Source organism: Sphingobacterium siyangense, assembly GCF_023277505.1.
GTDB classification, from domain to species: domain Bacteria; phylum Bacteroidota; class Bacteroidia; order Sphingobacteriales; family Sphingobacteriaceae; genus Sphingobacterium; species Sphingobacterium siyangense.
The window spans coordinates 5,129,414-5,244,756 of the sequence record NZ_CP080574.1; the positions used below are offsets into that span (position 1 = coordinate 5,129,414).

General features: G+C 41.6%; 92 protein-coding genes and 3 tRNA genes (2 of these 95 running past the window's edge). 33 read left to right on the plus strand and 62 right to left on the minus strand.

Annotated features, from left to right (window positions below):
- The 9 genes from K2F45_RS21625 to K2F45_RS21665 form a co-directional block, all read right to left on the minus strand.
- Positions 1-211, minus strand: the 5' end (the start) of a protein-coding gene (locus K2F45_RS21625) for a glycoside hydrolase family 95 protein (RefSeq protein WP_248932432.1). 2,030 nt of this gene lie to the left of the window's left edge; 211 of the gene's 2,241 nt are visible here — the first part of the coding sequence; its start codon is at positions 209-211; its stop codon lies off the left edge, out of view.
- Positions 212-233: 22 nt separating this feature from the next.
- Positions 234-1,829, minus strand: a complete 1,596-nt coding sequence (locus tag K2F45_RS21630) for a solute:sodium symporter family transporter (protein WP_248932433.1) — start codon at positions 1,827-1,829, stop codon at positions 234-236.
- 16 nt (positions 1,830-1,845) lie between these two features.
- Complete coding sequence (locus K2F45_RS21635; protein ID WP_248932434.1) at positions 1,846-2,886, minus strand: GntR family transcriptional regulator; 1,041 nt, start codon at positions 2,884-2,886, stop codon at positions 1,846-1,848.
- 13 nt (positions 2,887-2,899) lie between these two features.
- Positions 2,900-4,921 carry an alpha-amylase family protein gene (locus K2F45_RS21640; protein WP_248932435.1) on the minus strand — a complete coding sequence of 674 codons (2,022 nt, stop codon included), beginning with the start codon at positions 4,919-4,921 and terminating at the stop codon, positions 2,900-2,902.
- 11 nt (positions 4,922-4,932) lie between these two features.
- A complete protein-coding gene (locus K2F45_RS21645) occupies positions 4,933-6,111 on the minus strand; it encodes a DUF4998 domain-containing protein (RefSeq protein ID WP_248932436.1) in 1,179 nt (392 codons plus the stop codon).
- 20 nt (positions 6,112-6,131) lie between these two features.
- Positions 6,132-7,319, minus strand: coding sequence for a DUF5000 domain-containing lipoprotein (locus K2F45_RS21650; protein WP_153845192.1), 1,188 nt, complete (start codon positions 7,317-7,319; stop codon positions 6,132-6,134).
- Positions 7,320-7,344: 25 nt separating this feature from the next.
- On the minus strand, positions 7,345-9,270 hold the full coding sequence (locus tag K2F45_RS21655; protein ID WP_248932437.1) for a RagB/SusD family nutrient uptake outer membrane protein: 1,926 nt from the start codon (positions 9,268-9,270) through the stop codon (positions 7,345-7,347).
- A 13-nt stretch (positions 9,271-9,283) separates the two neighbouring features.
- The gene (locus K2F45_RS21660) at positions 9,284-12,475 is read right to left on the minus strand and encodes a SusC/RagA family TonB-linked outer membrane protein (RefSeq protein ID WP_248932438.1); all 3,192 of its coding nucleotides are present in this window, start codon (positions 12,473-12,475) and stop codon (positions 9,284-9,286) included.
- A gap of 280 nt (positions 12,476-12,755) precedes the next feature.
- Complete coding sequence (locus K2F45_RS21665) at positions 12,756-13,061, minus strand: hypothetical protein (RefSeq protein WP_075993880.1); 306 nt, start codon at positions 13,059-13,061, stop codon at positions 12,756-12,758.
- Between the two features lie 223 nt (positions 13,062-13,284).
- On the opposite strand from K2F45_RS21665, the gene K2F45_RS21670 reads away from it, so the two are divergent.
- The 3 genes from K2F45_RS21670 (at position 13,285) to K2F45_RS21680 (ending at position 16,084) form a co-directional block, all read left to right on the plus strand.
- The gene (locus K2F45_RS21670; protein ID WP_248932439.1) at positions 13,285-14,157 is read left to right on the plus strand and encodes an AraC family transcriptional regulator; all 873 of its coding nucleotides are present in this window, start codon (positions 13,285-13,287) and stop codon (positions 14,155-14,157) included.
- A gap of 134 nt (positions 14,158-14,291) precedes the next feature.
- Positions 14,292-14,624: a hypothetical protein gene (locus tag K2F45_RS21675; protein ID WP_157626195.1), complete on the plus strand. Its 333-nt coding sequence runs from the start codon at positions 14,292-14,294 to the stop codon at positions 14,622-14,624.
- Between the two features lie 494 nt (positions 14,625-15,118).
- Complete coding sequence (locus tag K2F45_RS21680) at positions 15,119-16,084, plus strand: DKNYY domain-containing protein (RefSeq protein ID WP_248932440.1); 966 nt, start codon at positions 15,119-15,121, stop codon at positions 16,082-16,084.
- Between the two features lie 398 nt (positions 16,085-16,482).
- Here the strand turns inward: K2F45_RS21680 and K2F45_RS21685 are convergent, their stop codons facing one another.
- The 7 genes from K2F45_RS21685 to K2F45_RS21715 form a co-directional block, all read right to left on the minus strand.
- Complete coding sequence (locus K2F45_RS21685; RefSeq protein ID WP_248932441.1) at positions 16,483-17,946, minus strand: polysaccharide lyase 6 family protein; 1,464 nt, start codon at positions 17,944-17,946, stop codon at positions 16,483-16,485.
- Between the two features lie 28 nt (positions 17,947-17,974).
- Positions 17,975-18,742, minus strand: a complete 768-nt coding sequence (locus K2F45_RS21690; protein ID WP_248932442.1) for a hypothetical protein — start codon at positions 18,740-18,742, stop codon at positions 17,975-17,977.
- 24 nt (positions 18,743-18,766) lie between these two features.
- Complete coding sequence (locus tag K2F45_RS21695) at positions 18,767-20,329, minus strand: RagB/SusD family nutrient uptake outer membrane protein (protein ID WP_248932443.1); 1,563 nt, start codon at positions 20,327-20,329, stop codon at positions 18,767-18,769.
- Positions 20,330-20,387: 58 nt separating this feature from the next.
- The gene (locus K2F45_RS21700) at positions 20,388-23,486 is read right to left on the minus strand and encodes a SusC/RagA family TonB-linked outer membrane protein (RefSeq protein WP_248932444.1); all 3,099 of its coding nucleotides are present in this window, start codon (positions 23,484-23,486) and stop codon (positions 20,388-20,390) included.
- Between the two features lie 204 nt (positions 23,487-23,690).
- Entirely contained in the window at positions 23,691-25,826 is a 2,136-nt protein-coding gene (locus K2F45_RS21705) for a glycoside hydrolase family 31 protein (RefSeq protein ID WP_248932445.1), read from the minus strand.
- Positions 25,827-25,832: 6 nt separating this feature from the next.
- The gene (locus tag K2F45_RS21710) at positions 25,833-26,972 is read right to left on the minus strand and encodes a glycoside hydrolase family 88/105 protein (RefSeq protein WP_237241790.1); all 1,140 of its coding nucleotides are present in this window, start codon (positions 26,970-26,972) and stop codon (positions 25,833-25,835) included.
- A gap of 358 nt (positions 26,973-27,330) precedes the next feature.
- A complete protein-coding gene (locus K2F45_RS21715; RefSeq protein WP_248932446.1) occupies positions 27,331-30,651 on the minus strand; it encodes a TonB-dependent receptor in 3,321 nt (1,106 codons plus the stop codon).
- A 465-nt stretch (positions 30,652-31,116) separates the two neighbouring features.
- Here K2F45_RS21715 and K2F45_RS21720 point away from each other — a divergent pair, with 465 nt between their 5' ends.
- Positions 31,117-31,593, plus strand: coding sequence for a hypothetical protein (locus K2F45_RS21720; RefSeq protein WP_159731681.1), 477 nt, complete (start codon positions 31,117-31,119; stop codon positions 31,591-31,593).
- Positions 31,594-31,669: 76 nt separating this feature from the next.
- On the opposite strand, the gene K2F45_RS21725 is transcribed toward K2F45_RS21720, so the two are convergent.
- From K2F45_RS21725 to K2F45_RS21740, 4 genes are all read right to left on the minus strand, one after another.
- A complete protein-coding gene (locus K2F45_RS21725) occupies positions 31,670-32,455 on the minus strand; it encodes a M48 family metallopeptidase (RefSeq protein ID WP_248932447.1) in 786 nt (261 codons plus the stop codon).
- Between the two features lie 153 nt (positions 32,456-32,608).
- Positions 32,609-33,259, minus strand: coding sequence for a glycerol-3-phosphate 1-O-acyltransferase PlsY (gene plsY, locus K2F45_RS21730; protein ID WP_075993893.1), 651 nt, complete (start codon positions 33,257-33,259; stop codon positions 32,609-32,611).
- Positions 33,260-33,274: 15 nt separating this feature from the next.
- Complete coding sequence (nadC, locus tag K2F45_RS21735) at positions 33,275-34,132, minus strand: carboxylating nicotinate-nucleotide diphosphorylase (RefSeq protein ID WP_075993894.1); 858 nt, start codon at positions 34,130-34,132, stop codon at positions 33,275-33,277.
- 77 nt (positions 34,133-34,209) lie between these two features.
- On the minus strand, positions 34,210-34,668 hold the full coding sequence (locus K2F45_RS21740; protein ID WP_248932448.1) for a DUF4783 domain-containing protein: 459 nt from the start codon (positions 34,666-34,668) through the stop codon (positions 34,210-34,212).
- A gap of 173 nt (positions 34,669-34,841) precedes the next feature.
- Between K2F45_RS21740 and gpmI the strand changes: the two genes are divergently transcribed.
- The 4 genes from gpmI to K2F45_RS21760 all read left to right on the plus strand — a co-directional run bounded on the left by gpmI (position 34,842) and on the right by K2F45_RS21760 (position 39,930).
- Positions 34,842-36,374, plus strand: coding sequence for a 2,3-bisphosphoglycerate-independent phosphoglycerate mutase (gene gpmI, locus K2F45_RS21745; protein ID WP_248932449.1), 1,533 nt, complete (start codon positions 34,842-34,844; stop codon positions 36,372-36,374).
- Positions 36,355-36,942 (plus strand): hypothetical protein, encoded by a 588-nt coding sequence (locus tag K2F45_RS21750; RefSeq protein WP_248932450.1) that lies wholly within the window; start codon positions 36,355-36,357, stop codon positions 36,940-36,942. Before gpmI ends, K2F45_RS21750 begins: the two co-directional genes overlap by 20 nt.
- A 215-nt stretch (positions 36,943-37,157) precedes the next feature.
- Positions 37,158-37,472 carry a hypothetical protein gene (locus tag K2F45_RS21755; RefSeq protein WP_248932451.1) on the plus strand — a complete coding sequence of 105 codons (315 nt, stop codon included), beginning with the start codon at positions 37,158-37,160 and terminating at the stop codon, positions 37,470-37,472.
- A 163-nt stretch (positions 37,473-37,635) separates the two neighbouring features.
- Complete coding sequence (locus tag K2F45_RS21760) at positions 37,636-39,930, plus strand: TonB-dependent receptor (protein ID WP_248932452.1); 2,295 nt, start codon at positions 37,636-37,638, stop codon at positions 39,928-39,930.
- Positions 39,931-40,028: 98 nt separating this feature from the next.
- On the opposite strand, the gene K2F45_RS21765 is transcribed toward K2F45_RS21760, so the two are convergent.
- Entirely contained in the window at positions 40,029-40,583 is a 555-nt protein-coding gene (locus K2F45_RS21765; protein WP_201667407.1) for a ferritin, read from the minus strand.
- Positions 40,584-40,843: 260 nt separating this feature from the next.
- Positions 40,844-41,500 (minus strand): tetratricopeptide repeat protein, encoded by a 657-nt coding sequence (locus K2F45_RS21770; RefSeq protein ID WP_075993900.1) that lies wholly within the window; start codon positions 41,498-41,500, stop codon positions 40,844-40,846.
- Positions 41,501-41,842: 342 nt separating this feature from the next.
- On the opposite strand from K2F45_RS21770, the gene lon reads away from it, so the two are divergent.
- Entirely contained in the window at positions 41,843-44,320 is a 2,478-nt protein-coding gene (gene lon / locus K2F45_RS21775; protein ID WP_075993902.1) for an endopeptidase La, read from the plus strand.
- Positions 44,321-44,543: 223 nt separating this feature from the next.
- On the opposite strand, the gene dctA is transcribed toward lon, so the two are convergent.
- The 8 genes from dctA to K2F45_RS21815 all read right to left on the minus strand — a co-directional run bounded on the left by dctA (position 44,544) and on the right by K2F45_RS21815 (position 57,241).
- Positions 44,544-45,806: a C4-dicarboxylate transporter DctA gene (dctA, locus tag K2F45_RS21780; RefSeq protein ID WP_075993903.1), complete on the minus strand. Its 1,263-nt coding sequence runs from the start codon at positions 45,804-45,806 to the stop codon at positions 44,544-44,546.
- 132 nt (positions 45,807-45,938) lie between these two features.
- On the minus strand, positions 45,939-47,849 hold the full coding sequence (locus tag K2F45_RS21785) for an amidophosphoribosyltransferase (RefSeq protein ID WP_248932453.1): 1,911 nt from the start codon (positions 47,847-47,849) through the stop codon (positions 45,939-45,941).
- Positions 47,850-47,969: 120 nt separating this feature from the next.
- Positions 47,970-49,847 (minus strand): Nramp family divalent metal transporter, encoded by a 1,878-nt coding sequence (locus K2F45_RS21790; protein ID WP_075993904.1) that lies wholly within the window; start codon positions 49,845-49,847, stop codon positions 47,970-47,972.
- An 84-nt stretch (positions 49,848-49,931) separates the two neighbouring features.
- Complete coding sequence (locus K2F45_RS21795; protein ID WP_070563690.1) at positions 49,932-50,534, minus strand: 2'-5' RNA ligase family protein; 603 nt, start codon at positions 50,532-50,534, stop codon at positions 49,932-49,934.
- Positions 50,535-50,621: 87 nt separating this feature from the next.
- Entirely contained in the window at positions 50,622-52,577 is a 1,956-nt protein-coding gene (locus K2F45_RS21800) for a gamma-glutamyltransferase family protein (protein WP_248932454.1), read from the minus strand.
- A gap of 121 nt (positions 52,578-52,698) precedes the next feature.
- Entirely contained in the window at positions 52,699-54,375 is a 1,677-nt protein-coding gene (locus K2F45_RS21805) for a sodium/sugar symporter (protein ID WP_070563696.1), read from the minus strand.
- Between the two features lie 51 nt (positions 54,376-54,426).
- Complete coding sequence (xylA, locus tag K2F45_RS21810; RefSeq protein ID WP_070563699.1) at positions 54,427-55,755, minus strand: xylose isomerase; 1,329 nt, start codon at positions 55,753-55,755, stop codon at positions 54,427-54,429.
- Between the two features lies 1 nt (position 55,756).
- Positions 55,757-57,241: a xylulokinase gene (locus tag K2F45_RS21815; protein ID WP_070563795.1), complete on the minus strand. Its 1,485-nt coding sequence runs from the start codon at positions 57,239-57,241 to the stop codon at positions 55,757-55,759.
- 120 nt (positions 57,242-57,361) lie between these two features.
- Here K2F45_RS21815 and K2F45_RS21820 point away from each other — a divergent pair, with 120 nt between their 5' ends.
- The 4 genes from K2F45_RS21820 (at position 57,362) to K2F45_RS21835 (ending at position 60,480) form a co-directional block, all read left to right on the plus strand.
- Positions 57,362-58,384, plus strand: a complete 1,023-nt coding sequence (locus K2F45_RS21820) for a LacI family DNA-binding transcriptional regulator (RefSeq protein ID WP_145329716.1) — start codon at positions 57,362-57,364, stop codon at positions 58,382-58,384.
- 96 nt (positions 58,385-58,480) lie between these two features.
- Positions 58,481-58,969 (plus strand): hypothetical protein, encoded by a 489-nt coding sequence (locus K2F45_RS21825; RefSeq protein WP_232475594.1) that lies wholly within the window; start codon positions 58,481-58,483, stop codon positions 58,967-58,969.
- 1 nt (position 58,970) lies between these two features.
- The gene (locus tag K2F45_RS21830; RefSeq protein ID WP_248932455.1) at positions 58,971-59,444 is read left to right on the plus strand and encodes a hypothetical protein; all 474 of its coding nucleotides are present in this window, start codon (positions 58,971-58,973) and stop codon (positions 59,442-59,444) included.
- A 13-nt stretch (positions 59,445-59,457) separates the two neighbouring features.
- The gene (locus K2F45_RS21835; protein ID WP_248932456.1) at positions 59,458-60,480 is read left to right on the plus strand and encodes a WD40/YVTN/BNR-like repeat-containing protein; all 1,023 of its coding nucleotides are present in this window, start codon (positions 59,458-59,460) and stop codon (positions 60,478-60,480) included.
- A 124-nt stretch (positions 60,481-60,604) separates the two neighbouring features.
- On the opposite strand, the gene K2F45_RS21840 is transcribed toward K2F45_RS21835, so the two are convergent.
- Positions 60,605-62,680, minus strand: coding sequence for a Na+/H+ antiporter (locus tag K2F45_RS21840; RefSeq protein ID WP_248932457.1), 2,076 nt, complete (start codon positions 62,678-62,680; stop codon positions 60,605-60,607).
- Between the two features lie 87 nt (positions 62,681-62,767).
- Positions 62,768-64,150 (minus strand): phosphoglucosamine mutase, encoded by a 1,383-nt coding sequence (gene glmM / locus K2F45_RS21845; RefSeq protein WP_120336231.1) that lies wholly within the window; start codon positions 64,148-64,150, stop codon positions 62,768-62,770.
- A gap of 200 nt (positions 64,151-64,350) precedes the next feature.
- On the opposite strand from glmM, the gene K2F45_RS21850 reads away from it, so the two are divergent.
- A complete protein-coding gene (locus K2F45_RS21850; protein ID WP_075993913.1) occupies positions 64,351-64,932 on the plus strand; it encodes a phosphatase PAP2 family protein in 582 nt (193 codons plus the stop codon).
- A complete protein-coding gene (locus K2F45_RS21855; protein ID WP_075993914.1) occupies positions 64,932-65,741 on the plus strand; it encodes a ZIP family metal transporter in 810 nt (269 codons plus the stop codon). Before K2F45_RS21850 ends, K2F45_RS21855 begins: the two co-directional genes overlap by 1 nt.
- A 5-nt stretch (positions 65,742-65,746) precedes the next feature.
- On the opposite strand, the gene K2F45_RS21860 is transcribed toward K2F45_RS21855, so the two are convergent.
- Positions 65,747-66,196 carry a MarR family winged helix-turn-helix transcriptional regulator gene (locus tag K2F45_RS21860; protein ID WP_075993915.1) on the minus strand — a complete coding sequence of 150 codons (450 nt, stop codon included), beginning with the start codon at positions 66,194-66,196 and terminating at the stop codon, positions 65,747-65,749.
- A 129-nt stretch (positions 66,197-66,325) separates the two neighbouring features.
- On the opposite strand from K2F45_RS21860, the gene K2F45_RS21865 reads away from it, so the two are divergent.
- The 4 genes from K2F45_RS21865 to K2F45_RS21880 all read left to right on the plus strand — a co-directional run bounded on the left by K2F45_RS21865 (position 66,326) and on the right by K2F45_RS21880 (position 70,639).
- Positions 66,326-66,565, plus strand: a complete 240-nt coding sequence (locus K2F45_RS21865; protein ID WP_046672175.1) for a FeoA family protein — start codon at positions 66,326-66,328, stop codon at positions 66,563-66,565.
- Positions 66,565-68,667 carry a ferrous iron transport protein B gene (gene feoB, locus K2F45_RS21870; RefSeq protein ID WP_248932458.1) on the plus strand — a complete coding sequence of 701 codons (2,103 nt, stop codon included), beginning with the start codon at positions 66,565-66,567 and terminating at the stop codon, positions 68,665-68,667. Before K2F45_RS21865 ends, feoB begins: the two co-directional genes overlap by 1 nt.
- A gap of 6 nt (positions 68,668-68,673) precedes the next feature.
- The gene (locus tag K2F45_RS21875) at positions 68,674-68,835 is read left to right on the plus strand and encodes a FeoB-associated Cys-rich membrane protein (RefSeq protein ID WP_075993917.1); all 162 of its coding nucleotides are present in this window, start codon (positions 68,674-68,676) and stop codon (positions 68,833-68,835) included.
- A 385-nt stretch (positions 68,836-69,220) separates the two neighbouring features.
- Positions 69,221-70,639, plus strand: a complete 1,419-nt coding sequence (locus tag K2F45_RS21880; protein WP_075993918.1) for an amino acid permease — start codon at positions 69,221-69,223, stop codon at positions 70,637-70,639.
- Positions 70,640-70,710: 71 nt separating this feature from the next.
- Here the strand turns inward: K2F45_RS21880 and K2F45_RS21885 are convergent, their stop codons facing one another.
- The 3 genes from K2F45_RS21885 to mnmA form a co-directional block, all read right to left on the minus strand.
- A complete protein-coding gene (locus K2F45_RS21885; RefSeq protein ID WP_075993919.1) occupies positions 70,711-71,253 on the minus strand; it encodes a GNAT family N-acetyltransferase in 543 nt (180 codons plus the stop codon).
- Positions 71,254-71,304: 51 nt separating this feature from the next.
- Positions 71,305-72,369: a PA0069 family radical SAM protein gene (locus K2F45_RS21890; RefSeq protein WP_075993920.1), complete on the minus strand. Its 1,065-nt coding sequence runs from the start codon at positions 72,367-72,369 to the stop codon at positions 71,305-71,307.
- A gap of 184 nt (positions 72,370-72,553) precedes the next feature.
- Positions 72,554-73,645, minus strand: coding sequence for a tRNA 2-thiouridine(34) synthase MnmA (gene mnmA, locus K2F45_RS21895; protein ID WP_046672147.1), 1,092 nt, complete (start codon positions 73,643-73,645; stop codon positions 72,554-72,556).
- Positions 73,646-73,832: 187 nt separating this feature from the next.
- Here mnmA and K2F45_RS21900 point away from each other — a divergent pair.
- Both K2F45_RS21900 and K2F45_RS21905 read left to right on the plus strand, forming a co-directional pair.
- Positions 73,833-73,905 (plus strand) — tRNA-Phe (locus K2F45_RS21900).
- A gap of 42 nt (positions 73,906-73,947) precedes the next feature.
- Positions 73,948-74,020: transfer RNA gene (locus tag K2F45_RS21905), tRNA-Phe, on the plus strand.
- 240 nt (positions 74,021-74,260) lie between these two features.
- Here the strand turns inward: K2F45_RS21905 and K2F45_RS21910 are convergent.
- From K2F45_RS21910 to fucP, 8 genes are all read right to left on the minus strand, one after another.
- Positions 74,261-75,052, minus strand: a complete 792-nt coding sequence (locus K2F45_RS21910) for an L-fucose dehydrogenase (protein WP_075993921.1) — start codon at positions 75,050-75,052, stop codon at positions 74,261-74,263.
- 181 nt (positions 75,053-75,233) lie between these two features.
- The gene (locus K2F45_RS21915) at positions 75,234-76,061 is read right to left on the minus strand and encodes an amidohydrolase family protein (RefSeq protein ID WP_075993922.1); all 828 of its coding nucleotides are present in this window, start codon (positions 76,059-76,061) and stop codon (positions 75,234-75,236) included.
- Between the two features lie 25 nt (positions 76,062-76,086).
- A complete protein-coding gene (locus tag K2F45_RS21920; protein WP_075993923.1) occupies positions 76,087-76,944 on the minus strand; it encodes a fumarylacetoacetate hydrolase family protein in 858 nt (285 codons plus the stop codon).
- A 41-nt stretch (positions 76,945-76,985) separates the two neighbouring features.
- Complete coding sequence (locus K2F45_RS21925; protein ID WP_075993924.1) at positions 76,986-77,750, minus strand: SDR family NAD(P)-dependent oxidoreductase; 765 nt, start codon at positions 77,748-77,750, stop codon at positions 76,986-76,988.
- Between the two features lie 2 nt (positions 77,751-77,752).
- Positions 77,753-79,066 carry an alpha-L-fucosidase gene (locus K2F45_RS21930; protein WP_075993925.1) on the minus strand — a complete coding sequence of 438 codons (1,314 nt, stop codon included), beginning with the start codon at positions 79,064-79,066 and terminating at the stop codon, positions 77,753-77,755.
- A gap of 49 nt (positions 79,067-79,115) precedes the next feature.
- The gene (locus K2F45_RS21935) at positions 79,116-80,774 is read right to left on the minus strand and encodes a UxaA family hydrolase (protein ID WP_075993926.1); all 1,659 of its coding nucleotides are present in this window, start codon (positions 80,772-80,774) and stop codon (positions 79,116-79,118) included.
- Between the two features lie 2 nt (positions 80,775-80,776).
- Complete coding sequence (locus tag K2F45_RS21940; RefSeq protein WP_075993927.1) at positions 80,777-81,109, minus strand: L-rhamnose mutarotase; 333 nt, start codon at positions 81,107-81,109, stop codon at positions 80,777-80,779.
- A gap of 10 nt (positions 81,110-81,119) precedes the next feature.
- Positions 81,120-82,385, minus strand: a complete 1,266-nt coding sequence (gene fucP, locus K2F45_RS21945; protein ID WP_075993928.1) for an L-fucose:H+ symporter permease — start codon at positions 82,383-82,385, stop codon at positions 81,120-81,122.
- Between the two features lie 144 nt (positions 82,386-82,529).
- Between fucP and K2F45_RS21950 the strand changes: the two genes are divergently transcribed.
- Positions 82,530-83,393, plus strand: coding sequence for an AraC family transcriptional regulator (locus K2F45_RS21950; protein WP_075993929.1), 864 nt, complete (start codon positions 82,530-82,532; stop codon positions 83,391-83,393).
- Here K2F45_RS21950 and K2F45_RS21955 read toward each other — a convergent pair.
- The 8 genes from K2F45_RS21955 to K2F45_RS21990 form a co-directional block, all read right to left on the minus strand.
- Positions 83,382-84,353 carry an NAD(P)H-quinone oxidoreductase gene (locus K2F45_RS21955; RefSeq protein ID WP_312352184.1) on the minus strand — a complete coding sequence of 324 codons (972 nt, stop codon included), beginning with the start codon at positions 84,351-84,353 and terminating at the stop codon, positions 83,382-83,384. The genes K2F45_RS21950 and K2F45_RS21955 overlap by 12 nt on opposite strands.
- Positions 84,350-87,028 carry a TonB-dependent receptor gene (locus K2F45_RS21960; RefSeq protein ID WP_232475595.1) on the minus strand — a complete coding sequence of 893 codons (2,679 nt, stop codon included), beginning with the start codon at positions 87,026-87,028 and terminating at the stop codon, positions 84,350-84,352. Before K2F45_RS21960 ends, K2F45_RS21955 begins: the two co-directional genes overlap by 4 nt.
- A gap of 223 nt (positions 87,029-87,251) precedes the next feature.
- On the minus strand, positions 87,252-87,779 hold the full coding sequence (locus K2F45_RS21965; RefSeq protein WP_075993930.1) for a ferritin: 528 nt from the start codon (positions 87,777-87,779) through the stop codon (positions 87,252-87,254).
- 374 nt (positions 87,780-88,153) lie between these two features.
- Positions 88,154-88,546 (minus strand): DUF6686 family protein, encoded by a 393-nt coding sequence (locus K2F45_RS21970; protein ID WP_232475596.1) that lies wholly within the window; start codon positions 88,544-88,546, stop codon positions 88,154-88,156.
- A 244-nt stretch (positions 88,547-88,790) separates the two neighbouring features.
- Positions 88,791-89,150: a ribosome hibernation-promoting factor, HPF/YfiA family gene (gene hpf, locus K2F45_RS21975; RefSeq protein WP_070563758.1), complete on the minus strand. Its 360-nt coding sequence runs from the start codon at positions 89,148-89,150 to the stop codon at positions 88,791-88,793.
- A 14-nt stretch (positions 89,151-89,164) separates the two neighbouring features.
- Positions 89,165-90,046 (minus strand): tyrosine-type recombinase/integrase, encoded by an 882-nt coding sequence (locus K2F45_RS21980; RefSeq protein WP_075993932.1) that lies wholly within the window; start codon positions 90,044-90,046, stop codon positions 89,165-89,167.
- Positions 90,047-90,147: 101 nt separating this feature from the next.
- Entirely contained in the window at positions 90,148-90,342 is a 195-nt protein-coding gene (rpsU, locus tag K2F45_RS21985) for a 30S ribosomal protein S21 (protein ID WP_046672133.1), read from the minus strand.
- A 90-nt stretch (positions 90,343-90,432) separates the two neighbouring features.
- Positions 90,433-91,065 carry an HAD family hydrolase gene (locus K2F45_RS21990; RefSeq protein ID WP_172840733.1) on the minus strand — a complete coding sequence of 211 codons (633 nt, stop codon included), beginning with the start codon at positions 91,063-91,065 and terminating at the stop codon, positions 90,433-90,435.
- A gap of 89 nt (positions 91,066-91,154) precedes the next feature.
- On the opposite strand from K2F45_RS21990, the gene K2F45_RS21995 reads away from it, so the two are divergent.
- The 7 genes from K2F45_RS21995 (at position 91,155) to K2F45_RS22025 (ending at position 99,627) form a co-directional block, all read left to right on the plus strand.
- Positions 91,155-91,228 (plus strand) — tRNA-Ile (locus K2F45_RS21995).
- A gap of 345 nt (positions 91,229-91,573) precedes the next feature.
- A complete protein-coding gene (locus K2F45_RS22000; RefSeq protein WP_075993934.1) occupies positions 91,574-92,092 on the plus strand; it encodes an RNA polymerase sigma factor in 519 nt (172 codons plus the stop codon).
- Positions 92,093-92,141: 49 nt separating this feature from the next.
- The gene (locus K2F45_RS22005) at positions 92,142-93,158 is read left to right on the plus strand and encodes a FecR family protein (RefSeq protein ID WP_075993935.1); all 1,017 of its coding nucleotides are present in this window, start codon (positions 92,142-92,144) and stop codon (positions 93,156-93,158) included.
- A gap of 25 nt (positions 93,159-93,183) precedes the next feature.
- On the plus strand, positions 93,184-96,393 hold the full coding sequence (locus K2F45_RS22010) for a SusC/RagA family TonB-linked outer membrane protein (protein WP_157698570.1): 3,210 nt from the start codon (positions 93,184-93,186) through the stop codon (positions 96,391-96,393).
- 19 nt (positions 96,394-96,412) lie between these two features.
- Positions 96,413-97,792, plus strand: coding sequence for a RagB/SusD family nutrient uptake outer membrane protein (locus K2F45_RS22015; RefSeq protein WP_075993937.1), 1,380 nt, complete (start codon positions 96,413-96,415; stop codon positions 97,790-97,792).
- Positions 97,793-97,826: 34 nt separating this feature from the next.
- Positions 97,827-98,480: a hypothetical protein gene (locus K2F45_RS22020; RefSeq protein ID WP_157626201.1), complete on the plus strand. Its 654-nt coding sequence runs from the start codon at positions 97,827-97,829 to the stop codon at positions 98,478-98,480.
- Between the two features lie 7 nt (positions 98,481-98,487).
- Complete coding sequence (locus K2F45_RS22025) at positions 98,488-99,627, plus strand: cytochrome-c peroxidase (protein WP_088162727.1); 1,140 nt, start codon at positions 98,488-98,490, stop codon at positions 99,625-99,627.
- Positions 99,628-99,805: 178 nt separating this feature from the next.
- Here K2F45_RS22025 and K2F45_RS22030 read toward each other — a convergent pair whose 3' ends face one another.
- The 7 genes from K2F45_RS22030 to K2F45_RS22060 all read right to left on the minus strand — a co-directional run bounded on the left by K2F45_RS22030 (position 99,806) and on the right by K2F45_RS22060 (position 107,422).
- Positions 99,806-103,462: a M1 family aminopeptidase gene (locus K2F45_RS22030; protein ID WP_248932459.1), complete on the minus strand. Its 3,657-nt coding sequence runs from the start codon at positions 103,460-103,462 to the stop codon at positions 99,806-99,808.
- On the minus strand, positions 103,443-104,327 hold the full coding sequence (locus K2F45_RS22035; RefSeq protein ID WP_075993939.1) for an ABC transporter ATP-binding protein: 885 nt from the start codon (positions 104,325-104,327) through the stop codon (positions 103,443-103,445). The genes K2F45_RS22030 and K2F45_RS22035 overlap by 20 nt, the downstream gene beginning before the upstream one ends.
- A gap of 197 nt (positions 104,328-104,524) precedes the next feature.
- Positions 104,525-105,493: a dimethylarginine dimethylaminohydrolase family protein gene (locus tag K2F45_RS22040; RefSeq protein ID WP_248932460.1), complete on the minus strand. Its 969-nt coding sequence runs from the start codon at positions 105,491-105,493 to the stop codon at positions 104,525-104,527.
- A 66-nt stretch (positions 105,494-105,559) separates the two neighbouring features.
- Positions 105,560-105,943 (minus strand): VOC family protein, encoded by a 384-nt coding sequence (locus K2F45_RS22045; protein WP_248932461.1) that lies wholly within the window; start codon positions 105,941-105,943, stop codon positions 105,560-105,562.
- 27 nt (positions 105,944-105,970) lie between these two features.
- A complete protein-coding gene (locus K2F45_RS22050; protein WP_075993941.1) occupies positions 105,971-106,420 on the minus strand; it encodes an SRPBCC family protein in 450 nt (149 codons plus the stop codon).
- 94 nt (positions 106,421-106,514) lie between these two features.
- On the minus strand, positions 106,515-106,937 hold the full coding sequence (locus K2F45_RS22055) for a DoxX family protein (protein WP_075993942.1): 423 nt from the start codon (positions 106,935-106,937) through the stop codon (positions 106,515-106,517).
- A 62-nt stretch (positions 106,938-106,999) separates the two neighbouring features.
- Complete coding sequence (locus K2F45_RS22060) at positions 107,000-107,422, minus strand: SRPBCC family protein (protein ID WP_075993943.1); 423 nt, start codon at positions 107,420-107,422, stop codon at positions 107,000-107,002.
- A 135-nt stretch (positions 107,423-107,557) separates the two neighbouring features.
- On the opposite strand from K2F45_RS22060, the gene K2F45_RS22065 reads away from it, so the two are divergent.
- Positions 107,558-108,547: a GlxA family transcriptional regulator gene (locus K2F45_RS22065; RefSeq protein ID WP_088162733.1), complete on the plus strand. Its 990-nt coding sequence runs from the start codon at positions 107,558-107,560 to the stop codon at positions 108,545-108,547.
- Between the two features lie 62 nt (positions 108,548-108,609).
- Here K2F45_RS22065 and K2F45_RS22070 read toward each other — a convergent pair whose 3' ends face one another.
- The 3 genes from K2F45_RS22070 to K2F45_RS22080 form a co-directional block, all read right to left on the minus strand.
- Positions 108,610-110,364, minus strand: coding sequence for a DUF885 domain-containing protein (locus K2F45_RS22070; protein WP_075994945.1), 1,755 nt, complete (start codon positions 110,362-110,364; stop codon positions 108,610-108,612).
- A gap of 68 nt (positions 110,365-110,432) precedes the next feature.
- Entirely contained in the window at positions 110,433-113,132 is a 2,700-nt protein-coding gene (mgtA, locus tag K2F45_RS22075; RefSeq protein WP_248932462.1) for a magnesium-translocating P-type ATPase, read from the minus strand.
- Between the two features lie 73 nt (positions 113,133-113,205).
- Complete coding sequence (locus K2F45_RS22080; protein WP_088162734.1) at positions 113,206-113,910, minus strand: MgtC/SapB family protein; 705 nt, start codon at positions 113,908-113,910, stop codon at positions 113,206-113,208.
- A 224-nt stretch (positions 113,911-114,134) separates the two neighbouring features.
- Here K2F45_RS22080 and K2F45_RS22085 point away from each other — a divergent pair, with 224 nt between their 5' ends.
- The 3 genes in view from K2F45_RS22085 to K2F45_RS22095 are tightly spaced (at most 50 nt apart) and all read left to right on the plus strand, a layout consistent with a single transcriptional unit that may run on beyond the window.
- On the plus strand, positions 114,135-114,611 hold the full coding sequence (locus K2F45_RS22085) for a carboxymuconolactone decarboxylase family protein (protein ID WP_088162735.1): 477 nt from the start codon (positions 114,135-114,137) through the stop codon (positions 114,609-114,611).
- A gap of 40 nt (positions 114,612-114,651) precedes the next feature.
- Positions 114,652-114,990: a YciI family protein gene (locus K2F45_RS22090; RefSeq protein ID WP_248932463.1), complete on the plus strand. Its 339-nt coding sequence runs from the start codon at positions 114,652-114,654 to the stop codon at positions 114,988-114,990.
- 50 nt (positions 114,991-115,040) lie between these two features.
- Positions 115,041-115,343, plus strand: partial view of an RNA polymerase sigma factor gene (locus K2F45_RS22095; RefSeq protein WP_248932464.1) — the start only. The gene runs 939 nt beyond the window's last position; 303 of the gene's 1,242 nt are visible here — the first part of the coding sequence; its start codon is at positions 115,041-115,043; its stop codon lies beyond the right edge, outside the window.

Sequence of the window (115,343 nt, forward strand, 5' to 3'; positions counted from 1 at the left end):
CTGTCCAGAGGCTATTTTCATTAAATTGAATATGTTCCTGATTTACGCCCGCGAAGATCATCGCGCCAATTCGTCCATTTCCGATAGGGTATGCTTCGGTCATCCAATCTTTGGCAGGTCGATCATCCCAGAGATAATACCGTTGGGCCTGGGAAGTGCCAAAACAAATGATCAAGAGTGTTAAGAGAACATATTTCATTTTTGTGTGCATCAACATAGCGGTTTATACAATTTTATTGGGCAATGCCCAAGGGTGAAAAAACAAGGTATATGACAATCATCAGGACAATCAAAATTGTGCCCACACCATAGCGGCCTTTCCAATAAGCTTCTTTATCCTGGCCCGAAAACTCAAATTGATACTCCGATAGATAGTTTGGCTGGCTCAGTCTACTTCCCCCCCAGATGACCAGCGCCACAGCGATAAACAACAGCGCGAACAGGTGCAGATAGTGTAGCTCTGTTTTCCAGACAAACACCAGAAAAAAATAACTGAACATGTATAAAAACAATCCAATCTGTGCCATGCGCGGTGTCACACGGCGGGATAAAATCCCTAAGATCATAATGGTGAAAATGGGCATATTAAATAAGCCCGATACGGTCTGCAAATAGGTATAAAATCCATCATGGGCAAAAAGGATAAAAGGGGCAATAAACATCGCCGAAATTGAAATAATCAATTCAAACAATTTCCCTTTTCGCACCAATTCCTTTTCACTGTATGGTCTCTTTTTATAAGCCAGATAGGGTTTGTAAATATTAAAAATAAATAAACTGCCACAGCTCTGCAGCCCTGCGGTATATGTTGTCATCGCAGCGCCAAAGACCAAGGCCAAGGAAAAACCGATCAGGATATCGGGAAAAATTAAAACGATAAGTTTCGGAAAAACAGAAGCCGTAGGCTGTACATGCGGCAACAGATGCACAGCCAAAAGCCCCGGCAGATTGATCAGCAAGGGCATAAGGAGCTTACCACCCGCAGCCAAAGTCATCCCTTTTTGGGCCTCCTTTAAATTCTTAGCACTCAGGGCCTGCTGTGCAATATAGGGTTCCATCCCCCAGTAATAGAAATTGATCAGCAGCATTCCGGTAAATAAGGTCGAAAATGGGACCGCATCATGCTTTCCGCCAACAGCATTGAGGTGCTCTTTTTTTTCATGCAGTAACTGCGCTAGACCCGACCAGACATCGCCACCTCCAAGGTGCCAGAGCGCAAAGACAGGAATAAGCACAGCAAGTAAAAACAGACATAAGCCTAAGCTTAAATCCGATAAGGAAATCAGCTTGAGACCACCCAAAATACTATATAAACTACCTATCACGCCTAAAGCCCATACCAGCAACCAGATGCTCTGCCAGTAGGTAATATGCAATAACGCCGGGACATCAAACATGGTCGCAAGGCTCAATGCTCCACCATACAATACAGGAGGCAGCAAATTGACAATATATCCAATCAAGATGAGGATAGAAACCAGCATTTTTGTTTTGGTGTCAAATCGCAGCGCCAAGAAATCCGGAACCGTCCGAAAGCCATGCTTAAAATAAATAGGTAGCAGAAACTCCGATACCAAAAGCATGGCAACAACGGAACTAATGCCCCAGCCGATAACTGAAAGATTATTGATATAAACCGATTCGTTTTCACCTATAAACTGGTTGGCGCTCAAGTTTGTCAACAGCAAGGCTGAACCAACCATCCAAAAGCTATTGCTCTTTCCAGCAAGAAAGAAGCCGTTGAGCGTCGTGGAATAGGTGGTCTTAAATTTCCATAAGGACCATAGCGCAACCAAACCGGTAAAAAGACAAAAACTAAAAATTATCATCGTAAAACTTTCTTTTTTATACAGAGCCGCGATCTGCCAATGTTGTCGGTACCACTTCCCGGATCAATGTTCTTTCGAGCACAAACTTGGCTGCTTCCGATCCGATACGTGCAAAACTTGTCGAAAAGGTGGTAATACCACCGCTGATAATCTCTTTGATGACATCATCATTATGCGATAAAATCCCCAGATCCTCGCCCAAGGTCCAGCCCTTTTGCAGCACCTCTTTTAACATCTGATAGAGTTCCGGATTGTGAATGGTAAAATACAGTTTCCCTTTTTTTAGATCCCCTACATGGTACTGCTTTTCGATACGTCCTTTTATCTTATAGTCTTTCAGAAAGCGTAAGAACGCATTTTTGATTTCATTGGGTTCGGCTGTATTTTCCCGAAAATAGAAGATCACTTCTTTATACTTTTTGATCTTTGGTTGTAGTTGCTGGAATACGGCATAGGTGGCTGCTTCAAATTCCTGAGAAACATAAGAATATTCCGCACCCAAATCCATCAGCCGGTCGATAATCAATAGTTTTGACACAGGAATATTTCGCAATAAACGCTCAGAATCGGCATTTTCAATCGGAGCGACAATATATACCGTATAGCGTCCCTGAATACGATTGAAAATATCTTCAAAGGTTTCCATATTGTTGTGATGGAAAAAAAGATCGACCGACACTTCCTCCGGAAGATTGGCCCGCAATTCGGATACCAAGGTATCCTGAAAAGTATCGTAAGCATATAACAAGACGGCAACTTTCTGTTTCAACTGCGTATTATTACTGACTACAAAATATCCTTTTCTATTTTTGGATTCCACCACGCCATGAGCAATCAGGTCGCGGTAAGCTTTGGCAAAGGTTTCGCGTGCATAGCCCAGGTATTGGATCAAGTTATTGACAGAAGGCAAACTGGCGTGCACCTCCAGTTCATTGGCATCAATGGCATCCAACACGCCCTGTACGATACATTCATGTTTCGAAAGCCCATTTAAAGCTTCCAATCGTTTGATCCGATCGATCAACGCCTTAAACTGTTCTTCTTTGGTTATCTTCATATAATATTATTAACTAAAGAGCAATCTTAAGCAATTTTGCTCCTGCTTGCTCAAAGGCAATGGGATTTTTAGCAGTAAATTCCTGCGCTGTTTTTTCAAACAGTTCCACCGCCTTATAGGTTGTATTTGGCTCCAGGCCAATCTGTTTAAAATCTATGTTTATTGCTACCGGGGCTGTATTGTAATTAAATATGGCCACATACAGCGTTGTTCCAATCTTTTTGTAATAATACGTATTTGCTGCTTTTCCTTCTACAAATCCTGCCGGACGGAAGCTTTTACCGTCGGCTATAATTTTTAGAATTTCGGGGTCCTGCAGATATTGATTCATCTTTGGCTGCCAGTTTTCTTTTTTCGATAGGTCGTCACCAAGGATAATGGTCCCCGTTACCACACTGGAAAGCAGTCTTGCCTTATTGACTTCAGGGCTTTCATCATGAAAGACCAGGTGGTCGGCATCGATAAAATCGTAAAGATAAGTTTGCCACCAGCCGTAACTAACGCTGTTTAGCGTATATTGAGTTTGATCGATCGTCTTCCAGGCGTCGCAGGCTATTCTGCGCATGTGTGCAAATTGGGCTGTCGCCAGGGAAGGCGAAATTGCGGCATAGATCAACATTTTACCCTGCAGCACGTCGACGAGATGTTTCATCCCCACAGCATAAGCCTGCATACCTGTCTGAATTTTCTTATCGTAAAAACCTTTGGATTCGATTGCCGCATGAGAGAGGAAATCGACCTTGATCATTCGGAAGCCACAGTCGACCAATTTCCCTAAGATCACATCCATACGGGCCAACGTACCTGGATGTGTCGGATCAAGAGCCCGACCACCATCTAAATTGTGGTAGCCTTTTTGGGTTTTTGTCCAAAGCTGGCCAAAGGTAAACTGGCTTCCCTCTGCCTTGCGGTCGGGGCCACTTCCATGCCCCCAGTCTGTAAAAGGGGCCCAATACACGCCGGGCTTGAGGCCCAAAGAATCACAATAGCGCACAAATTGCTTCAGCTGCGTGTAGTCACCTGACATACCTCCGGGTGTCATATTATCCCAAAAAGAGTCAAGATCTATAAAAGCCTCGCCATCTGCGTTCCGGAAATAAGGAATATCTTTCGCAAAATAATCTGCCGTGCCTGTGGCATTCTGAAAATTAAGTTTTTCCTGTATCACACCCCAGCTGTTCCAGCCGACAGGTGTGGCTCCTTGCCACGATTTTACATAGGCCGGCGATAGCTTCCGGTGTATTTTAGCATAGTTTTCGAGCCCAGTACGCCAATCCTTGTCGTAAGACACGAGGTATTTTGGGGAGCGAATGACATCCCCCTTCACCATCCCGTGCGCCATGGAATCACGTGTGATAGTTACATCCGTAAATCCGGCCTGTGCTGCCAGGTGGGTATATTGCCCCTGATCTCCTTCGATCGCGATACCCGATTTCCAGACGGATTGATCCAATGAACCAATCAACAGCCCTTTTCCGCTGTCCTTATCGTATACAACTCCGACCTCGGCGCTGCGCTTACTATTCATTGTAAGGACATTGTTTTCATACGAAATAAACGTATCGTTATCAAAAGGAACAGCCAGCTGATACAAGGATTTTCCCAGACCGGCAATTGAAGCATTTGACCAGATCGGCACAAGTTCATTGCTGGCTATATTTTTACCCCTAGCTTCCAGCTCAAGGATGACACCATCTATTGTGTCGTAGCAATAAAAATGCTGCAGCAATGTGATGCCCTGTTGGGTTTTAACAGAAATGGTATACTGTATACCTTTGCCCAAATTGTCCTGAATAGGCTTTTCTGTGACGCTGCGGGTTCCTTTCAGTTTATCAGTACTAATTTTTTGTCCATTAGCAAGTGCCAGATAGGCACTTGCTTGTTGGATATAGGCGACTTGATCTTTACTTAGTGAATATGTTCCATCTTGTTTGTTATAGGTCAACGTTAGGCCATTTTTCTTGATCTGAAAAGGCTGCGCGTATAACATGAAGGTACATAGCATAAAACTTAGCGCGAAAATAACTGTCTTCATTCTGCTTGATATTATTGTAAATTGATTTGAAAAGCGTTGATCTTCATGTAATGGTCAGGTTGAAAATTGACCAGCATTCCCATATTGACCGTAACCTTTTCTTTGATTTCAAAATAAACGCCATCTGATTTAACATCAGCATGGGCCATTGCCTGTTGAATCTGCTCAAGATCTGGAATTCCGCTGTTTGCTTTGCTAACAACCAGTTTTGCTGGCGGTTGATCATAATTTGTCCAGGATAAGTTACAAAAAAAACGATACTTACCGGGTAATAAGGTTACTGTTTGCTCTATTTTACCATTTACGATAGCCGGAGCTCCCCAGCCTGCTTCAATGTTGACCACTCCGCCATCGTCCGATCCAAAACCACCGTAACCGTTATGGTTTTTCATGGCGGCGTTTGTCATCCAGTTGTCCAAAACTCCCCAGCGATTACCGTCATAGACCGTCGCTGTAAATGGTGTTTTGTAATTCTGGAGGTACCAAGGTGTGATATTGTCTTTTTTCACAGCCAATTTGGTCGATTTGACCATAAAGGTATCGATGGCCGAACTATCTGGTCTGAACACGGTACGATAGGAAACTTCGGCACCAGGAAGATAGCGTTGAAGACCAATCTTTTCATCCTGATTTTTAGTACGAACCACGGTATCTGTGGTACCACCATCCCAATTTCTATACGCGATACGCAGTCCATCAAAGCCCATGGTTTCCGATACATTTTGCAAACCCAATTGCAGTTGCTGTCCAGCAATAAAATTCTGTTCAAGTACCACACGTTGGTAAAGTCCTTCGCGATAACGATCGCCATATACGTTCCCCACCACATAGGTCGGAACAGAAAAGCGTCCTGCGGCATCCACACTGCGAATTTCTAAATTCATAGGCCCTTCAGGCAGTTTGTCGATTAAATAACGTACGGTATCCACCTTACCCGTCTGTTTGACCGGTATTTTCATCGAATCCTGCTTACTGTTCCAATAAATACGCAGCTCAGAAACACCCGAGGAAGCTCTATAGACACCTTCTACTTGTATACGGTACTTTCCCGAACGAACTCTAATCGAGTCGAGCTTTGCCGGGTAGATAATTGCTTTCCCGTCTGTGTGCTCGGTAAACTCGTCCATTTTGGAACAAGCCGCCAACAGCGCCACGATAAACAGGGACAGCAATACGATATATCTTTTCATAACTTTGCTTTTTAAATTGATTAATAAACGCCCCATACCTGAATCTGGTTAATCTGCATAAAATAACTACCCCGCCAATTGCGCAGATTGCGAATGCGCAGGTATTTGTATTTCGGAGCATCTTCCGGTAGATCAAATGACCAGCCAGAGGTACCATACACTTCATCTGCATTGGTATTTGTTCCCGACGGTGTTCCTGATGGTTTACGTACCGTGCAGGTAGCCAGTTTGGTCCAGGACTCCCAAGAGCCATCCAAATTCGGCGTATTGCTTCCCCAGATCTCAAAATCACGTAAATTTCCCTTATCGTAGAAGCCATTTTCCCGTCTCGGGAAAATCACCACGCGGCTTAATTTTGCTTCTCTACCGATCGAGAAAGTGACCGATTGCGGTACTCCGGCATTCTCTACCGTATAAAAGCTTGGCCATTTGCCCGTATTGAGATTGCCATCCCATAGATTGTCCATAGAACCGTAGAGGATTTGCGCATCTCCAGGCAAGCGCAATGGCGTAAACAATTGCCGGTTAAACAGATTTTCCTCCAATGGCGTAATCGAAGTGTACAGCGTATCGGATTTATTTAACCAGCGATCACGGACATAAAATGCGAACTTCATTTCTTTGGATTTCAATCCACGGACATTATATAGGATGATGGAATCCTGTCCATAGTAGTTATCCAAGGGCAGGTACTCCCCATTGTTGAGCGAGTCTACCATCGGTACGATCACAACATTTCCTTTTTCCTTATTGGTCGAGGTAATGCGGATACCGCCAAAGGCAGCTGTTACTTTCATCTCCCCAAACACCAGATTAAAGATCGGCGTCTTCGGTTCAACAATGACATCTACGGGATCCGACACAACCTCAGCCTTGCTTACCGCGTATAATTTAACGGTTTGCGGCTTGGTATCGGGGAATCCATCAATTAAGATCTCATTGGTGTACGTCGATGATTTGACAACACGGGTGGCGCCACTCGCCATCACGTATTCGGCTTTGACATAAAGTATGTTGTCATTCTCCGGAAGGCTATAATGTATGGTTGCCTGTCCATAACCATTCACGACGGAGGGATGCTGTACCAGTCCCGGTTTGGTCTGGTCGTCTTCCATTAAGGTCCAGCCTTTTTCCTCTTTACAGCCGAGCAGCAGAAACAGCAAACCAGCCATGACATAGATACTATTGCGATATATTCGTTTTTTCATGATTTTCTTCAATTTAATACGCTAATTACCAGCCTGGATTTTGTACCAAATTCGGGTTGACCAACAGATCGCTTTCTTTAATCGGCCAAAAATAGTCCCTTGGTGCCACGAATCTTTGTTGATAGAAGGTCTGTTCCTGATAAAAAAGCTCCGGATGGTCCTTATCCTGATTGCGATCCCAGCCCGTGATATTTTTGTTGAGTTCCTGCGCGGCAAGCTTCCAGCGTCTCAAATCCCAAAAGCGGGAACCTTCAAAGCTCATCTCAATATTACGTTCACGTTGTATAATTGCACGGAGTCCTTCCTTTGTCGTCGGTTTGGCGCTATTGAAAGCATACTTTGCCCAGGACTCTTTCACCCCTTCCAGACCGGCGCGCTTGCGAATCTTATCGAGATAGAGGAATACATCGGCTGTCGGTCCTTCACTCTCGTTCAACGCCTCGGTATACATCAGATACAGGTCGGCAAGCCGTAGCATAGGCCATGGATATTCTTCGATATGCGAGCTGTTTCCATCCTTAAAGGCAAATTTCCAATTGACCAGCTTCTTTGGGTAATAGGTTGTGATCGGCACGGAAACACCACTGCCAAATAAGCCTAAACGAAGTTGTGTTGTCCAGGTATTTTCGTCTGTCTGACTAGGGCTATTTTCCATGTACCAAACCCCACCGTCAAAGCCCACATTGGCGTAGAAACGATTTTCACGGTCAAAATGCAAACGCGCTGTTCGGTAATTTTCGATATTGTTGAAGCGCTCGTCATGCGTTCCGGCACGCAATTGATTTTTGTTGCTAAAATCAAGGGTTTTGTCTTCATCCATCGGCACCCCGTTTTTCGTATAAAACTGTTCAATGATTTTGATTGTCGGGGCCAAGGTACCGTTGACGCTGTTGTTGCCGGCATTATTCGGATCGATATGCGCCATGGATGAGTACTGCAACTGCCATGTCCGCGAGTTCGAATTCCCCCAGATGATCTCGCGGTTCCATTTTTCCGTCACAGCGTTACGAATGCTCATCTGAATCATTGTCGTATTGGACAGTGGGCGTACCGGTGTTGGAAATTCGTATAGATTCATGCCCAGCTCCTCACAGGCAGCAATCGCTTCTTTTGCAGCCTGCGCTGCTTTACGCCATTTCTCGGCTTGGAAGCTCTGATTAAAAAATAAGGTGCCGTCCACATTTTTGAAGGTTGCATAATCCGTATTACCATTGAATAATGGGCTCGCAGCATATAATAGGACTTTCGCCTTGATACCTAAAGCAATTGGTTTTGTGATATGCCCCAGATCAGTTACTGGCGACTGCACCGCACTTGGCAGCTTACTTGCGGCCTCATCGAGTACCTTCACGATATAATCAACCACTTGGTCTATCGGCTGACGCTTTACCTGCGTCTCCTCAATTGGTGCTGTGACAGGAACGTTGACATCCATAATGGGAATAGGGCCATAATGACGCATCAGCATAAAATGATAATAGGCTTTTAAAAACAATACCTCACCCTCCCAGGTGGTACGTTCATCTTGCGTCATATCACGTACCTTTTCGGGATTTTGAATATTTTCCAAAAAGATATTACAGTCGCGAATGGCATTGAACATCGACCTTTCGCGAACATTATTGATTATATGTCCGTCCCAGTAGTTGACATAAGGATCGGTGACACTTTGATTGCCACGGGCGATGTTCCAGTTTGTCCCGTTGATACTCCGTGTTGGGTAATCCAGCCAGAACTCATCTCCTGCCATAAAAGCGGGATTTATAGTCGGTTCGCCATCATTGGGCAAATAAGAATAGCAGGTTGCCAAATATTTAATGGCTTCACTGCGCATGGTAAAGGCATTATCTATTGTGGGAGCATTGTCGGGTACGACATCCAAATAGTTGCAGGATTGAAAAAACAATAGACCTGATACCACCATCGATTTAAATACAGTTAACTTTTTCATGATACATTGTTTTTTATAATCCTACATTGATTCCGATATTATATACCGCCTGAACCGGGTAACCCAAACCATCACCACCCATTTCAGGATCCCACATTTTAAATTTGCTCCATACCGCAAGATTCAGGGCATTGGTATAAATGCGGATATTGGACATCTTCCAGCGATCCAGGATCTTCTTTGGTACCGTATAACCCAATTCAACAGATTTTAGGCGAAGGAAGGCACCATTGCGCATCCACCAGGTCGAGAATTGATTATTGTTGTTATTGAATCCGTCGGTCAATCGTGGCCAAAATGCACGGATATCTTGATTATCTTCCGACCAGTGACTATCGGCAACCTGTTTTAACAGCCCGTTTTGATAGGGACCATTGATGGCGAAAGGCGTGATATTTCCGGGATTGATAAAAAACGATGAACGTGCAGAGCCTTGTAGGAAAGCACTGACATCAAATCCTTTGAAACCGACGGTGAATCCCATACCGTAGATAATTTCAGGATCCGTTGGAAAACCGATGGGTACTTTGTCCAGATCAGTTATTTTGCCATCACCGTTAATGTCACGATATTTGATATCACCGCCCATTGTTTTCAATGCACCACCAAAATTTTGCAATGGCGAGTTATCGGCTTCAATATCATCTACAAATAAGCGTTCGGCGATCAAACCATATTGTTGTTTAATCGGATACCCTAAGTGTGTCAGGTAAGATAAATTTGCCGGATAGTTTGGCTCTTCGTTGGTCAGCAAGCGATTGGTCGCATAGGTCATATTACCGCGCAACTGCGTCCACCAGGTATTTGCAAAGGATTTGTTGTAATCCAAAGCCAGGTCAAATCCCTTGCTTTCCGCCTTGCCCATATTGGATTGAATATCGGCCTGAAAACCTGCAGTCGTCGGAATCGTTGAGCGTACCATTAAGATATCACTTCGCTTGGAGTTGTAGTAGTCGAAGACAACACCCAATCCATTTTTAAGATTCAGATCAAAACCCGCATCAAATGTTTTGGCACGTTCCCAGGTAATATTGGGATTGGCATAACGCGAGATGGAATAACCCGGTCGGGTATAATCCCAAAGATTTCCCCAGGAAAATCCTTTTCCATTATCATTTGGATTAACCTGCGATAAATAGAAAAAGCGGTCGCGGTCGTTACCGATCTGGTCGTTACCCACCAAACCATAGGTTGCCCGTAGTTTTAAACGAGATACCACCGGTGTCATAAAGTCAAACATCGGCTCTTCCTGGAGGTTCCAGCCTACCCCAAAAGAGGGGAAAAAGCCAAATCGTTTGTCTTTAGAAAAGCGCTCGGAACCGTTGTAACCAAAGTTTGCTTCAAAAAGGTATTTATTTTTATACGCGTACGTTGCGCGTCCAGACACACCAATGTTACGTGCTGGCAGAGAGGCCTGTAAATTGCCTCCATTTGCTGTCTGATAATTGCGCATGATACCGATGAGCATACCCGTAATGTCGTGATCCTTTCCAATGGTTCGGTTATAATTGACCGCAAATTCGCCATAGGTCGTTGTATTCTGTATCCTATCACCTTGACTGTAGTCCAAGTATTCGGTGCCTTGATTTTCATTCAGCAAGCTCAATACCGTATTGTTTGTACCCGGTATTTTCAGCAGATTATAGTAGAAAGGTTCAAAGCTTCTGCGTACTGAAAAATACGAGTACCGTTGTGTATAAGCCATCAAACGGGCCGACAAACCTTTTGTGATAAAATCAAAGTTCTGTTTCAGCTCCAATTGTACATTGACTGTGGAACTATTGTATTCCTGAAAACCGTTGACCATCTTGGCATAAGGGTTATTGTACAAGGTCTTTGTCGTTGGAATAAAACTATTTCCGAAGAGCGGATGGGTTGTAAACGGTGCGTAAGAAGCTGGATAGACTGCCGGGAACATCACCGGATTGGACCAGATGGCCTCTTTGAATACCCGTTGACCACCATTGATCAAATTGCCCCAATCATCATAACCACCGATGGGTCCCTTATAATCGTCAAACTGAGCCGAAGTACGAATAATTCCTATGGTTGTCGGGGTTACATTTAAAGTGATATTGGAACGTATTGAATAATTTTTGAGATTAATGTTATTGTCAAAATTATTGCCGCTTTCCGATTTCAAAATTCCTTTGTCATTGTTAAAAGTACCCGCCACATAATATTGCGCCAGGTTTCCCCCACCAGTTACGTTGAAATTGAAACGCTGGTTGTTGGTATAATCTTTAATCAATTGATCGATCCAGTTATTATTTGGATAAAGCAGCGGATCGTCGCCCCTTGCGGTATGGTCGATTTTATTTTGGTCATAAGGCAAAGCCCCTTTAGGATTGCGTGTCAATACCGCTTCATTTGCCAGGTTCATGTAGGTAATGTTATCGGCAAATTGGAAATTTCGGGTATTGGTAGAAATGGAGTTTTCGAAACGCGCATTAAATTTTGCCTTTCCCACGATACCACTTTTGGTATTCACCAGAACCACACCATTTGCACCTCTGGCACCATATAATGCAGAGGCGGCCGCATCTTTCAGCACCGAAAAACCAGCAATATCATCGGGTTGTAGCCGCGCTAAAGCTGTTGTATTCGATTCCATCCCATCGATGAGAATCAAGGGGTCTTTCTTTCCGGCACCAAAGGTCCCGACACCACGAATAAAGAACGAGGCATTATCATTTCCGGGTTCGCCACTGCGCTGATACGCAATTAAACCCGCTACCCGACCTGCCAGCATGGTGGTCAGATTGGAGGTTGGGCCCTTAATTTCTTTCGGATTGATCGAGGTGATCGAAGCGACCATACTCGTTTTCTTCTGTGTGCCGTAAGCGACGACTGTCACTTCATCCAGGTTTGAACTTGATGAAGACAGAAAGATGGTCATCCGGTTGGTACTGGTGACCTGAACAGTTTTTCGGTCGAATCCGACCGAAGTCAGGACAAGCTGATCATTGAGGTGTACATCTTTGATCAGGAACTGCCCCTGTGCATCCGTTGATACAACTGCATTCTTTCCCACGAAGGCAATTGTAACGTTGGAAATGGGTAAATGTCCGACACTATCTAATACAACTCCTCTTAATTCAAATGATTTGGACTGTGCGTTTACAAAGCCCGTTAGCAGAAGAAAAAGGAAGACAAGACTACATCGCTGCCATTTACAGATTCGGTAATACATGTGGTAGATCATAAATTGGTCTTCTTATAGATTGGTTATTAGTTTATAGTATAGCAGCTATTAATCTATACTATTCTATACTACTTTACAATAGTAAAAACATTTTCTGACATGGGCAAATATTTTTTACAATAATAGGTTCAGGCTGTGTGTCATAACTAGGCTAGCGAGCCACTATTTACCACGAGCAAATAGGGAAAAAATAAAGCGGGATGTACATTCATGGCTGATTATACATCCCGCTTAGTAAATAATTTAAAAAATTTTGATCACAAAAAAAGGTAGGCCTAGCCTACCCTTTTGTCAATGAGTGATGATATTTTAACGTATGATTGAGTGAATGTGCGGTCTGCCGGGCATCGTCCTGATAGGACGATAAATCTTGGCAGGCTCTGATATCTGCTACATCCACCTTGTTTCTTACTTTGCTGATGACCTGATTTAATTCCGATTTCCAGTTGCCCGGATCGCCAAAATCGTCCACCCAATTTTTGTTGATAAACCTTTTATAGTTCAAAAGCAAAATATACAATTCCTCACCACTACCGGCGCGATTGATTGACGTGCGCCAGTTCTCTAATTTTTCTTTAAAACTCATAACCAGCAATATACAAAAAAAATATTACTTTTTCAAATTAAGGAGCTTATACAGCCTTTCATTGACCTGAATATGACATGTCGCGTATTTTTTTTGACCGACAGCACTTGCATTGCATGGATAGGACCTCAATTCCCTGTCAAGTAATATTCAGAAAAACTATTATATTTATTCATTGCGATTTTAACGCTTAGGCGTTTCCTATTGGTTTGAAGACACTATTATGCGTTATTTTGATTTTGACGACAGCAAATACGGCTTTCCCTTAGCGATGGATGCCCATCGGTTCGAGGATAATACCGATCTGATTTTTGAGGCCGGTCCGCACACCATCAACTTTTTTGAGATCATGTTTTTTGAACAGGGAAACGGAGTAGCATATACCAATGAAAAACGTATCGAATTATGCCCAGGCACAATCTTATTCGCTTCACCCAATCAGATTAAGCAATGTGACTTTGATAAAAACGGTGTCAAAGGATTTCATTTAATCTTTAAGCCCGAGTTTTTGGAATCTTTCTTTCAGGATAAAACACTGGTATACAAACTTCCCTATTTTTACAACTATTCGTTTGCACCTTATATTGTCGCGATGGAGGGTGATTTTGAGTTGTTCAAGCCCATGCTCTCCGAAATTGTTTTTGAAATCGGAGCGTTCCGATCCGACAGTCCCAATATGATCCGCGCATTACTTGCCAGTATTTTACTTCGACTTGACCGGCTATTTCGTGCATTTCATCATATAGCCAGTGAAAGCGCGAACAACAATTTGCTCACTCGATTTAAAATGCTCATGGAAGAGCATGTCAATTCTAACCTGAACTGCAACCAATATGCTAGTTTACTAAAAATACACCGCAATGAGCTGAATCACAAAATCAAAGCCTACACGGGACATAGTCCAATTACCCTCCTCCAACATCGAAAAATACAGGAAATCAAACAGCGGCTTCTATTGGATGAACAGTCTATCGCCCAAATTGCCTTTGAACTTCATTTCAGCGATCCTAATAATCTTTCCAGATTTTTCAAAAAACTGACGGGTTTATCTCCTTCCGTATACAAGCAGAAAATGCAAAATGATAGTTTTTCATAAACTTGTGATATTTATTCAATGACGCAGCAGGCTACCTTTGCATAGATCGTCATTCCAATCGCGCGGTGAGGATCTCCGTTTTAAGATTCATCAGCTGGATACCTGTATGTTATCGAGCTACACAATGGAAAAATATGCTAAAACTACTGCTACTCTCTTGTTCACTGTATGGGCTGTTTACTACTCCACCTTACCGTATTACCGGTCGGTTGGTTGACCATCAGTATAACCCCGTTGGGTATTTTATTCTTGAAACCTATGCGTCCAATAAGGAAAGGGAACCCTTGGCTTTATTAGGTCGAGATACCGTTAGAAACAGCAATGGCGAATTTAAAATACAGGTGGTAAAAAAGGGCAGCTATCTCCTGAAAATAGCCGTTCCGGATTACACCGATTATTCCCTGTTTACCACGATCCAGGATTCCAGTTACTCCTTTCCCGAAATACACTTACAGCCGACCAAATAAGTGCCATTTATTCAACCTTGTATCCAGCCTTTCGCTGTTACGCAGGTTAGCTTACCCATAGACCCTGTCTTTGCGATTGCATTAGCCTTCTCTAGGGGGATTGCTCGTATTCGCTTAAGGTATGCTAGGGACTTACTGGCCCCCTTGCTTGCTTATTCTTTGCCTATTCTCTGCCGATTGGTTGCTATTTAATTACCGTTTTAGCAGAGAAACAGCGAAGAAACACCAAAGAAACGGCAAACGAATAGCAAACCATTCTCGAAGCAGATACGAAGAAGACCCGAAGAATAAGCAAAGAAACGGTAAACAACCACCAATCAAACAGCAGAGGAACAGCAAAGAATCAGCAAACAAACAGCAGACCGATCTCGGAACAAGGGCAAGATAGCGTACAAAAAAATTTAATTAATGACTAAACTTTACGAGTATTACCGGGTCTCATTAACAAGAGTACACCATGATCATTTGCTTTCAAATTTAACCCGATGCCCTATATGATGACAAAAGTCCCATTTAAAACTATGCTCGTTCTTCTTTTGTTGACTACTGCCACACAGGCTATTTGTGCAAATATTGCGCAATATAACCGTACTACCCTTTTGCTTCAGGATCATCTGGGCGATGGTTACAGCAAAATCGGATCACGCGTTTATTATCGCGGTAAAGAAATTCCGAACGCCAATGCCGGTTCATTTCAATTTTTAGGTTCGGGTTATGCAAAGGATACCTGGAAGGTTTATTTTCGAGGAGCAATAATAGCTGATGCAAGCCCGTCCACTTTTCAATTCCTGGGAGACGGTTATGCCAGCGATGCCTGGAAGGTTTATTTTTATGGCAAGCCATTGTCAAACGCAACAGCGTCTTCCTTCAAGGTATTGGGAAATGGTTACAGCAAAGACCCCTGGAAAGCTTACTATTTAGGCAAGGAAATTAATGGAGCCAATGCTTCAAGCTTTGAAAATCTCGGCCGCGGTTATGCAAAAGATAATTGGTCGAGCTATTATAGGGGCGAAAAGAATGATAAATTTTCTGGTCCTACGACACAGCCCCTTGGCGGTCAATACGCTAAGGACAATTGGTCTGTTTTTTATAAAAATCAGAAAGTGGAAGAGGCTTCTGCTTCAACCTTTGCATACCTTGATGATGGCTATGCCAAAGACGCCTGGAATCTTTTTTACCGCGGAGTCAAAGTCGAGGGCGGCAGCCCCAACTCGTTCAAATTAATCGGAAACGGCTATGCGGCAGATCCCTGGACAGTTTATTATCAGGGGGTAAAGGTTAAGGGTGCCTCGCCATCTACATTTAAAGCGCTTGGAGGAGGTTATGCAAAAGACTCCTGGGCAGTTTTCTATCGCGGCCAGGAGTTAAAGGGAGCCGGTGCTAGCACGTTTGAGTACTTAGACAACGGCTATGCACGGGATGCGTATACGAAGTTTTATCGGGGCGAAAAATTGGATTAATTTTATTCTATAATAATGTTGATACCGACCATTTTGGCCTTGTATTTAATTTTTTCGATAAGCCCAGAGTAGCTTCAGTTGCGCAACAGGAATTCATTGAACAACGGCCAATCCACGGAAAGATAGTATAAGCAAACGAAAACCTGATGGTGACCAAGTTCGGCCTTTTTACAGTGATTGTTCAGTGCTCGTTCAGTGCTTACTCAGTGATGACTGAACAAACACTGACTGATTACTGTCTAAATACTGATTAAAAATTGGTTTTAGGTATAATTTGGTAGCAGTATATTGTTGCCCTTGATCTCAAAATTATATGCGGCAAATACAAGCATTGTTTACCGTAAAAAAAGCGAGGAATAAACGATTTATTCCCCGCATAAAGTAATGTTTAGGGTCATTTAAGGATTAATAACCAAGCTATTTCCCAGGCCGGTCATAAATACAGGGCCTATATTTTGGGCTTTCAGCAGATCGCGATGTTTTGTATCCAATTTAGGCGCTCCAGCATCTGCCGCTGCTGCAAAAGGATAATTCCCCACAAAGGCACCCAATACCGGGCTGCTACTCGTAGGCTCATAGATGCCATCTGTTGTTAGTGTGTATTGAGGATTAACTCGGGTAAATCCAGCCGGCAGCTGTTGACTTGTCGGTACATCAAAAACGATGTTTCCCTGATACACAAAATTGACCGGTTGATCGGTAAAGGTCAACATGGTAGATTGGGCAGATTGAGAAACCACGTTATTTGCGATATGCCCATCCGTTGGCGGCAATGTCCGGCTATTGCCACCTTTGCCTGAACCTATATCAAATGACTGCTTACACTTGATCATTGTATTGGCAACAACTTTCACGCGTTTTACCTGAAAGTAACCGCTTAAAGGTGAATTTGGTACACCGTCCATGATGGCCAACGCAGCTTTTTGTCCCGTGCCGGCCATATTCTGGAAGTAATTGTTGTAGACAAGATGATCTTCACCGATGATACGAATACCGCCAGCGGCACTATTGCCATTACCAACAAAATAGTTACCATAAACGGCTGATCCATTGCCATGCCGCAGACAAAGGGTTCCCTGGCTTTCATAGAAATAGTTGTTGCGGATCGTATCGGCTCCCATCTTATTGGATATAATTTCCGTTTCGCCGTTACAGCGCTGGAAAATATTATCTTCAATGGTTGTAAGTGCATTTGTCATCGACCAATCGCTGGTTCCGACACGGATGGTTTCCCCACCATTGTCCGGTACTGCAGCACGCTCACCAAAGAAGTTGTGATCGATCCGGTGTTTCATTGGTTTACTGGTTCCCCATACGACCATGGTCGGCCCCTGATGGGTCTTTCCTTTTAAAAAGCAGTGGTCAATGCGATGATAGGAACCATTGATGGAAACCCAACGGTAGTCGGTCGTTGCTGCCGGTGGATTATAGTCCACAATTGACGTATTGGTAAGGCGGCAGTTTGAAGAGGAAGAAGTAAAATCCACCACATTTTTGCCTGTCGTATACCCTTCCTGGAATACAAGTCCATCCACAACTAACCATTGTCCCGTGATACTAACGGAAGAAGTACCTTTCATGATAACTGCCCCCCGCTGCTCTGCCATCAATACAATAGGCTGCTGTTTTGTCCCCTGAGCACTGAAGGTTAGTTCCTGGTTGGTCCATTGGCCGGACTTCATAATGACCGTGTCTCCGGGCTGTAAGCTCAGTGCCTGAAGATCCGCTGCCGACTGAATGCTGTGGCATTGCACACAGGCAATACTGTTTAAAGTGAGTTTTTCGGCTGGCGATTTCTCACAGCTAGTCCCTACCGCCAATAGCAGCAGAAGTGAAGCAATGACTGAATTCTTTTTGATCATATTTAAATTTGTTTAAAAGGTTCTTTCGTTAAAGTGCTCCCGAAAAAGGATAAACTGTTGTATTGCCCTTGCTTCCAAAGACATGAACCACACCATTCGTCACAATATAGCCCCCGGATCGATTGGTTGTTTTATTGTTAATCTGAATCGGCGCCAAATCACTGTTATTGACCAGACGTAACACCATCAGTCCTTCTTGATCAAAACCTTTGCCTTCATTCATGTATCCCAATAAAGAGCTTTTGCTGGCAGCCGTATTAGCTGGAAGCATCGTTTTGGCTTTTGTATTTTCAATGGTCAGCTTATCGAAGTTGTAATTCCCTTGTAGCATCAGGTAAAGAAAGTAGTTGCGGACATCATCTTTGTTGTATTCTTCCCATTTTGTTGCCGGTCTCGTAATCGGTTTGCCTGTTCCGTCCACTCCGGTCACAATTGGAAAGTCAAAAAACAGGCCTGCTGTCACCTTCTTCGTTTTAGTATCCCAGGTCTTTATAGCTTCGTTATGTAAGAAAATAAAGGTTCGATCGTTTTTTTCAAATTCTTCCAAAGGAATTTCGGCATACTCTAAGCCTTTCCGCATCCATTTGAAAACTGTATCCGTTGGATTTTCTACAGTCTCGTAAGATCGGTTCTCCAAAAATTTTCGTGCACTTATCCCGATATTGGGATCTAAGGTTTTATGTTCGTAGTCGTAATCTTTTTGCAGTTCCAAATCGAATAGTGAACAACTTGTCATTAATAGACTCACCACGATGATAGCGCTATATGTCCATTTGGTCTTAAACATTCTTTTCATGACTCTCTGATTTAAATTCTTCTGTTAATCTGTATATCCTGGGTTTTGAACCAATGATTTATTGGAGTTTAAAACATTCCGGTGAATAGGCCAATACACTCTGTTTGTTGGATCTAGGAATCCAGGTTTTTCTAAATTACCCGCTTCTTCCTGTCTACGTTTCAAGATTGGGTCCATCACGTCCTTCACACGTCCAGTGCGCACCAGATCAAACCACCTTTTACCTTCACCAAAAAGTTCCAGACGACGTTCATCCAAAATCGCTGTTTCCAACTGGTAGCTTGTAGCAATAGAGTCATCATTCGCATCATACTGTGGCAGGCGTGCACGCTTGCGGACAAAGTTTAAATATTTCAGGGCATTGGTTCGGTCACCGAGGCCATTCAACGCTTCAGCGTATAAGAGATACATGTCACTCAGTCGGTACATGGTCAAATAAACTGGCAGGGCCTGATTTGTCACCGGCCATGGATCCGCTTTGGTTGGATTGGCATCGGTTGGATACCACTTGATAAAGCGATCTCTCTTGTTGCTTGGCAATCCAAAATAGACATCCAATGTTTGCTGAGGTCGAATATCAGGACTTGGCGAGGTTGTCGTTTGTGGCTGAAACCAGGTTGCCCACACTCCTTCATCGACTATGATCTGCTTATTATTGGGGGACCACGACGTTTGCATACAGGCACAGCCATTTTTTAAGTAATCCCAATGGATACTCCAAATCGTTTCTTTACTCGAAGTTGGATTGACAAAAATAGTTTTCCAGCTTGCGCCATCCTGCAAATTGGTTTCATTGGTTCCGGCATAGCTCACTCCTGTAGGAGACTTTGTCAAAAACAGGCGTGTGATCCATTTTGTTGCATTTTGATAGTCCTTTTTCCACATATACACATCAACCATGATCGCACATATTCCTGCTCCTCCGATTGTCCATAGGGCGTTTTTCGCATCTTTATCGACCAGAGAATAGGCTTTTTCCAGATCTGGAATAATGACCTCGTTCAATATCTTATCTTTCGGTTCACGTGCGCTGGCTGCAGGCTGCTGTACATCCTCATAAGGTTCAAGCCATATCGGAGCATCGCCCCATACACGGACGAGATAGAAATAACACATCGCTCGAAGCGCATAACACTGCGCGAGATAATCCTTAAGCATCTCCGGGCTAATACGGCTATCCAATTCCGCTGCCTTTGGAATATACTTGATATTGTTATTGATACGCCCGATGGCGGTATAGAGCCCGCTCCAGTCTGAAAACTGGTTGGTTGGCGTAAGGCTATTTAATACGATCTCGTCCACATAGTCTTTGGTGTAACTAATTGCACGGTCAAAATTATCGGCACGATACTCGCCCCAATACAGGTATTTTTCGAGATAATTGTCTTTGTTATCCTGATAATTCCCCTTACCGACCATTTCGAGCTGAAAGGCGCTATACATTCCGGCTATTGCGGCCTGCACATCGTATAAGTTTTTATAATGCTGGTCCAGCGCAACTTCGGCCAGCGGTTTCTCTTCCAAAAATTTGTTACAGCCCCCCAATGTAGCTGACAGCAGTAACAGTGCTAAGATCTTTGTTTTCATGTCAAAAATATTTTATCTGTCCCATCCTTCAGACGGAACTTACCCTAATCGATAAATGCTAAAAATTGATATTTACGCCAAATCCAAACTCCCGTCTCCTCGGATAACGGCCATCGTCCTCTCCCGGTGTCAGCGGATTGTTTGTACTGAATTCGGGATCGTAGCCCCTATAATTGGTCCATGTCAACAGGTTGCTTCCATAAACGAAGGCTGTAAGCCCTTTCATTTTTAATCTGTTGATTAACTGCGGATCGAAGGTATAGGCCAACCGTGCACTTGACAGACGAACAAATGTTGCATCTTCGATATAAAGGCTATTCTGGTTTGTTTTTAGATTTCCACGGTTGTTTCTCTCCACATAATTTGGATATTTGGCCACATCGCCGGGTTTGCGCCATACATTATAGACCATATCCGGAGAGCCTGCTCCTGTGTTGCTCGGATAATTTTGACGTTGCAGCAGCGCATTGTAAACTTCACCACCAAAAGAACCGTTAAACAGTACATTTAGGGTAAATCGTTTGTATCTAAAGGTCTGCATAAAACCAAAGTAGAAATTTGGTGTCGCATTGCCGAGGATCATGCGGTCTTCGTCATTGATCAAACTATCTTTCTTATTGTTAAGCCATTCTGCATCTCCACCTTTCAGTTTACCATCGGGCGCATATAGCTGATGTACTGTACCCTGGTAATCACTACCATTGAAGGTATAGACTGCTTTTCCATCACGATACATCGGTTTACCCTGATCGTCAAGTACGAGTGTCAATTTCTCCCAATTATCATTGTAGGCGTTGGACTCGTCCCAGGCATAAACCCCTAAATTGCGCCAGCCATAGAAATTTCCGATACGGCCGCCTTCTTCTGCATACCATTTATTGCCCGGGAAAAATGGAATTCCATCTGCCAGCTTCACGATCTTACCGCGTTCAAAAGAAATATTACCATTCACTTCCCAGCTGAAATCAGGTGTTACGATTGGTTTTCCACTAATTACAAACTCCATTCCGCGGTTGCGAATCGTTCCCAGGTTGACATTCACTTTTGCATAACCAGTTTCCTTGGCAAGCTCCCGTGGATACAGTAGATCGGTGGTGGTCTTGACATAGTAATCTGCCGTAAATCCTAATCGGCCATTTAAGAAAGTCAGGTCTAAGCCCACATTGTTCTGGGTGGTTGTTTCCCATTTGATCCGATTATTTCCAAATGTACTGGTCAATGCAGCTCCGCCGACACCATTATAGGACCCGCCGAAGGCCACTTTTGTATACGATTCATAATCGCCTACTTTATCGTTTCCAAGCTGTCCAATGCTGTATCTTAATTTAGCATCTACCAATGCCGGCTTCGCCCATTTCATAAAATTCTCGTCCGAAAAACGCCAGGCAGCAGATGCTGAGAGAAAGTTTCCCCATTTATTTGCTGCGCCGAACCGCGATGAACCATCCCTTCTGTAGGATCCCTGAACGAGATAACGTCCTTTGTAATTGTAGCCAATACGGCTAAAAACGGAGGCAGAAGCGTTGGCCGTTGCTGTGGTATAGGTTTTTGACGGCGTGAGGTAATCCGGAAAAGTCACCAGAACTTCCTCATTGACGCTATTCATATATTCAGAATGAAAACGGTCATAGCGTCTGCGATCCGAACTGAATCCCAATAAGGCCGTGACATTATGGTCCTGTGCAAAAGTCTTGTTATAATTTAGATAAGATTGAAACTCCCAAGTGAACGTTTTATTAAACTCGTTTGTTCCGCTATTCTGATCCTTGTTTGCTGATAAAAAACGTGGTGAGAATTGGGTATTCTGTAAATTGTCCAACCGCACATTAAACAAGGTCGTAAATTTCAGGTCGTCACGAATTTGATAATCCAACTGGTTGTTCAATTGCCCGGAATAGGTTTCATCGATATTTTTTTCAAACAAGGCGTTGGCGACAGGATTTCGCTTCGAACCGATGTAGCTTGTTAAAGAGCCATCAGGATAGTAAATCAAGGAATAAGCCGGACGATCCATGACGACGCGGATCGTATTGCCGATTGGAATCGTATTGCCTTTTTGCCAGGAAAAAGAAATATTGTTGGAATACCTCAATTTGGATGAAAACTGATATTCAACATTGATACGTGACTGTAACCGTTTGGCGTAACTATTCAAGATGATCGATTTATCATCCAGGTAATTCAAACTGCTGTAGTAACGGAGATTTTTCTGACCACCTGATACGCTCATCTTGATTTCTTTCTTTTGAGCAAGATTTCCCAACAAGAGTCTTTGTAAATCGTTATCCGAATTGAAACTTGGGTTGATGGAATCCGTATTGGTATTGAGGCCTTGAATATACCGGAAAGCCCTTACTTCAGCAGAGTTACTTACCGGGATATAATGGGCTAGACGCCCGAAAAGATGATTGTAATTGACATTAACCATGGGTCTTCCTTCGGATCCGCGCTTGGTTGTGATGAGGATTACGCCATTGGCTGCACGCGATCCATAAATAGATGCCGAAGCAGCATCTTTGAGGACCTCGATATTTTCGATATCTGTTGGATTTATGGTGGCACCATCGGGGTTAATTACTCCATCGACCAGATATAAAGGACCATTTCCCCCATTCAACGTGGAGGTACCCCGCACCTGAATAGATCCTGTCGCCCCAGGTGCCCCACCACCGTCATTGACAATAAGGACTCCGGCAGCCTGCCCCTGCAAGGCATCAAAAAGATTAATGGGTTGACGCTCTTCGATTTTCTTTGCATTGACGGAAGATATAGCGCCTGTGAGGTCACGTTTCTTTGCAACACCACCATAGCCCGTAACAACAATTTCATCCAGCGCATTGTCACTATCTTCCAACGTGACATCAAGTTGTCGCTGGTTACCGACAGTACGCTCCTGCTCTTTCATGCCTACTTGACTAAAGACAACGGTACTGGATGGTGCAACATCAAGCTGATACTTCCCCGTGGCATCTGTACTTGTCCCCTGACTTTTCCCTTTGATACGAACAGTGACTCCCTGCAATGCCTCTCCTTTTTTGTTGGTCACCTTTCCCGAAAGCCGAATGTTTTGTTGGGCAAAGACCGGTAAGCCTATACTCCCCAAGGCTAGAAATAGGAAGAGTACAAAGCACCCCATTTTTGTGATACTTTTTATCATAATAAATCAGTTTTTATGGCGATTGTCTATCATGAGAAGATGATCGATAACCCAGCCATGCATTTAATAAATTGGTTATTTTTTATAATCAGTTACCTCAAATATCAGTCAATCTGCGAGGTTAAACAGTGTATTTTTTGGTCTTTTTAGCGGTAAAAAATGGTTTTTAGGGGCTCAAAACATAGCTTATTGTTCGAAACAATATCATTGTCCCATAAATTCAAACTTTACTGTACCTATCGTATTCGGTTTATTTTTGGCTAGTGCCGAGATATCGCCTTCCAGTTTCCCGGACGCATTTCTTTTCAGGACAATCCTACGCCAAGAATAGGCCCCTTTCTCATAATCGAAACTCAGACCATCATCGTCATACAGGTTATACATCCCCTCCTTCTCCCCATAATGTCGGATAATCAGGTTTACTTTTTCTCCTGCTGCAGGCACATGAAGCCGTGCTGTCGTCATTGGAATAATGCCACCATCTTTTACATAGACGGGTATCCGATCGTCTTCGGGTTTGGCAACGATTTCCTCGCCATTACCGACATAACGGCCCGAATAGAAATCGTACCAGTTACCCTTAGGCAAAAGCACCTTTCTAGTCGATTCGCCTGTAAATAAAGGCGCCACCAACAGATATTCGCCACACATGTACTGATCTTTTACCTCCTTGTTTACCGCTTCCAGATAAGGATTTGTTTCCAGATCCTGATTGCTCAGGCTTGCGTTTGTTTGTCCCTGAAATCCCTCTTCCAGCACCATGGCCCGAAAGGGAGGTGTTCCTTCAAAATGGTATTTTGCAAATTCAGAATAGAGATAAGGCATCAATTCCATCCGCAACTGCGCATAGTACTTCACTTTTTCGGCCACTTCAGGAAAAGACCAGGGTTTTGTTCCACTCGACCAAGCATTGATCATGGCCATTGGTGAGAATACAACAGTCTGGAAACGGCGCAACCATTCCTCGCCTGTTTTGGAACCCCTTACCTCTGGTGTCCACAGTACGCCGCAAAATCCACTATTGACCAGCGCTGTAATAAAGTCTTGATGACTATAATAGTCGTTATAGATTACATAGGGCATGTTGTTGGCTCCGGCGTTGGATGCACGCACCAGTCCAAACGTCCGTTTGTTGTGCTGGCGGTATAGACTGTCGGTCAATTTTTGTGCAAGTACACCATAGGTTTGCCGCATCTGTATACCACTGATACCCGAGGGAAATTTGGCCATATCGGGCCAAAGGTAGTAGTCGTAACCATCGACTTCATCAATCTTATATCCGCTGATGCCGATATCGATCTGCGAACGGCTCAATTGGCCTGCAAGGATGCGTTTTGCGTTTGGATGATTTAGATCAGGAACAGTTCCATTCCACACCGTATGTGAACCGGTAAAAGGTTCAATCGCTTTACTGATAGGAGATTCTGGAGAGATATAGGGGTTTGTCCATAGGTTCAGACGCACACCTTTATCGGCCAGTTTCTTTACCAAGGCTGCCGGGTTTGGAAAACGTCCCTTATCCCACTCAAAAGAACAAGGGTAAGCCTTGGACTGCCAGCCGGGTTCGAGACCGATAAAATCAAGCGGAAAGCCATGTTCCTCAAATTCCGCCACCTCCTTGATCACCTCATCTGCCGTATAAAGCTTTTGTACACGTTGCGTAAAACCGAGCCCCCATTTCGGCGGCAGGGCACCACCGCCACAAAAGAGGTTATAGCGTTTTATGGCATCAAGCGGATTGATGCCTGCAAATACATAAACTTCGGCCCCTTCTGCAGGGACATATACTTCCACCGCATCGGAGTAAGGCCGGGAGTTCCAGCTTTTATCGGTATTGCGATCTTTTACTTCTGCGGGAACTTTAGCATCTTTCCGTACACCTGTCCCCACATAATACGTTAAATATTGTGCTGAGTTGACCAATACACCATATCCTCTGGAAGAGACGTAGAACGGAACAGGTGCATGGGTGCGCCCATTATCTTTGCCACCGTAATGGTCGACATGCAGGTTAAGAATCTTGCCCCGCTGATGTACCGTCTGAAAATTAAGTCCCAGTCCGTAGATCTGTTCATTTTTTTGCAGTGGGAACCGCAGGTATGTTTTACCATCGATCAGTTCGGCATGCACCTCCATCTTGGGCAATGGAAAATCGACAGACTGCAACCGTTCGAGGGTCGCAGCTTGAGGTGTAGCCCCTGCTGCAGATAGCAGCGTATAATTATCGGGTTTGCCAAATGTTCCTTTCCAAACACCGGGATATTGTTCCTGCCAACGAATAGGTTGTGCCGATGCTTCAATCGCAAACAAAAGCAGCAAAATTGTCCATAATCTTATCATAGCTGGTTATTTTTTTAATAAGGCGTACACACACCAAAGTATGGGCGCCTGGCCGTGCATATCCCCTGTTTTCTGTTTTCGATCGAGATAGTACTGGTAATCATTTTTTCGGTTGGTACCTTCACAGACGTTGCTGATATCGCCATCTTTGTTGATGTAGCCCGTCAGAGCAATCCATGCCTTGCGTGCGATCGGCGTATATTCCTTAGCATCGAGCCATCCCTGTCTTATGCCCATAATAATGGCATAAGTGAACATGGCAGAACCCGAAGTTTCTACCCAGGATTCAGGTTTATCAATCAATTGCCCCCAAAGGCCGTCCGGCCGCTGATACTTCTTTAGACTTGTAATCATTTTGCGGTAAGCAGCCAATATTTTGGGTCTATTGGGGTTATCTTTCTTTAATGAAAACAGCAATTCGCTCATTCCCGCGGCCATCCAGCCATTCCCGCGGCCCCAAAAGAAAGGCGCATCCGGTGCATGATAAAAAAGACCATTTTCCTTTTGAATGGTATCGAGGTAGACCACCATTTCATGGGCTGCGCGATCAATATAGTGCTGATCTCCCGTTACCTGAAAAGCCTTTGATTGAATCATGGTAATCATATACATATCGTCAATCCAGTAGCGGGTCTGCCAGGTAAGTCCTTTATCGAGAAATTTCTGATAACCGTCTTTTACAACCTGAGGGGAGTCAATCGGAATGGACCATTGTGCATTTGCAAAACGCATTCCCATGGTATAGCATTTCTTGTTTTTCGTTTGCAGATAGATTTCCAGCGGAACCGTTCCAAAGACGGAAAAGTCCACATGCCAAGGTCGCGGAACAAGGTGCTTTTCCGTGTCAAACAAAGGCATAAAGCGTTCTGTCAATTGCGTCAACAATTTCTGATCATTGCTCACTTCGGCATACTTTAATGCTCCATACCAAGTGCAGACTTCGGGATAAGTAATGTTTTTTGGCGGAGCTGGCGGTTTAAAACTGTTATGCGGACTTGCCACAAAACGTTGAGCCACGAGATCACCTATTAATCTGGGGTCAGCCTGCGCTGGCCAATTAACGAGATCTGTGCTTTGCGCAAATGCACAAAGGGACATGCAGACGCCAATCCCCAGGAGTATGGACATACAGAACTGCTTCATCATCAGTTGGGTTTATAATTAAGTTATAACCCAAATATCAGCAAGCCAGTCTGTATTAAGGGGATAGTTTTTGTTCGTTTAGGTGGAAAGATTGGTATTTGACAGGGTTCGTTTCGGCAGTTTAGTTGTACGGAATAAGTACTCTTATTGTACTTTTCTCTTTTGCCAATAGACTTACGCAACGTTTGCGTCAACAGTGCTATATCTATACTTAGGGAGTGCTTTATCCGTGCTTCATCCATAACGGTGGATAGTGGGCGAAAAGCGCTACTTCATTATCAGCTTTTTTATAACAAAAAACACCCCAAAAGCTTTTATCAAGCTTTTGGGGTGTCGTAAATTAATTTACTATATATTATTCTTAGTTAAATTTAAATTTAACACCGAACTGCATATAATAAGTTGAAGTAATTGTTTCATTTGGTCGGTTCAATTCTTTAATGATACCACCATTTGCATACCCCATTCTAAACGTTGGCACGGTTGTACCATCAGGCGTTATACTTGAAGTATTAACTGGTGCCAATAAAGCACTGTTGTTTAATTTGAAAACACCCCAAGACGAATTAAATAAGTTTCCAATGTTCATCACATCCCAGAAGAACTCCAATGAATTATTTCCTCCCGCGATTCCTCTAAAGATTTCTTGTGATAAGTGGAAGTCAAACTGATGTCTCCATGGTGCAACGGCTCCATTACGTTCAACAGATTTTCCTTTATGGTCGCTAAGATATTTATTACCATCTACCAGATTCCAGAAAATTTCTTCTTGTTCTTTAGCAGTATAACCAATACCACCATAGTTTGAATTTCCTGCCGCAATATCAACAAATTTTAACTCAGATCTATCTTTAGGTATGTAAAGCAAATCATTGTTATTTATTCCATCACGGTTAAAGTCTCCATTGTAAGAGTAAGAATATCTACCCATTGAACTACCAATATAGAATAAAGTCATTGACGTGTTCAATTTGCCGATCCAATTATTTGTATAGGTTACAGACCCCATTAAACGATTAGGGACAATATTTGTTGTATATCCAAGCTCCGGATTGTTAGAATTTCCATTTGCTTGCATAGGGATCGACCATAAATTTTGAATTTGATCTCCAGCTCCATCACCGTAGTTTCTAGCACCACTTCTTGTATAAGCAATCATTCCTGAAAATCCTTTATCGAAGCTTTTTTGCAATTGGGCAGTCACCGAATAGTAATGTCCACCTTTTACATTAGTCATATAGGTTGGAATAAATTGACCAGTTGCAGTTTTGCTAGGTAAATTCGTTTTGCTATCCAATTTATAAATGTATTTATCGACATTCGCATTTGGGAAAATATATCTAGAATCGCCATATCCAGCAATACTCATTGCTGTTGGATCAACCAAATTCACATTCTTAGCTACAACTGCATTGATATCTTTATTATAGATAGCTTCTACTGTACCGACTACACCCCAAGGTAGCTTATAATCAACTGCTAAACTTGATTTCCAGGTAGAAGGAAATTTAAGATTGACATCCATAGCTGACATATTTCCCGGCAACGTCGTACCTGGTGCATCAGGATTAGCTGGATAATTTGCTTTGATATCTGGACTAAACGCAGGCATGTTAGCGTCCCCAACTTGATAAGTCTTGGTAAATTGAAGCATTCCAGCATCTCCCGATTGTGCTACAATCCAAACATATGGAATACGTCCTGTAAATATACCTGTACCACCGCGGACAATAAATGATCTATCTCCTCTAACGTCATAGTTGAATCCAAAACGAGGAGAAACCATCACGCGTGATTTAGGCATTGCACCAGTATTCAAATTTAATCCATTTGCAAAATCTAAACTCTGCAATAATGGGTGAGTTTTCATTTCTGATACATCCGGATATGTTGGAAGTTCCAAACGTACACCTGCTGTTAATTTCAATTTCTCATTAACAGTATATTGATCTTGCAAATACAGCGAGTATTGTGCGAATTTAAAACTTGGATAAGCTTGTGAGCCATCAGCTGTTAACGGATAGGTTAACGCATAGTTAATTGCAGGTTTTCCGGCTTTAAAGTCGTCCCATGAATTAAACATGTAATATCCTGTTCCAAAACGTTGGAAACCATTTTTTGTACGCGAGGTTTCGTATTGAAGCCCTGCAGTAAAATAATGATCATTCAACGTATAGTTTGCATCATAATTTGCCGTCCATGTTTTTACTGAGCGAAGATTTCCATAAGTAAATGGGTCTGGACCAAAAGAAACAAGGACGTTACCTGTATTTCCAGCAATTCCATCCCTAATATCCACCAACGGAAATAAATCTCCCATCACGCTTCTTGGCTCATCCTGATTTACATACGATAAACGTGCAGAGTGATTTACATTACCGATTTTACCTGTGTATTCAACTGTTCCTGAGTACAAATTGGTTTCTTGCCAATAATTTGAATTTTGGAAAGTCATCGCATTGGTTGTCGTACGATTTGTAGGATACGCACTAGGTATATTTGCACCGGTATTGGACGAGCTGATCGTATTAGGTGATTTTCCTTTTGTCTGGTTATAACGGAAATTAATTTTATGATTGTCAGAAATATTCCAATCTATCCTTGCGAATATCTTATCATTATTACTTTTATTCGAATATCCTTGATAAGCACCTGGATCATAACCATAAGTACTTCTCAAATAATCCCCCACTTCATTCATAAATTTTTCAGTAGGTCTTGCAACATAGGATGGAGTACCTGCAACGCCGTATACAAGATTATCATTGGAAGCAACTCTATTTGGTCCGGGCTCAGTTTGCTTCATTTGTTCAACATTCACAAAGAAGAATAACTTGTTCTTAATAATTGGACCGCCCAAACTTACTCCATATTGCTTTACACTTAAGTCATTTGGTGTAAATACCACATCATTTACGCGATTTCCCTGTTGTTTGTCTGATCGGCCAGTATAAAAAGCTGATCCAAAGAAATCGTTACGACCAGAACGTGTTACAGCATTGATTGAAGCACCTGTAAAACCTGATTGACGAACATCAAACGGAGTTACATTCACTGAGATCTGCTCTATCGCATCAATAGAAATTGGAGAACCATTTGCTGGAATATTTTGGCCAATACCAAATTGGTTATTGAAATTCGCACCGTCAACAGTGAAATTATTGGCACGGTAATTTCCACCACCAATTGCAGTCCCATTAGCCTGCGGAGTTAAACGGGTTAAATCATTTACACTTCTAGTGATTGTAGGCAAATTTTCGATCTGACGACGCCCAACAATAGTTGATGCTCCATTTCGCTCTCCTTTTAAAACACCAGCTCTTGTAACAACTACCTCTTCAAGATTAGTCGCTGAATCGCCGAAAACAGGATTTACTACGAATGGTTCACCTAATTGCAAATAAACATCTTCATACACGATAGGTTGTTGTCCTACATAGGTTACTTCAATTTTGTAAGGTCCGCCAACGCGCATATTAGCTAAGTTGAACCGACCTGCAGTGTTAGCCGAGCCAGAATAAACAGTCCCTGATGGCACGTGCGTAGCTTTAATTGTTGCTCCCGATGTGAACTGTCCGTTTGACTCTTTTACAATACCTGTAACGCTACTTGTTGTAACCTGAGCTTGTACAGCACCATAGCTGGCCATAACAAGAGCGAAAAAGAGTAAAGATCTTTTCATATAATGTGATTTGTTAAAAAATGTTAAGCAAAATTACTAAGAGATTTCAAATTACAAAGGACTTAATATAAACTTAACACACTAAACCACACATACTTCATGAAATACAGACAAATTTTACTATATTAACATACAATTTATCAGCAAAAAAAACGTTGTAACATGTTTTAAACCAGCATTCCCCTCCGCACAAACTGATCGAAAATAATTTTCCACATCAAATCCGCAAAAATCTTTTGTAACAACATTCTTCCAATCGGAATTTAACTTTTTGAAAATTTTTAACTAATTTCCTATCAATCGAGACTTTTATTAAACAACTCAGTTTCTTGTCGAATTTGAGCCACTGTAACCTATTCTGATCGAAAAAATCAAAACGATTGTATAGACGCGATGGTTTATATAAAAAATGTTTCAAAAACCGAGAACTTTTCAGAAATTCGCGCACCTAATAATTTATGCTTCATGGAAGACGGTATTCAAAATTCTTCTTTTCAAGAACCTGCAGACATTAAATTGTCCCCTGCAGGGCTCTCCTTCTTGGCTTCAGCGGCCAAATGGGCCAATTTTTTGGCCATTGTCTGTTTTATTTTCATCGGCATATCTGCCATAACCATGGTCAGCCTAATCTTCGGAGCCAGTGCATTATCACTCGGGGCCGACGAATATGTAACGGCAGGGGCTTTATCCACATTCGGTGTACTTTATCTCCTGTTTCTTGCTTTCTTCTGCCTTCCCATCTATTACCTCTATAATTTTGGATCTAAAGCAAAAAAAGCAATAGAAAATCGCGACAGTATCCAACTCGAATTATGCTTAGATGCCCTCAAAAAGCATTACAAATTTATTGGCATTATGGTCATCATCACCATCGCCTTTAATTTTATGGGGCTAGTCGTGGGTGTCGTGCTCGGCATTAGTGATGCTTTTGCGGGCGTATAATACTTTCATAAATAAGGCTTATAAAAAAGCGGAGTATGCTAGGTGCATACTCCGCTTTTTTTATTGTATTGACTCTTTATTTTTTATAGTATTTCATCGCGTTTGGAATCAATCGCTGAATATCCGCAATCCGTCGCTCATCACTCGGGTGCGTACTCAAAAACTCAGGCTGCCCTTTTTGACTACCCGAAGCCATACGTTTCCAGAAATCTACAGCCTCATTTGGATTATAACCTGCCAAAGCCATAATAATCAAACCTGCTGCATCCGCATCAGATTCATCGCTTCTTGAAAATTTCAATTGCGCCAAGTTTCCACCTAAACCATACAGATTGTTAAAAACACCAAGCGTACTGTTTCCAGATACACCTGCCGCTGATCCTAAAATCTGTCCACCTAATTGTAAAGCAATCTGATTCGAAGCCTGAGCTACCGAATGCTCCTCAATAGCATGGGCGATCTCGTGCCCCATAACTGTTGCCAACCCCGCTTCTGTACGTGTTACCGGCAATATTCCGGTATATACCGCAACTTTACCCCCAGGCATACACCATGCATTCACATCATCGCTCTTCACCAAATTAAACTCCCAGTTGAAGTTAAATTGATTTGCGCGACCTGTACTTTGCAAATACTGGTTAACCGCCGTTGCAAGCTTGTTACCAACGCGTTTCACCATGGCTGCATCTGCAGTTCCGGTTACTACCTTCGCGTTATTTTTCGATAAGAAATCTTTATAAGCCAATGCAGCTTGTTGGTTCACTTGATCTGCGCTGACCAATTTCAAATATTTTTTTCCTGTAACTGCTGAAGTTGCGCAACCTGACAACCCCGATGCCAGTGTTACACATGCTAATACCATAGCCGAATATTTAAACACTCCGTTCATATGTATATATTTTCTTTCAATGGCCATATGGAATATCCGTGCGCTGGTGATCGGCCTAAAGCTTTTCCAACATGGATATTTCACAATAAATTATTAAATACGTTATAGCGGATGCAATTATTGTGCCTATTCTTTTTCCTTCGGCTTTTTCTTAAAGAGATAAATCTTGGATTCATGTCCCTTTAACAGACGCTCTATATTCTTTTGGTGGGTAATTAACAACAGGATACAGATGGCTATCCCATAAAGCAGCACAGAAGGTATCGTTGTTTTAAAAATAAAGGCCAAACTAAAGGGAAATGCAAAACCTGCTGAAATGGAACCCAACGAAACATAATGTGTTGTCAGCAGGATGATGATAAACACAGAAACACAGACCAAAGCGGCAGGTGTATGTATAGCGAGGATCATACCACACAAGGTTGCCACCCCTTTTCCACCTCTAAATCCCGCAAACACAGGAAACAAGTGCCCCAATACCGCAATAACGCCAAGTGCCAACTGAAAGTTAACAAATTGGACATCGCTCGTATTTTGCCCCAGTTCTATTAAATAAGCCAGGTTTGTTGCTGTCCAGCCTTTAAATATATCTACAAACATCACGATCGATCCCGCTTTAGGGCCCAATACGCGAAAGGTGTTAGTCGCCCCAGCATTACCGCTACCGTACTCACGAACATCTACCCCATAAAATGCCTGTCCCAACCAAACGGCTGTAGGTATGGAACCAAACAAATAAGCTAGTAATACTGCAGTTACTAAATAAATTGATATCATTAATTAAATCAGTTCTTATATTAATTTGGCCTTCAGACTAAGATCCAGGCTCCTTACACTGTGTGTCAAAGCACCTACTGAAATATAATCTACCCCAGCCTCCGCATACAATCGGATCGTGTCGAAAGTTATTCCCCCAGAGGCCTCTGTCTTGAATCGATGGTCAATAATCTGAACAGCTTTGGCTACATCCTGCGGCGAAAAATTATCTAACATGATTCGGTCCACTTCGCCAAAGTTAAGAACTTCATCAAGCTCCGCAAAATTTCGGACTTCAATTTCTATTTCTATTGGTTTATTTAGGTTCTTTCTGTAATCATTTGCGCGCTTTAGAGCTGGTACAATACCGCCACTATAGTCCACATGATTGTCCTTAATTAAAATCATATCAAAAAGGCCAAAACGATGATTGGTCCCACCTCCTATACGAACGGCTTCTTTCTCCAAGACACGCAATAAGGGTGTCGTTTTCCGGGTATCCAAAACTTTCGTATCTGTACCTTTGAGAAGGTCTACGTATTTTCGGGTAGTTGTCGCTATGCCACTCATACGCTGCATGACATTCAGCACCAAACGCTCTGCCAGCAAAATACTTTGGATATTTCCCCTCACATAGAAAGCAATATCACCTACTTTAACCTGACTTCCATCGTTGATAAACACCTCGCAGGCCAACGTATCGTCGATATAGGCAATAATCGCCTGCGCCACTTCAACCCCTGCTAAAATACCATTATCCTTAACAATCAATTTGGCTTCACCTTGTGCCCCAGTTTCAATCGTAGAAAGTGAGGTATGATCTCCATCGCCCAAATCCTCCGCGACAGCCTGTTTTACAAAATGGGCCAGATAGTCCTTGATTTCCTTCTCCATAAATACTATTTATTGGGCTAAGATGTGGAATAATTTTTTAATCGAAAAATAGATTTATAAAAAAAGCATCGCTAGCTTTAATTTTTGTCGATTCTTAGCTCTTCAATAGATTGGTTATTATTTCCTACGCCGATCTTAATAAAGACACGATAGTTTGTTTGTTCTGTAGCTAATGTAAAGGTAAAATATTGATAGCCATTGTTCGCATTGCTGGCTTGCATTAATTTAACAGTCTTGGGTTTATGCTGATTAAAAAATGCCGCCAACATGATTTCTGACTGATACTTTGTGTAGACGCCATTCTCCCCCAAAATAGATAAGGTCAAGTTTGAACCGAAATACTTAGCCATATTTTTTGCGTTACCTTCTTTCAAATATGATTTCAGTTCCTCTGAAATACTTCCTAAAGAATCATCATTACCTGGCAAAGCTACCTTTACCACTGTATTTACTTCTCTTAAATAATGCCCGAAGGCCGCAGTGTGTACAAAAAGACTATTAATAAGTATAAATGCGCAATAGCTTAAAAATTTCATATAGCTCAACATATTATAGAACAGCTTCTATCATCCATATCAATCATTAGGTAGCTCCGTTTTTTTACCGAACATAAATTATGCCACAAACCTATAAAATTATTAGGGATTAACAAGGGAACTTTTTAAGATGCGTTGATAGATTCTAAAATTAAGATTATCTTTGTTATACGATGAATAAGAAAAAAGTTGCACTCATGATCCTAGACGGACTAGGATATGGAAAACATGATAAATCAAATGCAGTTGAAGCTGCAAACACACCATTTTTAGATCATTTATTAGAAGCTTATCCAAACTCGAGCTTAGAGGCTTCGGGTGAAGCTGTAGGCTTACCTGCCGGACAGATGGGAAACTCGGAGGTTGGTCACATGAATCTTGGCGCCGGAAGAATCGTCTATCAAGAATTGGGTCGTATTCACAAAGCTGTCAATGACGGTGTATTCAATTCGGACCCTATTATTCAAGACGCATTTAAATATGCATTGGAAAATAACAAAAAGGTACATTTAATCGGATTACTTTCCGATGGTGGTGTACATGCGCATACAAAGCACTTAAAAGGCTTATGTGATGCTGCAAAACAGGCCGGCTTGACAAGTGACCAAGTTTTTATACATGCATTTTTAGATGGCCGTGATACGGATCCAAACTCCGGCATTGGTTATGTTAAGGACTTACAAGACTATTTAAAGACGACAACAGGCACTTTTGCCTCTGCAATAGGCCGATATTATGCGATGGACCGCGACAACAGATGGGAACGTGTAAAATTAGCATACGATCTTTTGGTAAAAGCGGAAGGTGAAAAATCCAATGACCTTGTTGCATCGATCCAAAAATCATACGACGAAGGTGTAACCGATGAATTTGTGAAACCAATTGCATTGGTAGACTCAAATGGTGCGCCAGTGGCAACAATCCAAGAAGGTGATGTAGTATTCTGTTACAACTTCAGAACGGATCGTGGCCGCGAGATTACAATTGCGTTGACACAAAAGGCATTTCCAGAATATGATCTACAACCATTAGATCTATATTATGTGACAATGACCTCTTACGATGAAACATTTCAAAATGTCAGAGTTGTTTTCCAAAAAGACAACTTGTCCAATACTTTAGGTGAAGTGTTGGAGGCAAACCATAAAACACAAACGCGTATTGCCGAAACAGAGAAATATCCGCACGTGACATTTTTCTTTTCAGGAGGTCGTGAACAACAGTTTGAAGGTGAAAACCGCTTGTTGGTTCCATCTCCCAAAGTAGCGACTTACGATCTTCAACCGGAGATGTCTGCCAAAGGAATTACAGAAGCTATCGTCAACGACATGGAGACCCTTCAACCAGATTTTATCTGTCTGAATTTTGCAAACCCAGACATGGTAGGTCACACAGGTGTTTTTGAAGCTGTCATAAAAGCGGTAGAAACTGTTGATCAATGTACAAAAACGGTTGTTGAAACAGGCCTTAAAAATGGTTACTCCTTTATTATTTTGGCCGATCATGGTAACTCCGAGTTTATGGTCAATGAAGATGGATCACCAAATACGGCACACACAACCAATTTGGTTCCGTGTATCTTAATTGACGATCAGTATAAGAAAATAGCAGATGGTAAATTAGGTGATATTGCCCCAACCGTCTTACAACTTTTAGGCGTCAATATCCCCGTTGAAATGACAGGAAATGTATTGGTATCAGAATAATAATTTACTTAAAAATAGCAGCAGAGCACTTTCCCTTCTTATGGGCAGTGCTCTGCTTTTTTGGAGCTGTGGATCACCATCCGCGACAAAAAAAACACAAAAATCTACAGCTATATTTTCTGTCGATTCGTTTTTTAATGCCGAAGTCAATCGCTTGCAGCAGCTCAATCCCGCAGTTCTGAAATCTGTCAGCAAAGACGGTGAGAAAGAGCAACGCGAACTAAAAATTGGCAGCTGGAAAAATGAACTCTCCGCTTTTCAAGCTGCCGATATCAGCAAAAACTTCGATCCATCACTGTATGAAGTCAAAGCTGCAGACTGTGTGACAGAATTTACAGCTAAAAAGAAAGAACTGCAGATACAGAAACTGCGCATCGAGTTTGACAAAAACGAAAAGGTAAAACACATCCATATCGATAAAAAGATAACAAATACCTTATACGATAGTCAAGAAAAATTAGACTATTATACTGACTCGCTTTATCGAATTGTCAAACTGCAGGATGTCCAAGGTTTGGATGCCAATCAATACGAAATTGAAGGCAAGTTTATTCCTTCCAAAAAATAGACCGCCTGATCAGTACCATACACAGCGCCCTCAAGAATAGCATCCATTTTTGAGGGCTTTTCTGTAAATTCAATTTATCTTTTAAGCGAACATTTATAAAATGTCACAACAATAATAAATGCAACACAATTGCTTTATATTTTATTTTCCTTATCTTTGACCAGATTAACAAAATTACTCAACGGATAAATGGGTTTAAACGTAGTGATTTCAGCGTGAAAGATATCTCATTGAACAAATTCGCAGCATTCATGCTCTTAATGACCTTCTTAATTGGTCAGTTCATTGTGTATACCCATGCGCATCCGCAAACTGCACTCAGTATCGTAGACAGTCCTGCAAAAAAACACCATGCAGACCATCCGAAGTGTTCCATCTGTGACCAAAATTCACATCCACAAATTGTTTTTCATTTTACGCTACGCGAATTAATACTCCCGACACGCCAGGTCGAATTTGGCCTGTTTATCACGGGAGATCAAATTATTCGATCACTACTTTCTGGCAATCGTGGTCCCCCCATCTGTTAGTTTTTACTTAAGTCCAATAATGTTATTCATATACTCTTCTCATTATTGCGACAAACGACTTCATAAAAGTTTTTAGAACTTGACAGTCTCAAGGATTTATACGATGAGTTATTGGGCTGCTGTTATCCTTGATGTTATATATACGTAAAAATTATTCGTACAGATGAAACTTAAAATTATAGGCTGCATTTTTATGCTTGTCTCCTATTTCTCCATATTTCCGGCCCTTGCCGCAACAATTAGCGGTAAAGTAACGGACGCCAAAACAAATCTTCCCATTGCTGGTGCTACAATATCACTGCAACAGCTTCGTTCGAGCACCGCATCAGACCAACAAGGTCATTATAGCTTTAAATCACTTCCTTCAAGTGGACGCTACCTGGTTGAGGTCCGTTTCTTGGGCTATCAGTCCGTTGTCAAGACCGTTGATTTAACTTCGGAAAATCTTTCCCTCGATTTCGCCCTAACCGAAAGTATTATTGAAACCAATGAAGTCGTCGTTACAGGTACATTGGTCACTTCGCAGAGCCGGCGTAACAGTACCTCGGTTGCTGTAATCTCCAAAGATGAACTGCAGGGAAATGCGACGAATCTTATTGATGCTCTTGCCCGACAAGTTCCCGGACTAAGCCAGATCACAACGGGACAAGGCATTTCAAAACCTGTTATACGGGGACTCGGTTATAATCGTGTCGTCACGGTGAGCGATGGTGTCAAACAGATGGGACAGCAATGGGGCGACGAACATGGTATTGAAATCGACCAAAATCAACCGGATCGTGTGGAGGTCCTGCGTGGTGCAGCCTCTTTGATGTACGGATCTGATGCTATTGGCGGTGTAATCAATGTGCTTGAACCAAATGTTCCTACAGCTGGGCAAATTAAAGGTGAAGTATTGAGCAGCTACTCCACCAACAACGGACTAACCAATAGTTCGGTTATGCTTACCGGTAACGAAAATGGCTTCGTATGGCGTGGGCGTGGTTCTTATCAAAACGCCTATTCTTATAACACGCCCGCAGGACGATATGGCAATAGTGGTTTTAATACCAGTAATTTTAGTGGTATGCTCGGGCTAAACAAGCAATGGGGCTACTCTCATCTGAATTTTTCATACCTGAAAAATAATATCGGCTTTTACGACGCCGAACCTGGTGACCCACTTTACATAAACTCAAAAAGCCGGACCTTAGATTTCCCCAAGCAGGACATCCGCCATTACAAACTGGCCCTCAACAATAACTTTGTCATCGGTTCCGGTACTTTAAAACTTGATCTGGGCTATCAAAAAAATCAACGTCGGGAGCTCGAAGAAGCAACACCTTCTTTATTCTTTGACCTGAATACATATTCACTTGACGCAAAATATTCTTTAAGTGAAAAAAATGGCTGGCAACATGTCTTTGGTATTAGTGCTAGCCAGGAACACAGTTTAAATAAAGGTGTTGAATTCTTAATTCCGGCCTATGATCAGTTGGAATTGGGCGCTTTTGGCTATGCAAAGAAAACCTGGGGCGAAAACACCTTTAACGTCGGATTACGCTATGACTACGTCAACAACAAAGGCAAGCAGCTCTTTATTGAAGACGAAGAGCAGTTCGCTGGTTTTAAAAATAGCTTCAGCAATGTTAGTGGAGCGCTTGGATATACCCATATTTTCAGCGAAGACCTCAATTTCAAAGCGAATGCCGGTTCGGCTTTTAGAGCTCCTAATCCGGCAGAATTAGGTTCCAACGGGGTACACGAAGGAACGTACCGCTATGAAGTTGGTAATGAAAACCTGCAACCCGAAAGAAGTTACCAAGCGGATGCAACCCTCGAGTTTGGACATAGCATCGTTACCGGAAGTATCGGAATCTATGAAAACTATATCCACAACTTTATCTATGCCTCAACAACAAAAGGCGACATGAAAACAGTGGTGGGTGAAGATGGCGATTCGCATACCTACGACGTATATCGCTATGGCCAGGTAAACGCCAATCTTTACGGTGTCGAAGGAAGCCTGAATTTTCATTTGTTAAACTGGATACACCTGGATAATACATTTAGCTATACCCATGCACAGAACAATACCTTTAACAGACCCTTGGCATTGATTCCAGCTGGTGTTGTACACAATACATTGCGTCTTGAGCCCAAGATTAGCGGTTTGAATGCTTTCTACGTTTCTGTGGGGCTGGACAATTATTTCAAACAGAGCCGCATCGATGAAACCTTCGAAACGCCAGCAAACTCGTATACTTTATTGAACGCAGGAATCGGTACGACATTACATCTCGGATCGCAGCAACTGAAAGTATTTGCAGCAGCTTCAAACTTGACCAACAAACGTTATTACGATGCGTTGAGCCGATTGCGCCCAGGACGTCTTTCACAGGAAGACACGAGCTTTGGTGTCTACAATATGGGTAGAAACATCACCTTCGGTGTGTATCTGCCATTGAGCATCAAGTAAATTAAGCCTGATAATAAATGATCGTGAGATCGATTAAGATTAGTACATGGCAAAATAGAAAAGCGGGATCTTCAAGATCCCGCTTTTCTATTTTATGCTTATTTGGGGTCATCCGCTGTTGCTTCCCTTGCCAAGGCCACTTCATCGGGCATGGCTTCCAAGGAGGAATCCAACGCAAACAAGGATTCATCTGAAGCTCGGTCACCACCAGCGATTTTCAACTTATCAATCAATTCCAATGCTAACTTCTCTTCCTCGATCTGTTCCTTAACAAACCACTGTGCAAAGTTCCATGTTGCCCAGTCCTTCTCAGCCAACGCTAAATTGACAATGTTATAGATCGCTTCGGTATTATCGACTTCGTGTTTAAAAACGCGATTAAAGCATTCGGTCAGCGATTGCGGGTCCGCGGGCGGCGCTGCAATAGCCTGTATTCTGGGGCGGCCACCTCTTTCAAGAATATAACCCATAATTTTAGTCATGTGATTTCGCTCTTCCTGGGCATGTCTATACAGAAAATTGGCGATTCCGCCATAACCCTGATCATCTGCCCATACCCCCAACGCCAAATAAATCTGTGCAGCTTCAGCCTCTTTTGTCATCTGACTGATTAAAATTTGCTGCATTTCCTTTGACAATCGATTCGTTTCCATAATATTCATTTTGATTTAGGAAAAGAACAGTTTCAGTGCTTATTTCGTTTGAAATTTATCGAAGAAAAACTGTCGAAAATTCGCCCCTTTAAATGAAACTGGACCTCATTTGTGACAGGCATATTCCAACCGTTACATTCCAACAAGTACATTTCAACCGGCACAAATCAATAGTTATAAAATCAATAGGTACAAAATTAATAAGCATAGAAAAAGGGAATACCATTGGCATTCCCTTTTTCTATGCTTTTATAGCGATACTATTTCAAGTTATCTCTATATACTTTCGCTTTTTTGATTTCTGTTTGGATATCTTTTTTCGATGCATCAAAGCTCAACACTTTTTCGTAATCCTTGATTGCATTGTTATAAGCGTCAGTTGCCATTGCCTTATTGTAGTTAGGCGTACCCTCCGTTCCGATCAAGATACCTAAATCGCGATTAGCGATCGCTCTATTTTGATAGAATTTCGAATCAGTCGGCGTAATGGCAATTGCTTTTGAATAATCCTCAATAGCAACTTTCAACAACTGCTCTTTGTTAGCAACAGATGTCTTATTTGTGGATTGAGTAGCAAGATTGTTTGTTGCTTTCGCTTTGAAGTATAAAGCATTTGCATTTTTACCGTTCAATGCAACTACTTTTCCAAAAGTTTCAGCTGATTTTTTATAGTCACCATTTTGAAATTGAGAATATCCCAACATATATAATACGTCCGGATCTTTCCCTTCTTGAGGGAGGGCTTTAGTCAAGTATGACTCTGCATTCTTGAAATCACCATCCAAAAGAGCTTTCTGCCCCATTCTCACATTAGCGTTGCTATGCTCAGCCTGTTTTGGTTGTTGTGCATTCGCGCTAAAAGCAACTAAAGCAAAAACCCCAGTAAACAAACCCAATTTAAATGATTTTAAATTCATATCTAAATAGTTACGTTTTTATATTCACTCTTTAATGATCACTTGTGATCGTTTCTACATCTGTAAAAAAGCATCCGATTGATTTCTTTAAACTTAAAAACTGCCATCGGCGCCCTTTCACATTCCAATATTACAATTATTATGCCTATTTCTCCAACAAATGGCAGATAAATTTTATTTAACCTGCCTTTTTTTCCTATTCTAGAAAATAGATTTGTAATTTTGCTCACTTTTAGCAATTGGCACTTCCCTTGCAATATAGGGGAAACAATAATAGAAGCTTAAAATTTGAAAGTCAGCCGTCAACATGTCAGCGACTGCCAAATACACAAAATAAATACTATGAGCAAATTCGAAACTTTTGATTTCAGTCAAGCAATTCCAATCGTTGCAGAGGATACCGAATTCTTCCCCCTACTTACACAAGAGGATGAAGATAATATGGCGAATGCTGAAATTCCAGAAGCATTGTCTATTTTGCCTTTGCGTAATACCGTATTATTTCCCGGTGTTGTCATTCCGATTACCGTAGGTCGAGATAAATCCATCAAACTGGTCAAAGAAGCCTATAAAGGCAGCAAAACCATCGGTGTTGTTTCTCAAAAGGACATGACTGTAGAGGACCCAGGATTTGAAGAACTAAATAAAGTGGGCACCGTAGCTCATATCATTAAGGTCCTCCAAATGCCTGATGGTAATACCACCGTCATCATCCAGGGAAAACAACGGTTCAACTTGTTGGAAATTGTCGAAACTGAACCTTATTTAAAGGCACGTGTGGAGAAATTCAATGAAGCGAAGCCGAAGATGACCAAGCACTTTAAAGCGACAATTTCTACCTTAAAAGAAATGGCACTGCAGATCATCCAGCTTTCGCCAAACTTACCTAGTGAAGCTGGTATCGCGATTAAAAATATTGAAAGCCCTTCGTTTCTGATCAACTTTATTTCGTCGAATATCAATGTCGAAATGGTCAGAAAACAGGAACTACTTCAAATACCTAAAGTAGAGAATCGTGCCAAACTTTTATTGGAGCTCCTGACGACAGAAATCCAGATGCTGGAACTAAAGCACCAGATCCAGAATAAAGTACGTGTCGACCTTGACAAGCAACAACGTGATTATTTCTTGAACCAACAGCTCAAAACAATCCAGGAAGAGCTGGGTGGAAACACGCCTGATCTTGAGCTGGAAGAGCTTAAAAAACGGGGTAAGAAAAAGAAATGGAGTGTTGATGTCGAAAAACATTTCACAAAAGAACTCGAAAAGCTATCGCGTATCAATCCTGCGGCTGCAGATTATTCGGTACAGCTCAATTACCTTGAGCTACTACTTGATCTACCCTGGAATGAAACAACAAAAGACAATTTTGATTTAAACAAAGCACAAAAAGTGCTCGATAAAGATCATTATGGGCTTGAGAAAGTAAAAAAACGTATCATTGAATACCTTGCTGTATTGAAATTAAAAAATGATATGAAAGCACCTATTCTTTGTTTAGTAGGCCCTCCGGGAGTCGGTAAGACTTCTTTGGGAAGATCTATTGCCAAAGCATTGGGGCGTAAATATACCCGTATGGCCTTGGGTGGTGTGCGCGATGAGGCAGAAATCAGAGGACACCGCAAAACCTATATCGGCGCAATGCCGGGCCGTATCATCCAGTCCCTGAAAAAAGCAGGAGCCGCAAATCCGGTTTTTATTTTGGACGAAATCGATAAAATGAGCGCGGATTTCAAAGGGGATCCTTCGTCGGCCTTATTGGAGGTATTAGATCCGGAACAAAACACACATTTCTATGATCACTATGTCGAAATGGAGTTTGACCTTTCCAAAGTGATGTTTATTGCGACAGCCAATTCTTTGAGCGCTATTCAACCAGCGTTATTGGATCGGATGGAAATTATCGAAGTGAATGGTTATACCATCGAGGAGAAAATCGAAATCGCGAAAAAACACCTTTTGCCAAAACAACGCGAAATGCATGGAATGGCTGCCAAAGATGTCTCGTTAAAAGCTAAGATCATCGAACAGATTATCGAGGATTACACACGTGAATCTGGTGTCCGCGGATTAGAAAAAAAGATCGGCTCTGTCGTACGTGGTATTGCAACACGCATTGTCATGGAAAAGGATTACAGTCCGAGTATTAACGAACAGGATCTGCTTGATATCCTAGGTGCTCCAATATTTGATAAGGACATTTATGAAAATAACAATGTTGCCGGTGTCGTAACGGGTTTGGCCTGGACTTCCGTAGGTGGCGATATCTTATTTATAGAATCTTCGCTGAGCCCTGGAAAAGGACGTTTGAGCCTGACAGGTAATTTGGGTGATGTCATGAAAGAATCTGCGTCGATAGCACTAGCCTACCTGAAAGCCCATGCTTCGGATTTCGGCATTAATTACCGCGTTTTCGACCATTGGGATATCCATATCCACGTTCCTGCGGGTGCCATTCCAAAAGATGGTCCTTCAGCTGGTATAACAATGCTTACCGCACTGACATCGCTATTTACTCAACGTAAAGTGAAGGAGAAATTAGCCATGACAGGTGAAATTACCTTACGTGGAAAAGTATTGCCTGTTGGCGGTATTAAGGAGAAAATCCTTGCTGCAAAACGTGCGAACATCAAAGATATTATCCTTTGTAAATCCAATGAAAAAGACATCTTGGAAATCAAGGAAGATTATATCAAAGACATGCAGTTCCACTATGTGACTGAAATGTCGCAGGTAATCAAACTCGCGCTATTGGAAGAAAAAGTAACTGGCGCCATCGATCTGACACAAGATTTAGAAAATACCAAAAAAGAGAATTAATAGATACCTGAAAGGTTTTGAATAGAAAGGGGCTATCCAAAATTGGATAGCCCATTTGTTGTATAATGAATACGTATTCCCCTCACAGATTTTACGTATTCCCTCATTATACCTACTCCCCTTACTAAACCTTATCAGCTATTCTTAAACGGTTTGAGCTGACTTTTCAAACAATTCTTTGTTGGAGCCAAGCTTCTTTTATCATAGCTTTTGATTGCGGATATCATCGCTTAGAACCTAACTTTTCATGTAGGAGCTCCTCGTCCAAACTATCTTCATATTTTGAAATCACCAGCGTTGCCGCTGAATTTCCGATCAAATTGGTTATCGCCCTTGCTTCACTCATAAAACGATCCACACCAAAGATCAAAGCGACAGATTCTACCGGTACATGGCCAACTACAGGCAAAGTCGCAGCAAGGGTAACGAAACCACTTCCTGTTACGCCTGCAGCACCTTTGGAGGTCAATAGCAATACCAGCAATAAGGTAATTTCCTGCTCCAGACTGAGATGCATATTGAGGGCCTGCGAAATAAAGACCGCTGCCATAGTCAGATAGATACTTGTCCCATCCAGATTGAAAGAATAACCCGTGGGGATCACTAAACCCACAACAGGTTTAGCACAGCCCGCATCTTCCATCTTCTGCATAATGCCCGGCAACGCCGACTCGGATGAGGAAGTCCCCAAAACGATTAAAATCTCTTCTTTGATATATTTTAAAAACTTAAAAACATTCACCTTGAGATAAAAATACAATACGGCCCCAATCACGATGATCACGAAGATAAAACAGGTCAGGTAGAAGCTCAACATCAGCATACCGAGTTTAGATAAGGCCTGGATTCCAAACTTACCGATCGTAAAACCCATTGCTCCCATTGCCCCGATTGGAGCCAGGTACATGATCATTTTGATAATGGAGAAGAGAACCTTCAGAAAAGATTGCAATACATTGAGCACAGGCTCAGAAGCTTTCTGCCCTATTTTTGTCATACCGATCCCAAATAGCACTGCAAAAACGAGTACCTGCAACATGTTGTCCGACGCTACCGCAGCTATCACATTACCTGGAATGATCCCGATGATAAAATCCATAAAACTATGTGGCTCTTTGGATTCTGAAATATAATGAGATACCGAAGATACATCAAGACTAGCTGGATCGGCGTTCATGCCAGTACCCGGCTGTATCCAATTAACAAAGACCAAACCGATAATCAGGGCAATCGTTGTCATGATCTCGAAATAGATAATGGAGGTTAAACCGATTTTCCCCACTTTTTTTGTATCCTGCATGCCCGCTATCCCGATCACAATGGAGCTAAAAATCAATGGCGCAATAACCATCTTGATCAGTTTAATAAAAGCATCTCCTAATGGTTTTAGTTTAACAGCAAAATCGGGGTAATAGATACCACAGATGATCCCCATAAGTATACCCACGATGACTTGAAAATAGAGGCTCTTAAAAATATGCTTCATGATAGATTTATTTACGGACAGTAATTTCCCTTGCTTTAATCGGTTTTTTAATTTAGGATATTGAAATTAATTGGTACGAATATAAAAAAAAAGGGATGCATAAATGCATCCCTTCCTATTATAATTTTGAACTTAGCTGCTGAAATATGCTCTTACATTCTTTCCTTCAATCCAGTTCATATAAGCTTTATTGACAACCTTGTTTCCACCAGGTGTTGGGTAATCACCGGAGAAATACCAATCACCCTTATGATCTGGACAAGCTTTGTGTAAATTATCCAAAGTCTGATAAACTACTTCAAGCTCTGCTTTCAGGTGGTGAGGTCTTACGATTCGGGCGATTTCTTCCGAGATCTCTTCATCAGTAAAAGGTGCGTAGATCGCTTTGACATAATTATCGATATCATTAACATCCTGAGTCATTGATAACACACATTTTTGATAAACTTCATCGATAATATGTGCCATACCACGTTGTTTTAGGAGATTAATTGCGGCTTCGAAAGCGACAAACTCACCCATACGTGACATATCGATACCATAACAATCTGGGTAACGGATCTGAGGCGCAGATGAAACAATCACGATTTTTTTCGGATTCAAACGATCCAGGATCGTTAAAATACTTTGTTTCAATGTTGTTCCCCTAACAATCGAGTCATCAATGGCAACGATCGTATCTTCGTGATCCTTTACAATACCGTAAGTTGTATCGTATACGTGCTGTACCATGTCTGTACGGTCCGCATCTTGCGTAATGAACGTACGTAGTTTAGCGTCCTTCACGTTAAGTTTTTCAAAACGAGGTTTAATACTCAAGATCTCATCCAATTCTTCATCAGAAATTTTTTCTGAGCGATTCAATAAAGTATCTTTTTGAAAATCCCGAACATAGGTATTGATACCATCCATTAAGCCATAGTAAGATACTTCAGCTGTATTTGGAATAAACGAGAATACGGTATTTTTGATATTATTTTTAACAGATTCCAATACCTGAGGTACCAGTAATCTACCCAATTCTTTACGTTCTTGATAGATATCAGCATCTGATCCACGTGAGAAGTAAATCCGTTCGAAAGAACAAGAACGTTGTCCTACGGGCTGTCTAAACATCTCTTGGGATACTGTACCATCTTTTTTAGCGATCAAGGCATGGCCTGGTTTAATTTCCTTCACAGCACCAATAGGAATATTGAATGCAGTTTGGATGACCGGTCTTTCCGATGCTACAACCAGGATTTCCTCATCCTGATAATAAAACGCCGGACGGATACCAGCTGGGTCGCGCATAACAAAAGCATCACCGTGACCAAAGATACCTGCGATGGTGTAACCGCCATCCCAAGTTTTGGCCGAACGCTTCAATATTTTGGTAACATCAATATTTTTAGCAATCAGCGAGCTGATCTCAATATTAGAATGACCTTCTTTTTTGAATTGATCGAAAAGATCCTGGTTCTCATCATCTAAGAAATGGCCAATTTTTTCCAAAACGGTTACGGTATCTGCTTTTTCCTTTGGATGTTGTCCCAACTCATATAATTGTTGCAACAATTCATCCACATTGGTCATGTTGAAGTTACCCGCTACCACCAAATTACGAGACATCCAATTGTTTTGTCTTAAAAATGGGTGACAGCTTTCGATGCTGTTCTTTCCATGCGTTCCATAGCGCAAATGTCCTAAAAGTACTTCTCCCGTAAAACTTACGTTATCTTTTAACCATTGCGTATCTTTTGACTCTTCTGGAAATGCTTTCTGAACAGAAGCAAATTTTTTCTGTACATATTCGAATATGTCTGCCACAGCAGTTGAGCCCATTGCTCTGTAACGCGAAATGTAACGATTTCCAGGTTTAACATCAAATTTAATGGTTGCAATTCCAGCCCCGTCTTGTCCACGGTTGTGCTGTTTTTCCATTAATAGGTACAATTTGTTGATGCCATAAAATGGCGTACCATATTTTTCCTGATAATAAGATAAGGGTTTTAACAGGCGAATTAGTGCGATTCCGCACTCGTGTTTAATAGCGTCGCTCATATCTTGATTTGATGTCGCAAAAATAAGAATTATTTAGCACTTAGCGATCGCTCCGCTCACTTTTTCAGCAATAAAATTACAGTGAATAGACAGAGGCTCTTTCGAATAGCTCCTTAAGGCCTATTGGGCGATAAAAACAGGGACTTTCACCGCATGTCGCAGCTTGTTAACGGTCTCACCAAAAACAAAATCCTTCACACCACTGTGCCCATGGCTTCCAACAACCAGCAGATCGGCACCGTATTTTTCACATACTTCTGCAATACTCTTGATCCGGTTATTGTATCCCAGTTCATATTCAGTTTGATGTCCTTGCGACAATAGAAAATCAGCATACAATTTCAGCCGTTCCAAATCCTGACGCGATTCGTAATCATCCGTCGACTCCCCGGTATATTTCACCGATGCACTCTCAACAATATGTACAACGACAAAGGTCGTGTCGTCATGCGACAACTGTAAAGCATATTGAATTACTTTCTGATCTGAATTTGAGAAATCCAACGCGATCACAACTTTCTTAAAAGAGCCCTTATGTTCAAAATGCAATGCCTCGAATGGTGGGTGAACTTCCAGCTCCGTTGGTTTCGATTTGAGTAAAATGGGGTATAATACAGTCATGATAAGCAAGACGAATAAGCCCATCGCCCCCATCAGCAATAATACCGTTACCACAATATTATCGGCTTCACCAATCCAGCCGACCACTTCGTCGTAGACCAATTTAAAATTCAAAACAGCGATAATGGCCGCTATCAGCCAGGCCGCAATTTTTGTTAGCGGTTTAATGGCAAAAGAACCCATCTTGACTTTATCGCTCACAAAATGGATCAGCGGGATGACGGCAAAAGCGAGCTGCATACTCAAGATCACCTGACTAAAGATCAGCAGCTGTCCAACGCGACCTTCACCCGAAATAAGTATCACCAATACAGCCGGGATAATCGCCAAAAGCCGGGTTATAATCCTTCGCAAAGTCGGACTAATCCGCAATCGAAGGTATCCCTCCATCACAATCTGACCGGCTAGGGTTCCCGTCACCGTTGAGCTCTGTCCGGCAAGAATCAAGGCAACAGCAAACAATTTTGAGGCCCATTCCGTTCCAAGAAGATTGCCCAATAGGTGATAAGCATCTTCAAGTTCGGCAACGTCATGCATACCGTTTTTGTGAAAAACAGAGGCTGCAAGAATCAATATTGCTGCGTTCACCAAAAATGCCAGGTTCAAGGCAATGGCACTATCCCAAAAGTTATACTTGAGCGATTTTCGGATCGAAACCTCATTCCGGTCAATCTTCCTTGTCTGTACAAGAGCCGAGTGCAAATATAGATTATGCGGCATGACGGTCGCGCCTATAATGCCTATGGCAATATATAGTGCGGCACTATTCGGGATACTGGGTATAAATCCAGTGGCTACCTCTGCAAAATCCGGTTTCGCCAAAAACATTTCTACCATGAAACACATGCCAATAAGCGCGATGAGTCCAATGATAAAAAGTTCCATTTTCCGCATCCCCAGCTTCTGAAGATAGAGCAATAAGAAGGTATCTGCAAAACTGATCATTACCCCCCAGAGCAGATCAATGCCGAAAAGGAGGTTAAGACCGATTGCCATACCCAAAACCTCCGCCAGGTCACAGGCCGCAATCGCAATTTCAGCAAGCACATAGAGCACAAAATTCATTCGTTTAGGATAGGTTTCCCTGTTACACTGCGCAAGGTCTTTACCGCGTACAATACCTAGACGGGCACATAGATTCTGTAGAACTAGCGCCATGATATTACTCATCAACAGCACCCAAATCAGGGTATACCCAAATTGGCTTCCTCCAGCAAGATCGGTAGCCCAGTTACCTGGATCCATATACCCCACACTAATGAGATAAGCTGGACCAAAGAAACTAAGTATCTTCTTAAATTTGGATTTCCCTTGATTGACATCTACACTTTCATGGATATCAGATAGGGATTTATGATGAGATTCGTCGTAATGCATAAAGTACTGTAAGTGCAATATCGTCTATTGTCAGCCTTAAAGATAAAAAGCTTTATATTATTAGGCAATTAAACCGCGATATTATTAGAATTTAAATGCCAGCTGGCCAGAATTTTCCTTCGATTGGTTGCCAAACTGTATAAAATCAATGATCTCATACTGACCTAAATCAGGTTTAAACTGCCGCACATGAACGCCCTTGCACATAAAGCTCAGGTCGACAGACCGCAATTGTTCTTTTGCAATTTCAAGCTGTTCTGGCTCCAGACGTCGTCCAATCGAAATATGGGGTTCGTCGCTAATCTCGATCAAATCAAACTCCGATAAAGTTTGAACAACCTTCCGCGCCCGGTCCTTGAGATAACTGCGGGCATGTACTGTCGGTGCAATATAGAAAGCACCACCGGCAAATGACGAAAAATGATCGAAATAAACATACTGACTACGCTCATAGACCATAGTCTCCTGCAAAGCCTCAATAGCCATTTTCAGTTTACTCCCATCTGCTTCAAAAGCACATATCGTTACATGGGCTTTGGAATTGCAACTGGGATACCAGCCTTTGTTTTTGTCGGGAAACAGTTCGGCTAACGATGCACGTAATCGCCGCTTCAGGCCATCTACCAAGACAATACCAGCTTCATCAGGCTGAAAAACAAACGAATATTTATTGACACTACCCTCCATAACAAAAATCAGTTTCCGATCAGTAGGTAAGATAACAAATACCGCGGAGATAACAAAACCAAAACCTAGCAGCAGGCTAATGACAAACTACCACCCGATGCCATAGTCCTCCCCGTTGTTGCTACTGCCGCCCCAAAGTGTATGGTGCTGCTGGTCGAAATAAATAGCATTTATAGGTCCACTGGTACGATCACCGAGTTGTATGCTATACCCCATTTTCTTTAATTGTTCGATAATTGCTGGTGCTGTATTTTTATCCAATAGAAGGCTACCTGAGCGCGGTTTTCGATCGTCGGTCTTCGTTCCTCCCAGCGATAACCAAAGCTGGTTACTGTTGATATTGGCCGCTTCGCTGGCTTGTTGTGGCGTCATACCAAACTCGACCATATTCAAGAAAAACTGCAATAGGTTTTGATCCTGTGTATCTCCTCCCTGCACAGCAAAAGAAAGGTAAGGTTTTCCGTTTTTCAACGCCATCGAAGGGGTGAGTGTTACACGCGGTCTTTTGCCCGGCTCGACCACATTGAACGGGTTAATCAACGAATCTAAGACAAAACTCTGCAAACGTTGGCTCATGCCCACCCCGGTATTCCCGGCAATACAGGCAGGGAGCCAACCACCACTTGGTGTGATCGAAACGACCCAACCTTCTTCATCCGCAGCTTCAACGCTTGTGGTTCCCCGCAATAAACGGTCGACATAAGCACTATCCACCGTTAAAGATGCCAAAAGAGCTGTTTTTGGCAATTCCGTTCGCGACGAACTTGAGCGTGCGTCATGTTTAGGGACAAAATCATTTTTCAGCTCCGTATGTGGCGTAAACTCTTTCTTACGCTGCTCTAGTAACGAAAGATACGGATTCTGCTTACCTTCGTAGGGATAAGGGTCTCCGGGAAGTACATTCGGGTTATTTTGCTTAAGATCAATGGTTGCGGCCCTAGTCTTGGCATAGGACTCATTCAAAAGGCCTTGAATTGGTGTCTTAGGTTTACCGTAGGGATCACCGTAATAAAAATCCCGATCGGCAAAGGCCAAGTTCATAACCTGATAGAGTGTATGAATATAAGAAGCAGAATTATAACCCATTGCCTTTAGATCGAAGTTTTTCAGCAACTGCAAACTCTGTAGCATGGCCGGTCCCTGTGTCCATTCTTGTAATTTATACACGTCAACGCCCTTATAATTGACATGCAATGGTTCCTCCTCAATGGGTTTCCAATTGGCTAAGTCTGCTTTCGTGATTAAGCCACCTTGCTCCTTACTGCCACGGACAAATTCATCTGCAATATCGCCGGTATAAAACCGGTCATAAGCAGCCATGATTGCAGCTTTCCGGTCTTTTCCCGCCGCAAGAGCCTGCTTTTCGGCTTCTACCAATTTGGACAGGGTCTTATGCAGATCCTGCTGCACGAAAACCTCTCCCGCCTCGGGAGCTTCCCAGGATTTACCTTCATGTACTAAAAATACCTTTTTACTGTACGGCCATTCTTTAATGCGCTCTTTGCCACGTTCAATACTCGTTGCAGTTTGCGCGTCAATCGGGTACCCTGCAGCCATTTCAAGAGCAGGAGCTAATACTTCTGCTAGACTTTTCGTTCCATAATGAGCCAACATATAGCACAATCCGCCGGGTGTACCCGGTGTGACAGCAGCAAGAGGACCATATTCTGGTGGAAATTCGTAGCCCTTTGATCTAAAAAAATCGACTGTCGCTCCACTGGGTGCTACCCCCAAAGCATTTATCGCAATGACCTTCTTTAGTTTCGGATGATAAATTAAGGCCTGCGTCTCTCCGCCCCAACTCAGTACATCCCACATCGTACAGGTTGCTGCGAGCATTGCACAAGCAGCGTCCACCGCATTTCCCCCTTGTTGAAATAGCTGGGCACCCGCTGTTGCCGCCAAGGGCTTACCCGTAATAGCCATCCAATGTTTTCCATGTAAAGGTGGTTTTTGTGTACGCTGGGCGGAACTCAGCATCGGCGTACAGGTAGTGAGCAATCCAAACAGCGTCATCAGTAGCAAGGGGGATCTTCTTTTCATAGCAGCAATCTTTCGTTAAGCAATGGTTTTAGTAAAACCAAGATAGGTATTTTTAAAACAAACAAAAAACTCCCATCAACCGAGATTGATAGGAGTTTTTAAAATCTTATTTGCTATTGGATTACCAATAAATAGAATATAATGCTGTAACCAATAGCGCTACGATCAATGCAATGACCAAAAACGCCCGGTGTGGTTTAAACATCGTGGTATCAACTTCCAATCCAGCTGGCACGACACCACGCTTATTGTCGACAATACTGATGAGAATCATACCGATAATACAGATCACGAAGACGAATCCCATTCTATCCAAAAATGGAATTTCGTAGACTCCTGTTGTTGGATTTGGAACAGAGAAACCTGTCGATGACAAGAATGACAGATCGACCCAATCCGGCAATTTTTTGAAGATGATGGAGAAAATAAAACCTCCAATTGTTGCAAACAAAGCCGCATTTGAAGTTGCTTTCTTCCAGAAGAATCCTAAAATGAACATCGCAAAAATACCTGGAGATACAAAACCCGTATATTCTTGAATATATTGGAATCCACCTTTTTTATCAATACCCAAATGTGGAGCAATCAGCACACCCAAAATCATGGCAACCACAACAGTTAGCTTGCCGATATTGACCAATTTCTTATCCGATGCTTCTGTATTGAATACTTTTTTATAAATATCCAAGGAGAAGATTGTTGCGATACTGTTTGCTTTACCTGCCAAAGAAGCGACCACTGCAGCTGTTAATGCCGCAAAAGACAAGCCTTTTAAACCTGCTGGCAATAAATTCAACAAAACTGGATAAGCGTGGTCAGGGTTTACCTCACCATGTTGCATCATTTCATTTTGGAACAAGCCATCTTTCCACATGACATAGGCTGCAATACCCGGCAACACGACAATGATAGGCATTAATAACTTCAGAAATGCGGCAAACAAGATACCGTTTCTCGCGGTTTTCAAATCTGCTCCAAGCGCGCGTTGCGTGATGTATTGATTACACCCCCAGTAATTCAAATTAACGATCCACATACCGCCAATCAATACGGTTAGCCCCGGTAAATCGAGATAGTTCTCATTTTTACGATCCAGAATCATATGAAAGTGGTCTGAAGCTTTTTCGGTCATCAAGTGATAGCCTTCCAGTACTCCTGAGCCACCATAGTGCTCTGAAACGAGGTTCAAGGCTAGGTAAGTGGTCGCCAAACCACCCAATACCAAAAAGAAAACCTGAATAATATCCGTATAACCGATTACTTTCATTCCCCCCAATGTAATGATCACAGCAAAAATCGCAATGGCATACATACAGGCATCCAGACTGATACCGGAAATACTACTTACCGCAATGGCTCCCAAATAGAGGATAGATGTCAAATTAACGACAACATACAACAATAACCAGAAAACGGCCATGATCATCGCAACAGTCCCATTATATCGTTTATGGAGAAACTGTGGCATCGTAAAGATCTTGTTCTTTAAGTATACCGGGATAAAAAATACCGCAACGACAATCAGTGTAATGGCAGCCATCCACTCGTAAGTCGCAATAGCCAATCCCATCTTAAATCCGGAACCGCTCATACCGATAAATTGCTCGGCCGAAATATTGGACGCAATAAGTGAAGCTCCGATAGCCCACCAAGTCAATGACCCCTCAGCCAAAAAATAGTCTTTGGAACCTACAGATTCAGATTTCTTGCGATAATACACCCATAATCCATAACCTGCTACAATAACAAAGTATATCAGGAAAACGATGTAATCTTTTGTGCTTAAATAATTATTCATGTATTGGTAATTGGTTTAATTTGATCGCCTAATATAGAAATATTTTTAGAACTATATATATCTATTAACCAAATTTTCTAAATACTCCTGTTTACCACTAATCGTTTTCGGCTCACCTAATTCCACTGCTAAATCCCTTAAGTTCTCCAGGGTCAATGTCAATTCTTCAAATGATGCACCATGGCCTGTATCAAAAGAAGCATAACGATCGGCCCGTATTTTTTTGTAATCCGAGTCTTGCAAGATACGATCTGCCGTAATAAGCGCGCGTGCAAAAAGATCCATACCACCGATATGTGCATAAAACAAATCTTCAGGATCTGTCGAGTTGCGGCGTATTTTGGCATCAAAATTCACACCTCCACCTTGGAATCCACCACCTTCTAAAATAATCAACATGGCTTCGGTCAATTCATTAATATCATTCGGAAATTGATCCGTATCCCATCCATTTTGATAATCACCACGGTTAGCATCAATGGAGCCCAATTTACCTGCATCTACAGCAACCTGTAGCTCATGCTGGAACGTATGTCCGGCCAATGTCGCATGGTTTACCTCTAAATTTAATTTAAAATCTTCCAAAAGATTATACTGACGCAGGAAGCCCAGCACAGTAGCCGCATCATAATCGTATTGATGTTTTGTAGGCTCACATGGTTTCGGCTCGATAAAGAAAGTTCCTTTGAAACCATTTTTGCGGGCATAATCCTTGGCCATATGTAAAAACTGTGCAAGATGTTCCTGCTCACGCTTCATATTGGTATTTAAAAGGCTCATATACCCCTCTCTTCCACCCCAGAACACATAATTTTCACCACCAAGAGCAATCGTTGCGTCCAAGGCTGCCTTTACCTGTGCGCCACCATGTGCAAGAACATGAAAATCAGGGTTAGTTGCAGCTCCATTCATATAGCGTTTATGGCTAAAAAGGTTGGCTGTTCCCCAAAGCAATTTTATACCGCTTTCCTGTTGTTTTTCCTTCGCATAATCAACGATAGTTGACAGACGTTTTTCATTTTCAACCACATTATCCGAATAATCAACTAAGTCCACATCATGAAAGCAATAATAGGGTATGTTTATTTTACTAATAAATTCGAATGCTGCATCCATTTTATCTTTTGCCCTCGTGATTACGTCGTTGCTTTCATCCCATGGAAATTGATGTGTCGGTCCGCCAAATGGATCAGATCCGTTACCGTTGAAAGAATGCCAGTATGAACAGGCAAATTTAAAATACTCTTCCATGGTCTTGCCACCAACAATTTGTTTTGGATTATAATAACGGAAAGCCAATGGATTTGTGCTGTCTTTTCCTTCGAATTGAATTTGGCCAACGCCCTTGAAAAATTCCTTTTTCCCTTTGATAATATTCATCTTATTTGTTATTTATTTGTTTGTTTAATAATTCCTTCCATTGCTGATAGTGCTCCTCATATTGCGCTACAAATTGAGGTTCCACTGTATACACGGGTTTCAAAGAACGAAAAGCTTCTGTAAAATCGGCATAATACCCACTTCCTATACCTGCTCCAAGAGCGGCACCAATACTGCCATCATGATTAAAGATTTCTACAGGAACGTCAGTGGCCCCCACAAATGACTCCCTGAAAACGGAGCTCAAGAATAAATTCGCATAACCTGCACGAATCATATTTGGATGCAGATTATTTTCGCGCATGATATCCAAACCATAGCGAAAAGCAAATGCAATACCTTCCTGTATAGCACGCAGCATATCGCTTGTCTCATGCCTATTCAAATCTATCGCTGAAATTGAAGCCCCAACGGTTTGGTTGTTGAGCATCCGTTCGGCACCGTTGCCAAATGGGATAACCTGCAATCCTTTGCTACCGATAGGAGATGCGCCAGCCATCGCATTAATCTGCTCATAAGACAAATCGTGGCCCATCAAACGTCTCCCCCAGCTATTCATAATCCCTGTTCCATTTATACAGAGCAATACCCCTGTCCGGATATCATTCTCCTGATAATTCACATGGGCAAATGTATTTACGCGCGATTCGCGGTCGGCGATCAGCTTGTCGCTGACGCCATAGATCACCCCTGAAGTACCTGCGGTCGCAGCAACTTCACCAGGTTGAAGGACATTCAGCGAAAGTGCATTGTTGGGCTGGTCGCCGGCTTTATAATTGATGGTCACTGTATTAGATAGCCCAAGCTCTTCAGCAACAGCGGATTTAATTTGACCATGCGTTGAAAACACAGGTAAGATCTCAGGAATAAGATGATCATCAAAGCCATAGTAATCCATGATCGTACGCGACAATGCATTATCCTTGAAATCCCAGAATATCCCCTCAGATAAAGCTGAAATGGAAGTCGTCACCTGCCCCGAAAGTTTCATGGCGATGAAATCCCCCGGCAACATGATCTTATCTATTTTTTCATAAATTTCCGGCTCGTTTGCTTTTACCCAGGCCAACTTTGACGCTGTAAAATTACCCGGTGAATTCAGATGATGACTCAAATTAAAAGACCTTCCGATTTCTTCAAAAGCGATATTTCCCAATTCAACAGCCCTGCTGTCGCACCAGATAATGGCATTTCGCAGCACATGCTGATCTTTATCGACCACGACTAAGCCGTGCATCTGGTAGGCAATGCCAATGGCCGAAATTGCTTTGGGGTCATAGAGGCCCAGCCTGTTTGCCTTCAACAGAGCCTGTTTAAAGTAGTCCCACCAATCGAGCGGGTTCTGTTCAGCCCAATTGGGCTCCAACGTAATGATGGGAGCTTCTACGTCCGGATATTGCACCGAGCAAACCTTACGTTGTGAAGATGCCTCAACAATCGAAACTTTTACAGAAGAAGTACCTACGTCTATACCTAATAAATACATGGTAATCAATTCTAATTGGTTATAAAAAACAACATCGGCCTTATACTGCAACCGGTTGCATAAAAGTAGGGTATGTTTCTGAATTATCAAAATATTAAATAAAATTATTTACTTTGGAGCGTGAATAAAAAAACGACAATTTATGATATAGCCCGTGCGCTTGGAGTGACAGTCTCTACCGTATCGCGCGCACTGAATAATGTGCCTACGATCAGTGAGGCGACACGAAAACTGGTGTTAGACAAAGCAAAGGAATTGAATTACAGCGTCAATAAGTTGGCCTCTTCTCTTTCGTCGGGCAAGTCCAATACCATCGGTGTCATTGTTCCTACCATGCAAATTCATTTTTTTGCAGAAGCCGTGCATAGCATTGAAAAAGAGTTAAAAAAACACAACTACAGCCTATTGCTTTATCAATCGAATGAATCTTTTGAAGATGAAGTCAATGGTGTGAAGACTTTACTTGAAGCTCAGGTAGACGGCATCATTGCTTCGTTGTCGCTGGAGACGCAGGAAACCCAGCATTTTCAGGAAGTCATCAATCAGCGCAAATGCCTGGTTATTTTTGACCGTACCCATAAAGATATTCCTGCTCCTGTGGTCAAACTTGACGATTTTAAAGCAGGCTACCTTGCAACACAGCACCTGCTCGAACAGGGTTACAAAAACATTGCCTTTATCACAACGGACAAAGAAATCGCTATTTTCGAGGATCGTTTCCATGGTTTCGAAGCAGCCTTAAAAGACGCGCAGATTTCCTCACGGGAAGACTTTATCATTCGCGGCGACTTATCCATTGAAGCCGGCATCAAAGGAACCGAACAGATTCTAAAATCTGTAATCCAACCGGACGCCTTTATTGGTGGTGACGACTTTACAGCCGTGGGAATCATACAGGCATTAAAAACTGCAAATATTGCCATTCCAGCGACAGGAGTGATCGGTTTTGCAAACCAGACCTTTTCTTCCTTTATCAGCCCTACACTATCAAGTATTGACCAACAGGCCAACAAAATGGGGGAAGAATGTGCAAAACTCTTTCTGAAAATGGTTAAACAAAAAAATCCGTACGAAGCAATCGAACAGATTGTTCTTGATCCCATATTGATAAAAAGAAAATCTACCAATAGAATAGACAAATAATCAGTACCTTTGCCTAAATTTGTTTAAATGCAAGCCCGGCAGAAATTTAGGATAATAAGCATCTGCTTATTATTTGTCATTCAGGCCCTTTTTTTAGTGGCCATCTTTGTAGAAAATACACATTCTTATATTGTATTGGCTTTTATTGGCCTATTGTCCTTACTGATCTTATACAGTTACCTCAAGTCGCCCATTCATCATCACAGGCATGAATATGAATCGATTAAAATTGCTATTTGGGTACCTATAGGTGCGATTTCATCCTACTATTTCAATCAGATCTTCGGTTTGGGTCCTGTATTGGGGGCAGCGCTGACAGGTACCATAGCCTCTTTCATTCCAAATATCAACAAAAATTCGACTTATCTGCCCCACCTTCCAGCAGCAATTTATTGCGGCGCATTTGTAGGAATGTCCAATGCACAGGTGGCTCATGGGTTCTCTTTTATTTTAGCAGCGAGTATTTTTACAGCGATCTTTCTGATTGTATCGAAAAGTTTATTAAATGGTGTCGGCGGTAAACTAGGCACATTGGCCTTTCTTGGTGTTTCACTGACTTACCTCCTTTTATATATTTTTAAGTAATATGGAAACATTCATTTTATACCTAGTTGGCATCATCGGGAGCACGGCGACATACTATGTCAACACCAAGTTTCACCAAGGGGCAGTACGTTCGTCGGCATTGCTGACCTTACTTGTTGCAGGTTTTCTACATTTCTTCCCACAAAGTGTTTCTCCTTATCTCGCACAGTACATTCCCCCTATTTTTATAGGCGCGTCATTTATAGGCATGGTCTCCAAAAACCAGTTATCAACCTATTTCGGTTTGGCTCTAGCTGGCGCTATTTTCACGACAATACTGCTCAATACCAGTAAATTTTTTACTGGTTATGGCGGAGCCCTCGGCACTTCCGCCTGCATCGCGCTGTTGGTCGTACTGAGCATTCCTTATTTTAAATCACCACGGAAAATGACCGTTGGATTTCTTCAGCTCCGCAAAACAATCTTAAAAAAACAGGGAAAAATTTCAAAAAGACGAGTAGATTTGTTTAAATAAAAAGCATAACCACATGAAACCTTTATTTCTGGTCTTTATTATCCAAACCTTCTTATTGAGCCAGCTGAGTGCTCAACAAGCAAAAATCAACATCGTAAATCAAGAACGCAACAGCAGCTACAGAGGCCTAAGTGTAGTCGATGATACAACGGTATGGGTAAGCGGAAGCAATGGTACCGTCGGGCTCAGCACCGATGCTGGAAAAAACTGGCAGTGGGTAAATCCAATTGGCTACGAAAAAACAGATTTTAGGGATATCGAAGCATTTGATGAGAACGAAGCCTTAATTATTTCGGCAGGTTCCCCGGCCATCATCTTAAGTACCCATGACGGCGGTCGAAGCTGGAAAGAAGTATTCACAGACAAGCGGCCCGAAATATTTTATGACGGTTTTGCTTTTACACCAAAAGGGATCGGTATTGCCTTTGGCGACGCCATTCAGGGGAAAATGCCACTATTAAAAAGCATCGATTTCGGAAGGTCCTGGAAAGATATATCCGCGAATATGCACTTTACAATTACCGAAGGAGAGGCCGGTTTTGCGGCCAGTGGAACCTCCATCTACTGCGATAATAAAGGGACATACTGGATTGCCACCGGTGGAACAGCAGCCAATATCTACAGCAGCAAAGATCAGGGGGACACATGGCAACGTTACAGCTGCCCCATCATTCAGGGGAAAAATAGCACCGGTCCTTTTTCCGTTGCATTTTACTCGTCGAAAACTGGTATTGTAGTCGGTGGCGATTACAAAGAGGATAAAAACAAAGACAAAAATAGCCTGTTAACCAACGATGGCGGTAAAACATGGTTTGCGCCAGAAACAGCTCCCGATGGCTTTAAGTCGGCCGTTATTTACCTTTCAAAAAAACAGCTGATCAGCACGGGAACCTCGGGTACAGACCTCTCTAATGACGGCGGAAAAAACTGGACGCCTATCGGAAAGGAAAGCTTCAATGCCGTACAAAAGGCAAAAAAAGGCCAAGCGATATTTTTAGTGGGTGATAAAGGAAAAATAGCGAATTTAGCATTATAAGCTAAATTCGCTATTTTTTGCACCTCTACACGCTATTTCTTACAACAACGGCGCACTGTTTTTTGCAACACTGGAGCTAGGTTTCGCAGTGCAAAAAAACTGAGATTTACTCACTTATAAACAACTACTTGCGCGACAAACGTGATTCTTCCAAATCCAGGGAATATTCCATCTCTTTAATAACATCACTGTCAAAAGCCTTGCTTTCCTTGATCTTGTACAGGCCGTCACGACGTAGCTCCAAAAGTTCCAACATAATTTTATTATAGAGCCCCCTTACTGCAGAAAGCTGTGCACGTGTGTCTTCTTCCTTCGCTCGTTCGGATGCATTTACGCTCCGGATGATCTGCTCTTTAACACGGGCAATTGTCTCATGTTCCAGCATTTCCTTTGCGTAATGTTTATCCAGATACGCAATAGATTCTTTACCAAGACGTACCCGAATCTCATCGATTTGCTCTTCCATTGAAGCTTGCTCATCGACCTCCTCAATTTTTATCAATTTAATCAACAAAGGCAATGTAAGCCCCTGAAAAACAAGCGTCACTAAAATCACCACAAAGGTAATGAACAAAATCAGATTTCGGTGTGGGAAGGCCGTTCCATCATATAAAGTCAATGGTATTGCCAATGCTGACGCCAAAGAAACCACTCCGCGCATACCGGCCCAGCCAACGACCAGGGGCAATTTCCACCCTGGACTCTTTTCCTTGATGCGGACCCGTTTGAATAATATCCTGGGAACAAAAGCCGAAAGATAAACGGCGATTAATCGCAAAACAATAACAATTACACAAATCGCCAATGCATAATCAATAGCTTCCTCCATGGAGTATTCTCCCAAACCATTGATGATCACCGGGAGTTCAAGTCCAATGAGGATAAAGACAAATCCATTTAAGAGAAAACCCACTGTCGCCCACACTTCTTTGGTTTGGATCCGTGTATGATAGTTGAGGTAATCCCCTGCCCGGAAGGAAAGAAACAATCCGCCACTAACCACGGCCAAGACCCCCGACCACTCAAAATGTTCCGCAACAATATACATCAGGTAAGGTGCTATGAGGGTTATGGGTGTTGAAATACTCGACGACTTAGCTACATAACGTAAGAATATATAGAGGATGTGACCGATGACCAGACCAACTACGACGCCCATGACCGATAACATCAGAAACTGCGTCGTCGCAGTGCTCATCACAAACTGGCCGGTAAGAATCGCAATAGATGCAAATCTAAATACCGTCAATGAGGCCGCATCATTCACCAGGCTTTCCCCTTCCAATATCGCAATTCCCCGTTTAGGAATACTTACCCCTTTCAGGACAGAACTAGCAGCCACGGCATCTGGAGGAGAGATAATCCCACCCAGCAAAAAGCCCAGCGCCAAGGTAAATCCTGGAATAATACTGACCGAAAAGTAGGCAATCGCCAGCGATGTGAAGAATACCAAACCAAAGCCCATGATAAAAATAGACCGTCGCCACTTCAGAAAATTCCCCCAATTGGTATACCAGGCTGCTTCAAAAAGTAAGGGTGGCAAAAATACCATAAACACGATATCAGGATCAACACTTATGACAGGTGCCCCGGGGATCAACGAGATCACAAGTCCGCCAACAACCAACAGAATGGGGTAAGAGATCTTGAGGCGTTGACTCAGCACAAATAACATGGCCATAAAGAAAAACAGCACCATCACCAATAACAGGTTACTGTGAATTTTCTGACCTGCCTTTCCACCTACGGCCGCTTTCACATCCGCATAAGGTGCCGACATGGACATGCTGTATTGACGAAGCTTCCATTCATTGTCCAGCTTACTTAATACGCCCACGCCACGAAAGGACTTGGTATTGATCTTAAAAGTTTCATCAAACCAGGCCGTCGTACTATCGGCATTAAAGCTGATATGACGCTTGTCATAGGTGTAAGTCCAGGCATTTTTTGGATTGAAATATTGATCCCTGAACTTCTCTGCATGGGCTTTATCCCACCTTTCATCATGATCAGTACCCAAAATAACTCCATCCGAAGCAATAACATTCAAAAATGGACCATACTTTACCTCACCCGAACTTTTGTGCCAACGATCCAGTAGCCCATTGATTTCGTCCATAGGCTGCTGGGCACTTGTCGGAAAGACAAATAAAATTAAACTAAGAAAACAATACGTACCTAAAATGATCTTTCTAATCATACATTATAAAACTTCGTAATAGCTAAGAAAATCCTCTTCCGATGAGATCAGTCTTAAAACAAAAAGCTGCATATGCAGCTTTTGTCGTTATTTAATTATTTCTTCAATTTCGCGGATAATCTTCTGCGCGATCTGCTCAGCAGCTTCAGGCGTAGGTCCCTCCGAGTAAATCCGAATAATCGGTTCGGTATTCGATTTACGTAAATGAACCCATTCATTTTCAAAGTCTATTTTCAATCCATCGATTGTTGAATGGTCTTCATTTTTATATTTTTCCTCCATTTTGGCCAATAGGTTATCAATGTCCAATTCCGGAGTCAGTGTAATCTTGTTTTTTGACATAAAGTACTGCGGTAAAGAGGCACGGTATTCGGAGGCTTTTTTACCAAGTTTAGCCAGATGTGTCAAGAAGATCGCTACCCCTACCAGTGCATCACGGCCATAGTGAGATGCAGGATAGATAACACCGCCGTTTCCTTCTCCACCAATTACCGCATCGACTTCCTTCATCTTTGTAACCACGTTGACTTCACCAACAGCAGCGGCATAATATTCGCCACCATGTGCTTTAGTCACATCACGCAGTGCGCGTGTAGAAGATAAATTAGAAACTGTATTTCCTTTTTTATGCTGCAATAAATAATCTGCTACTGCCACTAAGGTATATTCTTCACCAAATAACTCACCATCCTCCATCATAAAGACCAATCGATCTACATCTGGATCCACAGCAATCCCTAAATCAGCTTTATTTTCAATAACCGCAGCCGATAGATCCGTCAGATTCTCTTTTAATGGCTCGGGATTATGCGGAAACTGACCATTCGGCTCACAATGGATTTTATAGATTGTCTGCACACCAAGCGCATCCAATAAGGCAGGTATAAATGTACCACCTGTACTGTTTACGGCATCCAAAGCAACTTTAAAATTAGCGGCTTTAATAGCCTCCTTATCAACATATTCCAACGCCAATACAGCGTCTACATGTTTTTGTAAATATGAATAGTCTTTATGAACCTGTCCTAATGCTTCAACTTCGGAAAAATCAAAGTCTAAGGATTCACCAAGGGCCAATACCTCTTGCCCTTCGGCATCTGAAATAAATTCGCCCTTTGCATTCAGTAACTTTAGCGCATTCCATTGACCTGGATTGTGTGAAGCAGTCAAAATAATACCACCAGCAGCTTTTTCCATAGGTACAGCGATCTCTACCGTTGGCGTTGTTGAAAGACCTAAATCAACCACATCAACACCAATGCTTTGCAAGGTACCAATCACCAAATTACTTACCATCTCACCAGAAACACGCGCATCTCTTCCAACAACAATTTTTTTGATACCACTCTGCTTAACAATTATTTTGCCATAAGCAGCTGTAAACTTAACGATATCTATTGGGGTAAGTGCCTCTCCAGCACGCCCGCCTATCGTACCTCGTATTCCTGATATTGATTTAATTAAAGTCATTTCTTTTGAATTGATTAACGTGTAAATTTAGCACAATGGCAATAAAATATCGAATTAAAATTATAATTAATGAATATTTAACGTATATTTGTTGCAACAAAGTTGTTTTTAAAAGAAACAACCGTTTGCAATGAAATTATTTTTACTTTTGAAAAGTGAGTTTTTAAAGTTTAGGAATTTCATTGTCATCAGCAACATTTATGATTCAACAATTAGTACACATCGATCAAGAGATTTTTCTGGCCATTAATCAGGGCTTGAGTAACCCCGTGTTTGATTGGTTATTGCCTATACTACGCAATCCATATACCTGGGCCCCCTTGTATTTATTTCTGATCATATTTTTCATAAAGACCTATGGAAAAACGGGAATTCTAATTGTTGCCATGACCTTGGTTACCTTCGGAATTTCCGATGGTATATCATCTCATTTGATCAAAAAGACTGTAAAAAGGATTAGACCATGTAACGACGTGGAGTTTAAAGAAAATGTCAACATCCGGGTGCGATGCGGCTCCGGCTTTAGCTTTACCTCCTCTCATGCGGCCAATCATTTTTCCCTTGCTTTTTTCTGGATTGTACTTTTCCGGAGAAGATGGAAACATGTGCTTTGGCTTTGTATTACCTGGGCAACCCTAATTTCAGTCTCTCAAATTTATGTTGGTGTCCATTACCCGTTTGATGTCCTCTGTGGTTCAGCCTTAGGTATCCTGGTTGGATTGGCAACAGGCTACTTATTCAAACGGTTTGTGCCTAGCTTTTTTAAAACTGAACACGTATAATGAATTCAATTTTATTGATTTTAATTTTATTCATACCTGCATTTGCAAGTGGAATTGCTGTATTTTTTGTACAAAAGAAAGGAACCAGTTTCCTTAAACTCATCCTTTCTTTCAGTGGAGCCTATTTATTCTCTATTACGGTACTGCACCTCATTCCGCATGTCTATCAGTCTAACAATACTTCACCTGAGGTATTGGGTATTTATGTGCTTGCTGGATTTCTTTTCCAGCTCTTTCTTGAACAGTTCTCCCAAGGGATCGAGCATGGCCATATCCATACCGACAATGATCACGACCACCACAATCATCGTTTTCCAATAGGTATTATGTTCAGTCTATGTCTTCATGCTTTCCTTGAAGGCATGCCACTCGCGGCAACACATCAGACTGAACTTGCACTAGGCATATCCATCCACCACATTCCGGCGGCATTTGCATTGGGAAGTATTCTAATAAGCACGCATTTAAAGAAAAACACCATCCTCATTACACTAGCTTTATTTGCAGCAATGACCCCTTTTGGCTTTTTGCTGAGCAAAGCCATCAGTGCAGGTGAAGTAGGCAATATCCAGCAATATTTTGATAAAATCATGGCCGTGGTTATTGGTATCTTCTTGCACATATCGACAACGATACTTTTTGAATCGGGCTCAATTGACCATCATAAATTCAATAAAAAGAAAATGATTGCTGTGATAGCCGGTGTTGCTATTGCACTCGGAAGTTTCTTATTTGTCGGAGAACATGATCATGGGCACGATCAGCATCAACAACCGCATGATCATGAACATCATGACCATGCGCATTAATTTCTTTAGCCGCGAAGTTTATCCAACAGTGCACTTAAAGTCATTGCCTCTTCTTCGCTAATTCGATCGGGTAAAAGATCCTTCATCAACATATCCTCATCTAAACTCTTAAGAATCTCGAGGCCCTTCTCAGTGATAACCAAATCCACTGCCCTTTTATCACCACCCGATTGACAACGTGAAACCAATTCTTTGGAAACCATGCGATCAATCATACGCGAAATATCTGGTGTAGTGCTCAACATTCTTGATTTAATCAGATTATTGGTTGCAGGCTTGGGATATTGGCCCCTCAATATGCGCAAGACATTAAACTGTTTCAAAGTGATTCCTTCTTTGGCAGCACGCTGTTCAAGCTCATTGTTAATCCAATTGTACGTGTAAAGAATATTTACCGTACAACGATGCCATTCATTGCTGAATTTACTTACTTTGATTTCGTCCTCAATCTTCATTCTGGTTGATAATTAATCGTTCTGAATAGTAAAGATAGCTGTTTTTTACTAAATACATAACTATGACATTAGAATCATTCTAAATGGTAGAAATTCTGTATATTTGAAGAATTCAAAAAAAACAGGCAGATGCGTAATAGAACTAGCTTAGATAAGCTAAAAAAAGGGGAAAAAGCGGTAATTATAGATTTTGATTCACACGAAATTCCAGCTAAATTTTTCGAATTGGGGTTTATACCCGGTACTGAAGTAGAGGTGAAACATATCGCACCTTTGGACGGTCCTATATGTCTAAATATTAGTGCTAATAACGCCTTAATTGCTATCCGCAAATCAGAAGCTAAAGTCATCCTTATTGATCAGAAATAATGAATAACCCGATTATTGCACTTTTGGGTAATCCAAATGTGGGTAAAACATCTCTATTTAACCGGATTACAAAATTAAATCAGAAAGTAGGAAATTATCCCGGTATTACGGTCGAAAAACGTGAGGGGCAAGTTAAAGCCAACAACAAAGTTTATCGTATTATTGACTTACCGGGCACATATACCCTGTTCCCAAGTTCATTGGACGAAGAAGTTGTTTTCAACACTTTAGTCAATAAAGAAAGCAGTTTCAGACCAAACCTCGTCGTTGTCGTCGCTGAACCTACGAACCTAAAACGGTCTATTATTCTTTATCAACAAGCCCGGGAACTCGGTCTGCCGGCCATCTTTGTCATCAATATGATCGATGAAGCCAAAGAAAAAGGAATTACAATCGATGTTCAAAAACTTGAACACCTATTAAATACTAAAGTATACGAAACCAATGCACGTACGGGGCAAGGTATCGATCAGCTGATCAAAAACTTTGATGCTGTTCCGCCCATGTATATCAGCAAATTCAGTCTACCAACGGAAGCTGATGCAGCATTAGAGGAAACTAAACGTCTTTTCCCATTAGATACGGAATACCACACCTGGCAATACCTGGCCAAAGGCGAAGTATCCTTTTTATCGAAGGAAAAAAATCAGGCTATTCAGCAAATCCGTGAAAAATATCAATTGCGGGCCGAGAAGCTGCAAAAAGACGAAGCCATATTGCGCAGTAAATCCCTAGATAGCAGCCTTGCTGAAATCTATGTAAAGGATGAATCCGCGAATAAAAACAAAACCAATACGATTGATAGCATCCTGCTTCACCCAATCTTTGGTTATGTCATCTTCTTTGGTATCCTCTTTTTAATCTTCCAGGCAATTTATACCTGGTCTGGACCAGCCATGGATTTTATCGATGGCTTATTTGGTGATCTTGCAGCCTATACGCAACCAGCACTTCCTGCAGGACCTCTGACCGATTTGCTCAGCAATGGTATTATCAAAGGTATTGGCGGGATTGTAATCTTCATTCCACAGATTGTTATTTTATACATCTTTATCTCGATCATGGAAGAAACGGGCTATATGAGCCGTGTTGTTTTCCTGATGGACCGCTGGCTGCGTCCCTTTGGTCTAAATGGAAAATCAGTGATTCCATTGATTTCCGGAGTGGCCTGTGCTGTTCCTGCGGTCATGTCTGCACGTAACATCGAAAATAGCAAAGAAAGACTGGTCACTATTCTGGTAACACCTTTTATGACCTGCTCAGCACGTCTCCCTATTTATATCGTTCTGATCGGACTGGTGATACCGGACACGAAATTAGGAGGCTTTCAAATACAAGGGATTGTATTGTTTGTGATGTACCTGCTTGGCATATTCGCCGCTTTGCTATCCGCGATTATCCTGACCAAAGTCATCAAATCAAAACACAAATCATTTCTCATCTTTGAACTCCCCACCTATAAGACTCCGGATTGGAAAAATGTAGCCTTAAATGTCTGGGAAAAAGCATCAAGCTTTGTCTTCGGCGCAGGTAAAATTATTTTAGCCATTTCTGTTATACTCTGGGCATTAGGTAGTTTTGGTCCAAACGACAAATTTAGCCAAGCAGAAGAATATGTATCAAAAAATAACCCCAACCTGTCCGAAGCAGATTTGGAGCATGAAGTTTCATCTTATCGTCTGGAACACTCCTTCCTTGGTTATCTTGGCATGGCTATTGAACCTGTTGTTGAACCATTGGGCTATGACTGGAAGATGGGCATAGGTCTCATTTCTTCCTTTGCTGCCCGAGAAGTGTTTGTGGGCACAATGGCGACAGTATATAGCCTTGGTGACGAAGTGGATATCGAAGATGAAGCATCTAAAACAACGGTATTAGGCAAAATGAAAAGCGAAATTAACCGGAATACCGGTTTACCGGCTTACAATTTAGCTTCCGGTGTATCCTTATTACTGTTCTATGCTTTTGCTATGCAATGTATGAGTACAATTGCGGCAGTAAAAAGGGAAACAGGCTCATGGAAATGGACTTTAATACAGCTTGGTTTCATGACAGGTTTGGCCTATTTCAGTGCCTTAATTGCTTATCAACTTTTAAAATAAAAAGCTATGGATAATTTAACAGTACAATATCTCATCGTAGGAATTCTCGTTTTGGCGGCTGTATGGTATGTCGTTAAAAATGTCCGAAAATCATTAAAGGGCAAGTCGAGCTGCTCGAAAGGCTGTGGATGCGACTGCAGCGTAGAAAAAACACAAAAAGCAAATTAATTTATCTTTTTGAGTAGCATTTGCAAATAAGATTTCGTTATTAGCTAGAGTGGCCAAAAATCACACTAGCTACTAATTCATAAAGCGCCGTATTTTCAAATTACGGCGCTTTCTATTTCTTAACCAAAAACATTGCTCCCCCCATAGTTTATAAAAAAACAACGAAATACATTAAAACCACAACAGAATGTGCACAAATACCTAAGTGTTTTATTAACTTTATGCGCTTAGGGCAAAAGATGCACTGGGAGCCACGTTATTCGTCGGCACATCATACAGCGGCAGCAATTTTGACCAATTCGATTCTGGTACGGAGTAAAGTCTTCACAGGTTTCCCCTGCCAAGGATCGGTCAAAACAGACTAGTAACCGTATTAACCATACACATGGAGAAACAGAACAATAAGGAAGAATTAAAAAGAGGACTTCAAAATAGACATATTCAATTAATTGCCCTGGGTGGTGCAATTGGTACGGGTTTATTTCTAGGTATCGGAAAGGCTGCCACACTAGCTGGGCCGGCAGTTATACTCGGCTATGCTTTCGCTGGAATTATTGCTTTTTTTATTATGCGCCAATTGGGCGAGATGGTCGTTGAGGAACCTGTTTCAGGAAGTTTTAGCTACTTCGCCAATAAATATTGGGGGTCTTTTGCAGGTTATGCTTCGGGCTGGAACTATTGGGTCCTGTATATCTTGGTGAGCATGGCCGAACTCACAGCGATAGGTGTTTATGTGCAGTTCTGGTGGCCAGAAATACCTCTATGGGCATCAAGTTTATTTTTCTTCTTTGCAATCAACGCCCTTAATCTTGCCTCTGTCAAAATTTATGGCGAGACTGAATTTTGGTTTTCTATCATTAAGGTTATTGCGATCATCGCAATGATAGTTTTCGGTGTATACTTACTGGTAAGCGGTACTGGAGGTGAGCAGGCAAGTCTCAGCAACCTGACTTCACATGGCGGTTTTTTCCCAAAAGGCTGGTTTAGCGAAACATCGGATGGCAATTTTGAAGGTCTCCTTTCGGCCATGGCATTGATTATGTTTTCTTTCGGTGGTCTAGAGTTGGTTGGTATTACTGCTGCAGAAGCCGAACATCCCGAAAAGAACATCCCCAAAGCGACCAACCAGGTGATCTATCGGATCTTGATCTTTTATGTAGGTGCACTCATTATTCTTTTCTCTTTGACACCGTGGACGAATATCACCGCCGATACAAGTCCTTTTGTACTGGTATTTGACAAACTTAATGGATTTGAATTTACCCTCTTTGGAAAGACTTTCTATTTCACAAAAATTATCGCAAATGCGCTAAATCTCATTGTTCTTACCGCCGCATTATCAGTATATAATAGCAGTGTGTACAGCAACAGCAGAATGCTATATGGACTGGCAGAACAGGGGAATGCCCCTCGTTTTCTTTCGAAACTCAACAAGAATCATGCGCCTATTAACGCAATTTTGGTCTCGGCACTGTTCGCTGCGATCTGTGTATTTATCAACTATATTGCGCCGAAAAATGCCTTGGAGATCTTGATGTCGCTTGTGGTATCTTCACTGATTATAAACTGGGTCATGATTTCCATTACACATTTGTATTTCAGAAAAAATAAACTCGATGCCCACTTGCGGACCAAGTTCCCATCCTTTCTATATCCCCTAAGTAACTATATCTGTCTGATCTTTTTGATCGCTGTACTTGGCATCATGTGGATCACAGGAATGAAACTTCCGGTAGAATTGATCCCCGCTTGGCTTATATTACTCTATGTGAGTTATGTTTTGATCAAAAGAAAGAAATCTTAGTTCACAGAACCTCGATCTTATCAATAAAAAAAGCCTGATTCATTGCATGAGTAAGGCTTTTTTGCTAAAATTTAAAGCGGGTATTCCTCCCCGAGAATAGCAAATTCATAATTATCGCTCCAACCATCTTTTAACGGCAAAATTTTGCGTCTGCGGGCCTCTTTGACCATGCCGACTTTCTCCATTACTTTAGCGGAAGCGATATTTTCAACCGCACAACCGCCCTCAATTCTATGAAAATTAAGTTCCTTGAAACCAAATGTCAGGATTCGGTTCAATGCCTCTGTTGCATAGCCCTTCTTCCACATTGTCGGAACAAGCTTAAACCATACTTCTGCATTTCGATAGCGTAGCTTGACAACGCTGATATTAATTAGACCAATAAACTCCTTTCCTTCTAGAGTTTCTATATAAAAGGTATAATCCTTTCGGACATCGGATTCATGGATTTGCGCTGACCAAGCTTCCACCATTTGCGCCGTATGGGCTATTCCATCCGGAAATCCACTCGGATTAAACAATGCAGATTCAGGGTACATTAATAGGGAATGGATATTTTCCAAATCTATTTTCTCTACGGATCTGAGCTTGAGCCGTTCTGTTTTAATTTCCATTTTTAAAATTACACAAATGGCTTATTTTCTGCTGCCATTTGACACTAATAACTAAAACAATCCCAGCTGTGTGCCTGCATCGGGTAAGCGAAAAAGATCCCTTCTCAAGGATGGGAGCGTCCCATTATTCATATATTTCTTGACAGAAAGCTTGAATAAATGCTGTAAACTCTCGGCCATATGACCATCCCCTTTTATCCTCCGCCCGAAATCGGTATCGTTAATTTTTCCACCATGACAGGCTTCAATCCAATGTAATACCTTCTCAGCACGGTCAGGGTAGTTCTGATAGAGCCAATCCTTAAAGATACCACCGATCTGTCCATTGAGCCGCACAATGGTATAAGAGGCTGTAATTGCTCCCGCATCTGCCCCCGAACGAATCAGATCTGAAATCTCATCACTATTGATCCCCGGAACAATGGGTGCCATCATCAGCATGACGGGTACACCAATCCCTGTCAATCCCTCGATCAGTTTCAACCGGGCCGATGCCGTTGCAGTACGGGGTTCCATTTTCTGACGTACCTCCTCGCGCAACGAATTGATGGTTACTGCAACGGAAACCAGATTGCGTGCTGCAAGCTCACGCAACAGATCAAAATCCCGCCGCATCAGTACATTTTTGCTGATGATAGAGACCGGATGCTGGTATTTGAGCATCAATTCTAAAAGCGAGCGTGTGATACCCAGCTTCCGTTCAATAGGTTGGTAACAGTCTGTATTGCCGGAAAGCATAATCAAATCGGGCTGATAGCTCGATTTTCTAAACTCCTGTTCGAGAAGCTGAGCGGCGTTATGTTTTACCAAGATCTTACGCTCAAAATCCAATCCTGCACTAAAACCCCAATACTCATGCGAATTGCGCGCATAACAGTAAATACACCCATGTTCACAGCCCTGATAGGGATTAATGGATCTTTCAAAACGGAGATCCGGACTATTTGACTTGGAAATAATGGATTTTGGATGAGTCGGAATAAATTGTGTTTTTTCGGCCCCCAAAAACTCCTCATCCAACCCTTCAACATGCTCCTGCACGTATTGGTTAGAAAAAAATTTGTTATTGGGATTGATCTGTGCCCCTCTACCCTTAAAATATTCTGACGAATTCATAAGTTAAAATTACTAAAATTATTAGCAATAACAAATTAAGATTTCTCAATCTTTATAGCGGAAAGTGAATATCTTCGAGTTTGAAGCCCAGATAAGTCGCATTTTAAACCAAATAAAAATCCCTATACTGTAAAGACAGTATAGAGATTAAAATTCTTATGCTAGATCTCAGTCCAGCTTCTTCTTATTTCATTAAGAAACCACCACCGAGTAGATCATTGCCTTCATAAAAAACGGCCGATTGTCCAGGAGCAATACCCTTCACATTGTGTACAAAATCAATGCGTACTTTATCGCCTTCTTGGGAGATGGTCGACAAAGCACCAGAATCTTTATAACGTACCTTTGAAATTGCTTCCATCGGTTGATCCAGTCCGGCATATTTCACAAAGTTCACATTGCGAACATAGGCATGTGACTTTTCAAGTTCGTGTTCTTCACCCAATACCACCGTATTACTTTCTGGAAGGATTTCGATCACAAACATCGGTTTACCTAAGGCAATACCTAAGCCTTTACGTTGACCGATGGTGAAATAAGGGTAGCCAATATGTTTACCGACGACGGTACCATCGGAAAGGATAAAATTACCTGGACCAATTTGTTGATCCAATGTTGGCACCTTATGTCTCAAAAACGCACGGTAGTCGTTGTCAGGAACGAAACAGATTTCATAACTTTCAGACTTATTGGCCAATTCTTTTTGTCCCATATCCAAAGCCATCTGACGAATTTCCTTTTTCGTGAAAGATCCTAAAGGGAACTGCGTCCGCGCAAGGTTTTCTTGAGACACACCCCATAGAACGTAAGATTGATCTTTATTTTCATCCTTACCTTTTGATATCACATAGCGACCATTGTCGTGCATACGGATATTGGCATAGTGCCCGGTAGCGATAAATTCACAGTCCAATTTGTCAGCACGTTTCATTAAAGCCTCCCATTTGATGTGGGTATTACACAATACGCATGGGTTAGGCGTGCGTCCAGCAATATATTCTTCTACAAAATTATCAATCACAAAATCTCCAAACTCATCACGTATATCTAATATATAATGAGGGAAACCATAGTTTACGGCTAATGTACGAGCGTCATTGATACTATCAAGGCTACAACATCCGGTCTCTTTCGACGAACCACCTGCGGATGCATAATCCCATGTCTTCATCGTGATACCGATAACTTCATATCCTTGTTCGTGGAGCATGACAGAAGCAACGGAGCTATCTACCCCTCCACTCATTGCAACTAAAACTCTTCCTCTTTTACTCATCTCTAATTATTGAAATGCAAAGATACAGCTTATTCCTTTTCCTATATGTTAGTTTCTTGTAATTTTATCTCGATCAAAATCAACACGTTCGAAAAAAGTATAAAAATAATCTCCATAAAAGTTTTAGAATTCAAATTATCGGACTATATTTGCATCGCAATAGGGGAACAAACCCATAGCAAAAAGCGGTGCCATAGCTCAGCTGGTAGAGCAAAGGACTGAAAATCCTTGTGTCCCTGGTTCGAACCCAGGTGGCACCACGCTTCAATCTGATGATCACAGATTTAAATAAAAGGTCAACTGGTGCCATAGCTCAGCTGGTAGAGCAAAGGACTGAAAATCCTTGTGTCCCTGGTTCGAACCCAGGTGGCACCACAAAAAAAGCTTGTTCATTGAACAGGCTTTTTTTGTTTTAGCTAACTGCATTTCATACAACTTCCCCTTCGTCTTCGCTATGTAGAACATTCACCATACCACTACTACCCGAGTTCGATGGGAGGTGTTTTCATTGATTGAAGGGCAATATCAAAAAACGCTCATGGATTTTGGAAATGAACAAAGTTGTCTCTTTAAAAACCACACAAGTTTAATTTCCAAAATCCAATCGCTGCTCTGCTACGATTCAGCAATAATAGAGCGATCCAGATGCACATAGCCACCGTCCACATGAATCAATTGGCCAGTTGTATGACTTGACTTGTTAGACAGCAAAAAGACTGTTGTATCGGCTATTTCTTCTGCTGTCGTCATGCGATGCTCCAATGGAATGCGATCCGTAATTTTCTTCAACGTCTCCTCCGGATTCGATAAGGTTTGAATCCAGGTATCGTATTGCGGAGTGGCACATTCTGCCACGATAATGGCATTTACACGAATCGAGTAAGGTAACAATTCTACAGCCCACTCGCGTGTAAGCGCATTGCGTCCGCCATTGGATGCCGCATAAGCCGAGGTATTCCCCTGTCCTGTTTCGCCAGTTTTGGACGAAATATTCACAATACTGCCCTTAGAAGCTTTCAATGCATCCAAGGCATGATGTGCCATCAGATAGTAGTGAATTAAGTTCTTATGCAGAGAAACAACAAATTTTTCATAATTACCTGATGCTAATCCGACACCATCATTTTGCCCAGCATTATTCACCAAACCATCGATACGGCCATATACTTCCAATGTTTTTTGGACTGCTCGTTCACAATCTTCGGGTTTAGATAACTCTGCTTCAATACAGAGTGCATCCACACCAAATTGCTTGATTTCTTGCTTGACTTTTTCATTATCCGCCTGTTTACGGCCAACAATGACCGGAATAGCCTGTTCTTTAGCTAAGGCATGAACTACGGCCCGCCCGATACCTTTTGCTCCGCCGGTAACAATAACAACTTTATCTCTTAAATGAAGATCCATAATACTTTTATTGAATGGTTTGTTTCATTGATTGTGCTTAACATTCGCAACAATGAACTCGTTCTCTGGTTATTGATTAATTTTATATTGACGTTATTCAGCCCATTTATCCGGCTTCTTGGCCAATAAAAAACTTCAGCATGTTATTTTTCCCTTTCATAACATACTGAAGTTTTTCCTTTTAAAGATTATATACACGTATAGCGTTCTCTGCCCAAAATGCGTTCTTCTCTGCAGCTGTAAATTGCCCTAGTTTATCTTCAACTATGGCAATACTTTCTTCATAAGATGCCGCCAATAGACATACCGGCCAATCTGACCCATACATAATGCGCTCCTTTCCAAAACGTGCAAAGATATGCTCCAGATATTGTTTAAAATCATCAAGCTTCCATCCCTCCCAATCGGCCTCTGTGGCAAGTCCAGAAACTTTACATACAACATTCGGAAAAGCCGATAGCGCATCAATAAACGCTGCCCACTCATCAAATGCTTTCGACTTGATTGGCGGTTTGGCAATATGATCCAACACAAATTGTAGATTTGGATTTTGCTGCACACAATCTAGCGTTGCTACATAATGACGTGGACGGATGAGCAGATCATAAGTATAACCATAATCTGCCAATGCCTTCAGTCCATTTAGTACGGCAGGGCGGATAAGAAAATCAGGATCCGCTTCTCCTTCAACAATATGACGAAATCCTTTGATGACGGTATCTGATTGATAGGCATCCAACTGTTGTCGAATATCTGCTGCTTGAAGATCAATCCAGCCCACAACGCCTTTAATAAAAGGATAATCATTAGCCAGCTGAACCAAATAAGCAGTCTCTTCTTTGGATTGATCTGCCTGAACAGCAACACTCCCTCCGAATCCATTTCGTTCAAGCACAAACTGAATATCCAAAGGGCTGAAATCACGTCTTATGACCTGCATTTCTTCGGTAATCCAACGATCTCTAATTGGGTCGAATTTCCAGAAATGCTGATGGGTATCTATACGCATAATAAAATGAAAACCTGATGAGCAATTAATTTTTTGAATACGCTACAACAGTCTGACGGGACTCCCCAAGACCATCTGCTCCTAACTCGATAACATCACCGGGTTTCAAGTAAATCGGTGGATTAAATCCTAACCCAACACCTGCAGGTGTACCTGTTGAAATAACGTCGCCAGGCAACAAGGTCATAAATTTAGACACATACGATACCACATGTGCTACCGAGAAGATCAAATCCTTGGTATTGCCATCCTGATAGGTTTTTCCGTTTACCTTTAACCATAGGCGCACATTGTTGATATCTTTGATTTCCTCTTTTGTCGCCATGAAGGGTCCCATTGGCGCGAAAGTATCACATCCTTTTCCTTTATCCCAGGTACCGCCACGCTCCAACTGATACTCACGTTCGGAAACATCATTGTGCAACACATAACCAACTACATAATCTAAGGCCTCATGCTCTTCTACATAAGAGGCTTTTTTGCCGATCACGATACAGAATTCCACTTCCCAATCTGTTTTTAAAGAATCTTTAGGAATCATGACATTATCGTATGGCCCTACCAACGAAGTGGTCGATTTCATAAAGATGATCGGTTCAGCAGGAATAGGTGCGTTGGTTTCCTTTGCATGGTCTAAATAGTTCAATCCAATACAAACAATTTTGGATGGGCGGGCAAAAGGTGCTCCGATACGCTCGTCTTGAGGAACTTCAATCAACTTACCTTCATTTGCCTTCACAAATTCTTCTAAACGAGCTACACCATCCTCAGCAAAGAATTGTTCATTGTAATCACCACCAAATGCGCTTACATCGTAATTTACACCATCGATCTGAACACCGATTTTCTCTTTGCCTTGAGCTCCAAAACGTATTAATTTCATTTTTATAGTATTGAGATAATAGATATTTTATTTTTAGCTTTTTAATTGTTCAATTTAATAAAACCACCGTCAATTGGATAGTCATTCCCAGTAATAAAGCCCGCGTCGTCACTACACAGAAAAAGTGCTAATTTGGCAATTTCCTCCGGTTGTGCCATTCGGCCTATTGGCTGGCTTGCTGATAATTTTTCAAACATTTCTTCCTCTTTTCCAGGATAGTTTTTTGCGATAAATCCATCGACAAATGGCGTATGTACACGTGCAGGCGAAATGCTATTGCAACGAATACCGTATGCCATGTAATCCCTTGCAACAGACATTGACATCGCGTAAATAGCACCTTTGCTCATCGAATAAGCAAAACGATCCGTGATACCAACCCATGCAGCGATGGATGCTAGATTAAGGATTGCTCCAGAACCTTGCGCTTTCATCATCGGCACGATAGCATGCAATGCATTATAAGCGCCCTTAACATTCACATTAAAAACACGCTCAAAATCTTCTGATTGACAATTTTCCAAATTACCAACATGAGCAATACCTGCATTATTTACTAAAATATCAATTTTTCCGATATTTTGTGCTATAGCAGTAATTTCTTGCTGATCAGTTACATTACAACGATTAAACACGGCCTGACCACCCAAAGCCAAGATCTCATCAACCACCGCATTACCACCGTCTTCATTCAAATCCAGAATATGAACTTTTGCTCCTTCTGCAGCAAATTGCAGACTGATCGCACGGCCTATCCCACTACCACCACCGGTAATTACAGCTACTTTTTGTTCTAATTTTCCCATTGTTATTTAATTGTTAATGTCAATACCAAATCTGCTTCATCTGTCGATGTTGGCAAATCCACGCGTAGACTATTGTTCTTATGACTAAACTTAATCTCTTTCTTTCCGATAAATGTGCTTACTTTTTTCACTTGATAAGGCAGGTTATTGATCAACAATTCCTTTTTATCCGTTTTAAACACATGTAGATACACCTGGTTTCCTTTTTTTGTCAACGCATAATCGTCTGTTGGCGACACCGCTCCCCCCTCTGTTCCATAGATTGTTTCACCATAAAGCGATAGCCATTTTCCAAGTTCTTTCAAACGCTCCTGTTGATAGTCCTGAATCTCACCGTTCGGCATTGGACCTACATTGAGCAATAAATTGGAGCCATGACCAGCTGCCTTGACCAGGTATTTCAGCACTTCCTGAAAAGATTTTCGTGTCCGATCTTTCAGTTCAAATCCCCACGATCCAGCAATTGTTCCACATACTTCCTTCGGTAATATCCCAACATCATGTGCTTTCGTGCCGAACCCAGTGGTATTCTCCCCAGGTAAATCACGTTCGAACATCTGAAAATCTTCACCTTCAAATGGTGCCAAATGGTGATTGTTACCCACCAAACATTGTGGCTGTAACTTATGAATCAATTCATAGATTTCTTTGAAATGCCAATCTTCATTGGGCTTGTCCCAATGACCATCAAACCAAATCCCATCGATGTTGCCATAATTGCTCAACAGCTCCGTTAATTGGCTTTTCATAAACTGGACATAATGATTCCAATCCCCTTTTGTTGAATCGCGGCCCGCAATGCCGCCGCCCGTTTTACCAACGGGTAGATAATCATCCCGGTGCCAATCCAAAAGTGAATAGTAGAACATCACTTTTATCCCTTCAGCATGGCAAGCTTCCACCAACTCTTTCACAATATCGCGTTTGAAGGGCGATTTCTTCACCACGTTATAATCCGAAATCTGGCTATCCCACATCGAAAACCCATCATGATGCCTGGTAGTAAAGGTGATATACTTTGCTCCGGCCTGTTTAAATAACTTCGCCCATTCTTTCGCATTGAAGGAAATTGGATTGAAAAATTTAGGCAGCAATGCATATTCATCCAAACTGATATTTTGGTTATTCATGACCCATTCACCATCTCCCAGCACACTATATACCCCCCAATGGATAAAAACACCAAACCGAGATTGTTCAAACCATTCCCTATTTTTTAAATTTTCGGGACTCGGTTGATAATGTTGCTGGCTATAGCTCGCGGATACAGATCCCATCAGCAAGGCCAAACCACAGATTACATGTTTAAGTTTCATATGTAAATAATTAGTTGTCATGGATTTTCAATAAACTCATTATACTCAACTACAATGAAACACCTCTACGCCATGGAATGAAATCGTCTTGCCCCAACAACACCGCTTTTGGTTGCACTTCACCGGAAGCAACTTCTATCACATAATCCAAAATACGATGTGCAACTTCCTCAATAGTCTCTGTACCTTCGATAATGGTACCACAGTTCAGATCCAGGATATCGGGCATTTTCTCAAAAGTTTTGGTATTTGTTGAAAGTTTCACAACCGGTGTAATCGGGTTACCCGTGGGTGTACCTAGGCCAGTCGTAAACAAGACGATATTGGCACCTGCGGCCACCTCTGCAGTGGTACTTTCCACATCATTACCTGGAGTACATAATAAGTTTAACCCCGGACCGTTGGCCAATTCAGGATAATCAATCACTGCTGCAACAGGTGAGGTTCCTCCTTTTTTGGCTGCTCCTGCAGACTTAATCGCGTCAGTAATTAAGCCATCACGAATATTTCCCGGAGAAGGATTCATATAGAAACCCGAGCCATCAGCCTCGGCTTTTGCATTGTAAGTACGCATCAGCGACATAAAACGCTCCGCAGTTGGCTCATCGATACAACGATCACTCAACTCCTGTTCCACGCCACATAATTCAGGGAACTCCGCCAGAATCACCGATCCGCCTAAAGTCACCAAAATATCCGACACAAAACCGAGCGCAGGATTGGCAGAGATACCCGAGAATCCGTCCGAGCCACCACATTCCAGTCCAATACACAATTTGTCCAATGTGGCTGGTTTGCGCTCATTTTTATCAGCTTGCATCATCCCCGCAAAAGTTGCTTTAATAGCCTTTTGCATAAGTTCCTTTTCAGTTCCTTCTTTCTGCTGCTCGAAAATATATAGCGGGCGATCAAAACCAGGGCTTCGCTTTTCAATTTCCGCCTTCAGAATAGAAGCCTGCGCATGCTGGCATCCTAAACTCAATACGGTTGCCCCCGCAACATTCGGATGGGTAATATAGCCAGCCAAAAGACCGCATAATGCATCCGAATCCATACGCGTTCCACCGCATCCCATCTCATGATTCAAAAACTTGATTCCATCGACATTTTTGAATAGGCGTTCCTGCTCACTGGAAGTCGAATTAGCAAGCAGATCCTGACTAAGGATCGCATTTACATCAGCACCAGACTTATATAAGCCGATGAGATCTTCGACCTCGGAAACGTAATTATTTGCTTTTACTTTATAGCCCAGCTTCTCCTCAAAAGCAGCTTTCAAGGTCAATACATTTCTGTTTTCGCAAAAAACTAACGGAATAACCAACCAGTAATTGGCCGTTCCAACAGTCCCATTTGAACGGTGAAATCCATTGAACGTTTTATCTTTAAATGCAGCAACATCAGGTTTTGTCCAAGCTGTCTTACGGTTGCCCATTCTAAAATCTTCCGACGCATGGCGCAAGTTTTCGGTGGTAATAAGTTCCCCTTCAGCTAAAGGAGTATTCAATTTCCCTACCAGAACACCATACATCAATATCTCTGTATCTTGTTCCATTGGCTGGATCGTGAATTTATGTTTGGCAGCAACAGCTTGCTTTAATGTAAATTCCTTACCTTCAAAAACAATTGTTGTTCCCTCAGCCAAGTCCTGTAATGCAACAAGGACATTATCCATTGGATGGATCTGTAAATAGCGCTGTATAGCCATAATTATACTAATTCAAATATTTTTGTCATCATTACCCATTTCTCTCCTGGCTTTGCCCCCGGAATAGCCGTCTGATATTTCCACATCAGCTGTTCCCATTCCTGAACTTTTTCATTGGCAGCATCCATAGCTGATTTTTTCTCAAACGAAAAATCTTCACCCACCTCCATGTTCATAAACAATCTATTTTCAAAACGATAGATCTCCATCTGCAGAATACCTGCCTCCAGAATCGAGCGTTTTATTTCCGGCCACACTTCACGGTGGTAATCCTCATATTCCTTGATCAATTGTGGATCGTCCACAAGATCCAAGGCCATGACATATCTTTTCATTACTAACTAATTAATGTGATTTAAGATTTTCTGTTTCCGCAATACTGACATTTCTATTTTGGAAAGCAAACAATAAGACAACAATAAAACAAACCAATGGTACAAAATAGCCGTATTGGAAATGTCCCGTTTTATCGGAGATAAAACCCAATATTGGAGGCAATAAAGCACCACCTACAATAGACATGACGATCAAACTAGAAGCAGATTTGGTATCGGCACCAATACCTTGTACACCAAACGCGAATATTGTCGGAAACATAATGGACATAAAGAATGCAATGCCAATCAGCGCATAAAGGGTCTGAATACCCGATCCGAAAATGACAAATAGGGATAGAACGATCGCTATAGCGGAATAGATGATCAAGAGCTTGGATGCTGATACAAAACGCATAAAAAATGTACCGATAAACCGGCCCAACATAAAAGCCAATCCAGCGAACCCAGCATAATCGGCACCATCCTTACCCGATATTCCGGCAGCTTCTGTTGCATATAATACAAGGAAGCTTAAAATACAAACTTGCGCTCCCACATAGAAAAATTGAGCCACCACTGCCCAACGCACATTTTTATGACGCAATGCGTGGAAAAAACCGGCTCTACCTTCTTCCTCAGCATCTTTGATATCAGGTAATCTGGTAAAGAAAAACAACGCAGCAATCAATAAGATCAATATCCCCAGTACCACATAAGGCAATTTCACAGCAGCTGTTTCCGACTGAATATACGCCATCTTTGCCTGCTCAGCCATTTGCGCCAGTTCTTCCTGTGATTTGGGTTCATGGGATAAAATAAATTTTCCCCCAAAAATCGGAGCAACAAAGGCTGCTAACCCATTAAAAGACTGCGCAAAATTTAGTCTTTGCGCCGACGAAGCTGGATCTCCCAAAATCGCTACATACGGATTTGCAGCGGTTTCCAGAATGGTAAGACCACAGGCTACAACGAACAATGCCCCCAAAAAGAAAACATAACTTATCGTATTGGCCGCAGGTACAAAAAGAAAACAGCCAATGGCAAAAAAGATCAATCCGATCAGAATACCAGCTTTATAGCCGTATCTTTTCATGATAATTCCAGCAGGAATCGCCATCACAAAATAAGCGATAAATACAGCCGAATCGACTAAGGAAGCCTGAAAATGGGATAAACTAAACGAATTCCTCAAATGCGGAATTAAGATTGGATCAAGGTTATGAATAAATCCCCAAAAAAAGAACAAGGATGTCACCAAAATCAAGGCAAATGCGTAACTCTTTTTATTCGTCATATTTTTCAAATGGTTATAAGTAGTTATTTAATGTAAAATAAGCTTAAAAATGCTAGACAATATTCAAGTATATTATCAAATTATTAAGCTATATTACCATAGCTAAACTGAATTATGTAACTTTACTGCATATATTTCATAATTATGAAAGCACAGCTGCTTCATTTAAATAGCAATCTTGAGCATTCGTTCAACGCGAGAAGAGACAATACGCCCCAATACCATAATCTTTGGCATTACCATGAAGAACTGGAATTAATTTATTTTGCCAAAGGCTCAGGCACCCAATTTATTGGCGATAGTGTCCGGCGCTTTGAATCAGGCGATATTACCCTTGTTGGTTCAAACCTGCCTCACTATTGGTTATTTGACGAAATTTATCTTCAAGAGGAAGGAGCAGAAAGCGCAGATATTCGTGTAATTCATTTTAAGGAAAACTTTTGGGGAAATGATTTCATTAATTTACCTGAAAATAAATCCATCAAAGACCTTATACGCGTATCCAAAAGAGGCATTTCATTATTGGAGAGCAGCCGACTAAAAACTGTGCAATTAATTGACGCTATCTTGGCAGCAACAGGTACCACACGTATTATTCATTTATTAGAAATCTTACAATTTATTTCGGCCGAAGAACAACATGATCTGTTAACGAGCCCCACTTTTACCATCCAGCTGCAAGATCAGGACGCCAACCGAATGCAGATTGCCATGCAATATATCGGTGAAAATTATCGCGACCAGATACGGCTGCAGGAACTTGCTTCCCTAACGGGAATGACGCCCAATTCTTTCTGCCGCTATTTCAAATCACAAATCGGAAAAACACTCTTTCAGTTTCTGATCGAAATGCGTGTGAAGACAGCCTGCAATTTATTAATAGAAAACAAACAGACGGTGAAGCAGATCTGCTTTGAATCAGGTTTTCAAAACTTTTCGAGCTTCCATAAATACTTCAAAAATGTAACTGGCACTACACCGCTCAGCTTTCAGCGATCAAAAACTTAAGACAATTTTACCCAATAAGCTTGAATCTTCCATCAATCGATGGGCTTCAGCAGCCTCCGCAAAAGGAAGCACGCGGTATAAGGTAGGTTTGAAATCGCCAACGCTGAGCTTCGGCCATACTTGAGACCAGATATCATCCCGTAGCACTTGCTTAAATTCACGGTCTCTCGCCCGCAGCGTACTTCCCGTTAGAACAATCCGTTTCTGCATTAATTTGAGCAAGTTTAACTCGACTCTTGCGCTTTCCATCGCATTAATGTAAACCAATCGACCATCAGGGTTCAATAGATTGATATTTTTCTCAAAATATGATCCGCCAATACTATCTAAAATAACATCAACTCCCAAAGGCTTCAGCGCCTCCAGAAAATCCTCCGTTTTATAATTTATTGTTTTACTGGCTCCCAATGATTTACAAAAGCTAGCCTTTTCAGATGAGCTGACTGTCGTATATACTACCGCACCAAACAAGGTCGCTAACTGAATGGCCGTACTACCAATCCCTCCAGCACCACCGTGCACTAAAAAATGATCGTCGGCCTGCAACTTACCCCTTCGAAAGACATTGTCCCAGACTGTAAAAACGCTCTCGGGCAGCGAGGCTGCCTCCGCAAAACCCAAATGGTCGGGAATAGGTAAACAATGTCCCTGATAGACTTTCGCATAGGAAGCATAGCCACCACCGGCAACAAGCGCACATACACGATCACCAATAGCCCAATCGACCACATCCTTACCTTTAGCGACTACAATCCCTGCTATTTCCAATCCCGGTATTCGCCCATCTACACCGGCTGGTGCCGGATAGTTACCTTTACGCTGAAAGACATCAGGTCTATTCACTCCTGCAGCCTTTACTTCCACCAAAACTTCAAGTTCACCGATCTGCGGCATCTCCACATCACGGACTTCCAAAACTTCCGGTCCCCCCGGTTCAGTAATAATGACGGCTTTCATCATGATTTTTTCGGGTATTTCTGTAATCTTATATTGAGCGAAAGCATAAAATAACGAGCCAGGCGATTGTTCCGAACATCTAAAATATCATTTCCCACCACGGCACGTGAAATACCAGTATTCTGATTCATCAGATCGAATCCCTGAAATCTCAACATCCCCAAGTTATTCCTTCCAAAAGTATATTCCATATAGGCATTGATTATCGTCGGATTAATATTGTTCCATGAGCTCGAATAACCCGCATTAAATTTTTGAGAAAGCTCAAGTCCCATGGTAAAATGTTTCCCTAAATAAGCTTTAGATCCCAACCCAACAATCCCTGAATGTGCCGTGATATTGTCTTGTACAGGCCAGTCAAATGTCGCCCTGTTTAAAGAATAGTTTCCATTTAATTCGGCTTCAAAGATATCACTCCAGGTATAGCGGAATTGAAGAGCCTGCGTAAACAAAAAGTGTCCACCAAAGCTCTTTTTATCATTGACATAGGAAATATTGTTGTAATAATCTGCATTACCATTCAAGCTCATCTGCAAATTATCCGACAATAAAGAAGCTGTAAACAAATAATAGCTTTTAATATCATAATAACCTTCTGTATTGCGATAGGTCGTTTTCTGTATCGTTGAATTAGGTTCAATTGTCCGGTTTGCTACAATCTTGTCATTTACCAAATTAAAAGCCAGACTCGCTTCTAAATATTGCCCTCTTCGTGTAATGGACTTCCGATACTTTGAAACAATACTATGTGCAAATTCGGATTTCAAATCCTTATTTCCGATCACAATATTTTGTGTGTTGGTATTATCCACCACAGGCTGTATCTGATAGAAGCTAGGCTGGTTATTACGTCCATAATAGTCCATGGAAAGATCCTCTTCTTTGGTAAACTTCCATTTCAATCCAGCAGAAGGCACGAGGTTAACATTTGAATAGGAGGTTTTTATCAGTTTGTCCGTTGAACTTCCCGTTAATTCGGAAGGCTGAACAGCAAAACCGAAGTTCACTTTCACTTTCTCGCTTAAATCTTGCCGATAAATCATGCCGACTTTATTGCTAGCAAAGGAATAGTCGTACTTCAAACTAAGGGAGTCTACCAGTATGGGGCCGTTGTTAAAATTATTGTTATTATCAAAAGTGGAGCGGCGAGCATCAATTTTGGTATAGTCGAAATCGTAATTAATCTCCAAGGTACCACCTAAATCAACAGGCTCCACCAACGACAACCGACTTTGGATATTTTTATTTTCATTGCTGGAACGGACCATTTGATTCAGATAAGTCTCTGTTATTTTTGGCACATTCGTGCTACTGTCGATCGCTCTATTAAAATCGCGCACTTCCTCATCTTTATCCAGGGAATTAAAATCCGTATGCAATGTATAAAGTACTTTCCGCCCCGGTTTAGTAAAACTTCGCACGTAAAAAAGATCTAAAGCCGCTGCAGGACTTTCTGTACTATTGGCCGCGCCATAGTTTCCCGTACTGCTCAACCGATTATTTTGAATCCTTCTATCTTTTAACGTATTGCTGGTCGAATTGGTCCAAGATAGTTTGGGTGATATTTTAAGCTGATCTTTGGGCGACAGCTTCATATCAAAATCCCAGTCCATTTTATGTATACGATCGATTGATTTTATCTTGTAGTCTTCATAATTACTAATCAAATTATTCGCTGCTTTGCCGTATCCATATATCGATTGTAATAAGGAATTTCCCTGGATATAATTATTGCGCTGCGTAAAGGAATATTTACCGCTTGCTGTTACCGTTTTAGAAAGTGGACTAGAGAAACTCCCCCCGACAGATCCGATTTTATTGACCCCATCCGTTGGATCCGCAAAGTCGGCTAGCTCGCCCATTTCCCGTTCCCGCTCCCCTCCATTGGGAGAGCCGAAAGAAAAGAGATTGGTATTCGTATTATTCACCGATGCGATAACAGAGTACTCTTTACCGTCATTGAAACGATTCAGCCCAGCACTCCCCAAATAACGATCTACCGAACCACCGCCAAGCGTGGCTTGACCAAAAGTAATTTTCTTCTTATCATCTTTGAGCACGATATTCAGGACTTTCTCAGATTCTGCACTTTTAATTCCTTTTGCGGTCGCCTCATCACCATAAAAATCAATAACCTGTACACTTTTCACAAAATCTGCAGGAAGGTTACGTGTAGCAGTGAGCACATCGCCACCAAAGAATTTTTTTCCATCCACCTTAACAGAGGATATGGGCTTACCGAAGGCATAGACAGAACCATCACGGGAGACCTGTATATTGGGCAATGCTTTAAGAGCCTCTTCTAAGAGTGCCCGACGATCAAATTGAAAGGCATCTAGGTTAAATTGAACAGTATCCTGCTTATATACAATGGGTTTATATTTCAGTACAACAACTTCTTTTAAAAGAGATACATGGGGAAACATGGTCAATTTTCCGACATCCAATTTAGCTGTCGTGCTATTATATAACGGATAACTACGCTCCAATATACTTAAGCCCAGCTGGCTACAGCTAATACGAATATCATTACCGAGTACACGACTAAAATGAAAATAACCTGTTGCGGAAGTGGATGAGAACAAGGTATCGCGAGAACTCGTCAGATGAACACTGACGCCATTTAAGGGCCTTCCTGCAGTATCTACAACAATTCCATAAACTTCTTTTTTTGACACCTGCCCTAAAGCGCTTTTGGGTAAAAAAAACAAGTTCGTTATAGCTAAAAAAAGTACTAACCGGATAATATTCCCGCCCCTTAGTTCCATCAAATAGACTTTGCAATAATACAATTCAATATAAGAATTCTTAAGCTATTAACGTAAAAAGTTGTGATTTTGTATATAAAAAAACGAGCTGTTTTCTCAACAGCTCGTTTTTTACACTATTTTTTACAATTTATTATTCACCCGCAAAGGCAACCTTAACGAGGTGTTTGTCAATTTCCCAACGACCAGTACCGTCTTCACCAATCACATCGAACAACTCAAGGATACGTCTTGCAACAAACTCCTCTTCTACTTGCTCTTCCAAGAACCATTGTACAAAATTAAAAGTAACATAATCCTTCGCTTTAGCACATTTATCGGCGATGTTGTTGAACTGTTCAGTAACAAACATCTCTTGTTCCAATGTTTGTTCAAAAACGCCACGGAACGATTCAAAATCTTGAGGGATACCTGTAACTTCCGGAGAAATTGCACGACCACCGCGGTTGTTGATATAATTGAAAAGCTTCAACATGTGCTCACGCTCTTCGTTGGATTGCTTCGCAAAAAATTCTGAAGCATTTTCCAAACCTTGATCATCACACCATGAAGACATTGCCAAATATAAGGCTGAAGAATGAGCTTCAACTTTAATCTGTGCATTCAATATATTTTCGATCTCTTCTTTCAAAGAAGATTTTAATTTCAATAAATCTTTCATATTTACCTTAAGTTTAATTTCTAAAATATCAACAGGTGAAACACATTATCACCTGATTACACTACAAAGATACAGTAGATCTTCAAAATCTGTATCAAGAATATGCAATACAAATTCAGTCTAAATTAGACATGGAAACCGCAACTTGTTTAGAATCAATACAATTACAAATACGTAATATTGATACTTTCAATAAGCGATAAATTAAAACAATAAGTGGCTTAAAGGCCTAAAAATCATTGAATGTCAATAAAACCAGCGGGCGGCCTCATTGACACTTATTTAAATTAAAATTAAATAAGGTCTTTCCAAACAAAAAGCGGTGTACATCACAGACGTACACCGCTTTTTTCAATTCGTTTATATGTATAGCCTTATGCAAAAACTGCAAATGGCGAAACCTGCAAACAAGTTCTAACGACGCTATTCAGTTCCATCATAAATTTAGCGCCATCTAACAATTCGCGCAACTGAAGGACATCCTCTACAGCTAAGATGAAACACCTTTCGGTACGGAAAGGCATAATGACTTCAAAATCCGATGAACGTGTTGTGTCGTGAAGCATGTGCTCAACATCAATCGCATCGATACGCTTCTTAAACTTCAAAAAATCCGATACCGAGAAAGAAGTTGTTTCATTATTATATTCCAACCAGAAACAATTTTTGCGGCTACATTGATAAACTGTACCTGCTGTGGTTGAAAAAACTTCCTCAACATTTGCTAACGGACAAACCAATTTTGACATTTCTATTTCTCTTATCATTTAAATCGATCAAAAATAAATATTATTTATAATCAATCCAAGTAAAACAGAAGATTATTTTGATTTAATATAAATAAGCCTTTCAGCGAGTAATGGAAATAAATACTTCATGATTTCACATGGATCAACAGCCCCGAAAATCCACGTAAGATTCTTACTGGCCAATTACGATTAGAGCGGTACAAAAAAAGAGGCCAGTTTTTATAACTGACCTCCTACATTTACATCTATATTTTAATAGTTATTAATCGTATTCTTCCTCTTCTTCTTCCTCTAGGGTAAGAACTTCATTACGTCCATTGATAACTGTATTTTTTGTCTTTGTTTTATGTTTATTAATCTGTCTACGCAAGGATTCCACAGCAATATCTGTCGCCTCCTCAAAGCTTTTCGCTTGCCCTTTCGCAAAAAGCTGGCTTCCCGGGATATTTAATTTAATTTCTGAAATTTTATTTGCCTCATCATCGACATTTTCCAATCGCAGGTAGCATTCGCCACCAATAATGGAATCCAAAAACTGCTCCAATTTTCCTGTTTTCTTTTTGATAAACTCGATTAGCTTTTGATCAGCAGTAAATCGAATGGATTGCACAGTAATGTTCATTTTTCCTCCTTTTTTTAAGCTTTTGGATGAGCTTGTTTATAAATTGACTTCAATCGTTCTGCTGAGTTATGCGTGTACACTTGTGTTGCCGCAAGCCCCGCATGCCCCAGCAGCTCTTTAATTGCATTTAAATCCGCCCCATTGTCCAACAGGGCCGTTGCGAAAGTATGTCTCAAAATATGAGGACTTCTCTTACCTTGAGTAGAAATCAGCGTCAATTGCCGATGTACAATATCATAGATCAGCTTGGCATATGCCGGCTTTCCTTCTTTCGTAACGATTAGTAAGCTGTTATTAGTATCAACAAATTGCGTCGCCTTTTGTTGCAAATAGTTTTTCAATTCTTTCAATAAAAGATTATTGATCGGAACCAAGCGTTCTTTGTTCCTTTTACCTAATATAAGAATATTTTTATTAAAAAAATCGATATCCTGCTCCTTAATTTTCAACAATTCGGCCAAACGAATCCCGGTACCGAACAACAATTCCATAACCATATAATCGCGACAGGATTCAAATCCATCCTGCTCCTGTCCCATCTGATCCAATAAACGCACCAGCTTTTCCTTTTCAACGACTACAGGTAGTTTTTTAGCAGTTTTTAACGCTTTAATGAGTGTCATGGGATTTTTCGCGATACACTCTTCTCTTTGCAAAAATTTAAAATAAGTTCGCATGGAGGACATACTCCGGTTGACCGAACTCGCATTTTTTCCGGACTCTACCATTTGCGCGAAATAATGGCGTAAATCACGGTATACGATATCCGGCACGGTCAGTCCCTCACGATCCAAAAAAGACTGAAACATCTCCAGCTCATGCTTATAGGCAATAACCGTATGTTCTGAATACCTTTTTTCAATCTGCAAAAACCGAATAAACTCCTTTTCCAACATATTTTCCCTTGCTATATAGCTTAAATTACAAACTTAAAAGCACAAAAAAAAGGGAAAAGCAATGCTTTTCCCTTTATATTTTAAAATTATCAGCGAATCAATTAGTTAGCTACATCTTGATTCAAAGATTGTTTGTAAATCGCTTTTTTCACTTGAATGCGACGAGTTACAGATCTCTTTTCGTAAGCTTGACGTGAACGCAACTCTCTTAAAACTCCAGTTTTTTCGAATTTCTTTTTGAAACGTTTCAATGCTCTATCTAAAGATTCTCCTTCTTTTACATTTACGATAATCATGCGTTATATATACCTCCTTTCGCCGCTTTTAAATTTAAAGTGGGACAAAGGTAAGCTATTTATTTTTAAAAAGGAAAAAAAAATTATTTTTTATAACAATTCGAATTCTTCCAACAAAATTCTTAGCGGTTTCTCCTTCGTACACAATGCCGTATGCCAACCCAATTGCTTTGCTGTCGCCAGATGTTGAGGGCTGTCATCAATAAATAAAGTCTCCGCCGGATCCAATTGTTGCTCTTGCATAACCAATTCAAAAATCTCCGCATCCGGTTTGCGCATCCCTACTAAATGGGAGTAATAGGTCTTTTCAAAAAAACCTTCATTGTCGGCAACACCATATTTCTCATGAATATCATTCATACAATAAGCATAATGAATTGCATTGTTGTTACTTAACAAAAAGGTACGGTATCGATCTTTCAACTGGATTAAAATCTCATGATTACCCTGTGGTACACCGATCAGTAAACTGTTCCAGGCTGTATCAATCTGTGCATCCGTCAGTGCTGGGTTTTGGGTTAATTCTCTTATCCCCTCACGAAATTGCGTCGAATCAATTTTTCCTTTATCAAAATTATCAAAAAGTGCACTTTGACCATGATGTCCAAATACGGCATCAACATTTTCTATACCTAACTGAGTAAAAGCATCTTTCAATTTTACAAAGTCGATCATAAAGATCACATTCCCATAATCAAGAACAATATTTTTAATTTTTTCCATCGAATTATTTTGAAATATCGATACAAATATCGATAATTGCATCGTCAAAACGGCACAACAGCTGTTTAAATTGACAAAACAAAAGACCTGCTCCTATAGCTCAGTCGGTTAGAGTAGAAGACTCATAATCTTTTGGTCCCTGGTTCGAGCCCAGGTGGGAGCACAGAACAAAAAAGTCGCTTTTCTATATAGAAAAGCGACTTTTTTGTTTCTTAGACATCCATGTTTATTAAGGAAATTGACCTAGGGAATCCCTTCTCTTTTTTGAGCATAATGTAGCAATTAAAAAAGTAACCACACCTTATGATTGCTAAAGAAAAAAAATAGCCATCTATATGTCAACAATTTAAGAACAGTACAAAAAATCTGACGAAATAAACAGGCCAAATCATATAGCAGATGCCAATCTATTCCTTCATTTTCTAGAAATATTTATTCAAAAAAATACAAACAAAAATCTTATTTGTAATTATTCTAAATAAAAATGTAGATTTGCGCCATTCTTACCATGAAACAATATTGGACAGCTACATTAAAAGGTTCTTCTGAAGCTTTTGAATCCTTATATGACTTAGTATATCGAGAGCTTTTCGCTTATGGCGTTATGTTGGGATATTCGCGCGAGGCCGTAAAAGACGGTATACAACATCTTTTCTTAGAACTATGGGAAAAACGTGACCGTCTGCCCGATGTTGATAATATCAAGTCTTATTTAATGACATGGCTACGCCGTGTACTGAATGACCATCGCGTATTGAATGAAAAATTAAATTCAGGAAATTATCAGCCCAATGATAATACACCTTCACATGAAGCTTTACTCATACAACAGGAAACCGTAAACGAAACCACTGCGCGTCTATCAAAAGCATTGGAATCACTCACACCTAAACAAAGACAGGTGATTGACCTTAGGTTTTTTCAAAATATGTCTTATGAACAGATCGCTTCCAAAACAGGCAATAGTCAGCGTACAATCTATAACATTGTATATGAATCTGTTAAGATTTTAAAAGAAAAAAAATAAAAATAATCCGGTAAAAAAACGGAATTGCTCCCTCTACCTTCACATATACATGAAAAAAATTTATAACGACAGCGTTGATTTGCTCAGTGACGAGAGTTTTGTGTCTTATCATAATGGAACCGCAAATAAACAGGAAATTCATTTTTGGGATACATGGATCGCAGAAAATCCGGATAAATTGGATCTTGTTGCAGACGCGCGAAAGATGCTCGATACCCTAAAAATGCATATCACCGAAACGGAATATCAAGTTGAAAAAGACAAACTATTTGCGACACTCGAAAGCAAAGTGCCTACAAAAACTCGAAGACTGACAACGAGATGGCGCTGGATCGCCGCAGCATCAATCCTGCTCATAGGAACATTTACATTCCGTCAGTTTTTCTACAAAGACTCACCTCAGCGTACTTTAGCTGTAAATACAGTTTCCGCTGAACAATGGCTCAGTGTCGTCGCCCAAAATGGCAAAATGGTTAAAGTCAATCTAACTGATGGCAGCCAGATTACGTTGATGGGTGGTAGTAAACTAAAATACCCCAAACATTTCCGTAAGGATACAATGTATGTCCTGCTAGATGGCGATGCACGCTTTAACATTGCAAAAAAGCCTGATCGCACATTTGCTGTAAAAACAGGCAATACCTTGGTAACAGTATTAGGAACACAGTTTTTGGTAGAACAAGCTGACACTAAAAATACCAGAGTCAGTTTGTTTTCTGGAAAAATTAAATTGACCAACCAATTAAACAACAAACAAGCCCTACTCAGTCCAGGACAACAGGGGTATGTCACAAATCAGGAGATCCATCTCGATAAATTTACGCCAACAGAGATCAATAATTTTGCAGAAGGTATTTTGCATTTTCAAAATGCTTCTTTTGCTGAAGTCGCGCGAAAAATGGAGCAATATTATGGTATCCACATCTCTCTCAGCAAACCAAATGCACGATGGCGGTATAGCGGGCATTTTGAGAAGCTGCCTGTTGAGACCGCACTCGCCGCGATTTGTTTTTCAAAAGAATTGTCATCAAAAAAAATAGCAACAGATACCTATGTGCTTTATTAAAAAAACAGTAAGACGAACCTGTTTATTGAATACTTTTTTTCTATTATTCGCTGGCGCTGTTTCAGCTCAAAATGCTTCCAACCAAGGGAGTTTGGAAACTGCTTTTCAATTACTGACGCAGCAACATGCTGTACATTTTTCCTACGATGCATCCATCGGACTGCAGCGACGCGTTCCACTTCCGACAGCAAAAGAGAATATCGATACGTATTTGTCGAGACTTGCTTCAACGCTTCAGTTGCGCTTTCAGCGGATTAAACATTCAAATCTGATAGCCGTCAGCAAGGCGCCAAAACCCATACAATTAAGAGGTGTAGTGAAAGATGCCAAAACAGGCTTACCTATGGCCGGTGCGACTATTATGCTACGCAAAGAAAACAAAACCTATTTCACCGATAGTTTAGGGCGATATCGCATACTGACAGCAGCCGAAAATCGCGGCGAGGGAATAGGCGTACGTTACTTAGGTTATCAGAATTACGACTTCAAGGTGGATACCGCTGTACAGCAGATCAATCTGTCACCTTTAGATCAACAGCTTGAAGAAGTATTCGTCAGCAGTACTTACGAAGCGCCTAAACTGCGCGAAGAGATGATCGGAAGTGTCTATACCGTCAGCGCAAAGGATTTACAGGCCGATCGCCCTATAGAGAGTGTCGATAAGATGTTGGAAGGATTGGTACCGGGATTATATGTCGAACCCAGCACTTCCTTGGGCACATCCGTTAAGCTCCATATCCGAGGACAGGGAACATTGACAAACCTGACAAGCAATACTGGACGATCAACCTCATCGCAGCCTTTGTACGTGGTGGATGGTGTCGTTGTCCAAGAACAGGAGATTGGCGACGCCAGTTCGCTTTTTAATGGCGAAACATTGCTGAACCCAATTGCAGGAATCAATCCGTTAGATATTGAATCCATTTCGGTACTTAAGGATGCTGCCGCAACCGCAATCTATGGTGCTAATGCAGCAAACGGTGTGATTTTAATCACCACCAAGTCTGGGCGGAGCGGCAAACCGCAGTTGACAGCGTCATACAATACCGGTGTATCCACATTTATCAATCGGATGAAATTGCTCTCCGGGCCGCAATACTATGAGCTACTACGGGAGTTCCATATCAATACGGGCAAAACCGAGAGTGAAGCAACGCGTCTGGCGGGTAGCAATACCATTGATACAGATTGGTTTGGACTGACTTCACGCAATGCACGCTATGATAATGTAAATCTATCACTTTCGGGCGGAAAAGGTAACGATACGTATTACCTCTCTATGGGCTACCGCAATCAACAAAATGCCAGTCCGGGAAATGGACTGAAGCAATACACAAGCTCCATGCGTTATTACAATCAGTTTAGTGATAAACTGCAAATGACCACGACTATATCGCCGACACTGATGCAGCGTGAGGGGCTCGACCAATTTGCAAATGCTGCTTACATGCCTCCCAATATAAATCCCTACAAGGAAGACGGAACTTACAGTACCTTCTTAGGGCTCGTGAATCCTGTCGCAGCGCTGGCTGAAAATACAGATAAAGCCTTGGCTTTTACAGGGACTGCACGGATTGAACTGCAATATGCACTGTTACCCTTTTTAAGCCTGCGCGGAGCTATCGGCGGGAATATGCTGCAATCCAAGCAGGAAACTTTTCTTTCAGGCATAGCCGGTGCTTCCACAGCTAAAGATGGGCGCCTCCGAATCAACGATCGCACGACGTACAGCTGGACCTCCATGTTACAGTTAACCTATAGCCCAAAATGGCAAAACGGGCATCGTTTTGTTGGTATTGCGGGGATAGAACTAAAAGATCAATACAGCAAATTATTAGTGGGCCAAGGTACCGGCTTTACTTACGATAGGGTCATCTCACTCGGCCTCGCAAGTTCGACACAGTCGTCTTCCTCTAAAATCTCGGATGCGACAGTATCCAACTATGTACAGATGAATTACGACTATGACAAGCGATTTTATGCTTCTCTGAGTGGCCGTGCAGATCAGTCGTCCATGTTTGGTGGCGACAAACAGGTCGCACTCAATGGAGCGCTTGGATTAGGCTGGAATATCAGCAACGAAAAATTCATGCAACCCGTTGCAGCAATTGATTTCTTACGTCTTCGAGCCAGCTTCGGAACCACAGGGAATTCGCGGATCGGATCATATGCTTCCAGAGGGCTTTATGATTTAAACAACGTGACCTATGGTGGGCAAATGAGTGCAACTCCCTCTTCTTCTGCTGCCGAAAATCCAGATCTAGGTTGGGAAACGAATATCAAATTCAACTTCGGTTTTGACTTGAATGCCTTCAATAGATTGCGTCTTGTATTAGACCTTTACCGGAATAATATCCGCAATCTCATTACAGACATCAGTGTGCCATTAGAAACAGGATATGGCAAAATGCCAGTCAATTCGGGCAATATGTACAATCAAGGGCTCGATTTAAGCATTGCCTATCAATGGCTTAAACAGTCTAAGATAACCTGGAACAGTACCCTTATCGGTGGTTGGAATAGAAATAAGGTGACCTCCTTTAATAATCCACTCATTGAACAATATGCAGCAAACTCCTCCGATAATGTAGGTATAGGTCAGCGTGTGGGATACAGTTCAACTTCGCTCTGGGGTATCAAATGGGGCGGTGTAGATCCAAGCACCGGAGTGGAACAATTCTATACCCCAGATGGAGAGCTGTTAAATCGGACTGAAATACGGGCAATGGGTCAAAACGCTTACCAATTACTAGGCAATTCGATGCCTGATTTTCAAGGAAGTATCATCAACAATCTGGGCTGGAAGGGTTTTCAGTTCACCTTCAATATACAGTATAACCTTGGTGGCAACAAGTTTGCATCGACAACCTACTTACGGGATGGCAATAATCTGGCAAACTCCAATATGTCGGTCAACCTACTGGATCGTTGGCAGAATGCGGGCGATATCACTGCAATCCCCAAACTTAATTCAAGCTCACCACTCAACAATTCCTCCCGCTATTTGTACAGCATGACTTATCTCAAGCTGAGCAACGTATCCTTAAGCTATCGCCTGGCAGATCGATTGACCAAGCGCATCGGCATAGGGCAGACAGCTTTGAGCTTCAATGTTACAAATGTACTTTACTGGTTCAAAGACAAAAGCCCCGCTGGCAGAAACGGTATCCGCGAGTATAGGTTTGTCTATCCCGAGACACGTAATTTTTCGATTGGCCTACGCACCACACTTTAATCCTTTAATAATTTGAGCTATGAACATAAAGACGCTAAGTATTGCTTTTCTTGTCACTTTGGGCACAACGGGCTGTTCAAAATTTTTAGATAAAGAACCGGAAAACAAAGTATCGGTCGACCTGCTTTTTTCAGATATGCAGGGTGCTAAATCGGCTTTGGCGGGAGTTTACGAAGACCTATTTCAGTCAACTTACTACAATGGCTTGCGTATGGTTTACCCAGACCTGCTTGGCGGAAACTTAACGTTTACCGTAGCGAGCAAAACGACACTTTCGGATGTTTATTCCTTTGAGACAGATGCCGAAAATGGTTCTATGAACAGTCTATACAGTTATCAGTATACGCTACTCAATGCAATCAATAATATCATAAAGCGTGTCCCAGCGATGCAGAATGTCAGTGAACTCGAACGCAATAACGTAATGGCCCAGGCCTATGGTCTGCGGGCATTGGTTCATTTCGATCTTGTGCAGTTATATGCGCAGCCTTATCGTTACACCGAAGATGCTTCACATCCGGGCATCATATTGGCCAAAACAACAATTGTACCCAATGAGGCACAGATTGCACGCTCCACAGTGGCAGATGTATATCAATTTATACAAGCTGATCTGTCCCTCGCTGATTCTTTATTTGCCAATAGCAAAGCTATATTTGAAGGCAATGCCAAAATATATATGAGCTTACAGGCAAGTAAAGCACTCCAAGCCCGATTAGCATTAAATCGCAACGACTGGGAAAAAGCTTACCAGCTAAGTGCCGAACTGCTCAAAGCGAACTATTCGCTATATACCAATGCTGAGTATATCGACAGTTGGAAACAGGCCAACACCAAAGAATCTATATTCGAATTGGCTGTGCCGAGCAATTATTCCAGTAACTCAATCGGTAGTTATTATGTCAATGATTCAGGCAACTCCTACTATCAGTTTGGACCAAGTCAGGATCTACTCCATTTGTATGGGCAAAATGATGTGCGTGCTCAGGGTGGAATATTTAAATATCCAACTATACAAACTGCAGTAACAAGCGTCAAGTTGATCCGTCTTTCCGAAATATATTTGATTCATGCCGAAGCGGCAGCTGAACTTGGCTATGCTAATGAAGCTATTTCAGACCTAAATGTCATCAGACTACGTGGGAATCCGCAGCTCGGCGCTTATCTTTTCAACACAAAAGACCTGCTGATCAAGGAGATCCTTGACGAACGTCGTCGTGAGCTCTGTCTTGAAGGCTTCTTATACCTGGATCTGATGCGTAGAGGTCAATCCGTTATGCGCAATGACTGTACTGGTGCAAACTGTAATGTCACTTATCCAAATGATCATATGGTACTGCCTATTCCACAACAGTCTGTACTCTCCAATTCACTGATGAGACAGAATCCCGGCTATTAATCACTCAATAAAACACAAATTAATAAAACAACACATGAACAGTTTAAAAGCAATCCTTAAGTTATCCAAGCTCGTCACTATTTTCAGCATCTTATTTTTTACCATGTCCTGTAGCAAGGACAGTACCGTGACTCCTGAGCCCGAGTATGTCCCTAAACCAGATAATAATGCCGTAGCTGCATTTACCAGTACAGATGCTTATTTCGAACTATATATCTATCGCTTCGATGATGTCACACAAACATGGGGCAAACGTATCCGGTCCCACTATCCAACGGTATCTTCAACAGACCCAACCTATATGGGCTTTACCAATCCTTTTGTGACAGATAGCGGGGTAAACCTTTTCCAGATGGTCACGCTTTACAGCGATAAAATCGGCTCAACAAATATCAAAACGGCTGGTATAAATGTCGATCAGGTATTGCAATTTCTACCAGATGAGAATAATAATAAAATTGGTAAAGTGACTGTAAAAGAACAACAGGTCAAAATCTATAAGAAAACCGAATCCGCAGAAGAACGGAAAGATATGGAGTTCTTTGAGGTTGGTATCAGTGGCTCGGGAACCTATGATCTAAATGAAGGTGTAATCGACTTGGAAGTGAATTTTAACGAGTCTGCGATCGGAGGAGCAAATAAGATAATCCGTAAATACAAACTGAGTACCAAAGCGTTAGAACTATAAACAACGAATGATACGAAGAGTACTTGTATTTGGTTTATTGGGAGTCGTCTTGATCTTGCTGGCTTTTGTGCAGGATCAGGATATTCCTGATATTGCGCTATGGCGCAGATTGTATGCTTCCGGCGACAGCAGGCAATGGCCGACTCCCCACCTAGATGATGATGTAAAAACAAATTTTGTGGATATCGGATCACTGCCCGATGTAGAATACCCTTTGGACAATCCCTTTTCCAAGGAAAAGTCAGCGCTGGGAAAATTATTGTTTTTCGATCCCAGACTTTCAGCGACCAAACAGCTGGCCTGCGCAAGCTGCCACGATCCGCAGCTGGGCTGGGGCGATGGCAAAAGCTTAGCAAATGGGCACAATCGACGGGTAGGAAAGCGAAATGCAATGACCTTGTATAATGTTGGATACTACCATACTTTCTTTTGGGATGGACGATCTCCCTCCTTGGAAGCCCAGGTATTATTCCCATTGACCGATAGCGTTGAGATGAACACCGCTCCCGAAGTAGCTGTACGTCATATTCAGGCAATAGCCGGTTACAGGCCTTTGTTCAAATCAGCCTTTGGAGACAGTACGATCAGTATCTCGCGCATTCAACAGGCTATTGCAACTTTTGAGCGCGGCATTCGTAGCTACAACAGCAAATTTGACCGCTTTATTAAAGGAAATAAAGATGCCATGACGGATGACGAGGTCTGGGGGCTTCATCTTTTTCGGACTAAAGCACGCTGCATCAACTGCCACAATACACCGTTATTTTCAGATAATCAGTTCCATAATGATGGTCAAACATTATATGGTACCAGGCAGCAGGACTTTGGACATTACCATATCAGTGGCAAGCAGGAAGATATAGGTGCATTTCGAACGCCCTCTTTACGGGAAATCACCCTTACAGGACCTTGGATGCACCATGGTAATTTTCCAACATTACTGGACGTCGTACAACTTTATAATCTCGGTAATCCTGAACCGATACAGCGTAGCGTTACGATAGATCCTAAAACCAAACCCATTCATTCGGCGAAGCTGAAAAAGCTGAACCTCACAAATGAAGAAATTAATGCTGTGCTTAAATTTCTAGGGGCTATCAGTAGCAGTACACAACAGCGTATAGCGATGCCAAAATTGCCCGAATAAACCAAAATAAATAAAAAGAGAAATCCAGCATTAATACGAAGATAAATAAGGTGTCAACCTAGTCTTCTTAAAATAACATGTGCTTATCGCTTTAAATGAACAGCGTAAAAAACGAAGGCAGCACAAAGCCATAAAAAAATCCCCATCGCATGATGGGGATTTTTTTACCGGGCTCTCCTTATATTTCCTTTCGATTATCGTCCGATTCAATATCGATCAGTTTATTGTAAGGATCTATACCTACCTGTTCGGGTTTTTGATCAACAATCAGCGTCATCGTATTGTTGATTCGATCGATTTTATGCTTTTTTAGATAAAGCTCCTGACGTTTATTACCGTCTTTGCTTTTCTTATCCGAGAAAACACCTACCTCGATATAGTCTGCCAATGGCAATGATTTCAGAGTCACACGATCTGATTTCTTAAAGGACAGCGGCTGCCCACCTTCGTCATTGTAACTCTTTTTCCCATTGCCATCTACGCGGTACTTGGACACTTCAAATTGGATATCAACCTGGTATTTACCATCCTTAAGTTTCTTTGAACTTACTTTTTCTATTTTATTGTTATACAGGGTGATCGTTTCAAACATATCTTTAATCAGGTAACGTAATGAGTCAGGAGTCGCCTGTCTAAAACTATCCACAAACTCTGATGAAGTTGTATATGGTGGGTTTTGAAACGCTGTACGTTGTAAATAAGATTGGGCTGTCCTGTTAAAAAGATCCTCGCCCAGATAATCGCTCAAGGCATAAAGCACCAGGGATCCCTTTTGGTAATGGATGTACATTTGATTTTCATTATACATCAACGGCTTTTCACCTAGTTTTTCGGCACTTCGTCCTTGCAAATAGCCATCGAGCGCATCTTTGAGAAACTTACGCATCTGCCCTTTACCATATCTTTTTTCCAAAACCTTGAGCGATGAATATTCAGACATACTTTCGGACATCAATGTAGCCCCTTGCACATTGGCTCCTACCACTTGATGTGCCCACCACTGATGTGCAATCTCATGGGCTGTTACCGCGTAGGGATAATCGACCGCATCTTCTTTCTTCTCATTGACATCAGCAATAAAACCGATCGCTTCAGAAAAAGGAATTGTATTTGCAAAGGACTGCGCGAAAGTTCCCGCTGTGCGCGGAAATTCAATAATACGCAATTGTCGATGCGGGTAAGCACTGTATTCTTTCGTATAGTAAGCCAAAGAAGCCTTACTGGAAGCCATCATCCGATCGAGGTTATAGGTATGCCCCTTATGGTAATAAATCTCCAAATTTACCCCGTTCCACTTATCTTTTTTGACTTCATATTCGGCCGAATTAAATGCAAAAAAGTTCAGGATTTCCGAATCCATTTTATATTGATAGTACTTACGACCATCTTTCTCCCATTGTTTTGTGAGATAGCCCGGAGCAATAGCCAACTGATTCTTGGCCGTACTTACTGTAGCTTCAAAACGGATCCAATCGGCATCGTTGGATATATAGTTATTCTGCAGGGCCCTTTTGTCAGTCTGCGGAGCCATTCTATCACGATACGGAAGTCCATATTTTTTGCGGACATCATTGTCTACCAACTCGCCACGGTCAAGATAGCCTATATTCGGGAAAAGCATATTGTTGATAAACGTACCATTGCCCTTCACAGGCGACTTTTCATTTATCCAGGTATTGGCCGGACTAACAGTACTAAATTTCAACACAATAGAATCGCCCGGAGCCATAGGCTTCTCGAGTTTATAAATATTGAAATTATATTTATCGTCGGCAGAAATCAATTTATTTGGTACACTTAAAGAAAATATATAATCGTAATTATTGTAATTGACAAAAATAGAATCAATAGGCATATTGGTCTTGTTTTTCAATACATAGTCCGCATGCGCTTTAAAACTTCGCGTATCGGGAAAAATATCCAGATTAAACTTAATATCCACGACACGGGGCTGCGGCCTGTACTGATACTTCTTATATTTCTTTTCCCATTCTACAGCTTGTTTTTCATGATCTAAACTGGTATAATATGGATTTTTAATGTGGTTTTCGTAATATATTGCAGCACCGATGCCAATAAAGCCCGCAAAGGCAAAAATGAGCAGCGCCGTTGTTACCGGTCCCAAATTCGCCTTAAAAATACCCCAACGCTCCCTAACTCCCGAAAAACCACCTCTTCGCCATAACAGCAGGGCGATGACAGCAAAAAACACCGCAAAAAGCAGCCAATAAACCCGATACGTTAAAAACGGAAGAACATAGCCGAATCCATCCATATCCGAGTAATCCAGATCTGGTCCCTGATTAAACTGATAGATCTCCTGTTCTACACCGACCATGGATAAAAAGGGTAATCCAATAAAGAGGGTCAATAACACAAAAAATCCAGCCAGGTAATTTTTGAAAAGCGTATGTACAAAAAGTGAAATAAATAGCCATACCAAATTTGACAACATACCATACACCATCAGATGCATCACATATTGTCCAATTTCAAAATTATAATAGTGATGGTACACCTGAAACCCCATGCAGGTCGCAATCACAACGGCCAGCAAAGTCAATTGCATCAAAAGAATTGCGATAATCTTCGACCCCATAAAAGCCCAGTTGGGCGTCGCTGTTGTATCCAACAATCCTCCCATCCGCGTAATGCTGCCGCGGTGGACAAGAAGTCCCGTAAAAAGAAACGTCAGGATCAGCAGGAAAAACTTAAACGTAGTCCCCGGGATCATCAGCATTTTCCAGGTCACCGGATAAGTCGACGTTCCGAATATCGAGCCAATGGTGCTTGCCATCAAGATAATGAACAATACTCCTACCAAAGTCAATATTAAAAACACCGGATTTTTGACGATATAGCGATAGTCGTACCGTGCCATTGTCCATGTCGTTTTCAAATAATGAAAGGTCGAAAAATCATAGTTTACTTTAGGCAGATTGATTTTGAAGATACTATCAAAGTTATTTTTGGTTAAACGGGCTCCTTTTTTCGATGATTTAAAGGAAATCGAATGTTGTGAAAAAGAAAACAACATATAAAATCCGCCAATGAATAAGGCTGCGACAGCGAGCCATATTAACCGGTTATAAATAACAGCTCCGGTAAAGGGAAGATTATTGACATTCTTCTCATCTGGAGACCAGTATTGGGTATAGTATGAGATGGCACTATCCCCAAAAGGATCTATCAATGCCCCCACAAAACGATTGTCCATATTGTTCGCCAGATTCTGAACCAGCACCTGAAGAATAATAAGGATCAACACCGCGACAAAACCAACGTATACGTTTCGTGTCAATGTTACCAGCACAAAGATAATTGCACTAAAAATAATGAGATTTGGGATAACCTGTACAAGATAGGTCTGTAAATATGCCCAAACATGAATTGGTCCCAATAAGGATTGATTGATACCCGGCACGAATTGTGCGACGATAATACCCAAGGTTGAAGCAAATACAATAACCAATACAACAGCTACTGATCCAAAGAATTTACCGAGTAGATAGTCCGTTTTTGAGAAAGGGTAACTGAAAAGTATCGTATGCACCTGGTATTGAAAATCCCGGTAGACGCAGGCTCCAACGATGGACGGTATCAAAAAATAGATAATAGTCGACATGCCATTAACCATACCATTAATCGCCCATGGAGAGTTCATAATGGTGTTGGACGAAGTCGTTGCCGTTATACCATCAAAAATACCGAGCGAAGACAGCATAATAAACAACGAAAGCGCAAAGAAGAGTGCCATATAGATGTAGACGGCAGAACTCTTAAACCAACGCGCAAACTCAAAATGAAAGATGGCTTTAAACATGGCGTTGATCATTTTTTAGCGCTACAAAATAGACATCCTCCAATTGGCCTTGAGCGTTCACAAATGATTCATCGGGACGCACATCGCTGTACACCCGAATATTGAGTGTGTTGTCCTGATTGTAATTGGTTGAAATAACGTTATATTTTTGTGTATACTCATCCAGTTGATCCCGACTGATGATACGTACCCAGATTTTACCATCCAATTGATCGATGGATTCTTTAGGAGTGCCTCTCAAAAGAATCTTTCCCCCATTCAAAATGGCCAACTCATGACACAGTTCACGCACATCATCCACAATATGCGTAGAAAAAATGACGGTATGATCTGTACCTATTTCTCGTAGAACGTTCAAAAAGCGATGTCTTTCCGCGGGGTCAAGCCCTGCAGTCGGTTCATCTACAATGATTAACTTGGGATCATTCAGCAACAATTGCGCAATACCAAAACGTTGCTTCATCCCGCCCGAGTAACCACTTACGCTTTTATTGCGTACGTCCCAAAGATTGGTAACCTCAAGAACACGGTTGATAATGGCATCCCGATCGGCTTTCGATTTAATTCCTTTAAGCTTTGCAAAATATTGCAGCAGATCTGATGCAGAGAGATTGGGATAAACACCAAATTCCTGTGGCAAATAACCCAAAACTTTCCGCAAATCGAGCTGATTTTTGAGTACATCAATATCACCAAAAGTAATACGGCCACTGTCGGGTTTCTGAAGTGTCGCAATTGTCCGCATTAAAGAAGACTTGCCAGCACCATTTGGTCCCAGTAAACCAAACATCCCGGGCTTAATTTCTAAGTTTACGCCATCTAAAGCTTTTACTCCATTAGAATAGGTCTTACTAAGGGTCTCTATGGATAAATTCATAATTTATTTTAACTGTTAATAATATGTTAGTATACCAAAACAAGGATATGTTACATCAAGATAGTAAAAGTTAAAAACAAACGAAAATGAAAGGTTTCCAATGGACACATCTGCAGGCAAAAAAACTGTTTTTGCTTTTGGACAAATACCTTAAAAAGATGAGTCTCCAAGCGGGTCAGATAGCATTAAAAGATCTACTAAAAACTTCGCAATAATGGCTGTGTACTACATCGAAAGGATCCGCCAAAGCTACGGCTGATCCGGAAATCAATGTATTCAACATGGACACCACAAGCGGAGAGCTTATCTCCAATATAGCCAAAAACAGGATCTGTCACATAGACTGTCGGATTAATAGGCAGACCATTGGTTGCTAGCAAGCTCGCCTCCTTCAAATTGACCACAATTTTGTCCCATGTTTTCAGTTTTTGGGGTATCCCATAGGGTAATGCTTCCTCACAAACGATCATCAATCCTTCGCGGATCAGTCCTAGTGCACAGTCCAAATGAAGTATATTGGGATGAAGTTTCAACTCTTCAACCTGATAACCATAAGGCTGTAATAGTTTAGAGAGCCACTTAATCCCTAGGCTGTTCGAGGAAAGCCCAGAGTTGCCGACAAAAATATGTTTACCGTATACCAGGATGTCGCCTCCTTCTAGAAAAGGGCCATGCCATAATCCCAACTCCTCCTGCTCCGCCATGGCGGGTCTTGGCGCAGCCACATAAAGGCAGTCACTTTGATAAACTTCACGTTCCAACACATCCCGGATGGGCCATATTTCATTGCGGCGCTGCATAAAACGGATTGACCCCTCAATAACGGCATTTCCGATGGTGAAAAATGGGTCTCGGACAAAGAAATTAGAATAACCGTGTTCTCCTCCGGATACTTTTTCAAGTGTTGTTAGGTTACGTGGCCGCAACACTTCAACGCCATATTTCTCCAACAGCAAAGCAAAATTATTGCGCTCTTGTTCCCATGCCTTTTGCAATTCGGGATACACTTCTCCAAAATCTTTTCCTGCATTGGCATCGTCTCCCTCCAGCGCAGTGGAAGATAAAAACCGAAGATCTTCAACCTTCATCATTTCCGGAAAGCCAAATTCAGAAACCGTAAGAATAACTTTCTTTAAAGGGGCAAACTCATTTTCTACAAAGATCATAGCACTGATTTTAAGTCCAATTTGCTTTTTTTTATCAAAAAAAACAAATGTATAGGAAAGCGGAATCTAAATTCCTAGAACCCAGCGCACATTGAACAAATCAGTTACTTCAATAAATTTCTGCTGCAAATCAAAATCTATTCTTCTTTTTTGTTGGGATGTAAGTCTTTCAATCAATTCCCCACGTTCGGAAATATCCTGACAGGGCAAAAACACAGCGACGTAGTTTCCCACTCTCCGTCCCTCGTTGTGCACCAAATCAGAGCCGTAAATTGCGATAGGTCCGGAAATAAGAGTGGCACTCACTACAGGCATTTCAGCACAGCCCTGCAAGGGTTGGTCGAACATATCAAAATGTAACGTTCCCCCAAAACAGGTCTGATAAAACGTAAGTGCCGCTCTACAATTTCCTGAGAATGTAATGAAAATTCCGCTTTGCAAGCGTTCCATTGGCTGAACTAACATCATATCAATTGGCTATGCATCCGGTATTTCAGGCTCTACAAGTTTTCTCATTTTTTCCAACGACTCTTGCCATCCAAGGTAGCACATCTCGACAGGAATAACCTCAGGAATTCCAGTCTGTTCAATCTTAAGTTCTGTACCACACATCACTTTACGCAAGGAGACAGTGGTAGTCATTTCACCCGGTAAATTGGGATCATCAAATCGATCCACGTACTTGATAAAAGTATCTTGTTCAATCTCAAGGTACTCACCACCAAAAGAATGGCTATGACCGGTACTAAAATTAATGAAGGTCATTTTGAAACTTCCGCCTACTTTAAAATCCATTTGCTGTACGGTACAGACAAAACCATAAGGAGGCAGCCAGCTGGCATGTGCTATCGGATCTGCGAAAGCACGGAACACCTTTTCAGGACTCGCCTGAATAATTCGATGTAAAGAAACCTGATTCGTTTTCATATCTATATTGTTTATAAGTGAATAACTATTGCTTATTTTTTGTTTTACTCGCTCTCAGTACATTCTTTCAGTCCAATACAATCCGGTAAACTTGCTACACTACTGAAGTCTGATGATATACTCCTGTACCAACTGTCTCCTTGTTGCTTAAACGAGTAATCTTGGCCTGATAGAAATAAGAAACAGCAAGTATCCCCAATACTAAAATGGGCATCACCATAAATGCTGCATTTTTGTCAACACATGCGTGACTAATAAAAGCAAATATTAAATTGAATGTCAATCCAGCATAGGCCCATTCTTTTAATTTGGTCGGAACCTGCGGTACTGCAATTGCAATAACGCCCAACAGCTTACAGATAATTAAAGCATAGGCAAAATAGTCGGGATATCCCAATGGTTTTGTGCCCGCATTGATATATTGCGGCGCAAATAACAGTGTTCCAAGTGGCATCAGTCCTTCCCAGAGAACTATAAATACCGTTGCTATCCAAAAAGCAATTTTGTTCTTTTTCATTGTATAAGTCGTTTGTGTAAGTGTATAATTTCAGTGATAATCAGCCTTGAATCCTTGAATTACTAATTCGCAGATTCTACATAGTTTAAGAAGTTATTTAAAATAGCCTGCCAGCCCGATTTTTGGAATTCAGGATCATTTTCCTGTTCCGCATCAAAAACTGTTATCACACTGGTTTTCCCTTCCGCTTCGGAGAAAAGCGTATTTACAGTTCTTCCATCGGCCATGGTATATGCAATTTCCTGGTATAAATTTACCGTATGGTAGGTTCCTTCGAAGTCAAATCCGAAGCTTCCATCTTTTGCCTCCATACTATTTTTAAAAGTACCATCCACGCGAAGATCATTTTCACTGCTTGGGCAGTGCCAGCTCGGGTCTGCCGAGTTCCATTGCATAATATCCGTCGGACTGTTCCATAATTTCCATACTTTTTCTACAGGAGCGTTAATCGTTGCTTCAACTGTAATTTTTGTCTGTCTTTCCATTGTTTTCCTATTGTTTATATTGATATAACAAAGATGCAAAGGATCAAAACATTGCGGCTGTTGCAAAGACGACAACTTTAGGGGTAGATTACGACAAAAACTATTTGTACCTTTATGTCATAAACCAAAAATGATATGCAAATCTCTGTTTTTGTTCCCGAATACGGCACTATCGAAGGTATTACCCCTGCATTCAGAACCTTTCATACGGCCAATGAATTTCTAACGGCCTTTGGAAAACAGCCTATTTTTGAAGTCGAATATGTAGGTTTAACGACTTACGTTCCGGCCAATAGCGGGGAGTATACCATCAAGACAAACCGGCTATTACAGGACGTTCAGAAAACAGATCTGCTTATTATACCGCCTATTTTTGGCAACATAGAAAAAGGAATACGTGATAATGCCGAAGCGATCCCTTATTTTACAAAACTGTACCACAAAGGGGCTAGTCTTGCCAGTCTATGTGTGGGTGCTTTCCTGCTCGCTGAGACAGGTCTTTTAGATGGAAAAAAATGTTCGACACACTGGGCACATATCGAAGAGTTCAAGGAAAAATACCCTCACATTGAAATTGAGGATGGCGCTGTGATCACTGAACATGAAAATATCTACAGCAGTGGTGGCGCGAGCAGCTTATGGAATCTGATACTCTATTTAGTGGAAAAGTATTCCGACAGGGAAACAGCCGTACTCATAGCCAAATATTTTGCGCTGGATATCAGCCGGGATAATCAATCGCAATTCGCCATATTCAGAGGCCAACGTAATCATGCTGATCTGGATATCCAACAAGCTCAAGACTATATCGAGAAGAAGTACGAGGAGAAAATTACAGTCGAAGAACTGGCCAATCATGTCAATATTGGGCGGCGAACATTTGAACGGAGATTCAAAGAAGCAACCAACAACACGCCTGTCGAATACCTCCAACGCGTACGCATCGAAGCTGCAAAAAAATTCTTCGAAGCATCACGAAAAAACGTTTCCGAGGTGATGTTTGATGTAGGCTATACCGACACAAAAGCCTTTCGGGATATTTTTCGAAAAATTACAGGCCTTACACCAATAGATTATCGAAACAAATTTGCCAAGGTAACTGCTGATGTCGCCATTGAGCAATAAACTGTGATAAACAATAAAGCCACTCCTCTGAGTGGCTTTATCATTGCTCGAATTCCTTATAATTATTTTAACATCATTTCCCGAATATACTTCACGGGTGAATTACCAAAACTTAGGAATTTTTCATTGAACGCCTTCAAATTAAACTGTTTCCCTTCTTTTTGTTTAACAGCTTCCCTAAGGTCATAAATTTCTTTATATCCCGTAAAGTAAGACGTCAGCTGCACACTGCTCACAGACACACGTTTCCATTTACCGGCTGCTTCGGCCTGTTGTTGAAACGCCTCATCAACCAACAAATGCATGGCGTCTTTTTCACTCATATTTTTCACATGGACGCTATAATCGAGTATAGCATTACAAACGGTACGCAGATGCCATTTGTACCACATCAACCACATTTCAGGAGCATTGTCACCGTAACCATTTTCGAGCATCATTTGTTCGGTATAGACAGCCCAGCCCTCAATCATTGCACCATTACCTAAAATACTCTTGATGAGACTCGGCGATTGGTTCGCATACACCAATTGGGTGTAATGCCCCGGAATAGCTTCGTGTATATTCAGTATCTGTAAAATGTAATGGTTATACTCCCGAAGGTAACTCTCTGTTGCCTCTTTGGTCCAGCCTGTTAGACTGCCCACATTGTAATAGGTATTCCCACCTTTATCGTATGGACCAGGTGCACTGATTGAAGCTCCCGCAACACCAGCCATATAAGCAGGCTCTTTGCGCACCACAAGCGGCTTGCTATCATCGATGTACAATAAATCCTTTTGTTTGACAAACGCAACCAGCTTCGGTATCTGTGCTTCGATAGCGGATTGAAACTCTTCTGCTTTAACATGTTTGACAGACAGGGTGTCGATCATCTTTCGAATGACAAGCAAACTATCTGACGGCAAGGATGATTTTCCAAAATATTTAGGCCACAGCTCTTTGCTGATTTTATACATCTCACCATGTAAATAGCTTTTTCTTGCTAGAGCAGCCTGATAAATCTGTTCTGCCGTTGAACCCGATTGGATATCGAAATCAAATTTCTTGTCGTAAAGTTCTTTTCCTAATCTAAAACTTCGCGGAGAAGGATTAGGTGTCACTTTTAAAAATTGAACATATCCGTTGATCGCCGCAATAGCTTGTTGCGAAGCCTTCTGGATGGCCTCCTTTTCTGAAGCCGGCAGATCGGATTTTTTCAGTGAATCCCGTAAATCGCTTTCAAAAACAGATAAACCGCCCAAATTCTGTTGAATTGCCAAATCGGTCAATACCAAGGCCGGATTTTTAAGCTGTCCTTTCGCGGCCTCATAATAGGCTGGAATCTTCGTCAAACGTTGATAAATAGCTTTAAGTCGGGTCGATAATGGTGCATAATTCTCAGCAAGCATAAAAGCGATCGTCCCCCCAACATTGTACGAAGAAGGATTCCACTCATACGCGCGCTCTTTCTCAATAGACCACACATTGGATTCAAGATAGTTTTGAATCAGATGATAATCTGTTTGCTGAGAAAGATTCAAGGTGCTCAGATCAAAACTTTTGAGGCTGTCCAAATGTCGCTTTGAAAACTCCATACGTAGTTTTCGCGTATTGGCATCCGGAATTGTCAACAAGGAATCATACTGATGGAACCCTACTTGGGTAGCCCATTCCGGATTTTCTTTCCAAAGCTGCTGAATAAAACGGTCTTCATACGATTTAAATTTTTCATTCACAGCAGTATCAGCAGCAGATTGTCTGTTATGAGTTCCCGATCCACAGGAAGCCATCAGACCCAATCCAGCGATAGCAAGGGTATATGTTATAAGTTTCATTGGAGTAATTTGTCTAAAATTAACATTATTGTTGATGAATTTCAGCATTTTACTCCAATAATTTAAAACTATAACCAGGTATGAAATTTTTGGATAAACCAATTTTTGACCCACTGTGTAAGTAAACAATAGCAGACCAAAATGCCGATAAGCCATGGAAAATAAGTCAGAGGCAGTGCTTCCATTTTTAAGGCAGCGGCAAATGGTGTAAACGGCAAAACGACACCAATAATCATAATTAAACTCGTCAAGGCAACAACCGGTGCAGCAGCCCAACTTTGAATAAAGGGTATTTTCTTGGTCCTTATCATATGAATAATTAATGTTTGTGAAAGCAATCCCTCTACAAACCAACCAGTCTGAAAGAGTGTTTGATCCGATACCGTATTGGCCTTGAACACGAAAAACAATACCGCAAAAGTGGCGAAATCAAACAATGAACTTATAGGGCCAATAAATAACATAAACTTAGAGACACTACCAGCATCCCATTTCTTTGGCTCGACGATAAATTCCTCATCCATGCTGTCCCAAGGAATAGATACCTGCGATATATCGTAGAGTAGATTTTGAATAAGCAGATGCACCGGCAGCATCGGTAGAAAGGGAAGAAAAGCACTGGCCCCAAGCATACTGAACATATTGCCGAAATTGCTGCTTGCCGTCATCTTGATATATTTAATGATATTTCCAAAAGTTCGACGTCCATAAATAACCCCTTTGCGCAGCACCATAAGATCTTTTTCCAGCAGAATGATATCTGCACTTTCTTTGGTAATGTCAACAGCCGTATCTACACTGATACCCACATCAGCCTCCTTAAGTGCCGCCGCATCATTGATACCATCGCCCATAAAGCCAACCGTATGTCCTTTATCCCGCAATGCTTTTACAACACGAACTTTTTGAAGAGGGCTCAACTTTGCAAATACCGATACCTCATCGACATATTGATTTAACTCGGTGTCCGGAATGCTATCTAATTCATTTCCATTGACAATCCGATCAACCGGAATGCCGACATCCATACAAATTTTGCGTGTGATAATCTCATTATCTCCTGTCAACACTTTGATCCCGATTCCCAATTTTTGTAAGGATTCAATGGCCGGCTGTGAAGAGGGTTTGGCCGGATCCAAAAAGCCGATAAATCCCGTCAACGTCAATTTCGCTTCATCTGCAACAGCATAGGTCAAGGGGTGAGCACCTTCAAATTCGCGGATGGCAACCAATAAAACACGTAATCCCTCCTCATTCATCTTTTTCGAGGTTTTCAATACAATTTTACGCATCGTATCGTCCATCGGTACAGTACGGTCATTTTCGACATGCAGGCTACGGTCATCTCCCGGATCAAAAGCGTGTGTACAAAGCTCAAGCATTTCCTCTACAGCCCCTTTACAGATCAGTAGATGTTTGCCATTATGCTGTTTGAGGACCACAGACATCCGTCGCCGCTGAAAATCAAATGGAATCTCGTCAATTTTCAGATATTGATCCTCCACTTTCAAGTAATCGTGCAATTCGGCATGTTCCAACACAGCCTTATCCATCAAATTCTTGAGACCAGTCTGATGAAAACTATTAAGATAGGCCCATTTGAGCACCTCATCATCTTCGCCCCCATACACATTAAGATGTTTTTCCATGACGATCTTGTCCAATGTCAACGTCCCTGTTTTGTCGGTGCACAGAATATCCATGGCACCTATATTCTGGATAGAATTTAACCGCTTGACAATGACTTTACGCTTGCTCATATTGACAGCACCCTTTGCTAGGTTAGCGGTGACAATCATGGGCAGCATTTCGGGAGTTAAACCTACAGCGACAGCAATGGCAAACAGTAGCGCTTCTGTCCAGTTCCCTTTCATCAACCCATTGATCAAGAAGATCAGCGGAACCATGACCAGCATAAAACGGATCAATAAGAAACTCACCTTATTTATACCCTTATCAAAACTTGTTTCGGGACGTTCGCCGGTAATCGATTTGCTGATACTCCCAAAATAGGTGTAACTTCCTGTCGTTACAATCACGGCTATCGCCGATCCACTGACAACATTGGTCCCCATAAAACAAATATTACAAAGTTCAATAGGTGATTTTTCCGCCGCATTCCGGATAGGCAAATAATTCTTCTCTACCGGAAGCGCCTCTCCAGTCAGCATACTTTCACTCACAAAAAGATCCTTACTCTGAACAATACGGCAATCTGCAGGTATCATATCCCCAGCAGAAAGGTATACAATATCTCCCGGCAACAGTTCGACAATAGGAATCTCTCTTTTCCCTTTAAATTTCCGCAATACTGTTGCCGTAGTTTTGACCATACTTTTTAATTTTTCTGCCGCGGCATTACTTCGATACTCCTGTACAAAACGAAGCAGCGCACTGACCAAAATCATAATGGACACCACAACAACTGTTTTATAATCTCGTTCGCCAACCTCTGGAAGCCCTACATCGATGATAAAGGAAACAGTGGCAATCAATAACAGAATATATATAAAGGGGTTGGCAAAAGATTTCAATAGCTGCACATACCGCTTTGGGGCCTTTTGATGTTTCACCTCATTTAATCCAAATTTCTGTTGACGTTCCTTAGCCATTTCATCTGTAATCCCCTCTCTGCTCGTTTCTAACATCGCGCAGGCAAGTTTTTCATCCTGACTGGCCACCCCCTGTAACTTGGTCACGGTCCCCACATTCATTCCATTGGAACTGATCATATTGTGCAATGGATTCTTTGTTGTTTTATTGTTCATTTTAATCATAACCCTATAGCCCCTTTCATGTTAATTTCCGTAAATCCCGTTCTTATTATAGATCCGATTCTTATTACAGGTCCGACTCTGTACCTATAATTTCCCAGCTTATTTTTGTTACTCTTTCCTCGATGGTCAATCGACTAGCCATCCGTTCGATAAGACTATCTTGCTGACCGATGGCTCTAACGATGGCCCTAATGACAACGCCGTTTGTAGCGAGGGTATCGTCACTCGAAAGCGAAGACAACAACAGTTTTTCGTTACTGCTCAGCATCTGCATCAGTAAAACACGAATATGATTTTCGATGTCTATCCCACAGCCTATGGTCAGTAGATATTCGGTTTGTGATGCTGCAGATTTATTAAAAGTCAAGAAGGCCATTTTTTGCCCGATTGGGCGAAAGATCAGGTGTGTAAGAATAATAGCCAACGCAACCACAAATGCTTGGGCATGCAAACCTAGACCACAGAGCGCCCCTACTGCGGCCGAACACCAAATCGTCGCCGCCGTGTTTAGACCATGCACATTCAAACCGTCCTTCATAATCACACCAGCGCCAAGAAAACCAATTCCGCTGACCACATAAGAAGCAATCCGTCCGGTAGCATCACCGCCAATTTCTATGGAAAGCAGCACAAAAGCTGCTGCTCCCAACGAAACTAAGGTATTTGTCCGAAGCCCCGCATTTTTCTGGCGCCATTGGCGCTCTACTCCCACAGCAGCTCCTAAAAGCAAGGCTGCAAATAATCGTATGGCAAATTCAAAAACACTCATCTCTTTGTCCTCCTTTGCCTGCAAAGGTGCGCATTCCTACCTCCATGATCCGTTAGAGATCTTTTAGAAAATTATTAGAATTTTATTAGAGAAATAATCAAATTAAAAAACTGTAATACAGTTACTTATAATTTAAGTCTAAAATTTACAGATCAAGCTGTCCAATTTCTTTAACTTCAAGCATTGTTGTGGTGTAAATCAGTTACACTAAAAACAATAAAAAAATGAAACAACGCATCAATTTTTTCGCAAAAGGGCAAAACGCCATGAAATCAATGTATGGAATAGGTACATATCTGAGCAAGTGTTCGATAGAACAAGAGCTTTTGCATCTTATTTATTTCCGTGTATCACAAATCAATGGCTGTGCGTATTGTCTTGACATGCATTCAAAAGATCTACTGGCGACTGGAGATCAACCACAACGATTGTTCTTATTGGATGCCTGGCGGGAAGCACCTCTGTATAGCGAACGTGAACGTGCTGGGCTGGAATGGGCCGAAGCCGTGACCAAAATTACGCATGGTGATGTGTCGGACGAGGTTTATACGAAAGCAACTACTGTATTTTCGGAAGAAGAACTTATCGACCTGACCTTGGCCATTACAGCAATCAATTCCTATAACAGGATCAATATTTCCTTCCGTACACAAGCAGGAAGCTACAAAGTTGGGCAGCACAAAGTACAGCCAACCTCATAAACAGGAGGTCGATATTTATACGATAAATTAAACCATAAAAATGAAAGATTTCATCTTATTATTTCGTCAGGGGGCCAATGAACCAAGTCAACTGACACAAGAAGAAGCAAAAGCTGTAAACAAAAGATGGTACGACTGGATCAGTGACATCGATGCGCAAGGTAAACTGAAGGATCATGGCTCCCGTCTTGAGCCAGCCGGAAAGGTATTAAAGCCAGGCGGTATCGTTACGGATGGACCTTTTGTGGAGATTAGGGAAAGACTCGGCGGTTTTATTGTCGTCGCAGCAGACGATCTTGACGAAGCCACAACCTTGGCCCATGGCTGTCCTATACTCGAATTTAATGGTAGTGTAGAGATACGTGCACTGCTCAACTAATCATATACGGGGCAGCTGTACACGCGCACAGCCGCCCCTATTTTAGACTTATGGATCCGGATTTTCTAAAACAGCTTTTCCAGCAAGAATTTACCAAAATAGTCGCTGTCATCAGTAAGAGTTTTGGTCTTCAATACATCGAAATCGCCGAAGATATCGTCAGCGAAACTTTCTTATTGGCCACAGAATCTTGGCAGACCAAAGGCGTTCCTGCAAATCCTAAGGCTTGGCTGTACACGGTTGCAAAACAAAAGACATTGGCCCAGTTTCGAAGAAATAAAATATTTAAAGATAAAATCATCCCTGCAGTGCGGCAGAGCGAGCCGGAAGCGGAAACCTTCGACGACTTTAAT

Bases quoted from the DNA above. Each gene is read 5' to 3' on its own strand.
- K2F45_RS22035 (WP_075993939.1), bottom strand. From the start codon at position 104,327: ATGAATTTATCCATAGAGACCCTTAGTAAGACCTATTCTAATGGAGTA.
- K2F45_RS22045 (WP_248932461.1), bottom strand. From the start codon at position 105,943: ATGGAACGCTTGCAAAGCGGAATTTTCATTACATTCTCAGGAAATTGT.
- K2F45_RS21890 (WP_075993920.1), bottom strand. From the start codon at position 72,369: ATGAATTCGTCAGAATATTTTAAGGGTAGAGGGGCACAGATCAATCCC.
- K2F45_RS22025 (WP_088162727.1), top strand. From the start codon at position 98,488: ATGATACGAAGAGTACTTGTATTTGGTTTATTGGGAGTCGTCTTGATC.
- K2F45_RS21815 (WP_070563795.1), bottom strand. From the start codon at position 57,241: ATGTATTTATTAGGTATAGACGTAGGTACTTCTTCTGTAAAAGTTTCG.
- K2F45_RS21695 (WP_248932443.1), bottom strand. From the start codon at position 20,329: ATGAAAACAAAGATCTTAGCACTGTTACTGCTGTCAGCTACATTGGGG.
- K2F45_RS21685 (WP_248932441.1), bottom strand. From the start codon at position 17,946: ATGATCAAAAAGAATTCAGTCATTGCTTCACTTCTGCTGCTATTGGCG.
- K2F45_RS21650 (WP_153845192.1), bottom strand. From the start codon at position 7,319: ATGAAAAAACGAATATATCGCAATAGTATCTATGTCATGGCTGGTTTG.
- K2F45_RS21830 (WP_248932455.1), top strand. From the start codon at position 58,971: ATGGAAACATTCATTTTATACCTAGTTGGCATCATCGGGAGCACGGCG.
- K2F45_RS21860 (WP_075993915.1), bottom strand. From the start codon at position 66,196: ATGAAGATTGAGGACGAAATCAAAGTAAGTAAATTCAGCAATGAATGG.
- K2F45_RS21635 (WP_248932434.1), bottom strand. From the start codon at position 2,886: ATGAAGATAACCAAAGAAGAACAGTTTAAGGCGTTGATCGATCGGATC.
- K2F45_RS21760 (WP_248932452.1), top strand. From the start codon at position 37,636: ATGAAACTTAAAATTATAGGCTGCATTTTTATGCTTGTCTCCTATTTC.
- K2F45_RS21990 (WP_172840733.1), bottom strand. From the start codon at position 91,065: ATGGAAAAAATTAAAAATATTGTTCTTGATTATGGGAATGTGATCTTT.
- K2F45_RS21800 (WP_248932454.1), bottom strand. From the start codon at position 52,577: ATGAAAAGAAGATCCCCCTTGCTACTGATGACGCTGTTTGGATTGCTC.
- K2F45_RS21840 (WP_248932457.1), bottom strand. From the start codon at position 62,680: ATGATTAGAAAGATCATTTTAGGTACGTATTGTTTTCTTAGTTTAATT.
- K2F45_RS21690 (WP_248932442.1), bottom strand. From the start codon at position 18,742: ATGAAAAGAATGTTTAAGACCAAATGGACATATAGCGCTATCATCGTG.
- feoB (WP_248932458.1), top strand. From the start codon at position 66,565: ATGAATAACCCGATTATTGCACTTTTGGGTAATCCAAATGTGGGTAAA.
- K2F45_RS21855 (WP_075993914.1), top strand. From the start codon at position 64,932: ATGAATTCAATTTTATTGATTTTAATTTTATTCATACCTGCATTTGCA.
- K2F45_RS21795 (WP_070563690.1), bottom strand. From the start codon at position 50,534: ATGGAGGGTAGTGTCAATAAATATTCGTTTGTTTTTCAGCCTGATGAA.
- K2F45_RS21640 (WP_248932435.1), bottom strand. From the start codon at position 4,921: ATGAAGACAGTTATTTTCGCGCTAAGTTTTATGCTATGTACCTTCATG.
- K2F45_RS21935 (WP_075993926.1), bottom strand. From the start codon at position 80,774: ATGGCTATACAGCGCTATTTACAGATCCATCCAATGGATAATGTCCTT.
- K2F45_RS21955 (WP_312352184.1), bottom strand. From the start codon at position 84,353: ATGATGAAAGCCGTCATTATTACTGAACCGGGGGGACCGGAAGTTTTG.
- K2F45_RS22055 (WP_075993942.1), bottom strand. From the start codon at position 106,937: ATGAAAAAGAACAAAATTGCTTTTTGGATAGCAACGGTATTTATAGTT.
- K2F45_RS21630 (WP_248932433.1), bottom strand. From the start codon at position 1,829: ATGATAATTTTTAGTTTTTGTCTTTTTACCGGTTTGGTTGCGCTATGG.
- K2F45_RS21790 (WP_075993904.1), bottom strand. From the start codon at position 49,847: ATGCATTACGACGAATCTCATCATAAATCCCTATCTGATATCCATGAA.
- K2F45_RS21965 (WP_075993930.1), bottom strand. From the start codon at position 87,779: ATGAAAGATTTATTGAAATTAAAATCTTCTTTGAAAGAAGAGATCGAA.
- K2F45_RS21705 (WP_248932445.1), bottom strand. From the start codon at position 25,826: ATGATAAGATTATGGACAATTTTGCTGCTTTTGTTTGCGATTGAAGCA.
- K2F45_RS21655 (WP_248932437.1), bottom strand. From the start codon at position 9,270: ATGAAAAAGTTAACTGTATTTAAATCGATGGTGGTATCAGGTCTATTG.
- K2F45_RS21645 (WP_248932436.1), bottom strand. From the start codon at position 6,111: ATGAAAAGATATATCGTATTGCTGTCCCTGTTTATCGTGGCGCTGTTG.
- K2F45_RS21875 (WP_075993917.1), top strand. From the start codon at position 68,674: ATGGATAATTTAACAGTACAATATCTCATCGTAGGAATTCTCGTTTTG.
- plsY (WP_075993893.1), bottom strand. From the start codon at position 33,259: ATGATATCAATTTATTTAGTAACTGCAGTATTACTAGCTTATTTGTTT.
- K2F45_RS22065 (WP_088162733.1), top strand. From the start codon at position 107,558: ATGCAAATCTCTGTTTTTGTTCCCGAATACGGCACTATCGAAGGTATT.
- K2F45_RS21700 (WP_248932444.1), bottom strand. From the start codon at position 23,486: ATGATAAAAAGTATCACAAAAATGGGGTGCTTTGTACTCTTCCTATTT.
- nadC (WP_075993894.1), bottom strand. From the start codon at position 34,132: ATGGAGAAGGAAATCAAGGACTATCTGGCCCATTTTGTAAAACAGGCT.
- K2F45_RS22050 (WP_075993941.1), bottom strand. From the start codon at position 106,420: ATGAAAACGAATCAGGTTTCTTTACATCGAATTATTCAGGCGAGTCCT.
- K2F45_RS21950 (WP_075993929.1), top strand. From the start codon at position 82,530: ATGAAAGCACAGCTGCTTCATTTAAATAGCAATCTTGAGCATTCGTTC.
- K2F45_RS21765 (WP_201667407.1), bottom strand. From the start codon at position 40,583: ATGGAAACGAATCGATTGTCAAAGGAAATGCAGCAAATTTTAATCAGT.
- K2F45_RS22030 (WP_248932459.1), bottom strand. From the start codon at position 103,462: ATGATCAACGCCATGTTTAAAGCCATCTTTCATTTTGAGTTTGCGCGT.
- dctA (WP_075993903.1), bottom strand. From the start codon at position 45,806: ATGAAGCATATTTTTAAGAGCCTCTATTTTCAAGTCATCGTGGGTATA.
- hpf (WP_070563758.1), bottom strand. From the start codon at position 89,150: ATGAACATTACTGTGCAATCCATTCGATTTACTGCTGATCAAAAGCTA.
- K2F45_RS22080 (WP_088162734.1), bottom strand. From the start codon at position 113,910: ATGAGTGTTTTTGAATTTGCCATACGATTATTTGCAGCCTTGCTTTTA.
- K2F45_RS22040 (WP_248932460.1), bottom strand. From the start codon at position 105,493: ATGATCTTTGTAGAAAATGAGTTTGCCCCTTTAAAGAAAGTTATTCTT.
- K2F45_RS21910 (WP_075993921.1), bottom strand. From the start codon at position 75,052: ATGGATCTTCATTTAAGAGATAAAGTTGTTATTGTTACCGGCGGAGCA.
- K2F45_RS21725 (WP_248932447.1), bottom strand. From the start codon at position 32,455: ATGGTATTAGCATGTGTAACACTGGCATCGGGGTTGTCAGGTTGCGCA.
- K2F45_RS21770 (WP_075993900.1), bottom strand. From the start codon at position 41,500: ATGAATTTAAAATCATTTAAATTGGGTTTGTTTACTGGGGTTTTTGCT.
- K2F45_RS21715 (WP_248932446.1), bottom strand. From the start codon at position 30,651: ATGAAAAGATCTTTACTCTTTTTCGCTCTTGTTATGGCCAGCTATGGT.
- K2F45_RS21680 (WP_248932440.1), top strand. From the start codon at position 15,119: ATGATGACAAAAGTCCCATTTAAAACTATGCTCGTTCTTCTTTTGTTG.
- K2F45_RS21850 (WP_075993913.1), top strand. From the start codon at position 64,351: ATGATTCAACAATTAGTACACATCGATCAAGAGATTTTTCTGGCCATT.
- K2F45_RS21885 (WP_075993919.1), bottom strand. From the start codon at position 71,253: ATGGAAATTAAAACAGAACGGCTCAAGCTCAGATCCGTAGAGAAAATA.
- glmM (WP_120336231.1), bottom strand. From the start codon at position 64,150: ATGACTTTAATTAAATCAATATCAGGAATACGAGGTACGATAGGCGGG.
- K2F45_RS22070 (WP_075994945.1), bottom strand. From the start codon at position 110,364: ATGAAACTTATAACATATACCCTTGCTATCGCTGGATTGGGTCTGATG.
- K2F45_RS21915 (WP_075993922.1), bottom strand. From the start codon at position 76,061: ATGCGTATAGATACCCATCAGCATTTCTGGAAATTCGACCCAATTAGA.
- K2F45_RS21670 (WP_248932439.1), top strand. From the start codon at position 13,285: ATGCGTTATTTTGATTTTGACGACAGCAAATACGGCTTTCCCTTAGCG.
- K2F45_RS21925 (WP_075993924.1), bottom strand. From the start codon at position 77,750: ATGGGAAAATTAGAACAAAAAGTAGCTGTAATTACCGGTGGTGGTAGT.
- K2F45_RS21970 (WP_232475596.1), bottom strand. From the start codon at position 88,546: ATGATAAGAGAAATAGAAATGTCAAAATTGGTTTGTCCGTTAGCAAAT.
- K2F45_RS21665 (WP_075993880.1), bottom strand. From the start codon at position 13,061: ATGAGTTTTAAAGAAAAATTAGAGAACTGGCGCACGTCAATCAATCGC.
- K2F45_RS21660 (WP_248932438.1), bottom strand. From the start codon at position 12,475: ATGATCTACCACATGTATTACCGAATCTGTAAATGGCAGCGATGTAGT.
- K2F45_RS22060 (WP_075993943.1), bottom strand. From the start codon at position 107,422: ATGGAAAGACAGACAAAAATTACAGTTGAAGCAACGATTAACGCTCCT.
- lon (WP_075993902.1), top strand. From the start codon at position 41,843: ATGAGCAAATTCGAAACTTTTGATTTCAGTCAAGCAATTCCAATCGTT.
- K2F45_RS21675 (WP_157626195.1), top strand. From the start codon at position 14,292: ATGCTAAAACTACTGCTACTCTCTTGTTCACTGTATGGGCTGTTTACT.
- K2F45_RS21835 (WP_248932456.1), top strand. From the start codon at position 59,458: ATGAAACCTTTATTTCTGGTCTTTATTATCCAAACCTTCTTATTGAGC.
- K2F45_RS21880 (WP_075993918.1), top strand. From the start codon at position 69,221: ATGGAGAAACAGAACAATAAGGAAGAATTAAAAAGAGGACTTCAAAAT.
- K2F45_RS21805 (WP_070563696.1), bottom strand. From the start codon at position 54,375: ATGAATAATTATTTAAGCACAAAAGATTACATCGTTTTCCTGATATAC.
- K2F45_RS21750 (WP_248932450.1), top strand. From the start codon at position 36,355: ATGTATTGGTATCAGAATAATAATTTACTTAAAAATAGCAGCAGAGCA.
- mgtA (WP_248932462.1), bottom strand. From the start codon at position 113,132: ATGAACAATAAAACAACAAAGAATCCATTGCACAATATGATCAGTTCC.
- K2F45_RS21785 (WP_248932453.1), bottom strand. From the start codon at position 47,849: ATGAGCGACGCTATTAAACACGAGTGCGGAATCGCACTAATTCGCCTG.
- K2F45_RS22020 (WP_157626201.1), top strand. From the start codon at position 97,827: ATGAACAGTTTAAAAGCAATCCTTAAGTTATCCAAGCTCGTCACTATT.
- K2F45_RS21930 (WP_075993925.1), bottom strand. From the start codon at position 79,066: ATGAAACTTAAACATGTAATCTGTGGTTTGGCCTTGCTGATGGGATCT.
- gpmI (WP_248932449.1), top strand. From the start codon at position 34,842: ATGAATAAGAAAAAAGTTGCACTCATGATCCTAGACGGACTAGGATAT.
- K2F45_RS22000 (WP_075993934.1), top strand. From the start codon at position 91,574: ATGAAACAATATTGGACAGCTACATTAAAAGGTTCTTCTGAAGCTTTT.
- K2F45_RS21740 (WP_248932448.1), bottom strand. From the start codon at position 34,668: ATGAAATTTTTAAGCTATTGCGCATTTATACTTATTAATAGTCTTTTT.
- K2F45_RS21980 (WP_075993932.1), bottom strand. From the start codon at position 90,046: ATGTTGGAAAAGGAGTTTATTCGGTTTTTGCAGATTGAAAAAAGGTAT.
- rpsU (WP_046672133.1), bottom strand. From the start codon at position 90,342: ATGATTATCGTAAATGTAAAAGAAGGAGAATCTTTAGATAGAGCATTG.
- K2F45_RS21710 (WP_237241790.1), bottom strand. From the start codon at position 26,972: ATGATGAAGCAGTTCTGTATGTCCATACTCCTGGGGATTGGCGTCTGC.
- K2F45_RS22015 (WP_075993937.1), top strand. From the start codon at position 96,413: ATGAACATAAAGACGCTAAGTATTGCTTTTCTTGTCACTTTGGGCACA.
- K2F45_RS22085 (WP_088162735.1), top strand. From the start codon at position 114,135: ATGAAACAACGCATCAATTTTTTCGCAAAAGGGCAAAACGCCATGAAA.
- K2F45_RS21720 (WP_159731681.1), top strand. From the start codon at position 31,117: ATGGAAGACGGTATTCAAAATTCTTCTTTTCAAGAACCTGCAGACATT.
- K2F45_RS22005 (WP_075993935.1), top strand. From the start codon at position 92,142: ATGAAAAAAATTTATAACGACAGCGTTGATTTGCTCAGTGACGAGAGT.
- K2F45_RS21865 (WP_046672175.1), top strand. From the start codon at position 66,326: ATGCGTAATAGAACTAGCTTAGATAAGCTAAAAAAAGGGGAAAAAGCG.
- xylA (WP_070563699.1), bottom strand. From the start codon at position 55,755: ATGAATATTATCAAAGGGAAAAAGGAATTTTTCAAGGGCGTTGGCCAA.
- fucP (WP_075993928.1), bottom strand. From the start codon at position 82,385: ATGACGAATAAAAAGAGTTACGCATTTGCCTTGATTTTGGTGACATCC.
- K2F45_RS21920 (WP_075993923.1), bottom strand. From the start codon at position 76,944: ATGAAATTAATACGTTTTGGAGCTCAAGGCAAAGAGAAAATCGGTGTT.
- K2F45_RS21940 (WP_075993927.1), bottom strand. From the start codon at position 81,109: ATGAAAAGATATGTCATGGCCTTGGATCTTGTGGACGATCCACAATTG.
- K2F45_RS22090 (WP_248932463.1), top strand. From the start codon at position 114,652: ATGAAAGATTTCATCTTATTATTTCGTCAGGGGGCCAATGAACCAAGT.
- mnmA (WP_046672147.1), bottom strand. From the start codon at position 73,645: ATGAGTAAAAGAGGAAGAGTTTTAGTTGCAATGAGTGGAGGGGTAGAT.